At 33.9% G+C, this 103,587-nt stretch carries 82 protein-coding genes (1 of these 82 cut by a window edge); 42 read left to right on the plus strand and 40 right to left on the minus strand.

Features of this window, described 5'->3' with window-relative positions:
• The 4 genes from pdhA to fumC form a co-directional block, all read left to right on the plus strand.
• Nucleotides 1-763, plus strand: partial view of a pyruvate dehydrogenase (acetyl-transferring) E1 component subunit alpha gene (gene pdhA, locus FS85_RS0103805; RefSeq protein ID WP_010134721.1) — the 3' portion only. 233 nt of this gene lie to the left of the window's left edge; 763 of the gene's 996 nt are visible here — the last part of the coding sequence; its start codon lies off the left edge, out of view; it ends in the stop codon at nt 761-763.
• A gap of 12 nt (nt 764-775) precedes the next feature.
• Complete coding sequence (locus FS85_RS0103810; protein ID WP_010134722.1) at nt 776-2,434, plus strand: pyruvate dehydrogenase complex dihydrolipoamide acetyltransferase; 1,659 nt, start codon at nt 776-778, stop codon at nt 2,432-2,434.
• Nucleotides 2,435-2,562: 128 nt separating this feature from the next.
• On the plus strand, nt 2,563-3,573 hold the full coding sequence (locus FS85_RS15070) for a TlpA family protein disulfide reductase (RefSeq protein WP_010134723.1): 1,011 nt from the start codon (nt 2,563-2,565) through the stop codon (nt 3,571-3,573).
• A 258-nt stretch (nt 3,574-3,831) separates the two neighbouring features.
• Nucleotides 3,832-5,229, plus strand: coding sequence for a class II fumarate hydratase (fumC, locus tag FS85_RS0103820; protein WP_010134724.1), 1,398 nt, complete (start codon nt 3,832-3,834; stop codon nt 5,227-5,229).
• Between the two features lie 56 nt (nt 5,230-5,285).
• Here fumC and bshC read toward each other — a convergent pair whose 3' ends face one another.
• From bshC to FS85_RS0103850, 6 genes are all read right to left on the minus strand, one after another.
• Entirely contained in the window at nt 5,286-6,881 is a 1,596-nt protein-coding gene (gene bshC / locus FS85_RS0103825; protein ID WP_010134725.1) for a bacillithiol biosynthesis cysteine-adding enzyme BshC, read from the minus strand.
• Between the two features lie 73 nt (nt 6,882-6,954).
• Nucleotides 6,955-7,731 (minus strand): hypothetical protein, encoded by a 777-nt coding sequence (locus FS85_RS0103830; RefSeq protein ID WP_010134726.1) that lies wholly within the window; start codon nt 7,729-7,731, stop codon nt 6,955-6,957.
• A 14-nt stretch (nt 7,732-7,745) separates the two neighbouring features.
• Nucleotides 7,746-8,474, minus strand: coding sequence for a Dph6-related ATP pyrophosphatase (locus tag FS85_RS0103835; RefSeq protein ID WP_010134728.1), 729 nt, complete (start codon nt 8,472-8,474; stop codon nt 7,746-7,748).
• A 27-nt stretch (nt 8,475-8,501) separates the two neighbouring features.
• Nucleotides 8,502-8,759 (minus strand): DUF6952 family protein, encoded by a 258-nt coding sequence (locus tag FS85_RS0103840; protein WP_010134729.1) that lies wholly within the window; start codon nt 8,757-8,759, stop codon nt 8,502-8,504.
• The gene (locus FS85_RS0103845; RefSeq protein WP_010134731.1) at nt 8,740-9,051 is read right to left on the minus strand and encodes a thioredoxin family protein; all 312 of its coding nucleotides are present in this window, start codon (nt 9,049-9,051) and stop codon (nt 8,740-8,742) included. The genes FS85_RS0103840 and FS85_RS0103845 overlap by 20 nt, the downstream gene beginning before the upstream one ends.
• A 161-nt stretch (nt 9,052-9,212) precedes the next feature.
• Nucleotides 9,213-9,854, minus strand: coding sequence for a peroxiredoxin (locus tag FS85_RS0103850; protein WP_010134732.1), 642 nt, complete (start codon nt 9,852-9,854; stop codon nt 9,213-9,215).
• Between the two features lie 208 nt (nt 9,855-10,062).
• Between FS85_RS0103850 and msrA the strand changes: the two genes are divergently transcribed.
• The gene (gene msrA, locus FS85_RS0103855) at nt 10,063-10,638 is read left to right on the plus strand and encodes a peptide-methionine (S)-S-oxide reductase MsrA (protein WP_010134733.1); all 576 of its coding nucleotides are present in this window, start codon (nt 10,063-10,065) and stop codon (nt 10,636-10,638) included.
• A 61-nt stretch (nt 10,639-10,699) separates the two neighbouring features.
• A complete protein-coding gene (locus FS85_RS0103860; protein ID WP_010134734.1) occupies nt 10,700-10,999 on the plus strand; it encodes a hypothetical protein in 300 nt (99 codons plus the stop codon).
• 98 nt (nt 11,000-11,097) lie between these two features.
• Here the strand turns inward: FS85_RS0103860 and ligA are convergent, their stop codons facing one another.
• On the minus strand, nt 11,098-13,083 hold the full coding sequence (ligA, locus tag FS85_RS0103865) for an NAD-dependent DNA ligase LigA (protein WP_010134735.1): 1,986 nt from the start codon (nt 13,081-13,083) through the stop codon (nt 11,098-11,100).
• Nucleotides 13,084-13,183: 100 nt separating this feature from the next.
• Between ligA and FS85_RS0103870 the strand changes: the two genes are divergently transcribed.
• From FS85_RS0103870 to FS85_RS0103885, 4 genes are all read left to right on the plus strand, one after another.
• Entirely contained in the window at nt 13,184-13,762 is a 579-nt protein-coding gene (locus tag FS85_RS0103870; RefSeq protein ID WP_010134736.1) for a Crp/Fnr family transcriptional regulator, read from the plus strand.
• A gap of 86 nt (nt 13,763-13,848) precedes the next feature.
• A complete protein-coding gene (locus FS85_RS0103875; protein ID WP_010134737.1) occupies nt 13,849-14,397 on the plus strand; it encodes a GlcG/HbpS family heme-binding protein in 549 nt (182 codons plus the stop codon).
• A gap of 13 nt (nt 14,398-14,410) precedes the next feature.
• Nucleotides 14,411-15,934, plus strand: coding sequence for a Dabb family protein (locus FS85_RS0103880; RefSeq protein WP_010134738.1), 1,524 nt, complete (start codon nt 14,411-14,413; stop codon nt 15,932-15,934).
• Nucleotides 15,935-16,160: 226 nt separating this feature from the next.
• Nucleotides 16,161-17,156 (plus strand): fasciclin domain-containing protein, encoded by a 996-nt coding sequence (locus tag FS85_RS0103885; RefSeq protein ID WP_010134739.1) that lies wholly within the window; start codon nt 16,161-16,163, stop codon nt 17,154-17,156.
• A 6-nt stretch (nt 17,157-17,162) separates the two neighbouring features.
• Here the strand turns inward: FS85_RS0103885 and FS85_RS0103890 are convergent, their stop codons facing one another.
• Nucleotides 17,163-17,849 (minus strand): helix-turn-helix domain-containing protein, encoded by a 687-nt coding sequence (locus FS85_RS0103890; RefSeq protein ID WP_237706939.1) that lies wholly within the window; start codon nt 17,847-17,849, stop codon nt 17,163-17,165.
• Nucleotides 17,850-18,111: 262 nt separating this feature from the next.
• Here FS85_RS0103890 and FS85_RS0103895 point away from each other — a divergent pair, with 262 nt between their 5' ends.
• The 13 genes from FS85_RS0103895 (at nt 18,112) to FS85_RS0103955 (ending at nt 30,577) form a co-directional block, all read left to right on the plus strand.
• Nucleotides 18,112-18,507: a YbjN domain-containing protein gene (locus FS85_RS0103895; RefSeq protein ID WP_010134742.1), complete on the plus strand. Its 396-nt coding sequence runs from the start codon at nt 18,112-18,114 to the stop codon at nt 18,505-18,507.
• Between the two features lie 111 nt (nt 18,508-18,618).
• Nucleotides 18,619-19,317 (plus strand): PspA/IM30 family protein, encoded by a 699-nt coding sequence (locus tag FS85_RS0103900; RefSeq protein WP_010134743.1) that lies wholly within the window; start codon nt 18,619-18,621, stop codon nt 19,315-19,317.
• A 153-nt stretch (nt 19,318-19,470) separates the two neighbouring features.
• The gene (locus FS85_RS0103905) at nt 19,471-19,971 is read left to right on the plus strand and encodes a tetratricopeptide repeat protein (RefSeq protein ID WP_160162386.1); all 501 of its coding nucleotides are present in this window, start codon (nt 19,471-19,473) and stop codon (nt 19,969-19,971) included.
• Nucleotides 19,972-20,035: 64 nt separating this feature from the next.
• A complete protein-coding gene (locus FS85_RS0103910; protein WP_010134745.1) occupies nt 20,036-20,587 on the plus strand; it encodes a DUF4178 domain-containing protein in 552 nt (183 codons plus the stop codon).
• Nucleotides 20,588-20,613: 26 nt separating this feature from the next.
• Nucleotides 20,614-21,411, plus strand: coding sequence for a hypothetical protein (locus FS85_RS0103915; RefSeq protein WP_010134746.1), 798 nt, complete (start codon nt 20,614-20,616; stop codon nt 21,409-21,411).
• A gap of 22 nt (nt 21,412-21,433) precedes the next feature.
• Nucleotides 21,434-22,303 (plus strand): DUF350 domain-containing protein, encoded by an 870-nt coding sequence (locus FS85_RS0103920; protein ID WP_010134747.1) that lies wholly within the window; start codon nt 21,434-21,436, stop codon nt 22,301-22,303.
• An 89-nt stretch (nt 22,304-22,392) separates the two neighbouring features.
• Nucleotides 22,393-23,940, plus strand: coding sequence for a polyamine aminopropyltransferase (locus FS85_RS0103925; RefSeq protein ID WP_010134748.1), 1,548 nt, complete (start codon nt 22,393-22,395; stop codon nt 23,938-23,940).
• A gap of 47 nt (nt 23,941-23,987) precedes the next feature.
• Nucleotides 23,988-24,281, plus strand: a complete 294-nt coding sequence (locus FS85_RS0103930; RefSeq protein WP_010134749.1) for an S-adenosylmethionine decarboxylase — start codon at nt 23,988-23,990, stop codon at nt 24,279-24,281.
• Nucleotides 24,278-24,808 (plus strand): rhomboid family intramembrane serine protease, encoded by a 531-nt coding sequence (locus tag FS85_RS0103935; RefSeq protein ID WP_010134750.1) that lies wholly within the window; start codon nt 24,278-24,280, stop codon nt 24,806-24,808. The genes FS85_RS0103930 and FS85_RS0103935 overlap by 4 nt, the downstream gene beginning before the upstream one ends.
• 214 nt (nt 24,809-25,022) lie before the next feature.
• Nucleotides 25,023-26,309, plus strand: a complete 1,287-nt coding sequence (locus tag FS85_RS0103940) for a glycoside hydrolase family 117 protein (RefSeq protein WP_010134752.1) — start codon at nt 25,023-25,025, stop codon at nt 26,307-26,309.
• Nucleotides 26,310-26,483: 174 nt separating this feature from the next.
• A complete protein-coding gene (locus FS85_RS0103945) occupies nt 26,484-28,070 on the plus strand; it encodes a peptide chain release factor 3 (protein WP_010134753.1) in 1,587 nt (528 codons plus the stop codon).
• Between the two features lie 6 nt (nt 28,071-28,076).
• Entirely contained in the window at nt 28,077-29,633 is a 1,557-nt protein-coding gene (locus FS85_RS0103950) for a hypothetical protein (protein ID WP_010134754.1), read from the plus strand.
• Between the two features lie 8 nt (nt 29,634-29,641).
• Nucleotides 29,642-30,577: a peptidylprolyl isomerase gene (locus FS85_RS0103955; protein WP_010134755.1), complete on the plus strand. Its 936-nt coding sequence runs from the start codon at nt 29,642-29,644 to the stop codon at nt 30,575-30,577.
• A gap of 72 nt (nt 30,578-30,649) precedes the next feature.
• Here the strand turns inward: FS85_RS0103955 and FS85_RS0103960 are convergent, their stop codons facing one another.
• The gene (locus FS85_RS0103960) at nt 30,650-31,471 is read right to left on the minus strand and encodes a hypothetical protein (protein ID WP_010134756.1); all 822 of its coding nucleotides are present in this window, start codon (nt 31,469-31,471) and stop codon (nt 30,650-30,652) included.
• A gap of 56 nt (nt 31,472-31,527) precedes the next feature.
• On the opposite strand from FS85_RS0103960, the gene FS85_RS0103965 reads away from it, so the two are divergent.
• The 7 genes from FS85_RS0103965 to FS85_RS0103995 all read left to right on the plus strand — a co-directional run bounded on the left by FS85_RS0103965 (nt 31,528) and on the right by FS85_RS0103995 (nt 37,271).
• Nucleotides 31,528-31,953 carry a thiol-disulfide oxidoreductase DCC family protein gene (locus FS85_RS0103965; protein ID WP_010134757.1) on the plus strand — a complete coding sequence of 142 codons (426 nt, stop codon included), beginning with the start codon at nt 31,528-31,530 and terminating at the stop codon, nt 31,951-31,953.
• 64 nt (nt 31,954-32,017) lie between these two features.
• Nucleotides 32,018-32,311, plus strand: coding sequence for a DUF6787 family protein (locus FS85_RS0103970; protein WP_010134758.1), 294 nt, complete (start codon nt 32,018-32,020; stop codon nt 32,309-32,311).
• A gap of 65 nt (nt 32,312-32,376) precedes the next feature.
• Nucleotides 32,377-33,246, plus strand: a complete 870-nt coding sequence (locus FS85_RS0103975; protein ID WP_010134759.1) for an AraC family transcriptional regulator — start codon at nt 32,377-32,379, stop codon at nt 33,244-33,246.
• Between the two features lie 306 nt (nt 33,247-33,552).
• Nucleotides 33,553-34,701: an ergothioneine biosynthesis protein EgtB gene (gene egtB / locus FS85_RS0103980; RefSeq protein ID WP_010134760.1), complete on the plus strand. Its 1,149-nt coding sequence runs from the start codon at nt 33,553-33,555 to the stop codon at nt 34,699-34,701.
• Between the two features lie 2 nt (nt 34,702-34,703).
• The gene (locus tag FS85_RS0103985) at nt 34,704-35,651 is read left to right on the plus strand and encodes an L-histidine N(alpha)-methyltransferase (protein ID WP_010134761.1); all 948 of its coding nucleotides are present in this window, start codon (nt 34,704-34,706) and stop codon (nt 35,649-35,651) included.
• A gap of 3 nt (nt 35,652-35,654) precedes the next feature.
• A complete protein-coding gene (locus tag FS85_RS0103990; RefSeq protein WP_010134763.1) occupies nt 35,655-36,311 on the plus strand; it encodes an aspartate/glutamate racemase family protein in 657 nt (218 codons plus the stop codon).
• 111 nt (nt 36,312-36,422) lie between these two features.
• Entirely contained in the window at nt 36,423-37,271 is an 849-nt protein-coding gene (locus tag FS85_RS0103995) for an SDR family oxidoreductase (protein WP_010134764.1), read from the plus strand.
• Between the two features lie 40 nt (nt 37,272-37,311).
• Here the strand turns inward: FS85_RS0103995 and FS85_RS0104000 are convergent, their stop codons facing one another.
• From FS85_RS0104000 to FS85_RS0104025, 6 genes are all read right to left on the minus strand, one after another.
• Nucleotides 37,312-39,213, minus strand: coding sequence for a PQQ-binding-like beta-propeller repeat protein (locus FS85_RS0104000; RefSeq protein ID WP_010134765.1), 1,902 nt, complete (start codon nt 39,211-39,213; stop codon nt 37,312-37,314).
• 108 nt (nt 39,214-39,321) lie between these two features.
• A complete protein-coding gene (gene fucP / locus FS85_RS0104005; protein ID WP_010134766.1) occupies nt 39,322-40,641 on the minus strand; it encodes an L-fucose:H+ symporter permease in 1,320 nt (439 codons plus the stop codon).
• 57 nt (nt 40,642-40,698) lie between these two features.
• A complete protein-coding gene (locus FS85_RS0104010) occupies nt 40,699-42,027 on the minus strand; it encodes a DUF1552 domain-containing protein (RefSeq protein ID WP_202797925.1) in 1,329 nt (442 codons plus the stop codon).
• Nucleotides 42,028-42,060: 33 nt separating this feature from the next.
• The gene (locus FS85_RS15075; RefSeq protein WP_010134768.1) at nt 42,061-46,011 is read right to left on the minus strand and encodes a DUF1592 domain-containing protein; all 3,951 of its coding nucleotides are present in this window, start codon (nt 46,009-46,011) and stop codon (nt 42,061-42,063) included.
• A gap of 151 nt (nt 46,012-46,162) precedes the next feature.
• The gene (locus tag FS85_RS0104020; protein ID WP_010134769.1) at nt 46,163-49,987 is read right to left on the minus strand and encodes a hybrid sensor histidine kinase/response regulator transcription factor; all 3,825 of its coding nucleotides are present in this window, start codon (nt 49,985-49,987) and stop codon (nt 46,163-46,165) included.
• 161 nt (nt 49,988-50,148) lie between these two features.
• Nucleotides 50,149-50,433: a hypothetical protein gene (locus FS85_RS0104025; RefSeq protein WP_029489260.1), complete on the minus strand. Its 285-nt coding sequence runs from the start codon at nt 50,431-50,433 to the stop codon at nt 50,149-50,151.
• A gap of 17 nt (nt 50,434-50,450) precedes the next feature.
• Between FS85_RS0104025 and FS85_RS0104030 the strand changes: the two genes are divergently transcribed.
• Together FS85_RS0104030 and FS85_RS0104035 are read left to right on the plus strand one after the other, a co-directional pair.
• Nucleotides 50,451-51,086 (plus strand): NUDIX hydrolase, encoded by a 636-nt coding sequence (locus FS85_RS0104030; RefSeq protein WP_010134771.1) that lies wholly within the window; start codon nt 50,451-50,453, stop codon nt 51,084-51,086.
• A 56-nt stretch (nt 51,087-51,142) separates the two neighbouring features.
• On the plus strand, nt 51,143-51,967 hold the full coding sequence (locus FS85_RS0104035) for a lysophospholipid acyltransferase family protein (protein ID WP_010134772.1): 825 nt from the start codon (nt 51,143-51,145) through the stop codon (nt 51,965-51,967).
• Between the two features lie 107 nt (nt 51,968-52,074).
• Here FS85_RS0104035 and FS85_RS16925 read toward each other — a convergent pair whose 3' ends face one another.
• The 8 genes from FS85_RS16925 to FS85_RS0104080 all read right to left on the minus strand — a co-directional run bounded on the left by FS85_RS16925 (nt 52,075) and on the right by FS85_RS0104080 (nt 68,236).
• Nucleotides 52,075-52,215, minus strand: a complete 141-nt coding sequence (locus tag FS85_RS16925; RefSeq protein WP_010134774.1) for a helix-turn-helix domain-containing protein — start codon at nt 52,213-52,215, stop codon at nt 52,075-52,077.
• Nucleotides 52,216-52,333: 118 nt separating this feature from the next.
• A complete protein-coding gene (locus tag FS85_RS0104045) occupies nt 52,334-53,020 on the minus strand; it encodes a hypothetical protein (RefSeq protein WP_010134775.1) in 687 nt (228 codons plus the stop codon).
• Nucleotides 53,021-53,079: 59 nt separating this feature from the next.
• Nucleotides 53,080-54,906: a SwmB domain-containing protein gene (locus tag FS85_RS0104050; protein WP_010134776.1), complete on the minus strand. Its 1,827-nt coding sequence runs from the start codon at nt 54,904-54,906 to the stop codon at nt 53,080-53,082.
• A 7-nt stretch (nt 54,907-54,913) separates the two neighbouring features.
• Entirely contained in the window at nt 54,914-56,665 is a 1,752-nt protein-coding gene (locus FS85_RS0104055; RefSeq protein ID WP_139062142.1) for a RagB/SusD family nutrient uptake outer membrane protein, read from the minus strand.
• 10 nt (nt 56,666-56,675) lie between these two features.
• Nucleotides 56,676-59,741, minus strand: a complete 3,066-nt coding sequence (locus tag FS85_RS0104060) for a SusC/RagA family TonB-linked outer membrane protein (RefSeq protein ID WP_010134778.1) — start codon at nt 59,739-59,741, stop codon at nt 56,676-56,678.
• A gap of 426 nt (nt 59,742-60,167) precedes the next feature.
• Entirely contained in the window at nt 60,168-64,292 is a 4,125-nt protein-coding gene (locus FS85_RS0104065; protein ID WP_010134779.1) for a hybrid sensor histidine kinase/response regulator transcription factor, read from the minus strand.
• Nucleotides 64,293-64,546: 254 nt separating this feature from the next.
• Nucleotides 64,547-65,986: a sulfatase family protein gene (locus FS85_RS0104075; RefSeq protein WP_010134780.1), complete on the minus strand. Its 1,440-nt coding sequence runs from the start codon at nt 65,984-65,986 to the stop codon at nt 64,547-64,549.
• A gap of 234 nt (nt 65,987-66,220) precedes the next feature.
• Nucleotides 66,221-68,236, minus strand: a complete 2,016-nt coding sequence (locus FS85_RS0104080) for a glycoside hydrolase family 127 protein (RefSeq protein WP_010134781.1) — start codon at nt 68,234-68,236, stop codon at nt 66,221-66,223.
• Between the two features lie 469 nt (nt 68,237-68,705).
• On the opposite strand from FS85_RS0104080, the gene FS85_RS0104085 reads away from it, so the two are divergent.
• From FS85_RS0104085 to FS85_RS0104100, 4 genes are all read left to right on the plus strand, one after another.
• A complete protein-coding gene (locus FS85_RS0104085; RefSeq protein WP_139062143.1) occupies nt 68,706-71,798 on the plus strand; it encodes a SusC/RagA family TonB-linked outer membrane protein in 3,093 nt (1,030 codons plus the stop codon).
• A gap of 12 nt (nt 71,799-71,810) precedes the next feature.
• A complete protein-coding gene (locus FS85_RS0104090) occupies nt 71,811-73,646 on the plus strand; it encodes a RagB/SusD family nutrient uptake outer membrane protein (RefSeq protein ID WP_010134784.1) in 1,836 nt (611 codons plus the stop codon).
• A gap of 27 nt (nt 73,647-73,673) precedes the next feature.
• Nucleotides 73,674-75,458 carry a SwmB domain-containing protein gene (locus tag FS85_RS0104095; RefSeq protein WP_010134785.1) on the plus strand — a complete coding sequence of 595 codons (1,785 nt, stop codon included), beginning with the start codon at nt 73,674-73,676 and terminating at the stop codon, nt 75,456-75,458.
• Between the two features lie 61 nt (nt 75,459-75,519).
• Entirely contained in the window at nt 75,520-75,963 is a 444-nt protein-coding gene (locus FS85_RS0104100; protein ID WP_010134786.1) for a hypothetical protein, read from the plus strand.
• 69 nt (nt 75,964-76,032) lie between these two features.
• Here the strand turns inward: FS85_RS0104100 and FS85_RS0104105 are convergent, their stop codons facing one another.
• The 12 genes from FS85_RS0104105 to hisG form a co-directional block, all read right to left on the minus strand.
• On the minus strand, nt 76,033-76,686 hold the full coding sequence (locus FS85_RS0104105) for a protein-L-isoaspartate(D-aspartate) O-methyltransferase (protein WP_010134787.1): 654 nt from the start codon (nt 76,684-76,686) through the stop codon (nt 76,033-76,035).
• 108 nt (nt 76,687-76,794) lie between these two features.
• Nucleotides 76,795-77,388 (minus strand): bifunctional phosphoribosyl-AMP cyclohydrolase/phosphoribosyl-ATP diphosphatase HisIE, encoded by a 594-nt coding sequence (gene hisIE, locus FS85_RS0104110; RefSeq protein ID WP_010134788.1) that lies wholly within the window; start codon nt 77,386-77,388, stop codon nt 76,795-76,797.
• 59 nt (nt 77,389-77,447) lie between these two features.
• Nucleotides 77,448-78,338 carry a glycosyltransferase family A protein gene (locus FS85_RS15080; RefSeq protein ID WP_010134789.1) on the minus strand — a complete coding sequence of 297 codons (891 nt, stop codon included), beginning with the start codon at nt 78,336-78,338 and terminating at the stop codon, nt 77,448-77,450.
• Between the two features lie 78 nt (nt 78,339-78,416).
• Complete coding sequence (gene hisF / locus FS85_RS0104120; RefSeq protein WP_010134791.1) at nt 78,417-79,172, minus strand: imidazole glycerol phosphate synthase subunit HisF; 756 nt, start codon at nt 79,170-79,172, stop codon at nt 78,417-78,419.
• Nucleotides 79,173-79,230: 58 nt separating this feature from the next.
• Nucleotides 79,231-79,959, minus strand: a complete 729-nt coding sequence (hisA, locus tag FS85_RS0104125; RefSeq protein WP_010134792.1) for a 1-(5-phosphoribosyl)-5-[(5-phosphoribosylamino)methylideneamino]imidazole-4-carboxamide isomerase — start codon at nt 79,957-79,959, stop codon at nt 79,231-79,233.
• A 37-nt stretch (nt 79,960-79,996) separates the two neighbouring features.
• On the minus strand, nt 79,997-80,353 hold the full coding sequence (locus tag FS85_RS0104130; protein ID WP_010134793.1) for a four helix bundle protein: 357 nt from the start codon (nt 80,351-80,353) through the stop codon (nt 79,997-79,999).
• 69 nt (nt 80,354-80,422) lie between these two features.
• Nucleotides 80,423-81,004, minus strand: a complete 582-nt coding sequence (gene hisH, locus FS85_RS0104135; RefSeq protein ID WP_010134794.1) for an imidazole glycerol phosphate synthase subunit HisH — start codon at nt 81,002-81,004, stop codon at nt 80,423-80,425.
• A 78-nt stretch (nt 81,005-81,082) separates the two neighbouring features.
• Complete coding sequence (gene hisB / locus FS85_RS0104140) at nt 81,083-82,222, minus strand: bifunctional histidinol-phosphatase/imidazoleglycerol-phosphate dehydratase HisB (protein WP_010134795.1); 1,140 nt, start codon at nt 82,220-82,222, stop codon at nt 81,083-81,085.
• A 68-nt stretch (nt 82,223-82,290) separates the two neighbouring features.
• Nucleotides 82,291-83,337, minus strand: a complete 1,047-nt coding sequence (hisC, locus tag FS85_RS0104145; RefSeq protein WP_010134796.1) for a histidinol-phosphate transaminase — start codon at nt 83,335-83,337, stop codon at nt 82,291-82,293.
• 85 nt (nt 83,338-83,422) lie between these two features.
• Complete coding sequence (locus FS85_RS15085; RefSeq protein ID WP_010134797.1) at nt 83,423-83,701, minus strand: SemiSWEET family transporter; 279 nt, start codon at nt 83,699-83,701, stop codon at nt 83,423-83,425.
• Nucleotides 83,702-83,736: 35 nt separating this feature from the next.
• Entirely contained in the window at nt 83,737-85,029 is a 1,293-nt protein-coding gene (hisD, locus tag FS85_RS0104155; RefSeq protein WP_010134798.1) for a histidinol dehydrogenase, read from the minus strand.
• A gap of 86 nt (nt 85,030-85,115) precedes the next feature.
• A complete protein-coding gene (hisG, locus tag FS85_RS0104160; protein ID WP_010134799.1) occupies nt 85,116-85,973 on the minus strand; it encodes an ATP phosphoribosyltransferase in 858 nt (285 codons plus the stop codon).
• A gap of 298 nt (nt 85,974-86,271) precedes the next feature.
• On the opposite strand from hisG, the gene rimK reads away from it, so the two are divergent.
• A complete protein-coding gene (gene rimK / locus FS85_RS0104165; RefSeq protein WP_010134801.1) occupies nt 86,272-87,651 on the plus strand; it encodes a 30S ribosomal protein S6--L-glutamate ligase in 1,380 nt (459 codons plus the stop codon).
• A gap of 68 nt (nt 87,652-87,719) precedes the next feature.
• On the opposite strand, the gene FS85_RS0104170 is transcribed toward rimK, so the two are convergent.
• From FS85_RS0104170 to FS85_RS0104180, 3 genes are read right to left on the minus strand one after another with little or no spacing between them, the layout of a single operon-like run.
• A complete protein-coding gene (locus tag FS85_RS0104170; RefSeq protein ID WP_010134802.1) occupies nt 87,720-90,650 on the minus strand; it encodes a glycoside hydrolase family 3 N-terminal domain-containing protein in 2,931 nt (976 codons plus the stop codon).
• Between the two features lie 12 nt (nt 90,651-90,662).
• Nucleotides 90,663-91,151, minus strand: a complete 489-nt coding sequence (locus tag FS85_RS0104175) for a hypothetical protein (RefSeq protein ID WP_010134803.1) — start codon at nt 91,149-91,151, stop codon at nt 90,663-90,665.
• Nucleotide 91,152: 1 nt separating this feature from the next.
• Nucleotides 91,153-91,929, minus strand: coding sequence for a 3'-5' exonuclease (locus tag FS85_RS0104180; protein ID WP_010134804.1), 777 nt, complete (start codon nt 91,927-91,929; stop codon nt 91,153-91,155).
• Between the two features lie 80 nt (nt 91,930-92,009).
• Between FS85_RS0104180 and FS85_RS0104185 the strand changes: the two genes are divergently transcribed.
• Nucleotides 92,010-92,318: a gamma-glutamylcyclotransferase family protein gene (locus FS85_RS0104185; protein WP_010134805.1), complete on the plus strand. Its 309-nt coding sequence runs from the start codon at nt 92,010-92,012 to the stop codon at nt 92,316-92,318.
• A 53-nt stretch (nt 92,319-92,371) separates the two neighbouring features.
• Here the strand turns inward: FS85_RS0104185 and prfA are convergent, their stop codons facing one another.
• Both prfA and FS85_RS0104195 read right to left on the minus strand, forming a co-directional pair.
• The gene (gene prfA, locus FS85_RS0104190; protein ID WP_010134806.1) at nt 92,372-93,451 is read right to left on the minus strand and encodes a peptide chain release factor 1; all 1,080 of its coding nucleotides are present in this window, start codon (nt 93,449-93,451) and stop codon (nt 92,372-92,374) included.
• A 149-nt stretch (nt 93,452-93,600) separates the two neighbouring features.
• Nucleotides 93,601-94,035: a DUF4293 domain-containing protein gene (locus tag FS85_RS0104195; protein ID WP_010134807.1), complete on the minus strand. Its 435-nt coding sequence runs from the start codon at nt 94,033-94,035 to the stop codon at nt 93,601-93,603.
• Nucleotides 94,036-94,269: 234 nt separating this feature from the next.
• On the opposite strand from FS85_RS0104195, the gene rho reads away from it, so the two are divergent.
• The 4 genes from rho (at nt 94,270) to FS85_RS0104215 (ending at nt 103,558) form a co-directional block, all read left to right on the plus strand.
• On the plus strand, nt 94,270-95,892 hold the full coding sequence (gene rho / locus FS85_RS0104200; protein WP_010134808.1) for a transcription termination factor Rho: 1,623 nt from the start codon (nt 94,270-94,272) through the stop codon (nt 95,890-95,892).
• A gap of 169 nt (nt 95,893-96,061) precedes the next feature.
• On the plus strand, nt 96,062-97,111 hold the full coding sequence (locus tag FS85_RS0104205) for a T9SS type A sorting domain-containing protein (protein WP_010134809.1): 1,050 nt from the start codon (nt 96,062-96,064) through the stop codon (nt 97,109-97,111).
• Nucleotides 97,112-97,498: 387 nt separating this feature from the next.
• Complete coding sequence (gene gltB / locus FS85_RS0104210; RefSeq protein WP_010134811.1) at nt 97,499-102,001, plus strand: glutamate synthase large subunit; 4,503 nt, start codon at nt 97,499-97,501, stop codon at nt 101,999-102,001.
• 90 nt (nt 102,002-102,091) lie between these two features.
• A complete protein-coding gene (locus FS85_RS0104215) occupies nt 102,092-103,558 on the plus strand; it encodes a glutamate synthase subunit beta (RefSeq protein WP_010134814.1) in 1,467 nt (488 codons plus the stop codon).
• Nucleotides 103,559-103,587 lie beyond the last annotated feature (29 nt).

Below are 103,587 nucleotides of genomic sequence, written 5' to 3' on the forward strand. Positions count from 1 at the left end.
TGATCCAAAGAAAGTAATGGCAGAGTTGTACGGAAAAGCAACAGGAACTTCAAAAGGTATGGGAGGATCTATGCACATTTTCTCTAAAGAACACGGATTCTATGGAGGTCATGGTATTGTAGGAGGTCAAATTCCTTTAGGAGCTGGTATGGCTTTTGGTGATAAGTATCACGGTATTCCGGGTGTAACTTTATGTTTTATGGGAGATGGTGCTGTACGTCAAGGTTCTTTGCACGAGACTTTTAACATGGCTATGAACTGGAAATTGCCTGTTGTATTTGTTTGTGAAAACAACCAATACGCAATGGGAACTTCTGTAGAACGTACTGCCAACCACCAAGATATTTGGAAATTAGGTTTAGGATACGAAATGCCTTGTGGACCTGTTGATGGGATGAACCCTGTAAAAGTAGCTGAAGCCATGGAAGAAGCTATAGACAGAGCAAGAAGAGGTGATGGACCTACTTTCTTAGAAATGAAAACCTACCGTTATAGAGGTCACTCTATGTCTGATGCACAACATTATCGTACCAAAGACGAAGTTGCTGAATACAAAAAAATTGACCCTATTACCCAAGTGTTAGAAGTTATTAAAGAAAACGACTACCTATCTGAAGAGGAAATCAAAACAATTGACAAAGAGGTTAAATCGAAGGTCTCAGAATGTGAAAAATTTGCTGAAGAATCTCCGTTCCCAGACAAACAACAATTGTACGATATGGTATACGAGCAAAAAGACTATCCATTTGTTAAACATAAATAATCCACATAAATAATGGCTACTATAATTAATATGCCACGTTTGAGCGACACTATGGAAGAAGGTGTTGTTGCACAATGGCTTAAAAAAGTTGGTGACAAAGTTGAAGAAGGAGACATTTTAGCTGAAATCGAAACAGATAAAGCTACCATGGAATTCGAATCTTTTAACGAAGGAACTTTATTACATATTGGATTGCAAGAGGGAGAAACTGCTCCTGTAGATTCTTTAATTGCAATAATTGGTGAAGAAGGTGAAGATATTTCTGGATTGTTAAATGGTGATGCTCCAGCTGCTACTACTGCTGATGAAACTCCAGCAAAAGAAGAAGCTACAGAGGAGTCTACACAAGAAACTACAACACAAGAAGCTAGTGCTGAATTGCCTGAAGGAGTTGTTGTAGTAACCATGCCTAGATTAAGTGACACTATGACCGATGGAACAGTTGCTACTTGGTTAAAAAAAGTAGGTGATACTGTTGAAGAAGGTGATATATTGGCTGAAATTGAAACAGACAAAGCTACAATGGAGTTTGAATCTTTTAACTCTGGTACCTTGTTACATATAGGTTTACAAGAAGGAGAATCTGCTCCTGTAGATAGCTTATTAGCTATTATTGGTGAAGCAGGTACTGATGTTTCTGGTGTGGCCGAAAACTTTAAAGCTGGAGGAAGCACTCCTGCAAAAGAAGAAGCTTCTGCACCTAAGTCAGAGGCACCAAAACAAGAGACTCCAAAAGCAGCCGCTTCAAAAAGCGAAACTTCAAAACAACCAACTGCTACAAAAAAAGTAAGTGCAATTAATTCTGAAAATGGACGTATTATAGCTTCTCCTTTAGCAAAAGCTTTGGCCGAAGAAAAAGGAATTAACCTAGCAAAAGTTGTAGGAACTGGTGAAGGAGGAAGAATTGTAAAAGTAGATATTGAAAACTACACTCCTGCTACTGAAGCTGCTGAAGCACCTACTGCTGTTGCCGCTGCTCCTGCTGGAGAAGTAAGTCAATCTGAAGTAAAGAACTCTAGCATGCGTAAAGCAATTGCAAAGGCATTGGCTAAGTCTCAATCAGAAAATGTTACATTCTCTATCAATTTAGAGGTAAATATGGACAACGCTATTGCTTCTCGTAAAATGATTAACGAGTTGCCTGATACTAAAGTGTCTTTTAACGATATGGTCGTAAAAGCAACAGCTATGGCGTTAAAAAAACATCCACAAATTAATACTGAGTGGACCGACAACCAAACTATTTACAACAATCACATCTCTGTTGGAGTTGCAGTTGCTATAGAAGACGGATTGGTAGTTCCAGTAATTCCTTTTACAGACACTAAAAGTTTAACTCAAATTGGTGCAGAAGTAAAAGACTTAGCTGTGAAAGCTAAAAACAAAAAGTTGAGTCCTGCTGAAATGTCAGGAAGCACATTTACTGTTTCTAACTTAGGAATGTTTGGTGTAGACAGTTTTACTTCTATCATTAACCAACCTAACTCAGCTATTTTATCAGTAGGAGGTATTAAACAAAAGCCTATTGTTAAAAATGGAGAAATTGTTGTTGGTAACATGATGAACATTACCTTAACTTGTGACCATAGGACTGTTGACGGTGCTGTTGGTGCTGCCTTTATGAATACATTAAAACAATACATTGAGAATCCTGTAACTATGATTGCTTAATTGTATTTTACATATTTTTAAAAAAGCATCTCTACATAGAGGTGCTTTTTTATTTTTATAAAACTTAATCTGAATATGGCTTAAATTTTGCATCTTGCTATGCATAATTTTACAAACAATTCCATCTAATGAATATTATACAATCTATTTTGATTACGAGCACGGCTTTGTTAACTTTTGCATGCTCTACTTCTTCTGCTTCTGCAATAGAAGTCAATATCAAAAATCTTCCTGAACACATTGATCAAATTACCATCCAAAGTGAAAAGCAAGTAAAAACCATTACAAAAACTGACGGAAAATTTAAAGATACCATCAACTTTAATCAAGATTTTGTTTTGATGCGAGTAGGGACTTTTGCAACCATGTTGTTTTTAGACAAAGACACGGATTTAACCATCTACGCAGATGCAGATAATTTTAATCAATCTTTACAATTTAACGGAAAAGGTGCTAAAGAAAATAAATACATCAACTTACGTGATCAAATTACGCAAAAAATATTTACTAGCTTAGACAGTATCAATCACCTAGACTCTGCTGATTTTAAAGCATATCATCAAGCAACCGAGAAAAAAATAGAAAACCTTTTGGTAGAATACGATGGAATGAATGATTTTTTGGCTTCTAGCGAAAAGAAAAATCTAGAGCAATTTATGGAAGGACTAGAACAACAGTACTTTGCTGCTAACCGAGAAGTTACAGATACCGAGGTTGGAAAACCTTCTCCTGAATTTAATGACTTAGAAAATTACAAAGGAGGAACAACTTCTTTAAAAGACCTAAGAGGAAACTATGTATATATAGATGTGTGGGCAACTTGGTGCATGCCTTGTTTGCAACAAATTCCGTTTTTACAAAAGTTAGAAGAAAAATTTCACGGAAAAGACATAAAGTTCGTAAGCTTATCTATAGACAATCCCAACGCTAAAGATAAGTGGAAACAGATGATTTCTGATAAAAACATGGGAGGCATTCAGTTATTTGCTAACGGTAACATCCCTTTTGTACAGGATTATCAAATTACGGGAATCCCACGTTTTATTTTGTTAGATAAAGAAGGAAATATTGTAGATGCCAATGCTCCCAGACCTTCACAGCCAGAGCTTGAGAAAATTCTGGCAGATTTATTAAAATAATTTCAAAACAAATTAAATACAAAAAAGGAATTGGCAACTACCAATTCCTTTTTTTGTTTTAAAATCTTATAAATGCTAATCAGAATTGAAAACAACTAACCACATGTAAAAAGATACTTTTGTTAAATCTTACTTCTAAATAAAACAATCCGTAAAATACCCTAACATTCCCAAATTTTATGAGCAGAATCATTTTTTATGATTTAGGCTTTGTACTATCTTTGAGATGATTTTTTTAGAAACATAAAATAACATCCAATGAAATATCGTATAGAAAAAGATACTATGGGAGAGGTACAAGTACCTGCTGACAAGTATTGGGGAGCTCAAACTCAAAGATCTATCAACAACTTTAAAATTGGTCCTTCTGGGAGCATGCCTTTAGAAATTATTTATGGTTTTGCTTACTTAAAGAAAGCTGCAGCACATGCCAACTTTGATTTAGGTGTTTTAGAAGAAGAAAAGAAAAACTTAATTTCTGCTGTTTGTGATGAGATTTTAGAAGGAAAACACGATGATCAATTTCCTTTAGTTGTTTGGCAAACAGGTTCGGGTACACAGTCTAACATGAACTCTAACGAAGTAATTGCCAACCGTGCACAAGAATTGGCAGGTAGAGTAATTGGAGAAGGAGAAAAAGTAATTGCCCCTAACGATGATGTAAACAAATCTCAATCTTCTAACGATACGTTCCCTACAGGAATGCACATTGCTGCTTACAAAATGATTGTAGAAACTACCATTCCTGGAGTTGAACAATTAAGAAATACGTTAAAAGCAAAATCTGAAGCATTTAAAGATGTAGTAAAAATTGGACGTACACACTTAATGGATGCAACTCCATTAACGATTGGACAAGAATTTTCTGGATACGTTTCTCAATTAGACCATGGTTTAAAAGCTTTAAAAAACACATTGCCTCACTTAGCTGAATTGGCATTAGGAGGTACTGCAGTAGGAACTGGATTAAACACTCCTGCTGGTTACGATGTATTGGTTGCTGAAAAAATCGCTGAATTTACAGGATTGCCTTTTGTTACAGCCGAAAATAAATTTGAAGCTTTAGCTGCTCACGATGCTATTGTTGAGTCTCACGGAGCATTAAAACAATTGGCTGTTTCTTTAAATAAGATAGCCAATGATATCCGTTTAATGGCTTCTGGACCTCGTTCTGGTATTGGAGAACTGATTATTCCTGCAAACGAGCCTGGTTCTTCTATTATGCCTGGTAAAGTAAACCCTACGCAAGCAGAAGCAATTACAATGGTATGTGCTCAAGTTATGGGTAACGATGTTGCTATTGGAGTTGGTGGATTACAAGGTCACTACGAATTAAACGTATTTAAACCTGTAATGGCTAAAAACCTAATTGAGTCTGCTCGTTTAATTGGAGATGCATGTGTTTCTTTTGAACAAAACTGTGCTATTGGAATTGAGCCTAACTATCCAGTTATTGAAAAGTTATTAAACAACTCATTGATGTTGGTAACGGCTTTAAATACCAAAATTGGTTATTACAAAGCTGCTGAAATTGCAAATACTGCACACCAAAACGGAACAACTTTAAAAGAAGAAGCTGTAAGATTAGGATATGTTACTCCAGAACAATATGACGAGTGGGTAAAACCTGAAGATATGACTGGATCATTAAAATAAAACAATCTATATCTTAACAATAACAAAGGCTGCCTAAAAATAGGCAGCCTTTAAGTTTATAATACAACTATACTAAAATTCTTTTCTAAAGGCTTTAAAGTTGTGAGCAATGTAGCAATCATTTCTTTTCCGTACACTTCATAAAACTGAGAAAAGTTTACCTGTCGTTCTTGTAAAGAATGATTGGGAAACAGCTGATTTTGCAATATTTCTAGTCGAGTTACATACTCATACATTCTTTTTTTCTCTGCTTTTAACAATCGTTTTTCTAAAGTTTCTAATCCCTTAATCTGTTTTGCTTTCTGTGCTTTAACCGCTCCAATAAAAGAAGCATCTGTTTGCCCAGCTATGCTTTCTAATTCTTTAAAGTTTGCTTCTAGAATTTGTTTTTTCTCCTCAAAATTAAAGTTGATGGTAGAACGTTGGTTTACTATTTTTTTAATCAACGTATGCTGATTGGCAAACAAGTCTTGAACAGTGACCTCTAATTTTTCTATTTTTTTTAGTTGTTTTTCAGTAACCAACAAAGCCGAATTTCTTAATAACAACATAGGAAAAGGCACGTTAAAAGATGCAAAGGTTGCTTTTAACTGCATCCAATAAGCCAACTCACCACCTCCACCAACATAACACAAATTAGGAAGAATAACTTCCTGATACAAAGGTCTTAGCAACGCATTTCCTGAAAGAAACTCTAACTTATCTACATTAGAAAACAAATGCTCTGCACAAGAAAAATGCAAATCTGTATTGTTTACCCTATAACCATTTCCTTCTTTTACCACACGTTCTCTTAGCCCGTCTGCAATATAAAACAAGTTAATTTCCCTTACATTTACCTGATTAGGATATCCCTGTTTTGTTAATTGCTGATTGGTTTTTGTTACCTGCTGATAGGTTGTTTGCGCTACCAACTCTTTAAGAGCGTATGGCTTAAACAACGATTTTAATTTTGGATCATCTCCATCAATCACTACAACTCCGTGTTCACCAAACAAAACATTCACTAAATAACGAGAAGCATCGGCTAAATTTTGATGTTCTACGTATGCTTTTTGAAACAAATCTCTTAGTTCCTCAGCATTTTTACCGTTGTTTAATACTTCAGCAAACTTATTGTACACCTCTTCTAATCCATCAGTAGACAATCTCCCCACAGGTCCACCAGAATTTGTTTCCCATTTAATCTGTGTTCCTTTGGTATTAAAATACTGAATTTCTTCAAAGTCATGATCTTCTGAAGCCATCCAATACATAGGTACAAAATGCTGCTTCGGATAAGTTTGTTTTAACTCTTTGCACAGGTTAATAACAGATATAATTTTATACAAAAAATACAAAGGTCCCGAAAACAAATTTAGTTGATGTCCTGTAGTTATGGTAAACGCATTAGGCAACACTAAGTGATTGATGTGTTCTTGAGTAGCACCACTCAAACTAAACTCTTGATATTGTTTTTCTAAAGCACTTACCAAAACTTTTCTGTGTTCTGAAGAAAAACTGGCTGCCTTTTCTTGAATTTGGGCTTCAAAATTTTGAAGTTTAGGATAACGATGATAAAAAGGTGCAAGTTCCTTCTTCTCTTCCAAATAATCCATTACTATCTTAGAAAAATAACCAGTGTTGTTATAAGGGACTTCTAGGTGTTGCATGAATGTTTACAAATGAAATATATGTCGTAAAAACAAAATTAGAATTACGAATTTACTATCAAAATTGTTTATACTAAAAGTTATTAGAAGCGATGCTTTTTATATGTTTCCATCGGTTCCATGTTGTTTTGTTTCTCAATTTGTATACCATAAAGCAACTTACGTCTAACAAAAAGTAAAACAAACTAATTCCGCTAGGAGGATTGTGACTTGGCAAAAACGAAAAAACACCAAAAGCAGTATTGGGCCATTTCCAACATCCAAAAGCAGTACCTCCTATTTCTAGTATGGCTACCAAAATGTACATTGCGTAAAAAAATAGCTTATCCTTGGGTCTTTTTAACAACATTAAAAAAACGCATAGGGTCATTACAAAGCCAAATACATCGTTAAAAAAAATTAAATATACCAAAGACAATGTAGCTATTACATATGAAAATAGTTGCTCTATAGCCTGATTGTTTCTTCTAACAACCGAAGCTTTGCTAAACATTAAAATACGACCGTACAAAGCTGCATGGCCTAAAGGTACATAATGAGGTACATTTTCTAAACGGTAAGTATACATATCCAACCCTCTAGAAAAAAAGTGCTCGCCTAAAAAACCTATGATTACTGCGTAAATCATAGATTCTTTAACCCTAGGAGTAGAACGGAAATACATTTTTAGAAAACCTAAAAACATCAAAATATTGATAGGAAGTTGCGAAGGAGTTACGTGCTCTGCAAAGTAGAGACTATCAAAAAACAAGACAAAAACAAAAAGGACAAAACGTCCTATTTCTCGATTAAAAACAGCTATTATTTTTTTTAATTCCAACGTCTCTACAGAAGCAATTTTTAATTTCATATGGTAATTTTAAGTTACTCCAATAGCAAATCACAATACCAAAACCCAGTATCCCAAGTTACTTTTTGTTTATTTTGATGGCAATTATCATCATCATTTTCTGAGGACTGATATGTTTTGTATACCTTTTCTCCAATGGTAAAAGACACAGGGTGTTTAAAAATTGGTCCGTCAAAAACAAATGTATGAAACTCCCCATGCTCTCCACAAACATCTACATTTTCTGGCAAATCTTCTATAAATTTTTCATCAATCACACGACCTACAAAACTTTGATCTAAAAATTGTGCATTTACACAAACTGTGATGGCCTTAAACCCTAAGTCTATAAATTCTTGCAGTAAAGTCTTGGTATTTTGTTTCCATAATGGATACACACCTGTAATTCCTACTTCGGCCAATTTCAAGTCTCTATAGGCTTTTAAATCTTCTAAAAAAATATCACCAAACAAACCGTATTCATATTTTTGATTGGCAATTTTCTGCATATGGGTTTTCATTATTGCATTGTATTCAGACATGCTTACATTTCCAGAAAACTCAATAGTTCGCAATGGCAATCCTATCGATTTTACTTGTGCTTGTAACAATTCTTCACGCAAACCATGCATAGAAACACGTCCAAATTCTTTGTTTATATTGGTCAACAAAAAATCAACCTGATATTCAGATTGATTCAATGTTTTATACAAAGCTAAGGACGAGTCTTTACCCGAACTCCAATTAAAATAGGCTTTTTTCAAACTTTTACTCTAGTGATTATTTATCAATTATTGATCTATTGATCCTAAGACACGCTTCATAAAATTATTCAACGCTTCTTTTTGTGGTACTCCGTTTTTGATTTCCTTATCTACTTCAATCGCTCCGTACAAGTTAGAAATAATTTCTCCCAACACATCTAGTTCTTCATCTTTTAATGAGGATACTTCTGTTAAAGACTCTAGTACTTCTAATGTTTCGTGAATATAATCTACGTCGTTCTCAGCTATAAACTGAGTTACATGTTTAATTACTGGTAACTTCATCAATAAAAGATTTTAAAACATCTGCTTTGTTAGTTTGTACTTGTTTTACCAATTCTCCACCTTTGAATGCGGCAAATGTTGGTAAATTGTTTACTTCGGCTAATTTTCTTGATTCAGGGTATTTTTCAGCATCAACTACTAAAAACTCTGCACTTTCAGTTTCCGATGAAAATTTTTTAAATTTTGGTTTCATAATTCTACAGTTTCCACACCAGCTGGCAGAGTACTGTACAAAAACTAAATCGTTGTTACTTACTTCTTCTTGAAGTGTATCGGTGGTTAATTCTCTCATAATTTTCAATTTTTATGGATTGATAAATTTTGTTTGGTAGGTACAAAAAACCGGATGAACCATTCATCTGTTTGAAACACCCGGCTTTTTTGTTTTTAAAACTAGTAGTTTATAAAGTTAAACGTAGCAACTTTACAAACTTTTAACTGTTACTTTTGCTATTAGTTTTTAGCTAAATAAGCAGCTGTAGATTTTGCATCGGCTCCCATTGCTTCTTTACCTTCTTCCCAGTTTGCAGGACATACTTCTCCATGAGTTTGTACGTGAGCATAAGCATCAATCAATCTTAGGAATTCGTTTACGTTACGTCCTACAGGCATGTGGTTAATTCCTTCGTGGAATACAGTTCCTTCTTCATCAATTAAGTAAGTAGCACGGTAAGTTACATTGTCTCCTTCTTTAATATAAGTTCCTGTTTCCTCGTTGTAAGTTTCGTCAGTAATGTCTAAAATCCCTAAAACTTCGGCCAAATTTCTATTAGAATCTGCTAACAATGGGTAAGTAACTCCTTCAATTCCTCCGTTGTCTTTTGCAGTACTTAACCAAGCAAAATGCACTTCTGGAGTATCACAAGAAGCACCAATCACTACGGTGTTTCTTTTTTCGAACTCACCTAAAGCAGCTTGAAAAGCGTGTAATTCTGTTGGACACACAAAAGTAAAATCTTTTGGGTACCAGAACAACAATACTTTTTTCTTATTGTTAATTGCTTCTTCTAATACGTTTACTTTAAAAGTATCCCCTAATTCGTTCATTGCATCTACTGCTAAATTTGGAAATTTCTTCCCTACTGCTGTTGCCATAATTTATTTTATTTATTGATTTGATTAAATATTCTATTACAAATGTAAGTGCAAAGTTTTATCTCACCATAAATTTTCAATCTATTGTTTTTATATCCATATTGATTTTATCAATAGTAAAAATTATTGCATTGTAATTCTCAATACGTATTCTCTTCCAATTTTGTAATTTAACATTTTATCATCGACCTAATATTAAAATAACCTTATGAGATATTTAATTATTCTTTTGATTTCTTTTAATTCTTTGGCACAAACCAAAGCTCCAATCAACCCCAATTTAAAGGTTGCCTATTTTGCTAGCGGATGTTTTTGGTGTGTAGAAGCTATTTATGAAAGTATTCCTGGAGTAGAGGAAGTAATTTCTGGATACGCAGGTAGTAGCGTAAAAAACCCTACTTACAGAACTATAAAAGATACTGGGCATGCAGAAACGGTTGCTGTTTATTACCACCCTAACCAAGTAAATTTTAAAACTTTGGTAAAAGCATATTACGATTCTCAAGATCCTACTACCGTGGGACAAAAACCCGATTTTGGAAAAAGTTACAGATCTATCATTTTTTACAACAATGCAGAAGAGCAAAACATTGCTTGGGATGCGTTTAAAATCATCAACAAAAAACACAACGGAAAAGCAGTTACTAGCATCGAGAAAATTGGAAAGTTTTATCCTGCTGAAGACTACCATCAAGATTTTGAAAAAAGAAATCCTAATCACCCTTATATCAAAGCAGTTTCTATTCCTAGACTGAATCGATTTAAAGAAAAGTTTTTTGATTAAGCTATTGATCTTTTTGGGTTTTCTTGATTTTTTTGTAATTTAAGTGGAAAACAAAAAAGACATGAACACAACAAAATTTGATACTTTGGCAAACGCCACCAATCACCTAACCAACCTAGGTTATACTGATAATTTTATAGCAAAAGATAGTACAATTCAGGCTCTTTACTCTAAAAAAAATTTTAAACCTACGGAATTAAGAATTGACGAAAAATATCGTTTTGAAGGAATGACCAATCCATCGGATCAATCGGAATTATTTGCGATAACTGCCAATGATGGAACTAAAGGAACTTTAACCATGTCGTACAGTGCAGAGAGCAATCAGAATAGAGAGTTAATTAAACAAATAGAATCATAACTAACAATTTTGTAAAGGTGACATAGCACTTATACCTATTTATCCTAATAAAAAGAGCGTAAAATATAACAACTATTTTACGCTCTTTTTATTGGTTTTTATAACATGCTTAAAAACTCTTCTTCGGAAATAATGGTAATTTCTAAATCTGTAGCTTTTTGCAATTTTGCAGGTCCCATATTGTCTCCTGCTACTACAAAATCCGTCTTTTTAGATATAGAACTGCTTACCTTGCCTCCGTTGTCTTCAATCATTTTCTTTAACTCATTTCTAGAAACTTGATAAAACACCCCTGAAACCACAAAAGTTTTCCCAATTAATTTTTCTGTCAATCCTTCTTGTACATCCGCAGACAACGCTAACTGTAACCCATAGGCTTTAAGTCTATTTACCAATTGTATATGGTTCAAATCGTTTCTAAAGGCAATTACACTTTCTGCAATCTTTCCCCCTATTTCATCAACAGCAATTAGCGCATCATAATCTGCTGCAAACAAAGCATCTATGTTTTTAAAATATTTGGCCAATTTTTTTGCAACCGTTTCTCCTACAAAACGAATTCCCAAAGCGTACAACACTTTTTCGAATGGAATTTGTTTAGAAGCATGGATTCCTGCAATCATATTGTTTGCCGATTTTTCGGCCATACGTTCTAAAGGAATGATTTGTTCTACTTTTAAATCGTACAAATCTGCATAATTTTGTATCAATCCCTCTTTACACAATAAATCGACTGTTTCCGCTCCAATTCCGTCAATATCCATGGCTTTTCTACTGATAAAATGAATAATTCTTCCTGCTACTTGCGGTGGACAACCTTGTTCATTAGGGCAATAGTGCTTTGCATCTCCTTGGGTTCTAACCAAGGGCGTATTACATTCAGGACAGTGGGTTGCATATATTGTTGGCACAGAATCTAAAGGTCTCTTACTAAAGTCTACCCCTACAATTTTAGGTATAATTTCTCCTCCTTTTTCTACATACACCTCGTCTCCTACACGAATATCGTGTAATGCTATTTGACCAGCATTGTGTAAAGATGCTCTTTTTACAGTAGTACCAGCCAATTCTACAGGTTCTAAGTTTGCTACGGGTGTTATGGCTCCTGTTCTACCTACTTGATACGTAATTTCGTGTAATAAAGTAGCAACTTGTTCTGCCTTAAATTTATATGCAATGGCCCAACGTGGAGCTTTGGCTGTATATCCCAATTCTTCTTGATGCCTGATGCTATTTACCTTTATGACCACCCCATCTGTTTCATATGGTAGTGTATGCCTAGCATTATCCCAGTAATTTACAAAAGCCAATACTTCATCTATACTTTTGGCTATTTTTAATGTTTCGGGCACTTTAAAACCTGCTTTATTTGCCATTTGTAAAGCCTGTGAATGAGATTTAAAACTGCCACCAACCACTTGGTATAACAAACAATCTAAGGGTCTTTTGGCAACTTCTGCACTATCTTGAAGTTTTAAACTTCCACTGGCTGTATTCCTAGGATTTTTATACGTTTCTTCTCCTGCCAGCAATCGTTCTTGATTCATTTTTGCAAATCCATCCAAAGGCAAAATAATCTCTCCCCTTATTTGAAAATTGTCTGGCATTCCTACACCAATCTTTAGTGGAATTGATTTGATTGTTTTTACATTGGTTGTTACATCATCTCCCTGAATTCCATCACCACGTGTTACTGCTTTTACTAGCAAACCATTTTCATAGGTTAAATTGATAGAAGCTCCATCGTATTTAAGTTCGCAAGTATATTCAATAGCTCCTTCTACAATTTTTAGAATTCTTTTTTCCCAATCTAGTAAATCTTGCTTACTGTAAGAATTATCTAAAGAATACATTCTATGGGTGTGTACTACTGTTTCAAAATTTTTGGTAACCATTCCTCCTACTTTTTGCGTAGGGGAATTGGGGTCAAAAAAATCAGGGTATTGTGTTTCTAAATCTTGCAACTCTTTCAGTTTCATATCAAAATCAAAATCAGAAATACTAGCATTGTCCAATACGTAGTACTCGTAATTTAATTTATGTAACTCCTCTCTTAATGCTTCTATTTTTTGCTGAATTTTCATTTGCTCAATTTTATGGAGATTACAAAATTAAACTTGTTTCAGAGATTTTTCTCAACTTTTTACTTATTTTGCTAACACTAAATTTTGCGATTGCCTTTTTATGGAGATTTTTGATTTGTTAAAACAAAATTTTTCTAAAACGCTACAACTTTCCAATTCAGAATTGGAAGAAATCTGTAGTAAGTTTAACAAGCACCTAATTTCTAAGGGTGATTTTTTATTAGAACAAGGAAACATTTGCAAATTTGAAGGCTTTGTGATTGAGGGCTGTTTTAGAATTTTTTCTATTGATAAAAAAGGAAAAGAAAACTCTTTGTATTTTGCCGTAAAAGATTGGTGGCTAATGGACCTAGACAGCTTTATGAACCAGACTCCTTCAGAACTAAACATACAAGCCTTGGAAAATAGCACTATTTTATGGATTGATAAATCCACCAAAGAAAAATTATACAACGAAGTTCCTGTAGTAGAAAAACTTTTTAGAATGATGTCTCAAAAAGCTATTGCTGCTTGGCAAAGAAGAGTCATTAGAAACAAATGCTTTACTGCCAAAGAGCGTTACTTTTACTTTTTAGAAACCTATCCAGACATTGCAAAAAAATTAACCGATAGACAGATTTCTAGTTATTTAGGAGTTACTCATGAGTTTTTATGTAAAATAAAAAAGCAATCTTCTTAATCTATTTATAGTTCTTGTTGAACTTGTTCAACTATATTTTTGTTTGATTTTTCAATTTTTGTGTTTCACAAAAAGTAAATTTCACCATGAAAAATGTATTATTTGTTTTAACAAACAATTTAAGTGTAGACCTAATCAAACAACAACATAGAATGAAAATAAAAATCAATTCTCTGTTAATTTTAATGCTATCTTTGGTTACTTTAACACAAGCGCAAACCTCTTCAGAATTAAAATTAAACGAAGCAGAACATGCCATTACAGTTGCCAAAACCAAAGCCAAAGAACTTGGTACACTGGTAAACATTGCCGTTGTAGATTCTGGGGCAAACTTGGTTGCTTTTGTTAGAATGGATAAATCTTATTTAGGAAGTATAGATGTTGCAATCAAAAAGGCAAAAACAGCTAGGTATTTTGATATAGACACAGGAAAACTAGGAGAGCTTACACAACCTGGTGGAATTATTTACAACATAGAACACTCTAACGGAGGACTGATTACGTTTCCTGGGGGAATTCCTATCAAAGATAAAAATGATGCTATTATTGGAGCTGTTGGTGTAAGTGGTGGTACCATTGAACAAGACAGAGCCATTGCCACAGCTGCTGCCAATGCTATACGTAACAATCAATAAAAAAACATACATTATGAATTTATTAAAAAAAGTAGCAGGAGTATATGCTTTGCTTTTTTCTGCAATGCTATTTGCTCAATCTTCTAACGAACTTAGTTTATACAGACAAGACTTTAAAAACGTTGCGGCCAAAAATACCGTAAGTATTACTAGTTATCAAAAAAACGGAAAACACTTTATTTATACAGGAGGTGCTGGAGACTTAGATGTTTTTAGCATAGACAAAAAAGGGTTACTAACCCCCGTTAGTACACACGAATTACATAAGAAAAAAGGACCTGGTAGAGGTTTGGTAGCCGATCGTATTCAGGGAACTGACTTTTTGTTTGTGGGAAATAAGTTTGGAAATGCTGTTGAAGTATTTAAAATTTTAGACAATGGCTCTCTAGAACGTGTGTTTTTAGTAGAAGACACTCCAGAAACACACTTAGGAACCGTTATTACCATAGAAGTAGTACACATGAAAAAAGCTGCTTACTTATTTGTTGGTGGTTTAGAGGATACTCCAGGACTAACTTGTTTTAAAATTCATGCTGATGGGAAATTGACTCATGTACAATCTATGAAAGACACCGAAAAAATTCACACGGATGGAATTATCGGAATGTTTACACATAAAATAAAAGGAAAAACTTACTTGTTTACAGGAGGTTTTCAAGATAATGGGTTGAGTAGTTTTAGAATATATGAAAATGGAACTTTTAAAAACATCAGCAATATGGATGACAATACTACGGATCGTTATCTAACAGGAACCTATCCTGTAACTGGAGTTAGTTTTGGTGATGAACACTATGTGATTGTAGGGCACAGACATCACAAATATTACACAAGAAAAGGATTTATTAAGAAAACAGATTTTGTATACCATGGAGATGCGGTAAGTATTTTTAAAGTCAGTAAAAAAGGAAAATTGATTCCTCATTCTGTTTTTAAAGATGATGAAAACACCCAGTTATCAGGACAAACTAGAATTGAAGTAATTTCTACTACCAATTCTGAAGCTGTTATTGCAGTAGGAACAAGAGACGATGCTAGCATCCAACTTTTAAAATTAGACGCTAAAGGAATGCTACATCCTATAGACCACTTACAAACAGGATTTTCCATTTACTACGGATTAGAAGCTTTGACCATAGACCAACAACCGTTATTAGTTGCGGGGTCTCAGTTGTGGGGGTTTCAGAAAATAGCGAGTTATAAAATTACTCCTAAAAACAAATCACAACAAGGAAAAACCATTAAACATGTAGTAAACTTAAAATTTAAAGAAGGAACACCAAAAGAAAAAATAGAGCATGCCATTTCAGTTTTTGAAGGGTTGGCAACTAAAATTCCAACCATCAGCCATATGGAAGGAGGATTGAACGACAGTACCGAAGGTCACAGTAAAGGATTTCAATACTGTTATACTATTAGCTTTAAAGACACTCATGCAAGAGAAATCTACTTGTTTCATCCCGAGCATTTAAAACTAGTAAGTATTGTGGGACCTTTATTAGACGATGTATTGGTAATGGATTATTGGACTAAGTAAACAAAAATATAAACTATTTTTTATAACATCCCCTTAGCTGTAAGCAAACACAGCTAAGGGGATGTTTTACTTTAAAATTTATTTACACAAAAAAGAAATAATTTCACAAAACTACAATGCAAAATACATTAATTAAGAATCATTTGTAATAAAGCCAATCGAATGTATTTTTTTATCAAAGCTTATTACTTCTTTTAATTTCGAAGAGAATTTAAAAATGAATCATATGAAAAAATCACTTATCAAAACAACATTTTATGCAACTGCTATTGCTTTTACACTACTATCATTTACCAGCTGTAGTGACGATGACGAAAACTCAACCATGATGGACGATAAGCCTATGACCATTGGAGCATTTGTAGAAACCAATCAAAATTATTCTTCTTTAAATGCAGCACTAATAGCTACCGATCTTAAGAGCGTAACTACAGACAACAACCAAAACATAACTGTATTTGCACCAGACAATACTGCTTTTTCTGCTTTTCTAAGTGCTAAAGGATTTGCCAACGGTTTGGCTGATGTAGATACACCAGAAGAAATTGCTTTGGTAAAAAACATTTTACTAAATCATGTTATTTTAGACAACGAGGTAAAAGCATCTTCAGTAGTGAGTACTGCACCTGCATACATAAAAAATGCAGCTATGGGTCCCAAAGATGTAGCCAATCAAGATACACATATTTCTTTATTTTATGATGTTGTAGAAGGTGATGTACTACTAAACGGAAAAGTAACGGTAACAACTCCTGATGCTTACGATGCAACAAACGGTATAATACATGCTGTAGATCAAGTAATTGATTTGCCTATGATTTCAACTTTTGTGGTTGCCGATGCAAGAGTTTCTATTCTAAAAGAAAAGTTAATAGAAACACAACTAGTAGCTCCTGTAGACAATCAAAACCCTGCTACTGTTTTTGCACCTTTAAATGCTGCATTTTCAGCTCTTGAAAGCGTTCCTAGCGGAAGTACTTTAGAAAACATCTTAAAATATCATGTCATTTCAGGAGCAAATGCTGTGGCTTCTGACCTTCCAAATTTAAGAAGTAATACACCTGAAACTTTACAAGGACAAACTATTGCCATAACATCTACTAACTCTATTCAAGGAAACGACAATACTGATGCTGCAAACTTTGTTATTAACGATATACAAGCGGCAAACGGTGTTATACATGTAATCGATAAAGTTTTATTGCCAAACATGGATAAATAAGAACTTTTATTGATCATTCAACTTATTCATAATTTGATTGATTTTATCCTCGATACCCGAAGTAAACTTCGGGTATCTTTTTAAAAGCACCTCTGTTACTTTCCAAAAATAAACCTCATCATTAATATCTATTTCTATTATTGGTACATGAATATGATCAGCCTTTAATAAATGATGTGTTTCATTTTTTTGATATCTTCTTACAAACAAATCAGACTTATGCAAAACAATTAAGACTTCTCCCTTTTTTATTTCTGATGCCAAGACTCTTGTTCCAACAACTACATCGTGCAAAAACAAACCTTCGTGATTGACAACCATGGTTAAATCTTGGGTTTCAAAAGCCAAATAATTTTCATTCTCTTTTATTGGTAAAGTAAGCGTGGGCAAATCTGCATAACTTTGTGTTTTGGGAAAATTCTCTGTAAATCTTTTTAAATTCAACGCAGCTACAAACGGAACTTTTACCAACGCATTTTTCATTACTTGATGTATGTCTGTTGTAATACCACCATCAAAACTTAACAATTGATTTACGGTAACCTCTTTTGTTAGCATGTCATCTATAGAAATGCTAAAATAATTAGCTACTTTAATAATTGTATCAATCTTAGGTTCACTCCTACCCTCTTCGTAAGCCCCTAGTGTAGCTCTTTTTAAATCAAACAAATCGGCAAAAACTTGTTGACTCATTTTTTTCACACTTCTAATTTTTTTAACATTTCTACCAAAAAATGACATATTTTGCTAATTTTATTTGCAATTATATTTTTTACTCGTATATTTGATCCGTAATAATCCTTAAAAAAACCACTACAATGCATCAAAAATAAAGCAAAACAGCTCTAAAAGCAAATTATATTAGCAAACAAAAATAAAATTCTAACCTTTCAAAACATCTTTAACTCAAATGTGTTTTGTAATATTAAAAAGAAAAAATCTTAATTCTAGTTACATGGAAAACCACTTCGATACAATCAAAAATTATTTAATAGAACTGAATTATAGCATTTCTCACGAAGATAAAGAAGACGGAATTATTATGATTCAAAATCAAAGTGAAGGAATTAACAACATGATTCTTGGCATTGCCGATCCTATTTTGATTATTGAGCAATACATTTTTAAAATAAACCAACCTAACGAAACTATTTTTAAACAGTTACTTCAGAAAAACAGAGACATTGTACATGGTGCATTTGTTTTGGACGAATCGGGAGAAAAGGTAATTTTTAGAGACACTTTACAAATAGAAAATATTGATTTGAACGAATTAGAAGCATCAATCAATTCTCTAGGTTTGTTACTAAGCGAATTTTCAGATCAGATTATAGAATTTTCAAAAGCATAACAAAAAAAGAGCGTTCATTACAACGCTTAGATTATTAACAATACAATAGATTTTAGATACTGAGAGTAAAATTTTTAAGTATCTAAAGTTTTTAACAAAAAAAATACAATTATGAATATTTTTAAACGCTTATTTAATGTTGGTAAAGCAGAAGCACACGCTGCTATAGACAAAATGGAAGACCCTATTAAAATGACAGAACAGGGAATTCGTGACATGAAAAATGATCTGACACAAGCCTTGGAAGGATTGGCACAAGTAAAAGCCATGTTGATTCGATCTAAAAACGATAAAGAGACTTTTGAAACCAAAGCCAAAGATTATCAAAATAAAGCCATGCTAATTTTACAAAAAGTGCAAAAAGGTGAACTGTCTTCTGAAGACGGAGACCGTTTGGCTAAAGAAGCTTTGATAAAAAAAGAAGAAAACCAAGCACATGTAAACAGAGCACAGGTAGAGATTGAAAAATTTACAGACTCCGTTAACCAGCTAGAACGTAATGTAAACACATTAAAAAGTAATATTAGCAAATGGGAAAATGAACTAAAAACCCTAAAAGCTCGTGTAAAAGTATCTAACGCAACCAAAAATCTAAACAAACAAATGGCTGCTATAGACAGTTCTAGCACTGTAAACATGTTAGAAAAAATGAAAGAAAAAGTAGCACAAGAAGAAGCTTTAGCTGATGCATACGGAGATATTGCTAACGAATCTAAAAGTGTAGACGAAGAAATTGACAAAGTACTAGACAATACCAACACTAGTGCAGATAACGATCTAGATGCCTTAAAAAAACAAATGGGATTGTAAGTTCAAAAAACATAAAAGACAATAAACTATGGCTTGTTGTCTTTTTTAATAAAAATTATGAGAATTTTATACAGATTACTAGCTATTCTTTTTTTGTGGAGTGTATTTTCTTGTGTAAAAAAAGAAAAGACAATACACCCTAAGTCCATTGCAATGAACAAAAAAGCTACTACGTTTTATTTACAAAACAAACTCGATAGTGCCTTTCTGTATTTAAATAAATCTATTGAGATCGATGCAAAAAATACTGCTTCTATAAGTACTAAGATGAGTCTGTATATTAAACAAAAAAAATACGCAGAAGCCTTAGCTGAGAACTCAACTTTGCTAAAATTAAACTCCGACTCTGGAGGTACTTATTTTATAAGAGGTATCTTGTTGGAACGGCTTCAAGATAGTGCAAAAGCTAAAGAAGCATTTCTCAAAAGCGTATCTATTTTTGATATAGATCTATCAAAAGTTAGAGAAGAGAAACAATCTAAGAGCATTCGGATGAACAGAGCTATTTCCTTGTTGTTTTTAGGTGATGACCAGGCTTTTAAAAAACAGTTAAACATACTTTCACATAGCAAAGATGAATGGGATAAGAAAATGTTAAAAACCTATCACAAAATAACAAAAAAATCTATTACGAACAACATACTATCGGAGTGACGATAAATGTGCATATTTACAGTGGATATGGATGTTCTATGAAAGTTATTAAACAAAATACCACATGAGAATATTTAACTTTTTTAAAAAGAAAGAAACAGAACGACACTTTGACCCCCTGAATATTAAGGTGGCCGATTTAGAAAAAAATTATTTATTTGACTACAACCTAGAAACTTGGATGGTAACAGCCATGTTTGAGTATGATTGGGGAAACAACTTTTTTACAAGAGAGTTTGTCGTTAAAAATGGTTCGCAAAAAAAATACCTAGAGATTGAAGATGACGGAGGGCTTACACTTACGCTTTCTAGAGACATTAAACTGCGAAAATTAGGAGTCAATGTTACCAATCACATCGATCTTAATAACGAGCCTCCCAAAGAAATTGTTTTTGAAGGCACTCTTTATTATTTAGACGAAAAATCTCCTGGTTACAGTAGAAATGTAGAAAACGACAACTGGGAAGAACTGCTATCTTTTGACTATTTTGATGAAGATGAACAAAAAACACTCTGTATAACCCAATATGGTGATTATGAGTTTGAAGCCACACAAGGAATCGTAATTCAAGAATCAGATATCAGCAACATTTTACCCGCCCAGCAGGATAATTAATTATATTTGATTCAAAATTCTTCAACATGAAATATTTTATCAAAATCAGTTTTTTTGTATTGATTTTAAGTTTGTTTTCTTGTGGTAGCGATCGTCCTAAATACGTAAAATCTCCTATAGACAATTTAATTACTCAATACATTGATGAGCAAAATTACAGTGTAATTTTAGCAGATATGAACTACAATGAAAATCAAGATGCGTATTTTCATAAATATAAAATTATTATTCCTACGCCCAACAACACTCCTAGTGCCGAGGATGACTTTAATCTAAAAACTACTGATTGGAAAAAGGTAAGTCCCGTAATTTTTGAACAATATCAAAATGACTTAGGAATGACTATTTTATCTAAAAAAAATGGAGTTTTAGATAAAAAAACAGCTCCTGCAGGTTACGACAACTATGTAGGAAATCCTAAATATGGGCACTGGCAAACAGCCTCTAACGGAAGTTCTTTTTGGGCTTTTTACGGACAATATGCTTTTATGCAATCACTTTTTGGCTGGGGTTCTGGCTACCGTTATTACAGAGACGATTACAATTACTACAACAACTACAGGGGCCGTAGTAACTATTATGGTAGAAACAATACATTTGGCACCAAAAACTATAAAAATAGTAATTCTACCTGGGCTAGTAAATCTCAAAGTTTTAAACAAAGAGTACAAAGTAAGGTAAAAAAAAGTAGCTCTTATGCTAAGTCTAAAAGTTACTCTTCTGGTAAAAGCTATGGCACGTCTAACAAAAAAACTTACAGAAGTAACAGTCGCTACAATAGTGGTTCTTCTTACCGCTCTAGAAGTGGTGGTTTCGGAAAATAATCAACAATATAAAAATTAGATCATGGATACAGCGTTTGATTTTACAACCTATTTCTACTCCGCAGGATATGTACTCTCTGGATTGCTTATTTTTGTTTTAGGAAAATTAGCTTACAAGTTTACCCATTCAAAAATCAATATTCAGAATGAATTGGTAGAAAAAGACAATTTTGCTTTTATACTTTCTTACATAGGATATTTTATTGGCTTGTTAATTACCATTGGCGGTAGCATTATTGGCGAAAGCTATGGTTTTTGGATAGATATTGAGCATATTTTTATCTATGGAACTTTATCCATTTTGTTGCTTCAAATTTCTAATTTTATAGCTAACAAGCTTATTTTGCCTAAGTTTGATTTGAAAAAAGAAATAATTATTGATCAAAATGAAGGAACGGGAATTATAGAAGCCATTATTTACGTTGTAAACGGACTTATTTTATACGGTGCTTTGGTTGGAGAATCAGAAACCTTAACCGAAGGAATTTTAACTTTTGTAATCTATTGGGCTATTGGAAATATTATGTTAGTCCTTACTTCTAAAATTTACGGTTGGTGGCTAGATTACAATATTCATGAACAGATTGAAAAAGACAATGTTGCTGCAGGAATTGCTTTTGGAGGTGCTTTGTTAGCTATAGGAATTATTATTATGAATGCTTTAATTGCTCCTTTTGAAGACTGGACAACCACTATTATTGATATTTCTATACAAATGGTTTTGGCTACAATCTTGTTACCAATAATGCGCTTTTTTGCTGATACAATTCTATTACCTGGGCAAAAATTAACGGATGAAATTGTGCATCAAGAAAAGCCCAATTTAGGAGCTGGTTTGGTAGAAGCTTTTGCCTATGCAGGTTCTGCTGTTCTAATTTCTTGGTGCTTGTAAGAACATTACGGTACTTTGTTATCTTAATATTAATTTTATTAAGATGCATTAAGTGTCAAAGGCAATATTCAAATTAAAAAGCTCACAATTTGAACTTCTTTAAAAAAAATTCTTTTGTATTAAAAGCAGCCATATTCGCAACTGGTTTTGCAGGGATTGTTGCAGAATACATCCTATCTACTTTAGCCACTTATTTTATTGGAAATTCTATTTTTCAATGGACCATGATTGTATCTCTTATGCTGTTTTGTATGGGACTAGGTAGTCGATGGAGTAAAAAAATAAACAAAAACCTAATTCAAAATTTTCTTTTACTAGAAGTTTCTCTCTCTTTACTGGTCGCTTTTTCATCAGTTTTGGTATATACTTTGGCTGCTTTTACAGAATTGTACGCTTTGGTTATTTATGTTTTAAGCATGCTTATTGGTTTGCTAATCGGTTTAGAAATTCCGTTAGTGGTTAGAATCAATAAAGAATATGAAGATTTAAAAAGCAATATCTCCTCTATTTTAGAAAAGGATTATTACGGAAGCTTGTTAGGTGGTGTCTTTTTTGCTTTTGTAGGTTTACCCGTTTTAGGCTTAACCTACACTCCGTTTGTTCTCGGAATCATCAACTTTATGGTGGCTCTAATCGTTTTATTTCGTTTTAAAGAAAAACTTAAACCTATAAAAAACAGAAAACTACAATTAATTTTATCTCTTGTTTTTGCTATTTTAATTTCTGGAGTTATGGTAACTCAGCCTATTATTCAGTGGGGAGAGCAAAAAAAATACAAAGATAAAGTCATCTTTTCGGAACAAACTAAATATCAAAAAATAGTAATTACCGAATGGAAAAACCAACATTGGTTGTACTTAAACGGAAATCTGCAATTTTGTTCTATTGACGAAAAAATGTATCACGAACCCTTAGTACACCCCATTATGAAACTGCATCAACAACCGCAAAACATCTTAATTTTAGGAGGAGGTGATGGATGTGCTGTTAGGGAATTACTCAAATATCCTTCGGTAAACAAAATAGATTTGGTGGATTTAGACCCTGTAATGACCCAACTTGGAAAAGAACACCCTGTTTTATTGGCTCAAAATTTGGGAAGCTTAAATTCTGAAAAAGTAACTATCTACAACCAAGATGCTTATATTTTTTTAGAGCAAAACACAACCAATTTTTACGATGTAATTATTGCCGATTTGCCCGACCCTAGAACCATTGAATTAGGACGTTTGTACTCTAAAGAATTTTATACCCTTTGCTACAGAAAACTTAGACCCAACGGTGCCATTGTTACCCAAGCAGGTAGTCCTTATTTTGCAACAAAAGCCTTTAAATGCATTGACAAAACCATAGAAAGTTGTGGCTTTACTACCATCAAACTCCACAACCAAGTATTGTCAATGGGAGAGTGGGGATGGATTTTAGGAACCAAAGAGTCCATCAAATCTAGTGAATTAAAAAAAAGAATACAATCTCTAGAATTTCATAACACAAAGTGGATTAACAACGAAGCCATGCAGCTTATTACGTCTTTTGGAAAAGATTTTTTTAATGTTGATGCTGTGATTGAAATTAACAGTGTACATCATCCTGTTTTGTACAAGTACTATTTAAAAGGAAATTGGGATTTATATTAAAGTAAAACAAAAAGGTCATCGAGCAAAGTCTAGATGCAATAATGCGAATGGATTTAACTTATAAAAAAATAGAAGCCAATATATACAACTATCAATTTTGGACTACTTGTACACAACCTGATGAGTTAAAAAACACATACAAATCCATACTAAACAAAGTTGGGTTTAACATTTTACAGTTTAGTGAACATTATTTTCCAGGACAAGGTTATACATGTTTTTGGTTGTTAGGAGAAAGTCATTTGGCCATTCACACCTTTCCTGAAAGCAATAAAAGTTATGTAGAGCTAAGCAGTTGCAATAAGGAAAAGTTAGATTTTTTTAAAACTGAAACCTTATGAACTACGATTATGTAAAACAGATTTTTGGTTTTATAGGCATATTATACCTTGTTTGGTTATTAGATTTTGTGTTGCCTCTTTCTCGTTTCGGAATTGTTCCAAGAACGCAACAAGGGTTGATTGGTATTGTAACCGCTCCTTTTTTACATGCAAACATTCGCCACTTAATTTCTAATACTTTGCCATTACTTGTTTTGTTATTGGTGTTATTTTCTTTTTATCCTAGAAAAGCAGTAAGCGTGGTGATTATTTCTATTTTACTTGGTGGATTGTTAGTTTGGTTGCTTGGACGAAATGCAAACCATATTGGAGCTAGCGGATTAATTTATGGTTTGGCGGCCTTTTTAATTGTAAATGGTTTTAACGAGCAAAAAACCATTCCTATTCTAATTTCTATTGCCGTTGCGGTTATCTATGGTGGGCTGTTCTGGGGACTTTTTCCTTCTTTTAGAGCTTATATTTCTTGGGAAGCTCATTTGTTTGGAGCCATTGCTGGTATAGTAGCAGTCTTTGCATTAAGGAGGTAAATATTGATTAAGGCAAACTCTTAGTAAAAAAATAATTTTCGGAAACATCCACATAATTTCGGAAACGTTTTCTATAAAAATTATAACTATGGAAACGTTTCCGATTTTCTTTTTTGTAAAAGTTCAAGTCAAAATCAAAAAAATATCTGAAATTTAGTTTTGAAAACAAAAACCAAAACGCAATTATTCTTAACATTTAAATTATAAATGACCTATGAAGTCCATTTTTAACATCGAGAAAATCATCCTATTGTTATTTCTTAGTGTTTTAGGTATTGCTTGTCAGAAAGAAATCGACAAAAAAGAAGCACATCAACCTAAAGAACATCAAGCATTTCCGTACAAAATGCCGACCGAAAAACCCAACTTTCCTTTAAGTGCATCTGCAGAACGCATGTTTGATTATCCTGCACCTAGAGTTCAAGACAACGAATTATTTTCGCAATTTAAATATACCCGCCTTAAAGGTTTTGACTACAATAATGGTGATGGAACCATAACTAGAAGAGACCCTACTCGCCCAATAAAAGTAGGAGATACTTACTATCTATGGTATACCAAACGCCACACCAAGGTACCTCCTATTGGGTGGAATAATGCAGCAAAAGCTACCGATGAAATCCCTTCTACAGACTGGGACTTGGCAGAAGTTTGGTACGCAACTAGTAAAGATGGATTTACTTGGGAAGAAAAAGGAGTTGCTATTAAAAGACCCGAAAAGCCAAAATCTGGGTGGAGATCGGTATGTACGCCAGAAATTTTGGTTTGGAAAGGAAAATACTATTTATACTACCAAGCTTTTGACGAACCTAGCGGACTAAAAGGGGATTTATGTCCAGTATCTATTTCATATGCAGAATCTCCTGAAGGACCTTGGATTCATGGCGGTGATGCCGTAATTCCTTTCGGTAAAGAAGGAGAATGGGATCATAAGGCAACACATGATCCTTACCCAATTGTACACAACGGAAAAATTTATGTATACTACAAATCTGCTTACAATAAATGGCCTGACAACAGAAAAAATTATGCTGTAGGACACGGTTTAGCAATAGCTGAGGATCCGTTAGGACCTTATACCAAACATCCTTTAAACCCTGTAATGACCTCAGGACACGAGACCACTTATTTCCCGTATAAAGAAGGAATTGCTGCTATTATTTACAAAGACGGAAACGAAAGAGAAACAGTACAGTACGCTCCTGATGGTGTTAATTTTAAAGTAATGTCTAAAATTTCATTAGTTCCTATTGCTGCCGGACCTTATACTCCCGATGCCTTTACAAATACCAAAGATGGTAGAGGAATCACTTGGGGAATTTCACATTTCATCAATGCAGGTAAAAATGGAGGTAGACACTCTATCATTGCAAGATTTGATTGTGATTTAAGCTTAGATTACAACGAACCTGGTTTTAAACAATCTGGAGTTTGGCACAAACCAGCAGTCTACTTTGCTCAAGGATTAGGAAAGTTAAGAAGCCATCCTGAAGGAAGATAACACTCGGTTTTTTTTACATTTTTTTGATCATGCGCTTTGTTATTACTAAAACAAGCGCATGTTTTTTTTCTAATTCCTCGTAAATAAGCAATGTAAAATGTCTTACTTGCAGATTGCTAATTGCTAATTGAAAACGTATCTTTGCCGCTCTTATATCGATTTTAAATCAACAGAATGGCATTTTTAGACGAAATTAGACGTAGACGTACTTTTGGAATTATCTCTCACCCCGATGCGGGTAAAACCACACTAACAGAAAAATTATTACTCTTTGGAGGAGCAATTAGTGAAGCAGGTGCCGTAAAAAGCAACAAAGTAAAAAAAGGAGCCACATCAGATTTTATGGAAATCGAACGTCAACGTGGAATTTCGGTAGCTACTTCTGTTTTGGCCTTTAACTACAAAAACCGTAAAATTAATATTCTTGATACACCTGGTCACAAAGATTTTGCCGAAGATACTTTTAGGACTCTAACAGCTGTAGACTCTGTAATTGTTGTAATCGATGTTGCAAAAGGAGTAGAGCCTCAAACCGAAAAATTGGTAGAAGTTTGTAGAATGCGTAAAATTCCTATGATTGTATTCATCAATAAATTAGACAGAGAGGGTAAAGATGCTTTTGATTTATTAGATGAAGTAGAACAAAAACTAGGACTTACTACAACTCCCCTTTCTTTTCCTATTGGGATGGGCTATGATTTTCAAGGAATTTATAACATCTGGGAAAAGAAAATTAATTTGTTTTCTGGAGACAGCAAGCAAAAAATCACTAAAGGGGTTGAATTTACAGACATCAGCGTTCCTGAACTGGATGAAATGATTGGAAAAAAAGCAGCAGACACCTTACGTGAAGAAATTGAAATGGTAGAAGAAATCTATCCTGATTTTGACAGAGAAGAATATATAAAAGGGGATTTGCAACCTGTTTTTTTTGGATCTGCTCTGAACAATTTTGGAGTAAAAGAACTTTTAGATTGTTTTATAGAAATTGCTCCAGACCCACAACCTAAACAATCCGAAGAACGTTTGGTAGATGCCAAAGAAGACAAAATGACTGGGTTTGTGTTTAAAATTCATGCCAACATGGATCCTAAACATAGAGATCGTTTGGCATTTGTAAAAATTGTATCGGGTACTTTTAAAAGAAATGTTCCTTATTTACATGTAAGAAATGGTAAAAAAATGAAATTCTCTAGCCCAAACGCTTTCTTTGCCGAGAAAAAAGAGATAATAGAAGAGTCGTACCCAGGTGATATTGTAGGTTTACACGATACAGGTAACTTTAAAATTGGAGACACTCTTACCGAAGGGGAAATCGTTAACTTTAAAGGAATTCCTAGTTTTTCTCCAGAACACTTTCGTTATGTTAACAATGCCGACCCTCTAAAAGCCAAACAACTTTACAAAGGGTTAGATCAATTGATGGACGAAGGAGTTGCCCAACTATTTACCTTAGAGCTCAATGGCCGTAAAGTAATTGGAACCGTTGGAGCTTTACAATATGAAGTAATTCAATATCGTTTGGAACACGAATACGGTGCCAAATGTACCTACGAAAACCTAAACATGCACAAAGTTTGTTGGGTAGAAGAAGGTGAAAACAAAGAAGAGTTTAAAGAATTTAAACGTGTAAAACAACGTTACTTAGCCAAAGACAAACAGGGTCAATTGGTTTTTTTAGCAGATTCTGCTTTTACCATTCAAATGACCCAAGACAAATACCCGTCGGTAAAACTACATTTTACGAGCGAGTTTAAATAATAAGTAATGATTAAAAAACTTTTTTTAAGACTTGTGTTTTTATATTCCTGTTTGAGTTCTGCTCAATCGGACTTGTCTATTTTTACAAAAAAAAATAGAGTACGTTTAAACTACATGGTCTTAAAAATGCCTTATGATTTCAATGCTAAAGACAAAAAAATGGCGTTGGGAGGACTACACTATCAAATACCTATTACTAACAAGTTTTATTTGGGAACCAACACACATGCAGCTCTATTTGGAGATCAAGGAGGCTTATTCACTTTAGGAATTGAAATAGGACTTAGACAACCTATTTTTAAAAATTTATCCTTAGATACTAACCTAGATTTTGGTGGAGGTGGAGGTTACAGAAGCCTTATCAATAAAGGAGCCTACATCAATCCTAATATTGGATTAGCTTATCAGTTTAAAAACATAACTTTTGGTGCTCAATACAGTCATTTTAATTTTTACACTGGCTCCATTAAAGACAATTCAGTTTCTTTGTTCTTAGAATTCTCAACCAAGATACAAACGGCTCTATATTCAGAAAAAAATAATAGTTATGATTTAAATAATGTAAATAAACTAAACAACAAAAAAAGTGCATTTGCTATTAAGTTAGATCAGTATTTCCCTTTCGGAAGAACACGAAAAGACTTTGAACATAATTCGGAGCTACTAAGGAATACGTTATACTTATTAGGTTTCGAATATCAAAAATACATAAACCAAAACACCTTCGTATTTATCCATTCTGATGCCGTGTATAGTGGCTTGGTTGCTGGTTTTATGGATATTTTTGGAGGAATTGGTTACGAACCTATCCAAACCAATCACTTTAATATTTTTACCAAATTAGCAATAGGATCAGCTGGAGGAAGAGTTAGAGCTGAAGGAGGTGCAACAATGTATCCTTCTTTAGGAATTGATTATCATATATCTAGTAAAACCTCATTATTTGCACATGTAGGTTACACTAGAGCTTTAGATGGATATTTTGAAGCTTATACTATGGGAGGAGGAATTAAGTTTAGTACTCAACCACAAAAAGTACAAGAATTAACACCTACAAAAATTTATACTAAAGGGGTTCGTGTAAGCATGCAACACCAGACATATTTGGATATTAAAAGGCAAGTTAGAGAACCTTTAGATCAACTACATCTATTGGCCTTACAGTTTAATTATGATCTAAATAAAAGTCTGTATTTGATAGCACAAACTGCTTTTGCTTACGAGTCTAGGTACAATGGTTCTAATTTTGAAAGTGCAAAATGGGGGGCTGGTGGATATGCTGATGGAATGATAGGAATGGGAGTTTATTCTCCTATATTTGCAAAAGGAAAAATTCAACCTTTTGCAGAGGTACTTATTGGTGCAGGAGGAGGTGCTGGAATAGATGCAGGAGGAGGAATTATTTCTAAAGTTAAGGTAGGAAGTTATTATAAATTGACTTCTCACTTGTCGTTAATTGTATCCGGAGGTAAGGTAATTTCTCCATTTGCAAACGTAAACTCTAATAATATTAACATAGGTTTTAGTGTTAATTTTTCAACACTAACTACTTTATTTAAATAATCAAAAGAATGAACAACGGATTGTACGCAAAATTCAACACCTCTAAAGGTGAGATTTTAGTAAACTTAGAATTTGAAAAAACTCCTGGTACTGTGGGTAACTTTGTTGCCTTGGCAGAAGGAAATATGGAAAACAGTGCAAAACCACAGGGAACTCCTTACTACGACGGATTAAAATTCCACCGTGTAATTCCAGATTTTATGATTCAAGGAGGATGTCCTCAAGGTACAGGAACAGGAAATCCTGGGTATAGCTTTGATGATGAAATTGTAGCAGAGTTAAAGCACGATGCTCCAGGTAAATTATCTATGGCCAATGCAGGTCCTGGAACCAATGGCTCTCAATTTTTTATCACACATGTTGCAACCCCATGGTTAGACGGAAAACACACTGTTTTTGGTAGTGTAGTAAAAGGACAAGATATTGTAGATGCTGTTGCACAAGATGATATAATTGAATCTTTAGAAATTATTCGTGTAGGAGAAGCTGCCGAAAAATTTAATGCTATTGAAGCTTTTAGAACTTTTGAAGGTGCTAGAGAAGCAAGAATAAAAGCAGAAATTGAAGCCAGAGAACAAGAACTAGAAAAGTTGGCTGCTGGTTACGAAAAAACGGCTAGTGGATTGCGATACAAAATCGTTCAAAAGAGTGATTCTGGGCAAAAAGCAAACAAAGGTCAAATGGTTTCGGTACACTACAAAGGACAGTTGTCAGATGGAACCGTGTTTGACTCTTCTTATAAAAGAAAAGAACCTATTGAATTTGCTTTAGGTGTAGGCCAAGTAATCCCAGGATGGGATGAAGGTATTCAGCTATTAGAAGTTGGAGATAAAGCTCGTTTGGTAATTCCTTCTGATTTAGCTTATGGTGCTAGAGGTGCTGGTGGTGTTATTCCTCCAAACGCAACCTTGATATTTGATGTAGAATTGGTAAAAGTAAAATAATTACCCTCTAAAAAAATTCATTAAAAAAGGCTTTATTAAAATAATAAAGCCTTTTTTAATTACCCACAATTTCTAAAACAATCGAAACCTACCTCCTATTAACAGCGTTCCTTGTAAAAAAGTAAAATCTTGAGAAGCTGAATCGGATTGACTAGGTGTCGTTCTTATATCAGACATATTAATATACCCACCTCTTAAATCAGTTTGAACAAAAAAGTGTTTGTAAATCACAAAGTTTACTCCAAATTGTGCATGAATTCCATATCCAGATAAATGAAAATCATCATGTCTTTCTTTTCCTAACAAGGTCGAGTTGGTTTTAGGCAATAGCCCTCCTGCTCCAATTCCTTCGGTTAAATTAATTCTAAAATTTTCGGTGTGAATTCCTAAATCGTCAGAAATATCATCAAACCTATTGATGGAGATATGAATGTAATTTAAACCGTCTGTATGTTCAAACTTTAAAAAATTTTCAGTTTGCTGAATCAAATCATTACTGTAAACTCCGTCAAATTCACCTCCTGTATTAATTTCTCCATCAATAATCAATCCTTGATTTTGTACCGTAACATATTTCATATGATCTAGACCTAAAACAACACTGTAGTTTTCATGAAAAAAATATCCAATAGCTGCATTTGTTTGTGGCAAAGAAACATTTGCTGGATTAAGGTACTTGTTTACCGAAAAAGGGACTTGTTTGTCTTTAGCTGCAACATCTTTTAACGTAAAGTTATAGTTATCTCCTTTAAAAGTAATGTCTGAAGCTGAATATTTAGAACGATTCCACCCCCAGTAAGCATAAAACTTCCCTTTATTTTTTAGCACTGTTTCTTGTGCTTGTGTACTGCTTATGATAAAAAAAAACAATAGAAGGTATTTAAAAAATCTCATTTGATAATTGGGTATATTTGTTTTTGAAAAAATTTCGACAAATTTAGACAATCCAAATGAGTATTGATTTAGAAAGTATAGAAGAAATTAGAAAACAGCATCAAATAATTTTGTTTGATGGAGTTTGCAATTTATGCAATCAATCCGTTCAAGTAGTTATTAAAAATGATGCACACAACGTTTTCCGCTTTGCAGCCTTACAATCCGATAAAGGACTGAATTTTATTAAAAAAAACGACTTGGTTAACATAGATTCTATTTTATTGATAACTCAAAACCAAATTTATACAAAATCTAGTGCAGCACTACAAATTGCCAAACAACTTAAAGGTGTATATCCGTTATTATTTGTGTTTTACCCCATCCCTAAAGCTATAAGAGATTGGGTCTATGTTTATATTGCAAAAAACAGATATCGATGGTTTGGAAAAAAGGAACATTGTATGGTTCCAAGCACTGAACTGAAAGAAAAATTTATTTAACTCCTTTTTTAAATAAGTTGCATATTTCTGATTATCCACTATTTTTGCTTCAAATTACAGAACGATGAAAAAACTAAGAGAGCGCTGGGGGCTGCAATCCAATTGGGGAATTTTAGCAATTATTGTTGCTTTTAGCATTAATGGCTCTTTTGCCGCATATATTGTAAGACCTTTACTTACCATAATTGGGGTTACTAAAGAAAACTTAAACATAGTTGTTTACTATATTTTATACTTAGTACCTGTTTTTATCGTTTATCAATTTACATTGCCATACTCAGGATGGCTTGTTGGTCAGTATCGTTTTTTTAAAAACATGCAAGACAAGATGTTTAAAAGAATGAAAATTAAGTCATAAATAAAGATCACATCTTAAATTTGTTTGTGTTTTTTGTAACTTACACAGACGAAATTAGGAAGACAATGATTCATCAAATCCCCGATATTTCTTTTAAAAACAAAACTCCTTACGGTGATTTTGAATTGATTGAGTTATCGGAATTGTTTCAAAGGATTTTTGATAGTCAAAACCACAATCCCACCTTAGCTCATAAAATTGACTTTTTTGCTTTATTATTGGTCACTAACGGATTTGGTACGCATACTATAGACTTAAAAACACATCAACTAAAACAAGGCTCTATTGTAAAAATAAGCAAAGGCCAAGTGCATGCTTTTCAAAAAAAGCCAACGTATAAAGGGTATTTAATTCTTTTTACTGAAGAGTTTTTATTCCGTTACTTTTCACCATCTTCCATTCAGTTAATTGCGCATTTGTACAACTATCATATTGCTCCCGCTATTAATTCTGATAAAAAATTAAACCATGTATTCATAACACAACTTCAGGAAGAAATTCGTTATAAAACACACTACGCATACAAGAACATTATAGCCTCTATTCTAGAAATATACTTGCTAAAGTTAGAAAGAAAAAATCCACATCAGCACCTAACCCCAAAAAATACAAAGGATTACAGCACGTTTTTACAATTTAAAAATTTGGTTGAAACCAAATGTCATCAAACCAGAAACGTAAAAGATTATGCTAAAAATTTACAATTGTCTACCAAAAGACTAAATGAAGTAGTAAAAAAAGCAACTTTAAATACTGCCAAAATATTTATTGATAATTATGTAATTCTAGAAATCAAAAGAGAAATTGCAAGCACCAATAAAAGCTTAAAAGAAATTTCTTTTGCCATGGGCTTTGATGAAGTAACCAATTTTACCAAATTCTTTAAGAAAAAAACAGGACATACTCCAAAATCTTTTAAAAACTCTTTTCTGTAAAACCCCATATTTACCATTTTATCAGTTTCATTTACCTTTTTTAAAATTACCACAGCATCTATTTTTATAAAACACAAACAATGACTATGGATGATGTTTCTACCGTATTTATAAATAAAGGCCTAACCAACATATAGCTGTTAAAAATCAAGCGACAACCTGTAAAATAATTGAGGATTTTAACAAACAATTTACAATCTTCTTATTCTATATAAGCTTATTTATACACAAACCATTTTATTAGTTTTTTTGATTAAGATTCTTCTTATCAAGTTGAAGTTCGTATCTTTTAAAAAAATAGAAAGCATGAATTTATTAGAAAAATACAACGCTGTAAGACAACAAACCTTAGCCTTTTGCAGTCACCTAGCAGTTGAAGATTTTTCCATACAGGTAGCAAAATTTGCAAGTCCAGCAAAATGGCACTTGGCTCACACTACTTGGTTTTTTGAAACGTTTATCTTAAAAAAACAAATAAATCAATACCCTGAATTTAACGAAAATTATAATTTTTTATTCAACAGTTATTACAATAATGTAGGAGATAGAATACTACAAGCCAACCGAGGAAACCTTTCTAGGCCTAGTATTCAAGAAATCTATGCTTATAGAAAACATGTAGACACCCACATGCAACAACTTTTAAACACAGATCTTAATCTAGACCTTAAAAAGTTAATTGTTTTGGGACTTCAGCACGAAGAACAGCACCAAGAACTATTGGTTACCGATGTAAAATATATGTTAGGCCACAATCCTATTTTTCCTGCATACCACCCAAACACAAACTTAAGCAAAGACACTAACCTTTGTACAAATCTGATAAAAATCAATCAAGGAATATACAAAATCGGTCATCAAGGAACCGATTTTTGCTTTGATAACGAACTGGGAGTACACCAAGTTTTTATTGATGACTTTCATATTCAAAACTACCTAGTAACCAATGGAGATTTTTTAGAATTTATGAAAGATGGAGCCTATCAAAATTTTAATCTTTGGTTAGATGATGGGTGGCATTGGATACAGAAAAATAACATTAACGCTCCCTTGTATTGGCATTTTTATAAAGGAGAATGGCATCAATATACCTTCGCTGGACTATGCAAAGTAGATCCTAATGCAATTTTATGTCATGTTAGTTATTACGAAGCTGTAGCTTTTGCTGAATGGAAAAAAATGCGATTGCCTACAGAATTTGAGTGGGAAGTTGCTTCTAAACAATTAAACTGGGGAACTCGATGGGAATGGACACAAAGTGCTTATCTACCCTATCCTAATTTTAAGAAAGAAAGTGGTGCCGTTGGGGAATACAATGGCAAATTTATGAGCAATAAAATGGTTCTTAGAGGAGCTTCTGCAGCTACATCAAAAAACCACAGTAGAACTACTTACAGAAACTTTTTTCATCCATCAGAAAGATGGCAATTTACAGGAATCCGATTAGCAAAATAACTATGATTGAAAATTTTAAAACTGAAATAGACCTTGGCTTGTCTTCTACAACAAAAAAACTGCCTTCCAAGTATTTTTACAACAAAAAAGGAGATGCTCTTTTTGTAGAAATTATGAATTTACCAGAGTATTACCTAACCAGAAGTGAGTTTGATATTTTTAAAAATAAAACTCAAGATTTAATTCAGCATTTAGGATTAGAAAAAAACACCTTTTTTGAACTGATAGAGCTTGGTGCCGGAGATGGAACTAAAACCAAACAGCTATTAAAATCTTTGTCTAAAGAAAATTATTCTTTTAATTATTTGCCTATTGATATTTCTCACAACGCATTGAGTTTGTTAAAAAAAGATCTTCAAAATTCTTTGCCCAAAGTTCTTGTACACACGCAACAAGGAGATTATTTTGAAGTATTGGCCTCTTTAAAACAAAGCAATCATCCAAAAGTTGTTTTATTTTTAGGCTCTAACATAGGAAATATGGAAGATGCTGTTGCAGCTAAATTCCTAAAAAACCTTGCTGCTAATTTGCAAACCAACGACACATTGTTGTTAGGAGTAGATTTGATTAAAGCCAAAGAAATTATACTGCCTGCTTATAATGATAGCAAAGGTGTTACGGCACAATTCAACTTAAATTTATTACAAAGAATTAATGATGAATTGGGAGGAAATTTTAATTTGGATGATTTTGATCATGCTCCAGAATACAACGAACGTGAAGGAATTGCTAAAAGTTATATTGTAAGCAATCGATCGCAAACTGTACATATCACCGCAACAGGAAACACGTATCACTTTAATAAAGGAGAAAAAATTCATACCGAAATTTCAAGAAAGTACAACGATGCTTTGCTTCAAGAAATTATTAAAGACAGTGACTTGCACATACAAACAAAAATTGTAGACAGCAAACAGTATTTTGCAGATTACATTCTAAAAAAACAATAATTTATGTGTGTTTTAGGGCTCTTAGGATTGGGGAATTACAGTACTTTGTTTTATATAAAAGAGCTAAACCAACAATACCAGCAACAAAAAGGAGGCTACAGCACTTGTCCTTTTATTATGCTTAATACTGATTTTAACACCATCAACCCTTACCTTCCTCATCCATCAGAAACATTAAACAGAACTGTTCAACATTACATTCATCAACTAGAAACCTTAGCTCCTGACTGTATACTTATTCCTAACATTACACTTCACCAAACCATCGATTTACTAAAAATCAACACCCCCATTTTACACCCTGTAACATTATGTCTTCAAAAATTACAGAAAAACAACGTGAATAGTATTGTAATTTTTGCAACCAAACACACAATGACTTCTTCTTATTTACCTCAATATTTTCAGTCTAAACATATCGATGTAAAAAAACCTACGCCTTCCGATGTAGATTTTATAGATACTTTTAGACAACGAGTGTACCATCAGCAAGAAAGCCCTGAAGAAATTACACAATTTTACAGCATTATACAGCGTTATACCCAAACAACTAGTGTGGTTTTGGCTTGTACTGAATTATCTATATACAATCCTAAAGCTAATGGGATTTACGATATGGTTCAAATACAAATACAAGCTGCAGTAGACAAAATTCTTTAACCTGCCAACATTTACCATTTTTAACCTTATGTTGATGGTTGTTTTTTGAGAATTTCGTATCAATTTTGTAATATCTGTAAATGTATCAACCCTATAAAAAATACAAATCACATGAAAATAGCAGTAACCTCAGCAAACGGAAAATTAGGTTCATCTATCATTAAAAATTTAATTCCGCTAGTAGGAAAAGAAAACGTAGTTGGAATTGCTAGAACTCCTAAAAAAGCAGAACGATTAGGAATTGAGATTAGAAAAGGTGACTATAATAGTAGAGAAGAATTTAATTTAGCATTAAAAGGAATTGATAAAGTTGTATTGCTATCGGGTATGGATAAGCCCGAAAACCGAATTCAACAACACAGAAATGTGATTGAGGCTGCTGTGCAAAACAATGTTCAAAAAATAGTCTATACAAGTATTGTTGGAGACGAAACAGGAAATGCTTTTAGCCCCATAGTACAAAGCAACCGTAAAACTGAAGAAGATGTTAAAAAATCTGGTTTAAAATATGTTATAGGAAGAAATGGTGTATATATTGAGCCTGATTTGGATTACCTAGACACTTATGTAAAAGAAGGAGAAATAAGAAATTGCGCTAACAATGGTAAGTGTACTTATACAAGTCGTGAAGAATTAGGAGCAGCATATGCAAAACTTGTTTTAGACGACCAACATAACCAACAAACGTACAACTTGGTAGGTAGTGCAATTACACAAACAGAACTAGCACAAATTATCAATCAAGTTTTTGGTACATCCTTAACCTTTAAAGCTATTTCTTTTGATGCTTATTTAGAAGAAAGGAAAGCAGCTTTGGGAGATTTTCTTGGAACTATTATTGCCGGTATTTATAAAGGTATACAAACTGGTGCTTACGATATTTCTTCCGATTTTGAAAAAATTATGGGCAAACCCCACGCTTCTGTTACCGAAATGATGGTTGCTTATAAAAACAAATAAGTACAAGAACAGCTCCTTAAAAAAGGAGCTGTTTTTTTAACTATTCAATACATATTACTTCCTTCATCGTACGATGGTAAATTTTCCCATTGGCATAGCTTAAGGAATTTACTGTCCACGTTTTTCCGCTTTGCCCCAAATCATTTACAGCTACTAAAGCAGACTCATCAAACTTTTTTGCGTTGGCATTTACTACATACACCATACCAACTGCATTGGTAAAATAAATATAGTTGTTAATCTTAGTTGGCGATCCTAAAAAACATTTCTGAAACCCATTGCCCCTTGTACGAGGATCAGCAGCATTCAGCTGTCCTTGGGAATTTAACCCGTCGTTATTTTGCGGAATACCATACAGATAATTCCCTTTTGCATCTGTATTTCTTGGTACTTCCAAATGTTCATTTTCTCCTGTAATTGTATTGTGTTTGGCTAAATAAGGACTGTATCGTACCATATAGTACACATTATTCTCTGTAAAAAAATTGCAATGTCTTTGATTTTGTAATCCTTTTAATTTTACATTTTCTGCTAAAACATAGCTTTGTTTTACCGTATCAAAATTATATTGATTTACAATATTTAACTGCTTTTTAGCTATAAATTTTCCTGTATTAGCATCAATAATAGTATGATGATTACCTTTATCAAACCAAGAAGCTTTACCACTATTCCAATGCTGAGTGCTTAATGCTCCCCAACCAGATAATGTATTGGGTTCTTTAGGTTGCCAATTCCAAATTTCTATTCCTTGATTCTCTTTAGCCAAAGAAATCAAACTCAAACCAACAGGCCTCTCTGGTACTTCATGTGGCCCTCCTCTACCCATTAAAATTGCGGGTATTCCTTCAGCAGTTTCTCCCAAAATTGGTGTGTTGTAATGGGTAAGTGCTTGTTGGGTTACCCAAATACGCTTACCTGTTAGTTTATCAAAGGCATGTAAGTAGTTCCAATCTTTTTGTCTTAGAATATCTACTGAAACAGGAGGTTCTACATTCAATATTAAATTTTGAAATAACACAGAATCAAACTGCTTGTTAAAAGGTCTACCTATAGTAGGCTGCCAAGTACGTTCCCAAACTCGTATTCCATCTATGGTAAAACAAGCCATCCCTCCGCTTGCATTAATTGCCCAAACATGTGTTCCGTCTGTTGCAGGACAGGGAGTTGTAGCATCACTAAAACCGTAGTTGTATTGACTTTCAATTGTTCCTTTTACCGTTTTTTGCCATAAAATTTTACCTGTCTCAGAATTCAAGCACAACAACACAATATCTTTGCTACTCGCTCCTCCATTTTTCTTTTTTCTTGCCAACTCTAATTCAGCAAACAGCTCTCTTAAACTTTCGTTCTTTTTATGAACAAAGCCTCTATAACTCTCTAAAACTTTAGCATATTCTTTTCCAACTTTGTCTTTTCTCATCATATTTCTTTCAATTTCTGGTCTTTCTAAAACAGAACCATGTTGGTAATAAGCATTATTTTTTAGTACTTGCTGCCACTTAGTATGGCCTATTTTATAGTTTTTTTGCAAAAGCAAAAAGTCTTTATTTTGGTTCATTTCTAAGGCATTTACCTCGGCTTTAAATTTTTTATTATATGTCTTCTTTATTTGTTGATATGCTTTTAATAGTATTTTATGTTCTGGATTTTTATTAGGAGGATTGATGGTTAAAAATAATTTATCATTCCATACTGCAATTCCGCTTTGCCCTCCTTCTGGCAAGGTAGTTTTCCATTTGATGTTTTTTCCTGTACGCACCGACCAATGAGTAGGAACACGATTATTTGTTTGTACTTTCCAATTTCCATGTGGCCCTCCAGACATAGGCCATTGATTTTCACTATTGGCAACTATAACGCTGGTTTGAGCTCTAGATTGATAAGAAATTAGCATTAGCCCTATCAACATTCCTGTTGTAATTTTTTTAAATAGTTTCATCTGTGATTTTTTTGATTGATTATGTCTGCTTTAGAACTATAGTTTTACAGCATAACTGTAGTTAATTAGCAAAGTAGTAACCTGTATATTTTAAGCTTTATTAAGATGCTACGCTGTTTTTGAGTTGCTATAACCGTAAAAAATTACAGGAATCAAACAAATCATAGGCATAATGAACGAAAATTTTACTTCAGGTACACCCAAAATGGTTGTGTTGGCCAATTCGGGTCCTCCTATATCTATAATCAACCCTTGCATAGGTGGAAATATTGCTCCCCCCACAATAGCCATCACCAAAAATGCAGAACCTACTTTGGCTTCGCCCCCCATATCTTTTAAAGCAATTCCGTAAATGGTTGGGAAGTTAATGGACATAAATAACGACACAAATACCAAACTAACCAAACCTGCCATCCCAGGCATTACAATAGCTCCTAAGCAACACAAAACAGACATAATTGCGTAAAGAAATAACAGTTTTGGGGCTTTAAATTTACTCATCAACCCAGTAGCAATAAACCTACCCGATAAAAAAATAGACATAGCAAACATATTCCAATAGGTTGCCTGCAATTGATCGTTAGCAGGTCTAGATTGATTTAAATATTCAACATATTGAAAAATAGCTGTCCAACACATAATTTGTGCACCCACATAGGTAGCCTGAGTAAGCACTCCGGGTAAAAAAGCTTTTTTGGCAAATATTTTTTGAAAAGATTCCTTTAACGTTATCTCTTCCTCTTCTTGTACTTTAGGGATTTTAGTCATCCAAACAATTCCTAAAACTACCAAAACCACAGCACCAATTCCTAAATACGGACTACTAATCGTTGCTAGGTCTTCAGTTCTCATAGTACTTTTAGTAACTGTATCTAAAGCACTGTAAGCCTCTTCTGTAAGTTGATTGGATTGTATTTGACTTAAAACCACAAATTGTGCTATAAGCATTCCTGAAAGTGACCCTATAGGATTAAAAGCTTGAGCTAAATTCAAACGTCTGGTAGCGGTGGACTTGTCTCCCAAAGATAAAATTAATGGATTTGCAGTGGTTTCTAACAAAGACAAACCACAAGTAATTACGTATAAAGAAATTAAAAAGAAATTGTAATCTTCTAAACTAGAGGCTGGATAAAACAAAAATGCTCCTATAGCATACAATCCTAACCCTAGCAAAATTCCAGATTTATAACTGTATTTTCTGATGAACAATGCAGCAGGTAAAGCCATACAGCCATAGCCAAAATAAAAGGCAAACTGCACCAAATAAGCCTGAAACCAACTGAGTTCTGGCATAACTTTTTTAAAAGCTGTTACCATAGGATTGGTAACATCGTTGGCAAAACCCCAAAGAGCAAATAATGAAGTAATTACAATAAAAGGCAGTACTAATTCTTTGCTTACTACCGGAGTATTTTTTTTTGTTGACATTGTTTTAGTTGTTAGTTGTTATTTTATAACTAAAAATTCTTATTACTAAATACTTGCTTACAAAATAGAAGGCAAAGTACCTGTACTATCAGAAAATTTTTCAGTTTCTACCCCCACGGCATTCAGCATACTTACAAACAAATTAGAGAGGTGTACATGTTTAGGATCAAACTCTGTGTAAGTACCATGTTTGGCTCCCATATTTTTCCCTCCAGCCAATACCAAAGGACAATTATTTGCATTGTGAGTAGAACTACACGAACTACCGTACAAGACCAAAGTATTGTCTAGTAAAGGCCCAAATTCATCAGTAGTGGTTTTCATTCTTTCTAAAAAATAGACAAAGTGGCTAGCCAACCATTGGTCGTACTTTCCCCATTCTTCCCAATGCCCTGCTTTTTTATCGTGAGACATGCTGTGGTGTCCAGGTAAATTCAATGAAAACTTTGGAAAACTATCACCAAAGCCCATTCCGTCTTCTCGAGCCATCATATAGGTAACCACACGAGTAGCATCAGTTTGTAAACCAATTACAATTAAATCTAGTGTAGCTCTTAAATATGCTTCAGGATCCTGAGGTGTTACTTCTAAATTTAAATGATCCGCATCAAATTTCTTTAAAGGAATGTCTAACCATTTTTCGTTGCGAACTACTTGCTGTTCTACACGGTTAAGAGAAGTTAAATATTCGTCCATTTTAGCCTTATCATGAGCTCCTAGTTTTTTATTCAAAGCTTTACTATCTTCCAAAATTAAATCCACAATTTTTTTGCCTTGCTGCAAAGACTTTCTACGTTGTGTTGTAGTTCTTCCTCCGTTTGGAGAAAAGTAACGTTCAAAAATTTCTCTTTGTCTATGTTCTGACGGAATGGCTTTTCCTGACAAATCAAAAGAAAGTGTTGATGCGCGAGATTTATACCCTACACCACCATCGGTAGAAAGTACTAATGAAGGAAAACGTGTTTTTTCTTTTAGTTTTTGTGCTGCCACCTGATCTACCGAAATACTATTGTTATAAGCACTACGCAAATCACCTCCTGTTAACCATGTATCTCCAGCAATATGTCCCAAAACATTTCTGCTAAAAGGGTGGCTTAACCCGCCTAAAACAGACAACTCTTTACGATAGGGTTCTAAGGAAGCTAAGGTGTTGGTAAATTGATAATTGGCTCCTTGCTCCATAGGAAACCAATTCCATTGCTGATGGTATTCACTTTCTTTGGGAGGCATGGCAACTCCGTTGGGCGTATATAAATACACTAGTCTTTTGGGTATATCTGCTTTGCCAGGGGCATCAAGTACCGACAAGCGTGTCATTCCCATACACTCTAAATACGGAAGCATGCAGGCAACACCAAGCCCTTTCACAAAACTTCTTCTGTTCATATGCCAAGATTTTTTTACCATAACCTTATATTTTTATGATTGATTTTTTCTAGAAAAAGAAGGGCTCAACACAATTTCTCTTAAAATTGCTTGAAATTTATAATGATCTTCTCTTACTTTTTTAACAATGTTGTTGATTTCTTTATCATCAGCAAACGTCACGTTTCTTCCCAAAGCGTAAGCAAATAAATGTTTGACAACCGAACGTGTTACCTCTTCTTTTTTTTGTGCCAGTATATATTGTTTTATCCCTTTTACACCAACAACAGTGGTACCATCTGGCAATACTGATTTAGAGTCTATAGGCTTTCCTTTTGCCTGTGTTTGAAAACGTCCTACGGCATCATAATTTTCGAACACCACCCCATAGGGATCAATTTTTTGATGACAACTTACACAAGAGGGTTTGTTTCTATGCAGTTCCAACTGCTCTTTTAAAGTCAATTTTTCAAAACCTGGAGTATCTGGATCTATCTCAGGTACATTGGGTGGTGGTGGTGGTGCCGGATCTCCTAATATTTTTTCTTTTAACCAAACCGCTCTTTTGATAGGATGTGCTTGCACCCCATCGGAGTGACCATTTAAAAATGCTCCTTGAGATAACAATCCTCCTCTTTGCTGACTTTCTGTAGTTGCAACAGGTCTAAACTCACCTCCTTTTACGCCTTCAATTCCATAAAACTCTGCTAAGTTTTGGTTGAGCATTGCAAAATCTGAATCAATAAAATTCAGAATGCTCAAATTGTTTTTTAGTACATACTCTAAAAAATGATACGTTTCTTCATTCATATCTTCTTTTACAAAACGGTTATAGTCTGCATAATCTTTTACACTAGTGTTCATTCCGTTATGTCGGTCTATACGTAACCATTCTGTAGCAAAAGAACGAATCATACGCATGATCTTGGGATCTTGTGTCATTTTAGATATTAACTGAGGTAAATTTTCTCTTAATTCCCCTTTGCTAACAAGCTGAATGAGTTCTTGACTTGGAGGTGAGTTCCATAAAAAGTAAGACAGTTTGGAAGCCAAGTAATAATCGCTATTTTTTTGATCTATTTTAGGATTGTTCTGATCTAAAATATACAAGAAATTAGGCGAACACAATACAGCTACCAAAGTCTCTTTAATTCCATCTTCATAGCTTGAAAAATCATTACGAACAGATTGCCAAAAGCTCATGTATCTGTTTACTTCATTTTCTGCTACTTTTCTTCTAAAAGCACGTTCCATAAATTTAGTTAATACTTCTTTGGTGTATACTTCTTCATTGTTTTTGTTAGGCGAATCAAAAAAGATTTGTGTGTGACTTTTGGGTGGCCAAACAGGATGATATGGCATTTCTAACTCTACATTTTTAACCAGTAAAACGGGGCCAGAATCGTTTGCATTTTTTACCAAAAAGTTGTTCCAAAACCCAATATGCATCATATTAGAAAACTCACCATTATCATTAGGATTGTACATTGGTACAGGTAAATCTTCAAAATATCCTGTAAATTCAATTTTTTGTGTAGCACCAAACGGACTACTAATTATTTTTGGAGTATCAAAATTTAAATAATCTTGCCCATCATCTGTGCGAGTTCCTGCAAACGCTCTAATAGATGGAAAATCATTTTTATACTTTTCATTATTCAGTTTAGATTTTCCTCTAATTCCTTTTAACATCGGATTTCCTTCCTCGACTGGAGTTAGAATTACCTTGTACATTCCTACAAAAAAAGATCTTTGTATAAGTCCTAAATGTTTTCCTTTTTTTAAATACACCAAACCTACAGGTGTTACTGTGGTGTGTCTTTGTTCTTGCTCAATTCCTTCTTTAAATAAATGTGATATTTTTTGTCCTCCTACACCCAACAGACCTAAAGTAATAGATTTTTTTTCGTCTTTATGAACATATGGATGCACAATGTCTACTTGGTAATATCCCTCTTTTTTTACGTTGTATTTAAATTTTGCGTTTACCCACTTGGTAACATCTTTAGCCTGAATTAAAGTCTGGTCTTTACTAATAATTAAATTTCTACCTTTTTTAAGGTCAACATCTTTTGCTGCAATAACAATAGAAGCTTCCGTTATAGCCCTCGGTTTTTGATTTTTTAAAGGAAAAATCATTTCACTGTGTTCATCTATATATCCTTTAGAGGCTTCTATTCTAAAAGCAAAGCTTCCTGTCCCTGGAAAGTAATCTCTAATTACCATTTTTACATTGGGTGATGGACCTTGCCAAGATTTAGGAGGCAACTCTTTATGTGGTTTAGCCGACTGCATCAGTAGTCCTTCTTTAACTACACTAAAACGATCAGGATCAGACCCTCTAAAATCAAAACCAATTTTATCTTTAATGCTATCATACAATGTGTTTTCATAGGGTTCATCCCCTTTGGCTACCTGAACAACAAAATCGTCTTTACTCATGGCAATGGATTGAAAACCACCAAAAACGGCTCCTGGTTTGTCTGTTCCAATACCTTTACCAAAAGTTACTTTGTACTTAGTAGACTTTGGTTTGTCTCCCAATACAATTGCTTTGCTTAGAGCTTCTCTGGCTATTTTTTGATAATAATCTAAATGCAATGGAGATATTTGTAAAACTTCTCCATTGTTGCTAAATCCCATCTTAGAAATTCCATCGTCCGGCAACACTTTTCCAAAATTAATAGGCAGTCCTAACAATTCATTTAATGTGTGGGTATATTGTTTTTTTGTCAATCTTCGCATTACTCCATTATTGGCTACTTGCTTAGCATCCGCAGCTTTAGCCAAAGAGGTTGTCATCCAATTCACAATTTTTTCTCGTTCAAATTTTGTAGGTTGAGGTTTGTTTTTAGGAGGCATCTCGCCTTTATTAATTTCATCCAAAGCTGAGTTCCATTTTTCTGCATCGTGACCTTTTACCATATCCCAATTTAAATTGTCTAAACGCATGTTTCCTTTTTGCCTTTTGGAATTGTGGCATTGGTAACAATACTTATTAAAAATAGGTTGAATATTTTTTCTATAATTTAATTCTTCTTTAGATATTTTTTTAGTGATTTTAGAAGTTCTCTGTGCCAACACAGGCTTTTCTTTTGTTTTCTCATGTTTGCTTTTTGTTATTTCTGTTTGATTTGATTTTTGTTTTTTAAAGGAATTCTGTATCCATTGAATAATAATTTTTCTTTGCACATCTGTTAAAGGCTCTTTTTCTTCTGGTGGCATATTTTTTTCTGATATCTCAAACAAAATATCGTCCCAAATTTTGGCTCCATGTGTTGTGGTTACATCCCAATCTAACGTATCCAAACGCAAGTCCCCTTTTTGTTTGTTTTCGTTATGACATTCGTAACAACGTGTGCTTAAAATAGGTAGAATTTTATCTTGAAATGTTTGGATGTGTTTTGGAACACCTTCTGTCGTTTTTTCTGTATTTTTTCTGATGAGTTTTTTATAATTCTCTTGGGTTTCTATCCCTAAAAAAGATTGCAAGCCTTGTGGCATATCTTTGGTTAAGTAACCACTACCGTGTGTTAGAGAACCTCCGTAATGTCCTGCTATAGATAACAATAACACATTGATCCCTAAAACGATTTTATAGGCTATTTGAAATTTATTTGTACTACGAATCCAGTAATGCAAAACCAACAACCATACACTTACAAAAGCAGTGGCCAATCCCATGTACTTGTGAAAATTTAAAACCTGTTTATTGTATCCTCCAGCACCTGCTAAAAATACCCCTGCCAACAAAGTGGGAATTACTGTAAGCACCGAAAACCATAACAAAGGCTGTGCAAGTGTTTGCAAGTTGCTTTTTTTAGTAAGCCATTGGTAAGCTTCTATCACAAAAAGAGCCAACAAAGCCCCAATTGGTAGGTGTAGAAACAAAGGATGAAAATTGCCCAAAAACTTACTCCAAGAATTCGCAATGGTTTCGGGTAACAGCAATAAGCCTCCTAAAAATAGGGAGAATACGACAGCTATAACAAGTCTTAATTTCATTTGTGATTAGATGCTTTGTTAGTTGATTTGTTTCACATTTTTCAATGCATTCCAAATTTAACTATCAAATCACTAATAAAAGAGGGGGAATCTTCCTTAAAAAAGGGGGAACAACGTGTTTATTATAAAAAAAACATATGTGCTACATGTATTAAATTCTATGTTTCTTCTTGAATTGCAAGGGGGTAACTCCATTTTTCTTTTTAAACAAGGTTCTAAAATATTTACTATCGTTATAACCTAACATATAAGTAATTTCATTAAAAGAATGGTCTGAATGTAGCAACAACTCTTCTGCTTTTTTAAGTTTTACAGTGGTAATTAGTTCATTTACCGACTGCCCTGTATACTCTACTACTTTTTTATAAAGTACACTTTTAGACATATTCATTTTAGAAGTTAGCAATTCAATATCTAATTTTTGATGAATAAACTCCTCTTCTATTACCTGCATTATTTTGGTTATAAAAGCTTGTTGCGGACTTGCAGTTTGTTCTTCTTTGGGTGTTAAACGCAAATCTCTATCGGCTTTTTCTTTGGTTTGCTCCAACAATTGTATATGGTTTTTTATTTTTAACAAGAGACTATCAATATTGATAGGTTTTGCAATATAATCGTTGGCACCAATAGCCAAAGCCTCTAATTCCATTCCGCTAAAAGCAGTAATTACAATTACAGGAATGTGTTTTGTCTTCAAATTGTTTTTTAATGCATCACACAATTCTGCACCGTTCATTTCTGGCATTCTCAAATCAGTCAATACCAAATTAGGTTTCTTTTCAAAAGCCAATAACTCGCCTTGCTTACCATTAGATGCACTGTATATTTTATAATAGGCTTTTAGTTCATAACAAATATAATCTCTCAACTCATCATCGTCTTCTACAACCAACACAGCGTGTTTCATATCATTGGTTTGCAAAAGTTCTTCTTTATTATTGGGTTGATGCTCTTCTTCTTCAATGGGCAAGCTAAAGGTTATAGTCGTTCCTTTCTGATATTCACTATCCACTTTCACAGTTCCATCATGGGCTTCTATATACTCTTTTACAATAGACAAACCAATGCCTTGTCCTACATTCTGAGAGTCTGACTGATAAAAACGCTTAAATATTTTACTCAACTTATCTTTTCTAATGCCTACACCGGTGTCTTGAACAGAAATAAAAACATTTTTTTGAAGTTCATCTTCCGAAACTTTTAAAACGATACGTCCTTTTTTGGGAGTGTTTTTAAATGCATTAGATAATAAGTTGTACAATACACGTTCAATTTTTTCTTTATCAAAAAAAACGACGAGTTCATTTGTGGAAGTCTGCAAACTAAAATCAATATTTTTCTGTTCGGCTTCAAAAGCAAAATTGGTCATCAGCTGATTTAAAAACTGAACCAATTCTATTCGTTGAATATTCAATGTTAAATCTCCACTTTGAACAGTACTAAAATTCAATACCTGATTGATTAAATTGATCAAACGATTGGTGTTTTTTGAAGCTGTTTCTAGAAGGTATTTTTGTTCGTCTTGAGAAATTTCATGAGCCAGCATTTTCTCAATAGGTCGACTAATCATAGTCAACGGTGTTTTAAGATCATGAGAAACATCCGTAAAGAATTTTATTTTTTCCTGATCTGTTTCTCTCAATTTTTTTTCTATTCCTAATTGAATATCAAATTCTTTTTTAAGACGAAAACGAATCACCAAAAAACGAATAAGCAATAATGCACACAGCGATACTGCTACTAAAAACCACCAAGATTTCCAGAATGGTGGAGACAAATAGATATTGATTTTTCTCCCATCGGAGTTCCATACTCCATCTTCATTACTGCATTGCAATTGTAAAGTATGGTGCCCAAAGGACAAGTTGTTAATCGTAAAACTTGGAAAACGAACAGAACTTATGTTCCAAGGCTGTTGGTCTATTTTATAACGATATTTAACCCCGTTGGGAGAAATATAATTGGGTACGGAAATGGTAAAGGACAAGTAATTTTCGTAATGATTTAACTGCTGTAAATCGGACACACTTTTTCCATTAACCCCATTAATTTCAACATCCTCTACATAAATAGAGTATTGGTAAGGACTTTTTTTTAGCTCAGTTGGGTTGAATTTTAAAAACCCTTTATTCACTCCAAAATACATATGCTGATCCTGAGCATACAAAGCAAAACGATTGGTTATTTTGTTGGCTGCATCTCCAAACCCTTTGTAGTAACTGCTAAACTTTTCTGTAGTAATATTTAACTTATTCAAACCTAAATTGGTTCCTATCCACAAGGTATTTTTATCCTGTGCCACCAAAGAAGAAATGTAATTGTGAGACAAACCATCTTCTGTGGTATAGTTTTTTGTTACTTCGTATTGTTTTTTCTGAGCATTGTACTTCAACTTGCTTAAGCCCCTAGAAGTAGCAGCCCAAACGTATTGTTTGCCTATGTGAAGGTATTGCACCGTATTACTTCCTAACTTTTTAGATTGGTTGATATTAACTACATCTACTACCTGATGATTTTCATCTAAATTGAACTGAAAAATACCTTTGTTGGTTGCACTTGCCAAAATACAATTTCGATGAGCATCGTACACCAAAAAATTAACCCGACTCCATTTTAGTACAGGCAGATATTCTGAGGTCTTTTCTTGTAAATTGACTCTAGTAACCCCTCTGTTGTTTCCCAGCCAAAACACATTTTTACGAGTGCGAATTCCAGAAATAATGTAATTCATTTGGCTTTGAGCTGCATTTACTTTTTTAAAAACCTCAAAGTCTTTTTTTTGAGTATTGTAACGACATTCATAGACTTCCTTTTGAGTAAAGGCATAAAACAAACTATCGTTATACTGTTGTACAAAACGAACTTCTTGTTTGGGCAAATAAATGGTTTCTTGGTGGCTTTGTAGATTTTTTCTGGTAATACCTAAATTTCCTGCTAACCAATGTGCTCCTGTATGATCTTGAAACAAAAATTTTCTGTTTTTGTCGCTATACAATTGTTTAAAATTATGTTGAAAAGGCTCTAAATCGTTGTAATTTAATTTGATAAGATCATTATTAGAAACCACCAACCAGGCATTATTTTGAGTATCTATAAAGGTTTCTCTACCATTTTGAATAACTTTATGTAACGGAACATGCACTAGTTCTATTTTAGATTTATTCAAATCTATTCGATACAAATCTGTAAAAGACGTGACTAGAACCTGATTTCTCTTTTCATCAAATTCCATCCATTTAATTCCGTTTACAGAAGTCTGAATGGTTTCCCATTGATCTTTTTGAGTACGATAGATATTAATTTTTCTAGAGTTATCTCCAATCCATACATCGTTATTTTTATCTACACAAATACTCGTTGCGTTTACGGGCATTTTAATGGTTCTAAGTAGCTTTTCTTGCTCTGCATCAAACATTACCATATGACTAGACATTACAAACCAAACCATTTTTTTTCTGTGATATCCCAAGCGTGTGTTGGCCACTTGGCTTATAGGAATAGGCTGAATGTTGTTTAAATCTAAATTTTTTAAGGAAAAATAATAGGGAGTAACGTGTCCTACAAACAACTTGTCATCGCACAAAGTCATGCTGTTCACTTCAGAAAAAGTACTGTCTTTAGGAAAGCGTATCTCTTGTAAATCTTTTGTAGCCAGTGTGTAGCAATACAAACGGTTGTCTTTGGTATCTAACCAAATACGGCCAAAATTGTCAAACTCAAACTTTTTAATTCTTCTTAGTGGAAAATCTGGATGTTGATTTAAAAAAGCATGATGTTCGTATCGGTAACCGTCAAAACGGTACAAGCCATCTTCCGAAGCAAACCAAATAAATCCTTTTTTATCTTGACGGACTCTAGAAACATCAGTCGTAGGTAAGTCTGTGGTTTCAAACAAAGAAATAGCTTCTATCTGTTGTGCATTTACATTAAGCATTCCCCCCGCAAAAAAAAAGATCAACAACCAAAATGGATGCATTGTTTTTAATCTTACAGTCAATAAAATATTCTTAACAAAAAGAAGCATTCAGCAAAAAAAAGTATGAGTTTTGTAGATTATTTTACTAAATCAACACAATATTATATGATTTAACGAAGCAAAAATAGATTTAAATTTGAAACAAACGAACAGAAGTACTTTTATTTTTGTGTTATTGATGTTTCCTCTTTATCTAACCAAACGCTTAAAATCCAAGTTACCGTAAAAGTTGGAAAAATATCTGTAAACGGAAGTGCCTCTTCTATAAAGCCAACAATAGCCGTGTATTTTGATACTTTGTTTTGAAACACTTTGGTGATTAAGTAAGCCGAAAGAGGTGCCCAAACAAAATCGATAGATTCTGTTAATCCTGGAATTAAATAAGATAAAACCCCAACAGCATCTAACAAAATACTCAATACTAATTTTTTATATTTAAATTTCATTTTATAAAAATAGACAATTGACAAATTTTGAACAATTAGTTTCTAAAATAGAGCTTTTAAAAAATAGTCCTTTGTTGGGAATTAAAGCCCATCAAAAGTTAGCCCCTTTGCAAAGACCACTTTTTACAGCGTACAACACTCCAAAAAATGCCAAGTTAGCTGGTGTATTAATTTTATTGTACCCAAATGCTTTTGGACAAACACAAATATTACTTACCCAAAGAGCCAAGTATCAAGGAACGCATAGCCAACAAATTAGTTTTCCTGGAGGTAAAAAAGACAGCAACGATAAAAACCTGCAAGAAACCGCTCTTAGAGAAACTTTTGAAGAAGTTGGTATTGCTGCCAAAAACCTAGAACTCATAAAACCAATGAGTACTTTATACATTCCTCCTAGCAATTTTAACGTGCATCCTTATATTGCTTTGGCACACAAAACGCCCAATTTTGTAACCAATTACGAAGTGGCTAAAATTGTAGAATTTCCTATGTCTAAATTGCTTTCTGAAACTACTTTGGACACTTTTAAAATGAAGAGCCATTCTCTACAACAAAATACGGTTCCTTGTTTTAAATATCAAGAACATATAATATGGGGAGCCACAGCAATGATGTTAAGTGAATTAAAAGAAATCTTAAAAAGCCTCTCATAGGTATGAAATTATTGTAAATTTGTCCGCAAACCATAAAAAAACAAACCCTAAGATCTATGAGCCTATTTAAGAAAAACCCTTTTGGTCAGTATCTTTTTTTAAAAAGATTAATCATTAGTGTTTTTGGTATCATCTCTTACCGTAGATACAACGGATTCAATAAATTACAAATAGAAGGTTCTGAAATTTTAAAAGAACTTCCCGATAGAAATGTATTATTTATTTCCAATCATCAGACTTATTTTGCAGATGTAGCTGCTATGTATCATGTATTTTTTGCTACGCTAAATGGCAGGGATAATACGCTAAAAAGATGGACCTATTTACTAAAACCCAAACTAAACCTGTACTATATTGCTGCATTAGAGACCATGAAAGCAGGTTTGTTGCCTAAAATTTTTGCTTATGTAGGATCTATTTCCATAGAAAGAACTTGGCGAGCAGCAGGAAAAGATGTAAAGAGACAAGTAAAAATGTCTGACATTACCAACATAAAAAAAGCATTGGATGATGGTTGGGTGATTACCTTTCCGCAAGGAACTACCAAACCCTTTAACCCTATAAGAAGAGGAACAGCTCATCTTATAAAAAGCTATCAACCTATTGTAATTCCTATTGTTATTGATGGCTTTAGACGATCTTTTGACAAAAAAGGATTGCTAATTAAAAAACGTGGAATTTTACAATCTATGGTTATCAAACAACCTTTAGAAATTGATTACGAAACTGAAGACATTCAGCAAATTGTAGAAAAAATAGAATACGCTATAGAGCAACATCCTTCTTTCTTAAAAGTAATTTCTGTTGAAGAATATGCAGAACAAGAACGAAAACTGAACAAACAACGTGAATTTTGGAGTTCTGACAATACTGAAGAATAAAATTACAGACACTATATCACAAAAAAGGATGAACTAAATAAGCTCATCCTTTTTTTTGTGTTTATTAGTTACAAATACTACTAAACACACAATGCTCCTAACTCTTTTTAACTACCACAATATACCTTGTCTAACATTTTAATGAATTTTATTAACACAGCTGGTTGAGACAAATACAAATGTTCAGCTGCTTTCGTAAAACTTAAGTGCTTGGCTACCACTTTAAATATATATAGGTTGGTTTTCATCTATCTAAAAATCTCTTTAGCTAAAATAAAAAAGACTGTCTAAAAAGACAGTCTTCGTTTTGGTTTCTAGTTTATTTTAAATAGTTTACTAAACTATTAACTTTATCAAGGGTATATTTTAATTGTATACTTCGGTTTCTATAACAGAAACTTCACACAGAGCAGAAGCTGTTGTTTTGGTAATGGTTGTTGTGGTATTAGCCTGATTGTCTACCACTATCGTTGTTGATATTTCTCCAACATTATCTGTAGCAGGTGTTATTTGTTCTGCTACGCTAACATCTCCTTCTTGCTTGGTAGCTATTTTGGTTACCGTTTTTATACTGTGTATGGTAATTCCTAAACCTTCTGCCGGAACCAATGCATTACCCTCTGTATCTGTACGATTAACATCAAGTTCATAACTGGTTGTTAGGTGAGTTTTAGTAACCTCTCCATTTTCTTCATTTGTTACTTCATTTATTTCTTCGGTAGTGTAACTTAATTGATAGGTTCCTGCAACTGCTAGATTATCTCCTGCTGGAATGTAACCCGAAGACTGATTGACGATTACCACATCAAAATTTACTGGTTTATTATTTTCAGGATACTGAATTACCAAATCTTTTTCTTTGTACACATGAATATTTATAGGAACGTCTACACTTTTGTATCCTGAAAGCGTATTGTTAACTGCTAATGGTGCATTTACGGAAATCTGATAAACAGGCACCAACCTAGCTTGCGGCAAGTCCTTTTCTTCTGTGGTACAACTAGCCACTAAAAGTGCAAAACTTAATTTAAATATATTTAAAAGGTATTTCATTTCTGTATGTTTTAAAAGTCTCTCTTGTACTTTTTTACAGAACAAGAGAGATAGATTAGTTAAGGCCTGTCATTAACAATTAATAAATCAAAATTATCCAGCCACAATTTTTGTACTTGAGCAGCATCCTGACCCGTATTTGTAACATTCAAATCTAGTCTTCCATCTGCAATGGCTGGTAAAGAAACTGCTGGTAGTGTTAACTGTACCCATTTTCCTTTTTCTACTGTAGAAATATCAAAGTTAAAAGTAGCATCTACATTTGTAGTCATATTGTACTGAAAGGTAGACATATTGGTTGCTGGATCTATATACACCCATACACTTGGAATATATTTACCTTCTGGAACAGGACTTAATGATTTAAATGCTGACCCTTGCAATCTGGCCAAATTAGGAATACCTGTATCTGGAGTTTCAAACTTTAGAGAATTTGCTCCATCATAGAAAAATGAATTGTCTCTCCAATAATACAAAGGTCCTGCATCGGTTTTTCCGTTGTGTTGTGCAAAATACACTCCTTTTTTCATGTTAGCCTGTCTAAATTGATTCCCACTATCGTACTCAGACTCATAACCTGTAAAATTCTGAATATTCATTACACCTTGGTACTCTGATAGCTTCATGCTTACCGTTACAGGATCAAAACTTTCTAAAGACCTTCCGTCAACCGATATAATTCCATCTGTATCGTCTGCATTAGAATCTGTGTAAGAGATGGTAAACGTATCTGTATTGTATACTGGTTCTGCTAAGGTTAGCTCTATAATAGTTGCATCATCGGCATTTAAAGCTACAGATGAAACAGCTATATTTTGATTGTATCCAGCATCTGCATTTATCACCTGCACAGTAAATTTATCTTCTTGCCCCTCGTACAACTCTACCTCTCCAGAAACTGGGAACTGAATTACTCCAGAAGCATTTACTTTTAAACCAGAACTATATTTAAATGGTTTGGTAGATGGCAATACCTTAATTTTTAGTGGAATTAATTTAGCAATATCTTTTACAGGTCCTGCATCTTTTGTTCTTCTAGACATAAAATGAGCAGTATAAAAAGCATCTCCTTCAGTTAGTTTATTGTAGGCTACTTCTATAGTTTCCTTGGCACTTACTTCTGGTTTTCCTCCATTAGTTGTCCACCTTACAGCATCTACCTCACCTACAGTAGATAAATCCTCAAACATCAATTTTTCTCCTGCTTCTATAGAAATTTCTTGCCAAGTATCTATATTCTCTATGCTAGGTTGATCTTCTTCAGCTACCAATAAAACTTCTGAGTATGGGTTTGTTTCATCTGGAATGGTAGGCCCTGTAGGATCTTCTGGATTGGTAACAAAATTCTGTCTATACACTTTACAGCTGGGTACTGGATCTGGGAAAACTTTTACTTTAAAAATTGTATCTACCATAGTACTTGTGATAGATTTGGTAATAATTTCTCCATCTACCTCAAAAGTTCTATTATAAGTAACAGGCTCATCAAACACTGTTTTTAGTTCTACCTCAAACTCCCCAGCTTCAGGAAAATAAACATTTACCAACTCGTCTGTTGATACAGTTCCTACGTTTGGAATAATGAAAGGTGTGTAAATAGTATCTCCTTCTTCAAACTCTGTAGTTAAATATTTGGCCGAAGTAGGAATGGTCCATTCTCTACTTTTTTGTCCTTGCGACACATCAAAAAAACCTACATATTGATGAATATTAATTTCTTTATTAGGTTCTCTATAAGTTGTTCTATCTCCACTGGTATACCACTGAAAACTAGAATAGTCTGAGTTTAAATCTCCGTAAACAGTAACATTTTCATCCGAACAACTTGTGGCAACAAAAAGAAGTGCGGATAATAGTCCTGTAATTATTTTGATATTTTTTTTCATAATTTCTTTAGTTTACTTGTTGGTTGTACAACGTTTCTTCGTTAGGCAATGGCAAATAAGCATGTACAGATTCTATGTAATTGATAGCTGCATCATTAAACTCTATTTCTGGACTGTTGCTATCGTTAGTGGGGCCTACTCCTGTTTGTACTTTACTTCCTTTACCTGCAGTTCCATCAGATTTTGTAAACGAATAATCTATTACTTGATAGTCTCTTGATGCTAAATCTGTAAAGCGTTGTTTAGCTACTCCCCATCTTCTTAAATCAATAGCTCTCTCTGCATATCCTTCTAAAGACAGTTCCAAAGGCCTTTCTATATACATTAAATGCTCCATTAAACTATTTTGATCGTAGGCAACATCATCATATGTTGAACTTCCATCATCTAATCCCAATTGCAATAATCCCCAACGTTCTCTTATAGCATTGATATAAGACAATGCTTCTGGAATATTGTTTTGTTGTATGTAACATTCTGCCAACATTAAATAAGCATCTGCCAAACGGTACACTACTACGTTTTTTCCTGATTGCCATGGTGTTGCCAAAACATCCTCTTCATGAGATACTACATCGTGATTGGTTAATTTTTTAAAGTAAGAAAAGATATCTTTGCTAAAACTTATATCTTCATAAGCTGGAGTACTTCCGTAATAACTAGACTCTTCATCGTTTACTACTTGAATCATCTGTGCACACCTTAAAGGCACACTTCTTAACAGGTTTCCTTCTTTAAAGTTTCTAGAATCATTTAAATTCATAGGTTCGTTAGAGTACTCAAACGTAATCCATGCAGTAGGATTAAAGTATTTTGCTCCTCCAAGTCCAGCTCCTTTGTTTCCTGGTGCTGTGTATCTTGCCCACCTAGTCGTGTAAGCTTCTTCATCCCAAGAATCTCCTCCTCCATTAATCAAACGTTGATGTATGTCTGTGTAATTCAACTCAAACAACGTTTCTTTACTAAAATCTCCCGCATGTGTAAACAATGTTTTTACCTCATCACCCGTCACTAGTTGATATCCGTAAGGACCTTCTATAACATCTTTTAATAAAGGAATTGCTTTATCGTACTCTTTGGTGTACAAATAACTTTTGGCATAAATCATGGCAGCCAAACCTTTACCAACTCTTGTAGGTTGGTCTTGTATAGCTGGTAAATGATCGTATGCATATTGAAAATCTTCTCTAAAAAAGGTCAATACTTCTGAAGAAGATGAAGTAGGTTTAGAATAGTCTTCTAAACTTTCTGGAATTTCATCTCTGATAATAATTTCTCCTTGATTGTAATTAGAGTGTAAATAAAAGTGCATCAATCCTCGTAAAAAGCGTGCTTCTGCCATTTGCGTGGTCCATGCTTCTTGACTTTTAAAGGTTTCAGACATTCCGTTTAGTCCAGTAATTACCTGATTTGCTCTCCAAATTACACGGTACATACCCGCCCAACTTTTAAAGTAATGATTGTCTACATTATTGGTAAACGCTTGTGCATGCCAAGCATATGTTTCTGCATTCTGCCTACTTCTTAGGTTAGGAAAAGCAATATCTCCTCTAAGAGATTCATTATCAATAGACCAGATGTATTGGTTTAGCAAACCATTGTATACAGAAGTCAAGTTTTCATTAGAATCTTCTAAATCTCTCCAATACAACTCAGAAGACACCTCGTTTGGGTTAATTTCTTCTAAATAATCATCACAAGATTGTAATGTAGTCGCTATTATTATTGATGCGACCATGTGTTTTATATATCTTTTCATCTTGTTTGGTTTAAAATTTAACATTCAATCCAATAGTATACAAAGAAGCCAATGGATATCTAGACAAATCCAATCCTCTTCTGGCTACATTTCCTCCTACTTCTGGATCGTATCCTGTATATTTTGTTATGGTAATTGGGTTTTGTGCAGTAAAGAACAATCGTAAATTACTTAGCCCTATGTTTTCACAAGCAGATTTTGAGAAGTTGTATCCTAATGTTGCCAACTTTAAACGGATATAGTCTCCATTTTCTACCCAATAATCATTGTTTGGCAAATAGTTATCCGTACCAAAGTCTCTAAGAATAGGAATATTTGATGTTGGATTGTCCTTAGACCACATAGACAACAAATCTTTGTGCCTTCCTCTTGTATAGGCTTCTATTTTATTTCCGTTAATTACTTCAGACCCTACAGAGGCATACCAGTTCATAGACAAATCAAACCCTTTGTAGTTCCACTGAAAATTCCACCCTAATTCAAAATCTGGCAATGCGCTTCCTGCATAGTGCCTATCATCGTTGTCTATTTTTCCATTATTGTTGTAGTCTACAATTTCAACATCTCCCATTTTGGCATCAGGCTTAATTTTTTGATAAGCAGCCAAACGTTCTTCTGTATTAATTGCTCCATTTGTTTTGTACAAAAAGTAAGCTCCTGCTTCATACCCCTCTGCAAAAACCGTTATAGGTGTAGAGTTAATGTTAGATTGTGTATTGTAAATGGTAGATTGTCCTGCCGTACTTGTTACCTCGTTGGTGTTGCGAGTAAATACAACGTTGGTAGAAAATTTACTTTTTCCAATATCCGTTCTATACTTTACCGCTACCTCTACCCCTTCATTGGTCATGTTTCCAACGTTTAAGATACTATTCAGATTCCCACCGTCATAAGCTCCTGCAGAACTTGGGGTTCTAACAGGAAACAACATATCTTGGTTGCTTGCTCTATATACATCGGCAGTAATGATAAATTTGTTTTTCCACAAACTCATATCCAAACCAATATTGGTTTCTGTTTTGGTTTCCCATTTTACCTGAGGATTTGCATATGTGTATACCGCAGAACCAAAAGTTAACTGATTGTCTGTAGGATCAAAAACATAATTGGCATTGGTACGAATGGTACTTTGATATTCGTAATTTCCAAAACGGTTGTTACCCACAGTACCTCTACCTGCTCTTATTTTAAAATTATTGATGGTTCCTTTTAAGTCTTTCCAAAAATCTTCATCAGAAACATTCCAACCCAAAGTTACCGATGGAAAAGTACCCCATTGATTTTCTGGACTAAATTTAGAAGACCCATCTCTTCGTACCACTCCAGAAAACAGATACTTTCCTTTGTATCCGTAAGTTACTCTTCCTACCAGACCTACTTGTGTACTATTGTAATAAGCTTCTGAATCTGCTACAGGATTGATACTTGCTCCGTCTAATACACGAATATCATTATTTAGTACTCCTTGTTTTTCTGCTGAAAAACCTCTGTATCCTTCTTCTTTTATTGCAAAAATAGCTTGAGCTCCAAAGTTATGATCTCCTATTTTTTTCTTATAATTAAACCCTACATCTCCTGATAAAGTAGATCTTCTAGAAGCAGAGGTGGTTACGTTACTCTTTGTTGGGTCTGTTTCTGTGGGATCTCCGTTTAAATATACAATAGAATACTGTGGTAAAAACTGATCTCTATACGTGTTTGTGATGGCTGTACCCAAAGTTGCTGTTACATTTAAATCTTTGGTTATTTTTCTTGTAATTCCAATACTAGCATTAATTCTTTCGCTTGTGCTTGCATCTTTTTTCTTTAAAGCCTGTGCTAACAATTCTAAAGGCGTTCTTACACCTCCATCACCACTTTCTGTAGAATAAACAACATCTGAACTAGGATCTACAATAGGATATAAAGGAGAGTATCGTTGTGCATTGGTAATTAAATTATTCCCTACTCGGTCTCTTTTTTCTGTAGTAAATGCTACACTAGATTTCACTTTCCAATTATCGGTATTGTAGTTGGCAGAAATACGTCCATTAATTCTTTCAAAACCTGAATTGATTAACGTTCCTTGTTGATTAAAGTACCCTCCTACGGCATTGTACGAAAAATCTTTGGTTCCCCCTGATACGTTTAAGGTATGTTGCTGTGTTGCTGCATGATTTACCAATACGTAATCATCAAAAGTATTGTTATTGTTTAACCATTCTGGTGTTCTTACAGGTCCTGGATCGTAAGTAGATGCCCCATTGTCTAGTTGAGTTAATCCAAAAAACAATTCTTCTTTGGCATTCATCAAAGAAATCCCGTCACCTAAATCCTGAATTCCGTATGTGGAGTTTAGTGTAATGTTCATTTTTCCTTCTTTACCTTGTTTTGTAGTTACCAAGATAACTCCTCCTGCTCCTTCGGTACCGTAGATTGCTGCCGATGCTGCATCTTTTAAAATATCAATGGTTTCAATTTCATTTGGACTTAAACCTGGATTTCCTTGTTGAGCAATACCATCAACTACCCATAAAGGCTCGTTAGAACCAATAAGAGAAGTAACCCCTCTAATTTGGATACTTGCTGTTTCTCCTGGTTCTCCACTAGCAGCGGTAACATTAACTCCGGTAACTTGTCCTTGTAAAGCAGAAGAAACATCAGTAGTTACAAATTGTTCAATTTCCTCGGCCTTTACCTGTACTACTGCTCCTGTTACTTCTTTTTTCTTTTGGGTTCCGTAACCTACCACTACCACTTCATCTAAAGCATCAGCTTTGGACTCTAATACTATATTCAGAGTTTTTCCTGTAATGGTTGCTGTTTTAGACTCCATCCCTAGGTAGGAAAATTCTAAAATATCTCCCTCTTTTGCTTTGATAGCATATTGTCCATCAAAGTCTGTTGCGGTAACCATTTTTGTTCCCATTTTTTTTACGGTTACTCCAATTAATGGCATTCCGTCTTCGGCCCCCGTAACAACTCCGGTTACTTTTTGTGCAAATACCTTTCCTGATACTCCCACAGTTACTAAAAACACAAATAGAAACAACTTCCTTTGTATGCTTTTAGTCTTGATAATTTTAAATCTCTTCATTTAATTAGTTTTGGTTTTTGTAATAACTTTACTTTGGCTAAAAACTACATGCGCTGTGCTGTTGTGTTTTTAACAGAAAAAAGTTTTTCATCATACATTACATTTTTTAGTTTTTTAAAAACACCAATAAAAAATCTCACATTTTTAATTATTGTAAGTAGACAATACACAATTCACAGGTTGTGAATCGTTCTATTATTTAAAAATCAATAAAAAAAGAGCATAGATATCATATCAGCAAAAACAAATTTCATGTATATCTAAACCAATCTTATGTCTTTTTGTAAAAAATATGTGTTTATACGTAAAAAAGTACAAAGTCCTTCTAAAAGACATTAAACCTTTGACTTGTTTACGAGTATACAAAAACCCTAAGACAACCAAGTACTTAGGGTTTGTTTCTTGTTTTGTTTTTACGCTGTAAGGCTAGGAATTGTTCATTAAGTTATCTAATCCTTTGTTGGTGTATTGACCAGGAGTGACATTGTATTTATCCTTAAACACTTTGCTAAAATGCGATCTACTTTTAAAGCCTGTTGCTATAAACACTTCATTTACGGTCATTTTTTCTCTAACCAAAAACTCTGCTGCTTTTTGCAATCTATAATCTTTTAGCAACTCAAACGGTGTTTGATTTGTAAGTGCTTTTACTTTTTGATAAAAATGTGTTCTGTTTAGGTACAAGTGTTTTGCTAGATTGTCCATATCTAAATCTTTATTGTCTAGATTCTCAGACATTAAATCATATAGTTTTTCTATAAAAGCAATGTCTTTTTTGGATTCGCTTTTTTTCTCTAGCTCTAACGGAAAATCACTTTTAAAACGTTCTCTTAATTGCTTTCTATTTTTTAACAATGATTCAATTGTAGTAATTAGTCTTTTAGAATTGAATGGTTTTTTAATATAAGCATCGGCTCCTTCTTCTATTCCCTGAATTTGCTCGTCATTAGATACACAAGCTGTTAGTAATACAACGGGAATGTGACTTGTTTTAATATTGTCTTTGATATTTTTACACAACTCAAACCCATTAACTTCTGGCATCAAAACATCACTTAGTACTAAATCTGGCCAGTTGGTATTCATAGCCTCCAAACATTCTGCTCCGTTGCTAAATGTGGTTACCTGAAAAAAGTTTGACAAAATTTCGGACACAAAATTTCGCATCTCTACATTGTCTTCAGCATAAAAAATTCTTGCTTCAGCAAAAGTTGTATCTACCTTAATTTTACTAAAGTCTACTTTTTCGGGCTCAAGAACTGTTTCTTTCTTAGCAAATTCTTTTTCTAACTCTAAGATTTTTTCTAATTCTTCGGACTCTGCTTCTCCTTGGTGTAAAATGGGTAGAATAATGTGTATGGTTGTTCCTTTGCCTAGCTCACTTTCTGCATTGATATAACCATAATGCATCTCTACCAACCTTTTAGAAAAAGCCAAACCGATACCAGATCCGCCAATGTATTCTTCGGTCATTTTTTTAGATTGATAAAATCTTTCAAAAATATGAGGCAAATCTTCACCATCAATTCCTTTTCCTGTATCGGTAAAAGACAACACCAAATTGGTTCCGTTTATTTTGTAATCTATGCTAATTTCATCATCACTTTGGGTGTATTTAAAAGCATTGCTTAGGATGTTGTTAAAAATCTTTTCTAACTTATCTTTATCTGCATTTACAAGAACGTTTGTATTTTTATCACCAGAAATCTTTAAGATCTTTCCTTCTTTTTCTGATAAAAATTTAAAGTCGATGACAAGATTCCTTAAAAACAAATCAAAATTAAAGACCTCGTAATTCATTTTTAGTTGCTGAGTGTCCGACTTTTGAAAATCGTGCACCTGATCTATTAATTGAGAAATTCTTTTTGCCTGACGTTGTACAATGGTCAATTTTTCTTGTACATCTATATTTTCTCCCTTTTTTAATTTACTTAATACAAAATCTATGGGGCCTGAAATTAATGTAATAGGCGTTTTTATTTCGTGTGTAATGTTAGAGAAAAACCTCAATTTAGACTCGTTAACATCTTTTAAATTATCAAATTCAATTTGTTCAATTTCAATTTCGTGATTCAGTTTTTGAATTTTTAAGAAAATAGAAAACACCATGTATATTATTAAAAAACCAAACAAAACGTATAATGAATAGGAAAAGTTTGATTTCCAAAAAGGTGGTTGAATAGTGATAGACAATTCTTTAGGCACTGTCCATTGATTTAAGGAGTTGGAAGCTTTTACCTTTAACAAATAATCACCAGGTTGCAAACCATTGAACTCAATAATATTTTGTCCATCTTTTAGCTTTACCCATTCTTGATGTAAAGGTTCCATTTTGTACTGGATATGATGATTTTTTGAATTGGAGTAGTGCAGTGGTGTTGCTTCTATAGAAAATACATTTTCGTTATGTTTTAGTTCTATCTGGTTTAAGTAAGACACATGCTTGTTTAACAACACTCTATTGTTAATGCTGTCTCTGGCTTTTACAAGTTTGTTAAACAATCTAAATTCTGAAAATTCTAATCTAGGCAAAGGTTCCTTATTTTGAATATTTTTGGTATGGAAATAGCAAAAGGACTCATTTCCTACAAAAACAAACATTCCGTTGTCTAACTTTCTAGAGGAATAATAAAAATCCTCAAAAGGCAATCCGTCTTCTTTGGTAAAATTTCTAAAAGTTTTAGAAGCTATGTCAAACTTATTCAGTCCATTGTTGGTAGAAATCCATAAAGCTCCCTGTTCATCTGCTAACACACTTTTTACCACATTATTAGACAAGCCTTCTTTTTCTGTATAGGGAACAAATTCTGGAGTTTTATTGCTTTCCTTTACATAACAAATTCCACCACCTTCGGTACCAATCCACATTTGTCCGTTTTTTAATCGAAGTATAGAAGACACAAAATTGCTAGAAATGGTATTAGGATTGTTTTTCTGAACTAAAAAATTATGAATTGAAGTATTCTGTAACGATTGATTTTGCTTGTTTTCTATACGAATCAATCCCGCAACTTTATCACCAATCCACATATACTGATATTTAGGATCGGTAAACAAACATTTAAAAGAAGAATATGCTCCTATATTTTTATAGGTTGTGTTTTGTCTTAAATCTTCTACGCCAATTACAGTACCAGAATTTATATTTATTCTAAAAACACCATCCGTAAAAGCCGCCCAAATATTTCCATATTGATCTTCTGTGATGTCTTTAAGTCCGCCCAAATATTCCTCTGAAATTTTTATTTTTTCTACGGAATTTCCTTCTTTTTTTAACCTTCCTAAAAATCGATTTTCTTCTCCCGTGTAGGTAAACCACAAATCTTCTCTACTATCTTTATATATCAGTGTACTTCTATTTTTCTCTTCTTGCTCTACAGGAAGGTTTAATCTATAAAACGAAAGCGTTCTAAAATCAAATACTTGATAACCATCACCTGAAACACCTAACGAAAACACATGGTCTGATAAAATACTAGGATTTAGAAACCTTCTTTGTGGTACTTTAACCTCGTGAAAGGGGTTTTCTTGAGTATCTAAAATATGTACCCCTTTATCAAAAGAACCTACCCACGTATACTGTTTGTCAAAGTCTACTAAAAAACTAGTTCTTAATTTAGGAGTTTGATCAGTGTAGTGGTCGTATTCCTGAAAATTTCCTTGTGCTACTTTTTTTAAGTCTTTAAATTTATAAACTCCTTTGTTAAACTCTCCTAACCATAAAGCTCCGTGAACATCTATATTGGATGAAGAAAATCTTAACCCAGAAAGTTGTTTGTCTCTAATATTAAAATTGCAATTTCCATTAGAAAACGTGTAGTGAACCAAACGAACTCCCTCGTTATTAGAACCTATTAACAAAGTTTGTTCATCTATTTTTTCAATAATAGAACTGTTTATAAATTCTGGATGGTTGTAAACTTTAACTGTTCTTTCTTTTGCATTGTATTGTATCAACTTATAAGTGGTTGCAAACAAATAATGATCTTGATCCAAAGCCAATCCATCTAAAATAAATTTTCTTTTGGTTGGAAACCCCAATTGTCTTGCATTGAATCTTTTTAGCAATTTAAAGTGTTCGTCCAAAATAAGTAGCTCATTATTTTCTGTTGCACAAATAACATCATTGCTTGTTGGATGAATTAGAATATCAATAATACTAGGCTCATCAACAAGGGCTCCATTTCCTAGAATTTTAATTTTGGTGAATTTTTCATTTTCTAGATTGTGAATAGTCAAGCCATTGTCCGTACCAATTAATAGTTCTCCTCTTTTATTTTGATGAATAGATCGAACTCTGTTGCTAGACAGCAAATCTTTTTGATATGTATTTTTGTATTGTTTGATGTGAAAACCATCGTATTTATTCAATCCGTCATAAGTACCAATCCATACAAAACCTTTGGCATCTTTAAAAATGGAAGTCACCCCATTGTGAGAAAGGCCATTAGAAATATTTAAAATTTTGTAGTTTGTTAACTCCTTTTTTTGAGCTTGAGTCTGAAAAATCAAAAAAAGAAAACAGAAAAGTAACGAGTAGTTTGTTTTCAATATGATAAGTTTTACAACAAATATATCACATATCCCTAAATATAAAGAAGTCTTTGCTTAAGATTCTGTAATAAGTACAAAAAATGTATTCAGAAAGAATAATAATGAACGTCTACACCACTCATCTTGTTAAGCATGCTTAAACAACCCAAAATTGTAGTTCTTTTTTTATTTGTACTTTTTTTAATAGAAAGTAGTTACCTATACAGTTATGAAAAAAGCCGTTTGATAAAAGTTCAAACGGCCTTTGTTTTTTAATTTAGAGAAAACGTTTCGTTAAATCTTGGCATGTGGTATTCTTTCCACAATTGTCCTTCTTCTTTGGCATGAAACCAAAGGGGTTCTGCATTAGTTTTAGACCAGGCTTCGGCTTGTTTTACCATAGCTTTTAACTTGTTAGGAAACTCCGAGCTTCTGTCTTTGCTTTCGCTTATATCATCTTTAATGTAAAACAACTTCCATGGTTTGTTGGCTGTTCTTACTACTTTCCATTCGTTTAATCTTGCTCCCACATCACTTAACCCTGTTCTATGTCTAACAATGTACAACATTTCGTCTTTGTGAGGATTGGTTCCCTTTTGTAAATGAGGCAAAATATTGGTTCCTGCAAGATTTTTTGCATTTGAAGGTTTGGTTTTAGCCAAACTGGCAAACGTAGGATACAAGTCTAAGGCAGAAACTGGATTATGAAACTTTTGGCCTGCTTTTATTCTATTGGGCCAATGAAAAAACATAGGCACTCTATGTCCTCCTTCATAAGCACTTCCTTTGCCTTCGGTTAATGGAAAGTTATTAGCTCCTTTTCCTAATTTACCCCCATTATCACTAAAAAAAACAAGCAAAGTGTTTTCTAATTGTTGGTTGGCTTTTAGTGCCTCTACCAATTTTCCTACTCCTCTATCAACAGCATACACCATGGCCGCATAGGTTCTTCTTTTTTCATCTTTGATGCTTTTAAAAACAGCCATATCTTCTTTTTTTGCTTGTAAAGGCACATGAGGTGCGTTATAGGCCAAATACATAAAGAAAGGCTGTTTTTTTTCGGATGCTTTGTAAACAAAATTTACCGCTTCTCTAGAAAGCCCATCCGTTATGTATTCTTTTTCATCAACCTCTGTTCCATTATGCTCTAAGGGCTTAATGTAATCTCTTATATTTTTACTACCTCTTTGCTTAAGAAATTCATATTTGGGCTTGTATTGTTCAGGAATATAGTCATGCCCTCCTCCTAAAAATCCATAGAATTCATCAAAACCTCTTTTATTTGGATGAAAAGGTGTATCTGCTCCTAAGTGCCATTTTCCAAAAGCTCCTGTATAATAGCCAGCTTCTTGCAGTTCTTTACTAATAAATTTATTGTTTAGTGGTATTCCGTAACCCGTACCTTCAGACTCGCTTGGTATGTTAAATTGAGCTCCCATAGTATGAGCATATTTTCCCGTCATAATACTGGTTCTACTTGGACCGCAAAAAGGATGTGCTACATACCCAGCAGTCATAATCATTCCATTATCTGCTAACTTATCCAAATTTGGAGTCTTAATATCTTTAGAACCGTTAAAACCTACATCATTGTATCCTAAATCATCGCACAAAATAATTACAATATTAGGTCTTTTGTCTTTGGAATATGCTGTAGACAATGCAATAAGCATTAGTAAAACACCTAATTTTCTTAGATTTATTTTTCTCATTATTTATTTTTTTGGTTTTTATAATCTGATTTTACTTACAACACAACAAACATTTTTAATACATGTCTAATTAAAGACAACATGAGTTTTTCTTTATTATCTATAAAACGAATTGCAATATAGTTGCAAGAGTGCTGCTACTATAATTTAGATTGTGAAAATTAAGACTTCTTTTTAAAATCTTAAGAATATATGTATACTTACAGCAGTACTTCTTTTACAAATTGCTAGTTGCTATTTCCATAAAACAGGCAACCAAACCGACATTTCAGCTTTTCCTCGGTTAGCCCATGCAAAATAGGGCACCATTTGAACTTTTGTAGTTTCCCACCTAGGTTGCTTTACCTCTGTATACATTCCTTGACGAGTATCTTTTCTTAGTTTAAAATTTCCTTGTATTGTAGTAACACCTCCTAAAAATTCTGGCTGATGTACTGCTGTTAAATTTGCATCTGTAGCATAATAAACATCCAAAACATCGGTGTTTACGGGTAAATCGGGACTTTCTACACAATAAACAACAGGACCTCTTTTTATTGCTATTTGATTACGAACTTCTTCTATTAAAGGATTTCCTTCTAAAAGTTTAATTTCCATAGGCATTTGTAAAGTGATTTTATCATTCTTAGACCATTTTTGATGAAGTGTTACATAACTACCTGCTTTTACTGGTAACGAAACAGCTTTTCCATTGATTTGAATTTGTGAACCTTTTGCCCACTCTGGAACTCTTATTTTGATATCGAAAGCCTCCTTTTTTGCTTTTTTTATTATTAAGGTTACCTTTCCATTCCATGGATATCCACTTTGCTGAACCAACTCTAACTTAGAACCGTCTAATAATGTTGTTGTTAGCTTGTTTCCTCCGTATAAATTCACTGCAACTCCGTTAGTGGTTAAACTGTATGCCCATCCAGATAGTTTGGCAATAGTTCTTACCAGGTTCGGCGGACAACAAAAACAAGGAATGTAAGGTCTACGCATATCAAATTCTGTATCGTTACCAGGATCATGTCCTTTATGACTTACCCTAAGCGGGTTGGCATAAAAATAATCTTTTCCTTCTATGCTAATTCCAGATAAAGCACTATTAAACAAAACCAGCTCCATCACATCAGCATATTTTGCTTCTCCGTGTAAGCCCAACATACGATAACTAAACATAGAGTTACAGACATTGGCACAAGTTTCATTATATGCGGTTAAATTGGGCATCATATACTCGTTAATAAATCCCTCGTGAACCATGTCTACATGAGAAGACACTCCGTGATGGGTTTGACCTACCGCTCCTGTTACATACATCTTTTTATCAACAACATTAGTCCATAGCCTGTCCAAAGCATCCAACAAAGCTTTTTCTCCAGTCTCTGCATACACATCTGCTGCACCTGCATAAAAATACAAAGCCAACACTGCGTGCCCTTCGGCTGTTTTTGCTTTTCGGAGTGGCGTTCGTTCCTGTACCATATCCCCTATAAATTTATAACTAGAAACTGCTGTTGGCTTAACTTTAGACTGTCCTCTTAGATTGATAAATAATTCTGCTAATTTTAAATATTGTTCATTTTTGGTTGTTCTATATAACTCTACCAACCCCATAATTTGTGTTTGATTAAAGCCAAAACGTTTTAAATCGCCTTTGGGCTGGGGCATAAATGTTCTGCATAAAAAATCTGCTTGTTTGATGGCAATATCTAAAAAATTAGTTTTTCCCGTTATTCTGTTGTGTATACATGCAGCTGTAAACAAATGTCCACTATTGTACATTTCATGATACTGTCTGTTTCCAAATCTTTTTAAGTCTGTAATTTGTACTTGTGTTTGCAAGTAACCGTCAGGTGCTTGTGCTTTGCCTATAATTTGAATGTAATCATCCAGTTCTTTTACTATTTTAGGATCTTTATTATTGGCATAAATATACATCGCAGCCTCCATCCATTTGTAAAAATCTCCATCATGCCATTTCATTCCTTGATGTTTCCCTTCTTTTAAACCAGCTGCTATTTTAAAATTGTTCAACGCATGACCAATATCCCCAGTTAACAAATGGCCCATATGTGGTACCATGGTTTCTTGTGCTATTTTAAATTTTTCTGCCCAAAATCCTTGGGTCCATTGACAATCGCCAATATCAATGCTTTTAAACTTTACGTTTGGACTTTTAGTGTTGTTAATAATTCCTTTTTGCTGAGCAGATAAAGAGCTTACTATTAAGGCAACAGAAACTCTGAAGATCATTTTTTTCATACCTGTTATATTTTTTAATGGCTTTAGTGTATTGCTAACACTTAAAGTGTTTTTTAATAGAATTGATGTGTTTTAGCTCTTTAGAAAACTAAAACTACATTTTTATGACCATAATTTTAACACTTGGTTCAATTAACATCAAAATAGTACTACTAACAGTTTATAGCTGTCAAACCTATTTTTAAACTTTCAAGAAAAAGGTTCAAAAAATCAAAAAAGTGCTACAACTAGGCAAAAGGCGTAACAAAACAACAATTAAAAACAACTTATTTTGTAAAAACAACAAAATCTAAACCTTAAATATGAGATTTTGTTAACAAAAAAACCAAAACATAAAACCATCAAAAACCAAATGAATGAAACAAAAGAAGTGTATAGAAGCCAAAAATCATTGTTATTAAAAGTATAAAAATCAAACTAAGACTTATTCTCTACTGAGTAAGATCCATTAATTTACAACTAACTAAATATGATAAATTATTTATTTTCTAAACTAAAACTCATTAACAGGTACATGATGCTTGTAATGATTTTCTCATTAGTCAGTTTTTCATCCTACGCACAAAAAAGCAATATGGTAGTAGGAAGTATTAAAGACGAAAATGGCGAACCGCTTATTGGAGCCACTGTTTACAAATTAGGAACTAAAGTAGTTACTACTACTGACTTTGATGGACAATATTCCATCAACGCAAAAAAGGGAGACATCTTAAAATTTACGTACCTAGGTTTTCAAGATCAATCCATAACTGTTAAAGATAACAAAACCATAAACATTGTATTAAAAAGTGATGTAGAAGCCTTAGATGATGTGGTCTTGATAGGATATGGTTCTGTAAAAAAGAAAGAGTTAACAGGAGCTGTTGCTAGAGTTGAAGCAGAAGCCATTGAAAAAATTAACACCTCTGATTTAGGAACCGCTATACAAGGGCAGGTTTCTGGAGTAAACGTTATTTCTTCTTCTACTCCAGGAGGTGAATCTGAAATTTTGATTCGTGGTATTACCTCACTTAACGGAGACAACACTCCTTTGTATGTGGTAGACGGAATTATACAAGATGGTGATCCAAGAATTCCACCAAGTGAAATTGCTTCTTTAGACATTTTAAAAGATGCTGCATCTACAGCAGTCTACGGAGCTAGAGGTGCTGCTGGGGTAATTATTATTACTACCAAACAAGGAGAAGAAGGAACTGTAAAAGTACGAGTAAACGGTAGTACAGCTGTACAAGTAAGAAGACCTGCAATACCTTTGTTAAACTCTTCAGAGCAATTGTACAGGGAAATTGTAACTTCTAGAAACAACACAGGTGCATTAGATGAAGACTACAACTCTCCTACCCTGCGTAATCCTTACTTGTTACAAAACAACACAGACTTAAACGATATTATTTTTAATGATGAAGCTCTTGTTCACAATTACAATGCTAGTGTATCTGGAGGAAAAAAAGAAATTAAATACAACGTTACTTTAGGGTTGTTCGATCAAGAAGGGATGCAGTTAAACTCAAGCTACCAAAGGTTTAATACCAGATCTAACACTACCTATACCAAAGGAAAGTTAAACGTACAAACCAGTTTAGGGTTGTCTTATGACAAAAGAGAAATTCCACGATCTTTTTTGCTTTCACAAGCCATTGTGTATAGCCCTAACCAAAACGGTCTTAATGTTGAAGAAACAGATGCATTGTTAGATGATGGTGATCAAGCCAACCGTTTGACTTGGATTATTGAAAGCTTAAACACCAAAGATTATACAAAAAGTTTAAGAACCAATGCATCGGTATCCATCAATTATGATTTGCATAAAAACATCAGCCTTAGAGCTAATGGAGGTGTGGTTTACGTTGCAGGTAGAAGAAAAATTAATGTTCCTTACCAAGAGGTAATCAACTCTAGTACAGGAAATGTGTTAACCCAACCTAACAACAGTTACATAGAAGACCAAAGCAATAACCGTGTAAGCTATTACGGAGAATTTGGAGGAAACTTTAAAAAAGAATTTAACAATCATAAAATTGATTTGGGGTTGTTTTTTACTGCTGAACAGTCTTCTTTTGAACAGTTTTTTGCAAGAAGAACAGAAAACATCAATCCTGATTTAGATGTGCTAAGCGGTGCCAACGGTGAAGCAACCGTAGGATCTGGTTTTGATTATGTAGACACTCGTTTAAGCCAGATTGGGCGTTTGCAATACAATTACAAAGGAAAGTACAACCTAAGCTCTAGTATTCGTTTTGATAGAACTTCTAAGTTTTTATATGAAAACAACTTTGGAGTATTTCCATCTGTTGCATTTGCTTGGAACATTTCTGATGAAAACTTTTGGAGCAATTTTAAAGATAAAATCAACAATTTTAAATTCAGAATTTCGCATGGTACTGTGGGTAACGATCGTGTAAGAGCATACTCTACCGCATCTACCATTACACAAAACATCAATTATGTTGGTTTGGATGCTAGTGGTAGCGAAGTATTACGTCAGGGTGCAATTCAGACTTCTTATGTAAACCCCAATTTAAAATGGGAAACAACTGTACAAACCAACTTAGGAGTTGATTTGGCTTTTCTAAGAAATAAATTCACGTTAAGCGCTGAATACTACAATACGGATAAAAGAGACATGATTTTCCCAATCTTTTTACCTACCTCTACCGGAGGGGGAAATAATGCAACCATCTTTTACAATGTAGGTAACATGACCAATAAAGGGTTTGAACTAGCTGGTAAGTTTAGACATAGAATTGGAAAATTATGGTTTCAAATGACAGGAACTTTTGCAACCAACCAAAATGAAATCACCAAGATTAACGGAGAAAATGACTTTTTGTTTACCAACGATAATGGCTTGGTAAGTAGAGCTCAAAATCAATCTAGAGTTACAGCACATCAAGTAGGTAGAGAAGCTAGTTCTTTCTTTTTATGGAGAACCAACGGAATTATAGATACCGAAGAAAAATTAGCCGAATACCAACAAATAGATTCCAATGCAAAAATGGGAGACGTCCGTTTTATTGATCAGAATAATGATGGACAATTAGACGATAACGATCGTGTGTATAGCGGTAGCGGTTTGCCAAAATACGAAATTGGTTACAACGTAAATGCCACCTATAAAAACTTCGATTTTTCTATGAACTGGTACGCAGCTATTGGTCAAGAAATTATGAATGGTTTTAATGCTTGGGCTTATGGTTACGGTAGGCACAAGGATTTAATTTATCAATGGTCAGATGCCAATCCTGTAACCAAAGTTCCTGCATACAGAGATGATATTAGCAATCATAGAAATTATATAGGTTATAGCGATTTGTGGCTAGAAGACGGGTCTTATTTACGATTAAGACAAATTACTTTAGGGTACAGCTTGCCTAAAGAAGTTACAAAAAAGTTAGGAATTGATAAACTACGCTTTTACTTAACCTCTCAAAACCCACTAACCTTTACCAAATACTCTGGTTACAATCCAGAAATTGGAGGAGGAATTGCAGCAAGAGGGTTAGATAAAGGAACAGGCCCCATTACTGTACAATATTTAGCAGGGGTTAACTTTAATTTTTAATACGAGAACATTATGAAAAATAGCATTATAAAATTTGCAGTCATCTCTCTATCATTAGGGTTCATAACCTCGTGTAGCGACGACTTTAAACACGATTTCTTAGAACAAACCAATCCTAATGAAATCTCTACCGATATTTTCTGGAGAAATCTATCCGAAACACAAACAGGACTACACTCTGTGTACAAAACATGGTACGATCCAGATATTTTAAATATTAACGAAGAAATGTTGCGTTCAGACATGGGATTTCCTTCTTTAACAAGACCGCTACAGGCTTCACCTAGCACTTTTTACATCCATACGTACACTGAAACTACAGACAACATTAACGAAAAGTGGCAAGATAATTATTTGGGAATTTTTAGAGCCAATCAAGTAATTGAGGCTTTAAATAGAATTGAAGGAACTGTTACAGAAAGTAATAAAGAAAACTGGACTTCTCAAATGGCTCAGGCACGCTTTTTTAGAGGTTTATTTCATTATTACTTATACACCACTTTTAACAAAGGAAGTATCATTATTCGCGATTTTATTCCTTCAAATCCAGAAGAATACGAATGGCCTTTGTCTTCTGCCGAAGATGTAATCGCTTTTATTAAAAAAGATCTAGAGTACGCATATACAAACTTATATAAAAAAGGAGCTTATCCAGATGGTGATGGTTCTAAAGTAACTTCGGGAGCAGCGGGTGCCATTTTAGGAAATATTTACTTAAACGAGTTTGATTATACCAAAGCAGCAACTTATTATCAAGATGTTATAGACAATCATGGTTACGAATTGTTAAAAGGAGATGCTGTTAAAAAAATGTTTACGCTAGAAGGAGAGTTTAATAGCGAATCTATTTTAGAAATCAATTTTACCAAAGATAATATCGATTTAAATTTTAATGTGTGGTCGGGACAAACAGGAACCAACAACCTTAACTTTTTAACGCGTGGTAATAACGACATGACAGCACAAAGTCCTGCTTGGATTGCACATGCCTACAAATTTGAAGACAAAGACCCTTTAGATGCCAGAAATTACCACACTTATACAAATCGAAACGGTGAAGAAAAAACAAGATTAAGAGCCGTCCCACTTCGATGTTCTCAAATGATGGCTATTATTGACGATATTGAAACCATTTATTATCAAGATTCTACACACTTTGCCAGTGCTCCTGTGTTTCAAGGAGCTAAGTGGGGAGGCTTGGCTTGGTGGAAAAAATATACCAATCACGATATTCTCAAAAACGAATCCGACTTAGAGTTTGGAGCACAGTATTCAACCAAAAACGTAACTGTAATCCGTTTGGCCGAGGTAATCTTAAACTTAGCTGAATGTAAGATAAAAACAGGAGATGTAGCAGGTGGCTTGGAATTGATTAACCAAATAAGAGACCGTTGGGGATTGATTCTACTGGGAGTTGCTCCTAACGGAGATCCTTCTAACATTTTTAACGGAAGTACTTACGACGGTATTGTGTACGATCAAACAAGTTTGATGTCGCATTTAATGCGTACCGAAAAACCTTTAGAATTAGGGGCTGAAGGGCATGCAATTCGTTGGATTGATTTTCAACGTTGGAAAGTTTCGGAAAACTACGGATTTAAAGACCGTTTAGAGGAATTGTCTAATGCAGAATATTTTGCGGGTGACTTTACTTATGTCAACGAAAACGGACAAAACATCACCAAAACCAACGCAGCTTCTATGGCCAAAACTCAAGCAGATGCTTCGGGAATTGTTGCCAATTTTAATTACGAATACGATTTGCCTTTCCAAAATTACAATGAAGAATTGCACGGATATTACCCAATTCCATCAACAGAAAAGAATAACAATAACAATATTGACTAAACCAGTATTGTCAAAAAACTAAATAGTATGAAAAATAAACTCATCAAAATTCTTTTATGCAACTTGTTCCTTTTGGCAAGTTGTGGTAAAGATTATATAGATTACGAAGCTCCAGGAGATATTGCTGATACCTCTTGGATTATAGGATACGATCAAGCCAAAACAACCAATACAGATGAAAACAAGCCTGTTAGTGATGCTTTTTCTATCAATATAGACACCCACATTTCTTTTATTGATTTATCACAAGGATATCAAGAACATCGCTGGATTATAGAAAAAGGGAATCACTTTTTAAGAGAAAAATTTACTAGCAAAGATTCTTTGCCCCTTTTTATAAAAAACAATGACACCATTACGGATGACATCAAAGCGCATGTATTTTTTAGGAATAGCGGTCTAAACAAAGTTCGTTTATTCAACACGTACAAAAAACCTGTTTCATTAAAAACAAGTTTGGGTACTTACAAAGCCAAACAAGTAGACGATGTATGGGTTGTAGACACCACTTTTGTGTTTGATGTATACGGACATATAAAGCCTGCTTTTGCAATTAAAAAAAATAATGGTACTGGTGTGGTTACATTGATTAACTATAATGCTGATGGAACTGTTACTGCAAACAGTGCTGCTGCAGGAGCTGATTTTAGTATTCCTAGCGAAGAAATTTCTCTTACAGACGAAAGCACTTGGCCTACGGTAACTATAGAAGCCGCAGACGGTTTAATTTACGAAGATGTATCTGAAGAAGGAAGACCCAATTCTAGAAGATGGGCTTCTGCCGATGCTAGTCCTACAACTTCTAATGTAAAATCGGTAACCATGAAATATTTTAAACTAGGAACGTATCATGCTGGAACCATAACTGCAAATAGAGTAAACATAGATCGTGTGTTGCCTACAGCCGAAGCTACTGCCACCATTCCTTTAAAAGTAGAGGTCATTCAATCTACTCAACCTTTTGTTATTAACGGAACCATTAACGAAGATAGAAATGAAACCTTACGTTTTCAAGTTACGGGTGTTGTAAAACCATTTACAGGTCAGGAAAGTTTCTTTACGGTGCATGTAACCAATGATGGATACGATCAAAATATTCCTGTTTCTTTAGCCAAAGTAAGCGATACCAACGAAACATTTATAGAACTGAGTTTGTCTGAGCCAATTTACAATTCTGATAAAATTACAGTGAATTATCAAGGTGGAGAAATCTACTCTTCAGACGATAGAAAACTCGCTGATTTTGATGCACCTAAATTGGTTAAAAATCATTTTGACTCTAATATACTTTCTGGAAACTACAGTTTTGAAGATGGTAATAGCAACCCTAATCATGCTTTTTCTATAGGATATAATATTTGGAACAATAATAACGACCATAGCACAGGGTATTACTACGAGCGTTCTACCGAAGCTGCTGCTGTAGGTACAGCAAGTTTAAAATTTGAAACCGATGCTTCAGGTTTGCCTAACGGAACTCCATTCTTGTACACCAGTTCTTTTGCAGCTCCTAGCGGAATCCCTGTAGGATTGTACAAATACGCTATGCAAATTCGTAGAGATAGCGATATAAAAGCCTTTGTTGTAAACTTTAACAGACATAGTTTGGGCTTAATTACCATTAATATAGAAAATGTGCCTATGGATGGAAAGTTCCACGAAGTAGCAATCCCTTTAAACATTACCGAAGCCATGCCAAGCAACCAAAATATGCAAATTAGAATACAAACAGGTGCCAATGCAGGAATTTCTCCAGGTGCTAAAAAAATGTTTATTGATGAAATATCATTCATCAAACTAGAACCTAGATAATTGTAAAATCAACAACCTCCTTTTGAAACACAAAACAAAGGAGGTTATAACAAGACCAGTCATGAAAAAAATATACAAAACCCTTAGTTTGCTATTTGCAGCAATGCTTTTATTTGCTTGCGAAGAAAACTCTCTTTTTGATGGAGATCCCAATTTAAACACAAGCCCTATTTACAGCGTTTCTGGGTTTAACAACAATCGTCCTATCAAATTAAACATCTATCAACAAGAAGCCTTTGTGATAGAATACCAAACCAATACCACACTTAACAAATACGCCACCAAAGACTATGTAGACAATTCTACCGAAACAACATTTGATGTTACTTTTGTAAAATTAGTTTCACAAGAACAAGAAGATGGATCCATTATTGACCAAGAAATCTCTTATGATTTGGATGGAGATAAAACTACAGGTTCTGGAACTTTAGTTATTAATGATGGTGTAAATGCAGCAATAACTCACTCGGGCATTGTAATTTTAGAGGAAGAAGTATATAATTAAGAAGAAAAATACATCTCAGCGTATTGATAAAACCCCAGACAACCTATTTTGTTTCTCTGGGGTTTTCTTTTAATATTTTTTTAGATTCTTATCCTTTAGCATTGGAACAAAAGCACATTCTTCTATGGTTTGCTTATCAAACTCTTTCAATGATTTTCGAGTAACCAAAGTCATCATTTGTTGTGCATTTCCTACAGGAATTACCATTCGTCCACCTACTTTTAACTGTGCAAGTAAAGCCCTTGGAATTTCAGGAGCTCCACAAGTAACAATAATTTTATCAAAAGGTGCAAAATCTGGCAAGCCTTTGTATCCATCCCCAAAACATGCGTATTTAGGTTTGTAACCCAAAACAGGCAATAACTTACTTGTTTTTTTGTACAATTCTTGTTGACGTTCTACAGTATAGACAAGTGCTCCTAAATGTACCAATACACTGGTTTGATAGCCCGAACCAGTTCCTATTTCTAATACTTTCTCTCCTTTTTTAACTTCTAGCAATTGCGATTGAAAACCAACAGTATAGGGTTGCGAAATGGTTTGCTCTGCAGCAATAGGAAAGGCAACATCTTGATAAGCAAAATCTTGAAAACTAGCATCCATATACAAATGCCTAGGGATTTCTTTAATAGCCTCCAAAACCTGTTGATCTGTAACACCTTTGTTTTTTAGAACTACGGCCAATTGGTTTCTAAGTCCTTGATGTTTGAATGTATCTTTCATTTTTGGTAACTAGTATTAAGTACACAGTAACTGGTATAAAGTTTTTAAAGTTACACTTTATGAATACTCTGTACTCAATATAAACTACTTTGTACTAATTACTTGATCCTATTTCTGACGTTTTCTTAATTCGGCAGTAATATCTTTTAGTGTAAAACCTTTGGCTTGTAGCAGCATTAAATAGTGAAACAACAAATCTCCCGCTTCGTACAAAAACAACTCATCGTTATTGTCCATAGCTTCAATGACAGTTTCTACTGCCTCTTCTCCTACTTTTTGTGCCACCTTGTTGATTCCTTTGGCAAACAATTTGGCTACGTATGAGTTGGCTACATCTTTGTTTGCCACACGCTCTGCAATGGTATTTTCTAAAGTGGTAAGAAAACCAAAACTCTCATGGTTTACCCCAGCCCAACAAGTATCGTCCCCTTTGTGGCAAGTAGGTCCTTTAGGCTTTACTTGAATTAACAACGTATCTTTGTCACAGTCGTTTTTAATAGACACCAACTCTAAAAAATTTCCACTTTCTTCGCCTTTTGTCCACAAACGTTGTTTAGACCTGCTAAAAAAAGTTACTTTATTAATTTCCAATGTTTTATCAAATGCTTCTTGATTCATGTATCCTAACATCAATACATTTTTAGTTTCTGCATCTTGTATAATGGCGGGTGCCAATCCGTTTTCATCAAATTTAATTTCCATCTTTCGATATTCGATTTAAGAATTATAATATCAATTGTATCAATACTTAAATTCTACTATTACATGTTTTTATTTTTTATTTTCTTAATCCAATAGGTAATGTAGCCATGTAAAAAAGAAAGCACAAATATAGGTTTTCTATTGATGGCATTCTTCCATATTTCAGAAACACTCTTTTTAGCTAACAAAGCGTTTTTAACATATTTGCTATTGTAAAAAAAGCGTTTGTCCAAAGTCAGGTTAAAATAATTATACTCATTATTTAACACTGCAAAGGATTGGTGTCTTGGTTTTATCTTCTTTTTTAAAGTACTTGTAATTCCACCTTCTAAATAATCTTTAATTGCAATTATTTCATTTACACACAGAACTTTGTATTTTGATGAAACCCTATTATGTAAAATTGACATAATTACAAACTCACCCTTAATATCAGTTGGAAATGAAAATTCTTTTAATTTCGGAGTATGATATACCGTTATTTTATCTCCTTTAACCCTATCTACTTTACGAATTTGATAATTATTAGAGACTTCTTTTACAAACTTTGTCCCTATCAGCCTACCATCTTTATACTGACATAAAAATTGAAGATTTCCAATTTCATCTTTATTAGCTTTTGTATCCCAATAATGTATAATTGTTTGCAAAGCATGAGGAAGCATTAAATCATCAGAATCCATTTCTACAAACAATTCTGTTTTTGCTTCTTCTATAGCTCTGTTATATGCAGCATGTTTCCCACCATTTTCTTGATAAACGTACTGGATATCAAATATTTTTTTATCTCGCCACTGTTTCACAACTTCTTTAGTGTTATCTAAAGAGCCATCATCAATTATCAAAACAGTAAAATTTTTATATTCTTGTTTGGCAAAAGATGTAAACAAAGCATCCAATAAATGTGCTCTATTATAGGTGGGCACAAAAACGGTAATTCTATTTTCCATTCTCTAATATTAGATTTTAGAATATTAAATATTAGAACCTTTTACTCTCTTATATCTAACTTCTACTATTGTATATATCTATACTCTAACAGGAATTCCTTCCTTTTTTAATTCTTGCTTCAAATCTGGAATTTCAATTTCTTGAAAATGAAAAACACTTGCTGCCAAAGCTGCATCAGACTTTCCGTATTTAAACGTATCTATAAAATGTTGCACATTTCCTGCTCCTCCACTTGCAATGATTGGAATATTTAACTCTTCTGACAAACGAGCCAAAGCTTCATTTGCAAATCCGTCTTTAGTTCCGTCGTTATTCATAGACGTAAACAAAATTTCTCCTGCACCTCGTTGTTCTACTTCTTTTGCCCAATCAAATAAGTTTAAGTCCGTGGGAACTTTACCACCTACTAAGTGAACCACCCAATCTCCGTCTATTTGTTTGGCATCAATAGCTACGACCACACATTGACTCCCAAACTTTTGAGCCAACTCATTTACCAATTCTGGTCTTTTTACTGCCGATGAATTGATAGAAACTTTATCGGCTCCGTTTTGCAAAAGAATATCTACATCTTCTACAGATGATATTCCACCTCCTACCGTAAACGGAATGTTTACTTGTGCTGCAACATCGCGCACTAAATTCACCAAAGTTCTTCTGCGTTCTTCGGTTGCAGAAATATCTAAAAACACCAATTCATCTGCTCCCGTTTCTGCGTATTTTTTTGCCAATTCTACAGGATCACCTGCATCACGTAAATCCACAAAATTAACACCTTTTACGGTTCTTCCGTTTTTAATATCCAAACAAGGAACTATTCTTTTTGCTAACACGATTTTAAATTTTAGATATAAAATATTAAATATTAAAAGTTTGAAGTTCTAATATCTACTATTTAAAATTTACTATATAATTCTCCAACTGCTTCAAGCTAATTTTATTCTCATAAATTGCTTTTCCAACAATGGTTCCTTCGCATCCTAATTCTTTTAATCTTGGTAATTCATCAAAAGTAGAAATTCCTCCACTTGCAATGAGTTTTACCTTAGGACATTCTTTTAAAATTTTCTCATACAAATCAAAAGAAGGACCTTGTAACATTCCGTCTTTGGCAATGTCTGTACAAATTACATATTCAATTCCTTCTTTTTGATATCCTTGAATAAAAGGAATTAAATCTTCATCAGATTCTTCTAACCAACCGCTTACTGCAATTTTTTCGTTATTTGCATCGGCTCCTAAAATAATTTTATCTGCTCCAAATTTTTCAATCCAACTTTTAAAAACATCCGAATTTTTAACAGCAATACTTCCTCCTGTAATTTGATTAGCACCAGATTCAAAAGCAATTTTTAAATCTTCATCGGTTTTTAAACCACCTCCAAAATCAATTTTTAACGTTGTTTTAGTAGCAATTGCTTCTAACACTTTATGATTTACAATATGGCTTGCTTTGGCTCCATCTAAATCTACCAAATGTAAATGTTCTATTCCGTGAGCTTCAAACTGCTTGGCAATTTCTAAAGGATTTTCATTATATACTTTTTTAGTATTGTAATCTCCTTTAGACAAACGAACACATTGTCCGTTAATAATATCTATGGCTGGTATAATACGCATTCGCTAATATTAAATTTTAAAAGTTAAATATTTGAAGTTATGAATTTCTGTTTCTCTTTGCTGTATTTATTGATGCAACAGTAATGGCCAATAACTCCTTTCCTTCTTTTATCAATCTTTTTAATTCTGATTCATTAACATCAGAAACCTCCTCTAAGATTTCTAACCAATAAATACTTTCATCTACCTCCTCTTCTACAATCTTAAGTTTATTTATAAAATCTGCAGTAGATTTAGCTCTTTGTGCTGCTCTATAATTTGCTCCTACAGAACTAGAGCTTCTTATCAATTGATTTACAAAAGCATTAAATTCTCTTGTTTTTGGAACTTCTTTACATAATTTCCAACAATCAATAGCAAACTTCTTTGTTCTTGATTTCAATTCTTTTTTCATAGCATTCGAATATAAGATATACGAAGTTAAAAATTAAAACTTCTAATATCTTATATCTAATATCCGCTATTACATATTTAAGAAGTTGTTCAAAATCTTCGCTCCGTCTGTACTACTTTTTTCTGGATGAAATTGTAATCCGTAAAAATTGTCCTTTTGTAATGCTGTGGAATATTGTACTCCATATTCCGTAGTTGCAATGGTTTCTTTAGTAATAGGTGCATAGTAACTGTGTACCAAATACATATAAGCACCTTCTTTTACATCGTTAAAAACTTTAGAACCCAATCCTTTAATTTGATTCCATCCTATTTGAGGAACTTTTACAATGTTTTCAAAACGTTTTACATCTACATTAAAAATACCTAAACCTTTGGTATCTCCTTCTTCAGAATAGTTACACATTAATTGCATTCCCAAACAAATTCCTAAAACGGGTTGTGTTAAGGTCGGAATTACAGCATCTAATCCGGTAGCTTTTAACATTTTCATGGCAGAACTTGCTTCTCCTACTCCGGGAAAAATAACTTTGTCTGCACTTTTTATTTCTTCAACATCGTTGCTTAAAACAGCCTCGTATCCCAATCGCTCAATGGCAAATCGGATAGATTGTATGTTTCCTGCTCCGTAGTTTATAATTACTATTTTCATATTTATTTTAGTAGTTAAGGAGTTAAGGAAATGAGGAGTTAAGGTATTTCTTAACTTCTTAAATTCTTAACTACTGTTTTATAACACCCCTTTTGTACTTGGTAAAAACATTTTATTAGCATCACGTTTTACTGCCATTTTCATTGCTTTAGCAAAAGCTTTAAAAATTCCTTCTATTTTGTGATGCTCATTTTTTCCTTCTGCTTTAATATTTAAATTACACTTAGCTCCATCGGTAAATGATTTAAATAAGTGGAAAAACATTTCGGTAGGCATGTCTCCAATCATTTCTCTGTTAAATTCTGCATCCCACTCAATCCATGGTCTTCCCCCAAAATCAACAGCTGCTTGAGCCAAACAATCGTCCATTGGCAAACAGAATCCGTAACGTTCTATTCCTAATTTATTTCCTAAGGCTTTGTGAAACAACTCTCCCAAAGCAATCATGGTATCTTCTATGGTATGATGTTCATCTACCTCCAAATCTCCATCTACTTTTACGGTTAAATCCATAGCACCATGACGACCTATTTGGTCTAACATATGGTCAAAAAATTTTACGCCAGTATCAATATCATTTTTACCAGAACCGTCTAAATTTAGTTTGATGTAAATTTTAGTTTCGTTGGTATTTCTTGTGATTTCAGAAACTCTATCTTCCAGTTTTAAAAACTCATAAATTTCTTTCCAATCTGTAGAAGTTAAGGCAATACATTCGTGAATGGCTTTTACATCAGTTTCTATTTCATCAGCCCCCAATTTTGGATCTTCTGATAAAAAAATTCCTTTTGCTCCCAAGTTTTTAGCCAATTCCATGTCGGTAATTCTATCTCCTAACACAAAAGAATTTGCCAAATCGTATTTTTCTTTATCAAAATACTGCGTTAACAAACCTGTTCTTGGTTTACGAGTATCGGCATTTTCATGCGGAAAAGTTTTATCAATATGTACAGCAGCAAACTCTACTCCTTCATTCTTAAAAGCCTGAATTACTTTGTTTTGAGCAGGCCAAAATGTATCTTCTGGAAAAGAATCTGTTCCCAATCCATCTTGATTGGTCACCATCACCAATTCGTAATCCAATTCCTCGGCAATTCTTGCTAGGTAACGGAAAACTTTTGGGTAAAACTCTAATTTTTCTAAACTATCTAATTGATAATCCACAGGCGGTTCAATACATAGCGTACCGTCTCTGTCTATAAATAAAACTTTTTTCATTTCCTTGGTATCTAGTATCAGGTAGTTAGTATCTAGACTTCTTAACTCCTGACTTCTTAACTTCTATTTTATTTTTCTAGTTCTTTTAACGCCTTCATTAAGGCCACATTTTCTTTAATGGTTCCTACCGTAAAACGCAAGGTGTTTTCACAATGTAACTGCGTAGTTCTGTTACGCACCACAATTCCTTTTTCTATCAGTTGGTTGTATCTTTTGGTAGCATCATCTACTTTTACCAATAAAAAATTGGCATCACTAGGATAAATTTTTTCTACAAAAGCAACCTCTTTTAATGCAATTTCTAAATTGTCTCGTTCTACCAAAATAGCTTCAATTTCTTCTTGCACATCCTCATAAGCCAACAAGCGTTCTAAAGCTTTTTGTTGCGTTAATTCGTTTACGTTGTACGGAGGTTTTATTTTATTAAGTACCGCTATAATTTCTTTGGATGCATAACACACTCCCAAACGGATTCCTGCCATTCCATATGCTTTGGACAAGGTCTGGCTCACCATCAAATTCGGATATTTTTCCAATCTACGAATCCAACTAGGTTCCGATGCAAAATCTATATACGCTTCATCTACCACCACCAAACCATTAAAACCCTCTACAATGGCTTTGACGTTGGCATAATCAAACAAGTTTCCTGATGGGTTGTTTGGTGAACACAAGAAGATTACTTTCGTATTGGCATCAACCGTTTCTAATATTTTAGCAACATTAGGTTGAAAATTCTCTTTTAAAGGTACTTCTTTAATACTGATATTGTTCAAATTTGCCGATACATCATACATTCCGTATGAAGGAGGCAACGTAATAACATTGTCTTGTTTAGGTTCGCAAAAAGCTCTAAAAACCAAATCAATCACTTCATCAGAACCATTCCCTAACAAAATGTTTTCTTGGGCAATACTTTTGATTTTTGACAACTCAGACTTTACCGTTTTTTGCATCGGGTCTGGATAACGATTCACCCCATTTTCAAACGGGTTTTCATTCGCATCCAAGAAAACCATATCATCAGTAGCTCCTGTAAACTCATCTCTAGCAGATGAGTAAGCCTTCATTTGAGCAACATTTTCTCTAATCAATTTATTTAAATCAAAACTCATTTTTTTTTCGAGTATCATGTATCAAGTCTTTGGTATCACGCATCTATATTTTTACGTTTAGATGCTCGCTACTTATTGCTAGATACTAATTAACAAATGCAGCTATAGTGGTCATGATTCCTAGCACAAAAGCCAACACATTGGGAATTAATAAAAAATAGTCTTTTCGACCATAGGAGTACAATGTCCAAACCAAACCATTGATAGCTGTTGCTGTTGGCTGTATAACGATTGCACTTTCTCCTTTAAAATTGGCAATCATCACCTCTACAAGCGACACAAACATAACAATTCCCATTAGAGCACCGACAAAGCCAAAACTTTTTTGATGCTTTTCTAGATAAACTTGTAGTTTGCTTGCCATTATTTATGTTTTTTCTTTAAGCTATTAGGAATTCGCTAAAGACTATTTTTTAAACTTTCCAATCGTAAGGTAACTGCATTTTTATGTGCATCTAAACCTTCTGCTGCTGCCATCAATTCAATTGCGGGTCCTATTTTAATAATCCCTTCTTCTGTTATCTTTTGATACGTAATTTTTTTAGTAAATGCATCCAAATTCACCCCACTGTACATACGAGCATATCCGTTGGTTGGCAGCGTATGATTGGTTCCTGAAGCATAATCTCCTGCACTTTCTGGAGTTAACGGCCCAATAAACACAGAACCCGCATTGATGATTTGTTGCAAATAAATTTCTTCATCCAATACATTCAAAATTAAATGTTCTGGTGCATATTGGTTGATGAGTTGGATTTGAGCTTCTATAGTGTTCAATAAAATGGCACTTGAATTTTCTATTGCTCCTAAAGCGATTTCTTTTCTTGGCAGCTCATCCAATTGTTTTTTTAACTCAACTTGGACCCCATCTATCAGTTGCTGAGACTCTGTCACCAAAATTACTTGGCTATCAGCTCCGTGTTCTGCCTGCGATAACAAATCTGCTACCACAAAACTGGCTGTTGCATGTTTATCTGCAACCACCATCACCTCGCTAGGTCCTGCTGGCATGTCAATGGCCAATCCTTGGCTAAGTGCGTATTGCTTGGCTGCTGTTACATACTGATTCCCTGGCCCGAATAATTTGTATACATTAGGTACCGTTTCTGTTCCATGAGTCATAGCAGCAATGGCTTGAATTCCGCCAAGCTTGTAAATTTCTGTAACCCCTACCAATTGTGCAGCAAACAGGATGGCAGGATGTACACTTCCATCTTTAGCAGGAGGTGTACACAGTACAATTTTGGAACAACCCGCAATTTTAGCGGGTACACCTAACATTAAAATGGTAGAAAATAAAGGTGCCGATCCACCAGGAATATACAAACCAACTCTTTCTATAGGTTTCATTTCTTGCCAACAAGCAACCCCTTGCATGGTGTTAATGACCTTTTTTTCTATTTTTTGAGAAGCGTGAAATTTCTCTACATTTTTTTTAGCCAGTACAATGGCTTGCTTCAAATCTTCATCTACTAAAGAAACGGCTTGTTGAATTTCTTGCTCCGAAACCTTGAAATCAGACAAAGAAACGCCATCAAATTTTTGAGTGTATTGTTTTAACGCAACATCTCCATTTTCTTTTACTTCATCAAAAACACTTTTTACCGTAGCTACTAAAGAATTGGCTTCTTTTGCTGGGCGTTGAGTTATGGTTTCCCAAGTGTTTTTTTCAGGATTTATATATGTTTTCATTTGTTTTTAGTATCGGGTATCTAGTATCGGGTATCAGGTATCATTCATTATGTCTTGATACTTGTTACCTGCTACTTGATACTAAATTATAAAACCATCTTTTCTATTTCTGTTGTTAGGATTCCCTCTGCTCCTAACGCTTTCAATTCATCCAAAATGTCCCAGAATTTATCTTTAGGAATCACCGTATGGATAGAACTCCATCCTTCTTGAGCCAAAGGTAATACCGTTGGTGATTTCATTCCTGGAATTACTTTGATAATGTCATCAACCTTATCATTTGGAGCGTTTAACAATACGTATCGGTTGGCACGTCCTTTTAAGATAGATTGAATTCTGAACTGTAATTTGGCTAACAAAGCCTGTTTGTCTTCTGATAATTTAGGCGATGATGTTAAAACAGCTTCTGACCAAAACATGACTTCTGCTTCTTTTAAACCATTAGCAAACAACGTTCCTCCGGAACTCACGATATCACAAATTCCATCAGCCAAGCCAATATTTGGAGCAATCTCAACCGAACCTGCAATTTTATGAAAAGAAGCATTAATTCCTTTATCGTTTAAGTATTTAGCTAATGTATTGGTGTAAGAAGTAGCTATACGTTTTCCTTCAAAATATGCGATTCCTGTATATTCTACATTTTTAGGCACTGCTAATGAAACTTTACATTTAGAAAAACCCAAACGCTCTACTATAGGTAAATTTTCTCCTTTTTCAATCAACGTGTTTTCTCCTAAGATTGCAATATCTACCACTCCATCTTCTAAATATTGAGGAATGTCTCCATTTCTTAAGTAAAAAACTTCTAAAGGAAAATTTCTTGCCGTAGCTTTCAATTGTGCATTACGATGATCGATGGCAATTCCACATTCTTTTAATAATTTTAAAGAATCTTCGTTCAATCTTCCAGATTTTTGAATGGCAATTTTAAGTGTGCTCATTTTGTTTAGTTTGATGAAATTTTAAAATAAAAAACCCGTTCGAGACAGCTCAAACGGGTTTGAAATATATGTTTTGCATTACAACATAATCCTTCCAACTCGCTTAAGCGCAGTACTGGATGTGATGATGATGTAATTTGATAGTATTCATACATTGTTTTTACATGGGCAAATATAAGAATTACATACAATTAAAAAAGCATTTAAAACAAAGAAAATTCATCCTTTTTAAAATTAATATTTTTATAACATTGCGGTTCAAAAAAAATATCCTTACTTAGATAAAAAGATTACAATAATGACTGATTTAAAAATCGTAGGAAATAAAGAATGGTGCCATTTTGAAGACTTGGGAATTCCTTCTATTAGAGCTAGAGTAGACTCGGGTGCAAAAACCTCATCTATACAAGCAACAGACATCACTACCTTTAAAAAAAATAAAGAAAGTTGGGTACGTTTTCACGTACAACCGTTAACAGAAAACAGAAGTATTTCTATAGAATGTGAATCTAAAATTATAGGAACAAGAATTGTAAAAAGCTCATCTGGCATTCCAGAAAAAAGATATGTTATTTCCTCTCCTGTAACCATGAATGGAGAGACTTGGGAAATTGAATTGACTCTTGCCGATAGAGATACCATGGAGTTTAAAATGCTACTAGGAAGGCAAGCCATGGAAAACAGAATACTGGTAAACCCTACCGAAGAGTATTTGTTAGGCGACATTTCTGAAGAAGAAATTGACAAACAGTACGAAACTTTTGTGATGAAAAAATCAGGGTTAAAAATAGCTGTCTTAGCCAGCAACCCAGAACTGTACTCTAACAAACGTTTGATGGAAGCTGGACGTGCAAGAGGCCACGAAATGGTGTTTTTAAATGTACAGCAATGTTACATGAAATTAGACACTGTAACCCCCGAAATAAGATACAGAGGAGGAAACGTAATTAATGATTTTGATGCTGTAATACCTAGAATTAAAACTAGCATGACCTTTTATGGTTGTGCTTTACTTAGAATGTTTAAATCGTTGAATGTTTTTTGTTTAAACGATGCAGAATCTATTAGTTCTTCTAGAGACAAACTGTATTCTTCTCAGTTGTTTTCAAAAAATGACATTCACATTCCAACTACTGGTTTTGCAAAATCACCCTTAGACACTAAGGATTTGATCAATATGGTAGGCGGAGCTCCTTTAATCATTAAACTTTTAGAAAGTACCCAAGGAAAAGGGGTTGTTTTGGCTGAAACTAGCAAAGCTGCAGAATCGGTAATCAATGCTTTTAAAAGTCTAAATGCCAATATTTTAGTTCAAGAATTTATAAAAGAGGCCAACGGTAAAGACTTGCGTTGTTTTGTAGTTGATGGAAAGGTGGTAGCCGCCATAGAAAGAACAGCTGCCAAAGGAGAATTTAGAGCTAACATACACCAAGGAGGAAGTGCATCAATTGTAAAAATTACGCCCGAAGAAAAGAAATTAGCTTTAAAATCTGCCAAAATATTAAATCTGCCAGTAGCCGGAGTTGATCTTATTCGATCTAACAAAGGTCCTCTTTTACTAGAAGTAAACTCTTCTCCTGGCTTAGAAGGGATTGAAACAGCTACCGGAAAAGATATTGCAGGAAGCATTATTCAAGCCATTGAAAAACGCTTAAAATACGATGGTCTGGGAGTGTAACAACAATCTTACCAATACTAAATAATACAGAACCTCAAGTTTTTTTACTTGGGGTTCTTTATTTTAATCTACTCTACTATAGCCTCTTGTATCAGTTGTTGTATGTTGGTTCTGATATTATATTTTCCCAAATCGTTATTTTTCATAGTAGGATACGTTCTGTTAGACAAAAACACGTAAATCAATTCAGATTCTGGATCTGCCCAGGTAAAAGTTCCTGTAAAACCACTATGTCCAAAACTTTTTTTCGAAGTACAATTGCATGTATTCTCTACAACCCCATCTAAAGAAGGCTTGTCTAAAATCAATGCTCGTCTATTGTCTTTTGTCTTAAAGTAAACTTGATTAAACACCTTAAAAGTATTAGATCTAAAAAACTGTTTGCCTCCGTAAAATCCATTGTTTAAGTACAGTTGCATCATTTTGGCAACATCATTTGCATTTCCAAATAAGCCAGCGTTTCCACTAACCCCACCTAACATAGCCGCTGCCATATCGTGCACATGCCCTTGAAGAGTCTGATTTCGATAGTAATCATCTTCCTCAGAAGGGACAATACTGTCTTTTAGAAAGTAATTCAAAGGATTGTAGGTTAATCTATTTGTCCCCAAATGTTGAGTAAAAAACTCTTTCAACAAACTTTCCATTGGAGCTTTGTAGTGGTTTTCAAATACTTTTTTAGCAAGAATAAAAGTCAAATCTGTGTACTTATAATCTCTTTCTTCTCGTAAAGAAGCATTTTTTATTTGCGTGTAAACACTATCTACATAGGCTTTTTTTAAAAATAAATCTTCTGCCACTTGAACACTGTAATCTTTACTTTTTTTTTGTGCATACCATTGCTTATTTGGCTTGTGTGTAATGCTATCTAAAGTTTTTAAGTAAAAAGGAATCCAAGCCTGTAACCCTGATTGATGTGCTAGCATATCTATAACCAATAAACTGTCTATGTTAGAATTTTCCACCTCTGGTAACAATGTTCCTAATCGTTGATCTAAGGTATATACTCCTTCATCAAATCCTTTTAAAAATAAGGGCATAGCTCCTAAAATCTTTGTCAAGGAAGCCAAATCGTACAAAGAATTAAGACTTACTTTTTGTTGCTTTTTATAGGTAAAAAAACCGTAAGCTTTTTCAAAAATTACGGTTCCTTTTCTTGCCACTAAAACCTGTAAGCCAGGTGCCATCTTTTTTTTTATGACCAGCTCTGCTACAGAGTCTATTTTAGATAACTTTTGACGATCCATACCCACTTCTTCTGGAATACCATATTTTAATCTTTTTAACTTGCCCCTAACAATCCCATGACCTGCTTTGTATTTTTTAAAAACTGAAACAGGTAATTTTCCTAAAAATGGCAAAGCTCCAAAAATTTGTTGTGCTGCCACAGACTGAAAAACAGCATGGTTTTGATAACCCACAATAACATGATCAATTCCCTCTATTTTTTGCAATTGTAACAGGGCATACGGACTTGCAAACACCGCAAGGATTACTTTTTTGTACGCCGCTATTGTTTTAATCAATTCTATTTCTTGTGGTGTCATTTTATACGACTTCCACGGATGCTCATCAGATTTATGAAATCCGATAACAACGGTGTTAAAAGCAGCCAGCTTTTCCTTATAATTAGAACTGTCCAACTCTTTTATCTGTTGTACATCCTTATATTTATGTAAAGTTTTTACAAATGTATCAGAACTAGCATCCCCCAAACTGACAGAAGCAATTTTTACTGTATCTAATCTTTGTATAGGCAAAAAATCTTGTTGGTTTTTTACCAAGGTAATCGCGTTTTCAGCTACTTTTTTGTATAATAAATCATCTTGAACGGTATGGATATTCTTTTCAATCCCTTTGGTTGCAATTATTTTGGTTTGGTGAAGCTTGGCTAAATATTTTGCTTGTACTATTTTTTTTACAGAATGATTTAATCTTTGCTCTGTTATTTCACCTTGCTCAATAGCTTTTTTAATGTTTGCAATACCATTTTTCACATCCATAGGAAACAAAAGCACATCATTACCTGCTTTAAAAGCTTCTAAGGAAATTAAATCTGCAGCAGCATAAGCAGCTACTCCGTGCATGTTTAAAGCATCTGTAAAAACCAGACCACCAAAACCAATTTCTTTTTGCAACAAATCTGTAATTACTTCTTTAGAAATAGAAGAAGGTCTGTTTTCTTTTACCTTTAGACTAGGCACTAACAAATGCCCAACCATAACACTTGCAAGATCAGAATTCACCAATTGTTTATACGGATACAATTCAAGCGAATCTAACCTTTGTTTGGAAAAATTGAGAACTGGTAATGTTTTGTGCGAATCTATAGCAGTGTCTCCATGACCTGGAAAGTGTTTTGCATTGGCCAAAACTCCAACACTCTGCATACCTTCTACAAAAGCTTTTGCTTTTTGGGTAACATTGTATCTGTCTTCTCCAAAAGAACGATTGCCTATAATGGGATTTAACGGATTGGTATTTATATCTACTACAGGAGCAAAATTGACATGAATCCCCACCTGCTTGCAGTGCAATCCTATTTGTTTTCCTACCTGATAAATTAAACTATTATCTTGCACTGCCCCCAAAGTCATATTCCAAGGATAAGCAAAAGCGGGCTTGATACGCATAGACAATCCCCACTCTCCATCAAATCCTACAAGTAACGGAACCTTACTTGTATTTTGATACTTATTGTAAAGTTTTACTTGATTAGTAGGGGTTCCTTGCATAAAAATCAGACCACCTATGTGATGCTTTTTTATCAAATCTACAATTTCTTGCTCGTGCTTTTCATCTTTATTAGAGTATGCTTGCACCATAAACAACTGCCCAATTTTCTCATCCAAAGTCATAGCATCCATAATACTATCTACCCATATTTTTTGTGCAAATCGATCTTTAGCTATTAGCGGATTGTTGATAGAAAAAAATTGTTGAGAAAAAGCGTTAACGCAAACGCTCATCCAAAAAAATATAGCCATTAGGTACTTCATAAAAAAGGAATTTTAAGCATTAAAAAAACGAGCGTGCCAACTGTCTTTTGCAGCTACCTCCCATTGTTCTTCTATCCCTTTTTTGGTGTTGACCATATTGTTAAACACAACAGTTTGTTTGTCTATAGTTTGATTTTTGGCCATTTGAGTAAAGTCAGCCATAGATACAATTTGCAAATCGTCTTTGGTTTTGTATGCAATGGTCAATTTATTTAACATATCTAACTTAAATAAATTCTGAATTTGTTGTACCAACTTTACAGATGCATCAATAGAACACCCTGAAACTTCTACAAAATCTTGGTCTACAGCTATAATTAAAAATTGATGGTATTTAATTACAAAACTACCTTTGACATTTTCTCCATGCCTTGTCCATTGTTCTACAAAAGACGTGGTTAATTCAGAAATTTGCAGCTCTTCTTCTGGGGTAAACTTTCTATTGGATTGGTAAATCCAGACTCTAGCATTGTCTGGTAATTGATTATAGGGTACGTACATGTTATTTCAATTTGTTGTTCAGTGATTTTAACCTAATGTTGGTCAAAACTTTTTTGGTATACAAAGGAAAATCAGCATTGATAATCCAGTTGTAATATCCTGGATTTTCTGACAATACATCTAAGACTTTTCTATTTTTATATTTTCCAAACGTAAAAATCTCTTCTTCTTTATCATTAAACTGAATAAATCCAGCAAAATCTGCTCGTTTTTTATGAGAAGAGAACTCACTTAAATCCGCAACATTTGTACCAATATCGTCGTACTTATCAATCTGAGCTAACAAAATTTCGTACGTTGCTAACGTATCTGCTTCGGCAGAATGTGCTCCTTCTAAACCTTTTCCACAATAAAACTGATATCCTGCACTTAGCGTACGTTGTTCTTTTTTATGATAAATTGTTTGTACATCGATAAACTTAATTGCATCCAAATCAAAATCCACCTCGGCTCTTAACATTTCTTCAGCCAAAAGAGGAATATCAAAACGATTGGAATTGAATCCTGCCAAATCGCACCCTTTAATTAGTTGATATACTTCTTTGGACAATTGTTTAAAAGTAGGTTCATTTTTCACTTTTTCATCTGTAATACCATGAATATCAGAAGACTCTTTAGGTATTTTAACCGTAGGATTTACCAGCCAAGTTTTGCTTTCTTTATTTCCGTTTGGATATACCTTTAAAATTGAAATTTCTACGATTCTGTCTACAGCTATATTCACTCCTGTGGTTTCTAGGTCAAAAAAAACCAAAGGCTTTGTTAATTGTAAATTCATTTTGATTGTATTCTATATGCATGGTAAATTTAAATAAATCATTAACTTTATGGTTGTCATTGCAAAGTAAGTTATCAACCATGCATCAACTATTTAGTTACGGTACTTTACAAGATCCTAAAATTCAAATCACTTTATTTGGAAAATTATTATTTGGAAGTCCAGATCGATTGCAAGGTTATGAAAAACAGACAATTGTATTGGAGGGAACCACATATCCTGTTTTAGTTGACTCTTCTGACAAAACAACCAAACCGATAGATGGAATTTGCTACACAGTTACCGACCAAGAGTTAAAGGCTTGTGATTTTTACGAAGGACCTGCTTATAGAAGGGTAAAAACCGTCTTAGAATCAGGAAAAGAAGCTTGGGTTTATTTAGGAGTATAAAAAAGCTCTTAGAAAATCCTAAGAGCTTTTGGTCTTTTAGCAAAAAGTGAGAATTATATATTTGCTTCTCCTAATTCTTTTAATTTCTCTGTATTTTCAGTCAACTTCAACTCATCAATAATTTTTTGAATATCTCCATTAACAATATTACTTAAATCGTACAATGTTAAACCAATTCTGTGTTCGGTAACTCGACCTTGTGGGTAATTGTAGGTTCTAATTTTTGCCGATCGATCTCCTGAACTTACCATTGTTTTACGCTGAGCAGCATCGGCCTCTAATTTTTTTGCCAACTCCATTTCGTAAATACGAGAACGCAATACTTTCATGGCTTTGTCTTTGTTTTTATGTTGAGATTTTTGATCCTGACATTGAGCCACAATTCCTGTAGGAATGTGTGTTAAACGAACTGCAGAATACGTAGTGTTTACCGACTGACCTCCAGGCCCTGAAGAACAAAAGTAATCCACACGCACATCTGCATTGTTAATTTCTACATCAAATTCTTCAGCTTCTGGCAATACCATTACCGTTGCTGCAGACGTATGTACACGACCTTGGGTTTCTGTTTGCGGTACTCTTTGCACACGGTGCACTCCTGATTCAAATTTTAAATCTCCGTACACATCTTCTCCTGTTACACTAAAAATTACTTCTTTAAATCCTCCAGAGGTTCCTTCTGCTATGTCTTCTACTTCGGTTTTCCAGCCTCTTGTAGAAGCATACTTGGTATACATTCTGTACAAATCTCCTGCAAAAATACTTGCCTCATCCCCTCCTGTACCTGCACGAATCTCTACAATAACGTTTTTAGCATCTTCTGGATCTTTGGGTATTAGCATAAATTTAATTTCCTCTTCTAACTGAGGTAATTTCTCGTTGGCTTCTTCCATTTCCATTTTTGCCATCTCTACCATTTCTGCATCAGAACCATCGGCAATAATTTCTTTGGCTTCTTCTATATTGGCTAGTAAGCTTTCGTACTCTGTTCCTTTTTTTACAACTTTATTAAGATCTTTAAATTCTTTATTTAGTTTGGCATAACGTTTTTGATCCATAATAACATCTGGCTGGATTATTAAATCTGATACTTCATCAAAACGTTGCTTTACGATCTTTATCTTATCTAACATATTCTGTTTTTTGTAGTGTGCAAAATTACAATTAAAAATTGACATGTTATATATTATTCTATTTGCCAACAAAAAATCAATTCCATAAAAAAATCCCAAAACAAATTGCTTTGGGATTTAGTCGCACTAAATAAACTAAGATGTTAAGCTTATCGTAATCTATCTACAGATTTTACAAGATCTTCGTCTTTCTTTATTGCTTTGTTTGCCATGACTAGCAACACAATGGCAGGAATAGAAAAATACATCCCAATACCCTTCTCAGAAATGGCTGTTTCTCCAGGTAAGTTCATAGATAAATAAATCAATACGCCTAATATATAGAAGTTAAAAAGGATATTTACACGGTTTATTACAAACTGGTTTTGTCTGTTTTTGTAGCTAAAAACAGCTATTAAACACAAAATTGCAGAGGCTACGTGAACAAATCCTAGAGATTTTATAATTGTTGATGTATTAGAAAATGTATGGGGCAAGTTTAATGGTTCTCCTAAATTTAATTCAAAAAACGGCACAAAAAAAGGAAGCACTCCTACAAACAAGAAAGCTATGAATAAATACAATGTTTGAATTCTTTGAATCATTTTTTTCTAATAACGATCACAAATTTACACTTTCTTTTTATTATTAAAGACTTTGTCAGATAAAAAAAAAGCTATATTTGTCTCGGCTTAATTAAGCTTTTATAGCACAAACACTTACATGCTACCTTTTTTTCAACAAAGAAACAAACACATAATTTATCTCTTTTAAATTCATCAAAATATAAATTCAATTTTAAGAGAATTTTATAATTTAATTCACTTTATACATTTTACATGTTAGAAATTTCTCAGTTAAAAGCTAAAACGCTTGCAGATTTGCACGAGATTGCAAAAACTATTGGATTAAAAAAAGTCAGTCAATTAAAAAAACAAGATTTAATATACCGAATCTTAGACGAACAAGCTGCCCATACAGCATCAAACCAGGAAAAAGCAACGACTTCTAACGACACTCCTCCTGCTAAAGAAGAAAAAAAAGAACCTGAAAAACCTGCAACCAAAAGAACACGCGCTAGAGTTGCAAAAAAGGAAGCTACTGCAACTGAAGAAAACAAAAACGATACAGTAAACACACCTGCTAACAAACCTAAAAGGAGAGTTAGCAAACCGAATCCTCCACAAGCAGAAAGCCCTAGTAATGTAGAAAAAGAGGAAGCAAAAACCACTAACGATTCTAAAAGTTCAAACCACAAGAACAACCAAAACAACAATCACCGTAAAAACACTGCTAGAAACAACAAAAATAACAAAGGTAAAAGTTTAAAAGACCCTAATTACGAGTTTGATGGAATTATAGAAAGTGAAGGAGTTTTAGAAATGATGCCAGACGGTTATGGTTTTCTAAGATCTTCGGACTACAACTACCTTTCTTCTCCTGATGATATTTATGTTTCTCAATCTCAAATTAAATTGTTTGGATTAAAAACAGGAGACACTGTAAAAGGAAATGTTAGACCTCCCAAAGAAGGAGAAAAGTATTTTCCATTGATTCGTGTTTCTAAAATCAACGGGCTATCGCCTAAAGAAGTTAGAGACCGTGTTTCTTTTGAGCACCTAACCCCTTTGTTTCCTGATGAAAAATTTAAACTTTCTAATGGAAAAAGCTCTTTATCTACAAGAATCATTGATTTATTTGCTCCTATAGGTAAAGGACAACGTGGTATGATTGTAGCACAGCCCAAAACAGGTAAAACAATGCTCCTAAAAGACATTGCCAATGCAATTGCCAAAAATCATCCTGAAGTTTACCAGTTGGTATTGTTAATTGACGAAAGACCTGAAGAAGTAACCGATATGCAACGTAGCGTAAGAGGCGAAGTAGTAGCATCTACCTTTGACGAACCTGCCGAAAAACACGTAAAAGTTGCCAACATTGTTTTAGAAAAAGCCAAGCGTTTGGTAGAATGCGGACATGATGTTGTAATCCTCTTAGACTCCATCACCCGTTTGGCTAGAGCTTACAACACTGTTGCCCCTGCATCAGGTAAAATTTTATCAGGAGGTATTGATGCCAACGCATTACACAAACCTAAACGTTTTTTTGGTGCTGCCAGAAATATTGAAGGAGGTGGTTCTTTAAGTATTATTGCCACAGCCTTAACAGAAACAGGTTCAAAAATGGATGAAGTTATTTTTGAAGAATTTAAAGGTACTGGAAATATGGAACTTCAACTAGAAAGAAACATTGCTAACCGAAGAATTTACCCTGCTATCGACTTGATAAAATCTAGTACTCGTAGAGACGATTTATTATTAGACGACAAGACTGTACAACGCATGTGGGTATTGCGAAAATACTTGGCAGACATGAATCCTGTAGAAGCCATGGAGTTTATAAGAGACCGTATTAAAACATCCATTAACAACGAAGAGTTTTTAATTTCTATGAATGGATAAAATAACATAAAACAACAACAAACTAAGACACAACTCTACGTTGTGTCTTTTTTTATGCCCTCAACAATAACTAGATATGACATTTGTTCTGTTTGTTTAGATATTTGTTCCGTTCACTAAACCCCAATATGTCGTACATTTAATTCATTAACTATAAAACTTTTAACACATGAAAAAAATTACTTTATTTATTGCGTTTTTACTAACAACATTGTTTGTAAACGCACAAACTACTATTAGCATTACCGACATTAATGGTTCTACAGTTGCAGATTATTTTACTGCAAACCCTAACTTAGACAGTGGTACAGTACTAAACATAACCGTTGAATACAAGGATGTAGTAGCTGGAACCGACAATCTTGTTATTAGATTATTAAATAACTGGGCTGAAATAGCAGGCACCAAACAAACACAAACTGTTGCAAGCAGCACTACAGCTGCTACTACAACTTTTTCCATTACAATACCTTCTATTAATCCTGGAATTGACCCTGCAAGAATTCAAGTTCGTGCTTCTAAAATAGGAGGTGGATTTCAAAATCACGCACCAGCTACCTTTGCTATCAACGCAGACGAAAGCGTAGAGGTTAGTGCTGAAGCTACAATCTCTACTATAAACAGCGTTTCTCCTTCAAATTACCATACTAGCATAGGTGGTTCAGGAGCAAGCACTAATGGTGTAATCACAGAAGGAACTACACTTAGCTTTGGCGTAAACTTTACAGCATTAAAAAAAGATCCTGCTAGAGATAATCTTGACCTAAGAGTGAGATTTCTTACAAACGGATACGCTACTATTCCTGAAATTCCAGAGGGAACAACTACAGTAACAAATAGTGCTACAGAACAATCTACTACAGTTAGTTTAACTATTCCAGATATTTCTGAAAGCATTATCGGAGCAAGAATACAAGTAGTTGCTTATGGCTACAACGGAAGTGAAGATGCTACAATATTTAGTTATGTTAGTCCAGAACTTTTTGATATAGATGCTACTACTTTATCTACTAGTAAACTTGTTTTAGAAGGAGTTACTGTAAACGCTAACTCAATTTCTTTTAATACAGAACATGCAAACGATAGTTACACAATTTACAACATTATTGGGCAATCTATCAAAGCAGGAAAAGTAGAGAGCCAAGTAAACATTGCTGACTTAGCAAATGGAGTTTACATCTTAACAACAGACAAGGGTTCCTTAAAATTTGTAAAATAACACACAATTTTTACGCATTTTTTTTGAACTAAGACTTATAAAACTGCTAGTTTCCATGGAGACTAGCAGTTTTTTAATACACTTTCTTATGGTTTTTAACAGCAAAACCTATTTTTTTTCAACACTTATAATACATACTGATTCTAAATAACCTAATCAACTACAAAACAAGCATTTATGCCAAAGTGCTGAAAAATAGCTTTTAAGCATGATTTAGAACTCAAAAAAAACAAGTATCAAAAATTATCACATTATCAATATCAAAACTTGTTTTTTAAGAATTTCACAACAATCAAAAGATTATTCAAAAACAAAGTCATACATAATGATACTTTGTTTGTAATTCATATATAAATGCGTAATTTTGTAACCCTATATTTTTAGAATATGATACAAAAACAAGGACTTTATTTACCAGAATTTGAGCATGAGAACTGTGGTGCTGGTTTTATCTGTAACCTTAAAGGTGAAAAAACCAACCAAATTATCCACGATGCCTTAGAAATCTTAGTGAAATTGGAACACCGTGGTGGTGTTAGTGCAGATGGAAGAACAGGAGATGGTGCTGGGCTGCTTATTGACATTCCTCACGACTACTTTAAAAGAGTATGTGACTTTAACCTACCTGAAGCAAGACAATATGCTGTAGGGATGGTTTTTTTGCCAAAAAAACAAAATCAATATCAGTTCTGTAAATCAGAATTCGAAAAAGAAATTAAAGCACAAGGTTTAGAAATTTTAGGATGGAGAACAGTTCCTGTAGATTCTACTCAATTAGGAGAAATAGCTTTGGCTTCTGAACCAAATATCGAGCAAATTTTTATTGCACAAGGAGGTTTAGAAGAAAATATTTTTAGAGCTAAATTATATGCTGCTCGTAAAATTACAGAGCATACTATCAGAAACTCTAAAATGTCTGAAGCTGACTATTTCTATCTACCAAGTTTATCAAACACTACACTTATCTACAAAGGTATTATTATGCCTGAGGATATTGGTCCTTACTACACGGACTTACAACAACCCGATTTGGTAACAAGATTGGCTTTGGTACACCAACGTTTCTCTACCAACACTATGCCTGCTTGGGAATTGGCTCAACCTTTTAGATTCTTGTGTCAAAATGGTGAAATCAATACCCTAAGAGGTAATGTATCTAGAATGCGTGTTCGCGAAGAAATTATGAAGTCTGGAGTTTTTGGTGATCAAATTGAAAAATTATTCCCAATTATTTTACCAGGAAAATCAGATTCAGCTTCGATGGATATGTCTGTTGAATTGTTGACCTTAACAGGGCGTTCATTACCAGAAGTTATGATGATGACCATTCCTGAAGCATGGGAAAAACATGCAACCATGTCTGAAGATAGAAAAGCATTCTACGAATACAATTCTTGTATTATGGAGCCTTGGGATGGGCCTGCATCGGTTCCTTTTACAGATGGTGACTATGTAGGTGCCTTATTAGACCGTAACGGATTAAGACCTTCTCGTTACACGGTTACAAAGAGCGGAAAATTAATCATGTCATCGGAAGTAGGAGTAGTAGACATTGCCCCCTCTGATATTCAATCTCACGGACGTTTAGAGCCTGGAAAAATGTTCTTGGTAGACATGAACGAAGGTAGAATTATTGATGATGAAGAAATAAAAAATAAAATTGTTTCTGAAAGACCCTATAAAAAATGGTTAAAAGAAAACAGTTTACAGTTAAGAAACGTACCAAACAACAACGAGGCTTGCCCTATTGAAACCCTAGACTTAAAAACTAGACAACGTTTGTACAACTACACTATTGAAGATATTCAGGAGGTAATTGTACCAATGGCTCAGGATGGAAAAGAAGCCTTAGGTTCTATGGGTATTGACACTCCTATGGCTGTATTATCGGACAAACCTCAATTGATCTCTAATTACTTTAAGCAATTGTTTGCTCAGGTTACCAATCCACCTTTGGATGGAATTAGAGAGGAAGTGGTAACTGATATCAGTTTGGCTTTAGGTCACGATAAAAATATTTTTGACATCACACCAGAACAATGTCATAAATTAAGAATTCAGAATCCTGTTATTTCTAACAACGATTTAGAAAAAATACGTCACATAGAAGTAGAAGGATTTAAAGCAGCAACCATTCAGATTTTATACGATAAAGAAAAAGGAATGAATGGTTTAGAGGATGCCTTAGAAACCATTATTACTCAAATATCTAAAAAAGTAGATAATGGAGTAAACATCATTATCTTATCTGATAGAGGTGCTAAAAAAGGAATGGCTCCTATTCCTGCATTGTTAGCTTGTTCTTATGTTCATCACCAAATGAACCGTTTGCGTAAGCGTTCTTACTTTGATATTGTTATTGAATCTGCAGAACCTCGTGAACCACATCATTTTGCCACTTTATTTGGATACGGTGCATCGGCTATTAACCCTTACATGGTAAACGAAATTATTCGTCAACAAGTAAAAGAAGGATTTATTAAGCTAGATGAACAAAAAGCTGTTGATAACTTTAACAAAGCAATTGGTAAAGGAATCTTAAAGATTATGAACAAAATAGGAATCTCTACACTACATTCGTACAGAGGTTCTCAAATTTTTGAGATTGTTGGTTTCAATTCAGAATTTGTTAATAAATACTTCCCGTACACTGCATCTAGAATTGAAGGTATTGGATTGTATGAAATTGAAAAAGAAATCAACGAAAGATACAAATACGCATATCCTGATACTTACATCGACAAACGTTTAGGACTAAACATTGGAGGTGATTACAGATGGAGACGTAATGGTGAACGTCATATTTTTAATCCTACTACAGTTGCTAAATTGCAACAAGCAGTAAGGTTAAGTGATCAAAAATCTTATGATGTTTATAAAAATGCAATCAACAAACAATCTAAAAACTTGTTGACCATTCGTGGATTGTTTGAGTTTAACAACTTAGACCCTATTCCATTAGATGAAGTAGAACCATGGACAGAAATTGTTAAACGTTTTAAAACGGGAGCAATGTCTTATGGATCTATTTCTCGTGAAGCCCACGAAAACTTAGCAATAGCTATGAACCGTTTGGGAGGAAAGTCTAACTCTGGAGAAGGAGGAGAAGACAGAAGACGTTTCCAACCAGATGCAAACGGAGACAATAAAAACTCAGCAATTAAACAAGTTGCTTCTGGTCGTTTTGGAGTTACTTCTCACTATTTAAGTTCTGCCAAAGAGATTCAGATAAAAATGGCTCAAGGAGCAAAACCTGGAGAAGGAGGACAATTACCAGGACAAAAAGTATTGCCTTGGATTGCCGATGCTCGTAACTCGACTCCTTTTGTAGGATTGATTTCACCACCACCTCACCACGATATTTACTCTATTGAAGATTTAGCACAGCTAATTTATGACTTAAAGAATGCCAATAGAGAAGCTAGAATCAATGTAAAATTGGTGTCAGAAGTTGGAGTAGGAACGATTGCTGCCGGAGTTTCTAAAGCAAAAGCTGATGTAGTATTGATTTCTGGTTATGACGGAGGTACTGGAGCTTCTCCATTAACTTCATTAAAACACGCTGGTTTACCATGGGAACTTGGATTGGCTGAAGCACAACAAACATTAGTTTTGAACAACTTACGTTCTCGTATTGTTGTAGAATGTGATGGTCAGTTAAAAACAGGACGTGATGTTGCTATTGCCGCTTTATTAGGTGCTGAAGAATTTGGATTTGCAACTGCTCCGTTGGTAGCTTCTGGATGTATTATGATGCGTAAGTGTCACTTAAACACTTGTCCAGTAGGGATTGCTACTCAAGATAAAGAATTACGTAAAAACTTTAAGGGTACCCCAGAACACGTCATCAACTTCTTCTATTATGTTGCCAATGAGTTAAGAGAAATCATGGCTCAATTAGGATTCCGTACTATGGATGAAATGATTGGTCAAACTCAAAAAATAAATGCGAACAAGGCTATTGAGCATTACAAAGCTAAAGGATTGGACTTGTCTGCTATTTTACATCAACCAGCAGGGTATAGTGACTTACCTGTAAAAAATACAGAACAACAAGATCACAACCTAGACAATGTATTAGACTTCGAAATATTAAAAGATGCTCACCCTGCAATCTACAGAAAAGAAGAAACTACCTTAACTTACAATATTAAAAATACAGACCGATCTGTAGGAGCTATTGTATCAAACGAAATTTCTAAAATTTACGGTCACCTAGGATTGCCAGAAGACACTCTAAACTTAAACTTTACAGGTTCTGCAGGGCAAAGTTTAGGAGCTTTTGGTGCTCATGGAATTACCTACACTGTAGAAGGAAACACAAACGATTATTTAGGTAAAGGACTTTCAGGAGGAAAAATTATTGTTAAAAAACCTGCACAAGCAGACTTTATAGCCGAGGAAAACATTATTGTAGGAAACGTTTGTTTGTTTGGAGCTGTAAAAGGTGAAGCTTTCATAAACGGTATCGCAGGAGAACGTTTTGCGGTACGTAATTCTGGAGCTACTGCCGTTGTAGAAGGAGTTGGAGACCATGGATGTGAATACATGACAGGAGGTAGAATTGTGGTTTTAGGAAAAACAGGAAGAAACTTTGCTGCAGGTATGAGTGGTGGTTACGCGTATGTATTAAATGAATCTGGACAATTTACCAACGGATTGTGTAATGAAGAAACCATTGATTTTGATCCAATTACAGAAGAAGATGCTGCAGAATTAAAAGGATTGATCCAAAAACACGTAGCTTATACAGGAAGTAACAAAGGAAAGCAATTACTTGCTGACTGGGATAATAATTTAAAAACGTTTGTAAAAGTAATGCCTAAAGAATACAAAGTGGCTTTAGAAAGAATTGCAAACGAAGAACCAATGGTTGAAGAATTAGTTTAATTGGTATATCGTAAATAGTACACAGTTATTAATACTTTGTACTATTTACTTTGTACTTAGTACTAGTTAAAAACTCATAAAGATAATAATATGGGAAAAGTTACAGGATTTAAAGAATTCGAAAGAAAAGACGAATCGTACAAAGCCGTAGAAGAGCGTGTACAACATTATAAAGAATTTACAGTTTCGTTAAGTGAAGCTGAAATAACAGAACAAGGATCTCGTTGTATGGATTGTGGAATTCCTTTTTGCCACAGTGGTTGTCCTTTAGGAAACTTAATTCCAGATTTTAACCACATGGTGCATCAAGGAGAATGGCAAAAAGCTTCATTGATTTTACATTCTACCAACAACTTCCCAGAGTTTACAGGAAGATTGTGTCCAGCACCTTGTGAAAAATCATGTGTATTAGGAATTATTGAAGATCCTATTTCAATAGAAAACATCGAAAAGAACATTGTTGAACGTGCTTTTAAAGAAGGATGGATCAAACCACAAGTACCTAAAAATAGAACTGGAAAAACGGTTGCTGTAGTAGGTTCTGGACCAGCTGGTTTGGCTGCAGCTCAGCAATTGAACAGAGCTGGACATTTGGTTACTGTTTTTGAAAGAGATGATGAAATCGGAGGATTGTTACGTTATGGTATTCCAAACTTTAAAATGGAAAAACACATTATTGATAGACGTGTTGCCATCTTAGAGGCTGAAGGAATTACTTTTAGAGTAAATGCCAATGTAGGTAAAAATGTATCTGTAGAAGAGCTGAAAGCTTTTGATGCAGTAGTTTTGGCAGGAGGAGCTACCGAAAGACGTTCTTTACCAACTCCTGGAATTGATGCCGATGGAGTGGTACAAGCAATGCACTTCTTAACACAGCAAACCAAAGTTGTTTTAGGTAAAGAAGTAAAAGATCAAGTATTAGCCACAGACAAACACGTAATTGTAATTGGTGGTGGTGATACAGGTTCTGACTGTGTAGGTACTTCTAACCGTCAGGGAGCTAAATCGGTTACCAACTTTGAAATTATGCCAAAACCTCCTGGTCATCGTTCGCCATCTACCCCGTGGCCATACTGGCCACTACAACTAAAAACATCTACTTCTCATAAAGAAGGATGTGAGCGTAATTGGTTGATTAATACGAAGGAATTTGTAAAAGATGAAAACGGAAAATTAATAGCCTTAAAAACGGTAAATGTAGAATGGGAAATGGTTCCTGGACAACGTCCTAAACTAATTGAAGTTGAAGGAACCGAAAAAACTTGGCCTTGTGATTTAGCCTTGTTGGCTTTAGGGTTTACAGGTCCAGAAAATTATTTAGCAGACCAGTTAGGAATAGAAAAAGATGCTCGTTCTAACTACAAGGCTGAATATGGTAAGTACCAAACCAATGTACCTAATATTTTTGCAGCTGGAGATATGCGTAGAGGACAGTCTTTAATTGTCTGGGCAATTTCTGAAGGTAGAGAATGTGCTAGACAAGTAGATACTTTCTTAATGGGTAAATCTGATTTACCAACCAAAAATGCTGAGGGTGATTTGGTAGGAATTCAATAAAAAATAATCTTTATCATATAAACCAAANA

The sequence above is a fragment of the Ochrovirga pacifica genome, assembly GCF_000220525.1.
GTDB lineage: Bacteria > Bacteroidota > Bacteroidia > Flavobacteriales > Flavobacteriaceae > Ochrovirga > Ochrovirga pacifica.

What these genes read in the sequence shown, in the direction of transcription:
- FS85_RS0103810 (WP_010134722.1), top strand. Translation starts at nt 776, where the DNA reads ATGGCTACTATAATTAATATGCCACGTTTGAGCGACACTATGGAAGAA.
- FS85_RS15070 (WP_010134723.1), top strand. Translation starts at nt 2,563, where the DNA reads ATGAATATTATACAATCTATTTTGATTACGAGCACGGCTTTGTTAACT.
- fumC (WP_010134724.1), top strand. Translation starts at nt 3,832, where the DNA reads ATGAAATATCGTATAGAAAAAGATACTATGGGAGAGGTACAAGTACCT.
- bshC (WP_010134725.1), bottom strand. Translation starts at nt 6,881, where the DNA reads ATGCAACACCTAGAAGTCCCTTATAACAACACTGGTTATTTTTCTAAG.
- FS85_RS0103830 (WP_010134726.1), bottom strand. Translation starts at nt 7,731, where the DNA reads ATGAAATTAAAAATTGCTTCTGTAGAGACGTTGGAATTAAAAAAAATA.
- FS85_RS0103840 (WP_010134729.1), bottom strand. Translation starts at nt 8,759, where the DNA reads ATGAAGTTACCAGTAATTAAACATGTAACTCAGTTTATAGCTGAGAAC.
- FS85_RS0103845 (WP_010134731.1), bottom strand. Translation starts at nt 9,051, where the DNA reads ATGAGAGAATTAACCACCGATACACTTCAAGAAGAAGTAAGTAACAAC.
- FS85_RS0103850 (WP_010134732.1), bottom strand. Translation starts at nt 9,854, where the DNA reads ATGGCAACAGCAGTAGGGAAGAAATTTCCAAATTTAGCAGTAGATGCA.
- msrA (WP_010134733.1), top strand. Translation starts at nt 10,063, where the DNA reads ATGAGATATTTAATTATTCTTTTGATTTCTTTTAATTCTTTGGCACAA.
- FS85_RS0103860 (WP_010134734.1), top strand. Translation starts at nt 10,700, where the DNA reads ATGAACACAACAAAATTTGATACTTTGGCAAACGCCACCAATCACCTA.
- ligA (WP_010134735.1), bottom strand. Translation starts at nt 13,083, where the DNA reads ATGAAAATTCAGCAAAAAATAGAAGCATTAAGAGAGGAGTTACATAAA.
- FS85_RS0103870 (WP_010134736.1), top strand. Translation starts at nt 13,184, where the DNA reads ATGGAGATTTTTGATTTGTTAAAACAAAATTTTTCTAAAACGCTACAA.
- FS85_RS0103875 (WP_010134737.1), top strand. Translation starts at nt 13,849, where the DNA reads ATGAAAAATGTATTATTTGTTTTAACAAACAATTTAAGTGTAGACCTA.
- FS85_RS0103880 (WP_010134738.1), top strand. Translation starts at nt 14,411, where the DNA reads ATGAATTTATTAAAAAAAGTAGCAGGAGTATATGCTTTGCTTTTTTCT.
- FS85_RS0103885 (WP_010134739.1), top strand. Translation starts at nt 16,161, where the DNA reads ATGAAAAAATCACTTATCAAAACAACATTTTATGCAACTGCTATTGCT.
- FS85_RS0103890 (WP_237706939.1), bottom strand. Translation starts at nt 17,849, where the DNA reads ATGAGTCAACAAGTTTTTGCCGATTTGTTTGATTTAAAAAGAGCTACA.
- FS85_RS0103895 (WP_010134742.1), top strand. Translation starts at nt 18,112, where the DNA reads ATGGAAAACCACTTCGATACAATCAAAAATTATTTAATAGAACTGAAT.
- FS85_RS0103900 (WP_010134743.1), top strand. Translation starts at nt 18,619, where the DNA reads ATGAATATTTTTAAACGCTTATTTAATGTTGGTAAAGCAGAAGCACAC.
- FS85_RS0103905 (WP_160162386.1), top strand. Translation starts at nt 19,471, where the DNA reads ATGAACAAAAAAGCTACTACGTTTTATTTACAAAACAAACTCGATAGT.
- FS85_RS0103910 (WP_010134745.1), top strand. Translation starts at nt 20,036, where the DNA reads ATGAGAATATTTAACTTTTTTAAAAAGAAAGAAACAGAACGACACTTT.
- FS85_RS0103915 (WP_010134746.1), top strand. Translation starts at nt 20,614, where the DNA reads ATGAAATATTTTATCAAAATCAGTTTTTTTGTATTGATTTTAAGTTTG.
- FS85_RS0103920 (WP_010134747.1), top strand. Translation starts at nt 21,434, where the DNA reads ATGGATACAGCGTTTGATTTTACAACCTATTTCTACTCCGCAGGATAT.
- FS85_RS0103930 (WP_010134749.1), top strand. Translation starts at nt 23,988, where the DNA reads ATGGATTTAACTTATAAAAAAATAGAAGCCAATATATACAACTATCAA.
- FS85_RS0103935 (WP_010134750.1), top strand. Translation starts at nt 24,278, where the DNA reads ATGAACTACGATTATGTAAAACAGATTTTTGGTTTTATAGGCATATTA.
- FS85_RS0103940 (WP_010134752.1), top strand. Translation starts at nt 25,023, where the DNA reads ATGAAGTCCATTTTTAACATCGAGAAAATCATCCTATTGTTATTTCTT.
- FS85_RS0103945 (WP_010134753.1), top strand. Translation starts at nt 26,484, where the DNA reads ATGGCATTTTTAGACGAAATTAGACGTAGACGTACTTTTGGAATTATC.
- FS85_RS0103950 (WP_010134754.1), top strand. Translation starts at nt 28,077, where the DNA reads ATGATTAAAAAACTTTTTTTAAGACTTGTGTTTTTATATTCCTGTTTG.
- FS85_RS0103955 (WP_010134755.1), top strand. Translation starts at nt 29,642, where the DNA reads ATGAACAACGGATTGTACGCAAAATTCAACACCTCTAAAGGTGAGATT.
- FS85_RS0103960 (WP_010134756.1), bottom strand. Translation starts at nt 31,471, where the DNA reads ATGAGATTTTTTAAATACCTTCTATTGTTTTTTTTTATCATAAGCAGT.
- FS85_RS0103965 (WP_010134757.1), top strand. Translation starts at nt 31,528, where the DNA reads ATGAGTATTGATTTAGAAAGTATAGAAGAAATTAGAAAACAGCATCAA.
- FS85_RS0103970 (WP_010134758.1), top strand. Translation starts at nt 32,018, where the DNA reads ATGAAAAAACTAAGAGAGCGCTGGGGGCTGCAATCCAATTGGGGAATT.
- FS85_RS0103975 (WP_010134759.1), top strand. Translation starts at nt 32,377, where the DNA reads ATGATTCATCAAATCCCCGATATTTCTTTTAAAAACAAAACTCCTTAC.
- egtB (WP_010134760.1), top strand. Translation starts at nt 33,553, where the DNA reads ATGAATTTATTAGAAAAATACAACGCTGTAAGACAACAAACCTTAGCC.
- FS85_RS0103985 (WP_010134761.1), top strand. Translation starts at nt 34,704, where the DNA reads ATGATTGAAAATTTTAAAACTGAAATAGACCTTGGCTTGTCTTCTACA.
- FS85_RS0103990 (WP_010134763.1), top strand. Translation starts at nt 35,655, where the DNA reads ATGTGTGTTTTAGGGCTCTTAGGATTGGGGAATTACAGTACTTTGTTT.
- FS85_RS0103995 (WP_010134764.1), top strand. Translation starts at nt 36,423, where the DNA reads ATGAAAATAGCAGTAACCTCAGCAAACGGAAAATTAGGTTCATCTATC.
- FS85_RS0104000 (WP_010134765.1), bottom strand. Translation starts at nt 39,213, where the DNA reads ATGAAACTATTTAAAAAAATTACAACAGGAATGTTGATAGGGCTAATG.
- fucP (WP_010134766.1), bottom strand. Translation starts at nt 40,641, where the DNA reads ATGTCAACAAAAAAAAATACTCCGGTAGTAAGCAAAGAATTAGTACTG.
- FS85_RS0104010 (WP_202797925.1), bottom strand. Translation starts at nt 42,027, where the DNA reads ATGAACAGAAGAAGTTTTGTGAAAGGGCTTGGTGTTGCCTGCATGCTT.
- FS85_RS15075 (WP_010134768.1), bottom strand. Translation starts at nt 46,011, where the DNA reads ATGAAATTAAGACTTGTTATAGCTGTCGTATTCTCCCTATTTTTAGGA.
- FS85_RS0104020 (WP_010134769.1), bottom strand. Translation starts at nt 49,987, where the DNA reads ATGCATCCATTTTGGTTGTTGATCTTTTTTTTTGCGGGGGGAATGCTT.
- FS85_RS0104025 (WP_029489260.1), bottom strand. Translation starts at nt 50,433, where the DNA reads ATGAAATTTAAATATAAAAAATTAGTATTGAGTATTTTGTTAGATGCT.
- FS85_RS0104035 (WP_010134772.1), top strand. Translation starts at nt 51,143, where the DNA reads ATGAGCCTATTTAAGAAAAACCCTTTTGGTCAGTATCTTTTTTTAAAA.
- FS85_RS16925 (WP_010134774.1), bottom strand. Translation starts at nt 52,215, where the DNA reads ATGAAAACCAACCTATATATATTTAAAGTGGTAGCCAAGCACTTAAGT.
- FS85_RS0104045 (WP_010134775.1), bottom strand. Translation starts at nt 53,020, where the DNA reads ATGAAATACCTTTTAAATATATTTAAATTAAGTTTTGCACTTTTAGTG.
- FS85_RS0104050 (WP_010134776.1), bottom strand. Translation starts at nt 54,906, where the DNA reads ATGAAAAAAAATATCAAAATAATTACAGGACTATTATCCGCACTTCTT.
- FS85_RS0104055 (WP_139062142.1), bottom strand. Translation starts at nt 56,665, where the DNA reads ATGAAAAGATATATAAAACACATGGTCGCATCAATAATAATAGCGACT.
- FS85_RS0104060 (WP_010134778.1), bottom strand. Translation starts at nt 59,741, where the DNA reads ATGAAGAGATTTAAAATTATCAAGACTAAAAGCATACAAAGGAAGTTG.
- FS85_RS0104075 (WP_010134780.1), bottom strand. Translation starts at nt 65,986, where the DNA reads ATGAGAAAAATAAATCTAAGAAAATTAGGTGTTTTACTAATGCTTATT.
- FS85_RS0104080 (WP_010134781.1), bottom strand. Translation starts at nt 68,236, where the DNA reads ATGAAAAAAATGATCTTCAGAGTTTCTGTTGCCTTAATAGTAAGCTCT.
- FS85_RS0104085 (WP_139062143.1), top strand. Translation starts at nt 68,706, where the DNA reads ATGATAAATTATTTATTTTCTAAACTAAAACTCATTAACAGGTACATG.
- FS85_RS0104090 (WP_010134784.1), top strand. Translation starts at nt 71,811, where the DNA reads ATGAAAAATAGCATTATAAAATTTGCAGTCATCTCTCTATCATTAGGG.
- FS85_RS0104095 (WP_010134785.1), top strand. Translation starts at nt 73,674, where the DNA reads ATGAAAAATAAACTCATCAAAATTCTTTTATGCAACTTGTTCCTTTTG.
- FS85_RS0104100 (WP_010134786.1), top strand. Translation starts at nt 75,520, where the DNA reads ATGAAAAAAATATACAAAACCCTTAGTTTGCTATTTGCAGCAATGCTT.
- FS85_RS0104105 (WP_010134787.1), bottom strand. Translation starts at nt 76,686, where the DNA reads ATGAAAGATACATTCAAACATCAAGGACTTAGAAACCAATTGGCCGTA.
- hisIE (WP_010134788.1), bottom strand. Translation starts at nt 77,388, where the DNA reads ATGGAAATTAAATTTGATGAAAACGGATTGGCACCCGCCATTATACAA.
- FS85_RS15080 (WP_010134789.1), bottom strand. Translation starts at nt 78,338, where the DNA reads ATGGAAAATAGAATTACCGTTTTTGTGCCCACCTATAATAGAGCACAT.
- hisA (WP_010134792.1), bottom strand. Translation starts at nt 79,959, where the DNA reads ATGCGTATTATACCAGCCATAGATATTATTAACGGACAATGTGTTCGT.
- FS85_RS0104130 (WP_010134793.1), bottom strand. Translation starts at nt 80,353, where the DNA reads ATGAAAAAAGAATTGAAATCAAGAACAAAGAAGTTTGCTATTGATTGT.
- hisH (WP_010134794.1), bottom strand. Translation starts at nt 81,004, where the DNA reads ATGAAAATAGTAATTATAAACTACGGAGCAGGAAACATACAATCTATC.
- hisB (WP_010134795.1), bottom strand. Translation starts at nt 82,222, where the DNA reads ATGAAAAAAGTTTTATTTATAGACAGAGACGGTACGCTATGTATTGAA.
- hisC (WP_010134796.1), bottom strand. Translation starts at nt 83,337, where the DNA reads ATGAGTTTTGATTTAAATAAATTGATTAGAGAAAATGTTGCTCAAATG.
- FS85_RS15085 (WP_010134797.1), bottom strand. Translation starts at nt 83,701, where the DNA reads ATGGCAAGCAAACTACAAGTTTATCTAGAAAAGCATCAAAAAAGTTTT.
- hisD (WP_010134798.1), bottom strand. Translation starts at nt 85,029, where the DNA reads ATGAAAACATATATAAATCCTGAAAAAAACACTTGGGAAACCATAACT.
- hisG (WP_010134799.1), bottom strand. Translation starts at nt 85,973, where the DNA reads ATGAGCACACTTAAAATTGCCATTCAAAAATCTGGAAGATTGAACGAA.
- rimK (WP_010134801.1), top strand. Translation starts at nt 86,272, where the DNA reads ATGACTGATTTAAAAATCGTAGGAAATAAAGAATGGTGCCATTTTGAA.
- FS85_RS0104170 (WP_010134802.1), bottom strand. Translation starts at nt 90,650, where the DNA reads ATGAAGTACCTAATGGCTATATTTTTTTGGATGAGCGTTTGCGTTAAC.
- FS85_RS0104175 (WP_010134803.1), bottom strand. Translation starts at nt 91,151, where the DNA reads ATGTACGTACCCTATAATCAATTACCAGACAATGCTAGAGTCTGGATT.
- FS85_RS0104180 (WP_010134804.1), bottom strand. Translation starts at nt 91,929, where the DNA reads ATGAATTTACAATTAACAAAGCCTTTGGTTTTTTTTGACCTAGAAACC.
- FS85_RS0104185 (WP_010134805.1), top strand. Translation starts at nt 92,010, where the DNA reads ATGCATCAACTATTTAGTTACGGTACTTTACAAGATCCTAAAATTCAA.
- prfA (WP_010134806.1), bottom strand. Translation starts at nt 93,451, where the DNA reads ATGTTAGATAAGATAAAGATCGTAAAGCAACGTTTTGATGAAGTATCA.
- FS85_RS0104195 (WP_010134807.1), bottom strand. Translation starts at nt 94,035, where the DNA reads ATGATTCAAAGAATTCAAACATTGTATTTATTCATAGCTTTCTTGTTT.
- rho (WP_010134808.1), top strand. Translation starts at nt 94,270, where the DNA reads ATGTTAGAAATTTCTCAGTTAAAAGCTAAAACGCTTGCAGATTTGCAC.
- FS85_RS0104205 (WP_010134809.1), top strand. Translation starts at nt 96,062, where the DNA reads ATGAAAAAAATTACTTTATTTATTGCGTTTTTACTAACAACATTGTTT.
- gltB (WP_010134811.1), top strand. Translation starts at nt 97,499, where the DNA reads ATGATACAAAAACAAGGACTTTATTTACCAGAATTTGAGCATGAGAAC.
- FS85_RS0104215 (WP_010134814.1), top strand. Translation starts at nt 102,092, where the DNA reads ATGGGAAAAGTTACAGGATTTAAAGAATTCGAAAGAAAAGACGAATCG.